This window comes from Paenibacillus sp. Soil766 (assembly GCF_001428105.1).
Classification (GTDB): domain Bacteria; phylum Bacillota; class Bacilli; order Paenibacillales; family NBRC-103111; genus Paenibacillus_E.
Genome location: NZ_LMSJ01000045.1, coordinates 1 through 115,343 on the forward strand (window position 1 = coordinate 1; position 115,343 = coordinate 115,343).

Sequence of the window (115,343 nt, forward strand, 5' to 3'; positions counted from 1 at the left end):
AGCAAAATTGGTCCAGTTCACACGAGATACAAGCAAAATTGGTCCAGTTCACACGAGATACAAAAAAACGAGAAACTGCGAAATGGCGAGTATTTATTAGAAAGACTCCATAATTAAGGGGCCGAACCGGAAAAGGGCAAATCTCCCGAAAATAGATGGAGGTTGTCCATCTAATTCGCTAATTAGCTTGTTTTATAAGAAAATAACTACCTATTTTACAGTTATTTTGGCGCAACGGAAGTTTGGGAGTAGAAGCAAGAGCAGGAGCAGGAGTGGAGCAGTAGCAGTAGTCGGAGTAGTTGTAGTTGTAGTTGTAGTTGTAGTTGAGTTGTAGTTGAGTTGTAGTTGTAGTTGTAGTTGTAGTTGTTCTTGTACTTGTTCTTGTTGACGTGGCTGTAGTTGGTAGTGCCAATGTAGCTAAGGCTACTGGCAATGGTACCTCGAGCAGTGCATCCAACCAAACGCAACCGATGTATACGCATGTAACAGCCAACCGGCGGCATCCGTTTCTAATGCGCTACAACTGCAACCACAATTCACCGCGGCCGCAGATCGCGGAACGCGGTTGGCTTAAATCCCGTTTGTTCCTTGAACATCCGAGAGAAATACGATAATTCCATGCCGAAGGAATCGGCGATTTGGGAGACATTCAGCTCCGTGGTCAGGAGAAGATCCTTGGCTCTTTCGGAGCGCAGATGGTTCATGTATTGGATTGGGGAGTACCCTGTAAATTGTTTGAACGCGTTAATGAAATAATTCGGATGATAATGAGCGAGTTGGGCAAGCGTTTCAATCGAAACCTGTTCGGCCATATGCTGCTCCATGTAGCGGAGAACAACATTCATTTTCTCGTGGGTTGGCGTTGTTGCTAGATTTAACTTCACAGCATCGTTGCCATCTATGAAATCCGCGATCAGTTCATGGAGAATGCCCGTCACCCGGAACTCGGCGGATAAGGCATCACTTCTGCGATACGCAATTAGCTTTTCAAAAGTCTCCTGAAGGGCTGAAGGATCCTTTACTACAATCGAAGGTGACGTGTGCAAAATCTGAAAGAGATCCAAGTCCCCGATTCTTGCCGTAAAATGGCACCAATACTTACCGAAGGTATGCTCACTAATCGTGCCATAAGCTTGATCACTGCCAGCAGGTAGTAAGTAGAGCTCGCCAGGACGCGGATAGTAGGTTTGATTACCTATTTTAACAAAACCTTCGCCTTCCATAATAAAATACAGCCGATTGACAGGGCACGCTGGGTTCTCATCGTTCCAGTTTCGCGTTACTTTCGTATAGGCCGCAAGGTCGACGTCAATTCTAGCTTTTGCCATATATTTCTTCCAAAAGGTACGTTGGCTAGCATTCATATCTGATTTCATTCGTTTATATTCCTTTTACAAATAGTCGGCATATGCCTTCAGCAAATTGTTGCTTCGAGTAACCAAGTACGTCTCTATGGTACGCGTACTGTTCTGGAAAAAGGGAAACGAGCAGCGTATTAACCGTCAGTGTGACGTCTATGTCCTCCATCTCGCCATGATGAATGGCATGTTGAATGAGTGGAGCTAGGATATTGTGAAGTCTGACAAAGAACGGCTTTTTGTGAATGCTGATGCTGCGTTTATCCCCATGCATGGAAGAGATGACAGATAATAGGGAGACATTCTCGTCGACGAAATCAATGATATCATGGATACAAGCGGATAGCTTTGCTAGTCCTGGTCCAACAGGATCACCTATTCGATATTTTTCCTCAAGCATATCAATAAACCGAATAGTTGTTGACTTGATCAAATCGCTGCACACATCACCAATATGTGTATAGCGGCGGTATAAGGTTCCTTGGCCAACACCTGATTCTTTGGCAATTTGATGCATCGTAACGGATTCTATATCATGTGTTTCTAAAAGAGTGCGTGCAGCAGCAAGTATGCGACGACGATACTCCGTATCACGTTCTCCACGGCGACTATTTGGTGGAATGGCATCCTTAATAAGTTGACAGATTCCCTGATGTTGATCATCTGGATGTTTCATAATTTCGTTCCTCCTGGTAGAGAGATCGTCCATGAAAAAATTAATTGACTTTGCGGACAATTGTCCGTAATATGGGGTAGCGGACAATTGTCCTGTAAATATTGTAACACGTGAAGAGAGAGATTGTCTAAGGAGGAGTTAGGAATGAGTCAAAAGGCTGTATCCGGTGGAACCGAGCCGGAATTTAAGATTACGAGCATTCTGGTGCCGTTAATCGCTATTATTACGGGCATATTCATGGTTATCCTCGATACGACAGCAATGAACGTTGCATTGTCGAAGTTAGTGGTTGACTTTAAAACAGATCTACCTACAATTCAATGGGCGGTAACAGGCTATATGCTGGCATCCGCTGCTGTAATTCCATTAGCGGGGTGGTTATCTGACCGTTTTGGAGCAAAAAATGTGTTTCTCACATCCGTATTTCTATTTACGATAGCATCCCTTTTATGTGCGACGCCAAACACGGCTGAAATGTTGATTTTTTTCCGCATTCTGCAAGGTTTAGGCGGGGGCTTCGTGATGCCAGTCGCGATGGCTTATGTATACAGACTGAGTCCGCCGAACAAAATAGGGCAAGTCATGGGTATGCTGGGTGTACCTATTTTATTAGCGCCAGCTATTGGGCCAATCTTGTCAGGATGGTTAGTCGAGTACCATTCTTGGCACTGGATTTTCCTCATTAATTTGCCCGTTGGTATATTTAGCTTAATATTCGGTTTATGGAAATTACCTGTTGTTGCACGTAAAAAAGTTGCCGGCTTTGACCTGCCAGGGATGATCCTGGGTCCGATTGCTTTCGCTTCGCTATCTTATGGTATATCCCAAGGTGCTTCAGGTTGGACTTCCGATAAAGCGCTTGGTGGTATTATCGTTGGTGCCGTTGCATTAATCGCGTTCGTCATTGTTGAGCTCAAGGCGAAAATTCCGTTGCTTGAGCTTCGCGTATTCAAATCATTCGATTTTTCATTTAGTATATTCATTCAATGGGTGATCCAATTCTGTATGTTTGGTGCGATCTTCCTTCTCCCGCAATTCCTACAGCAAGCCCGTGGTTACGGTGCGTTTGATACAGGCTTGACGCTGTTCCCACAAGCGATCGCTTCTGGGCTTATGATGCCAATTGGCGGTTATTTGTTTGATAAAATCGGCGTTCGTTGGTTGGTTGTCATCGGTCTTACACTGGTATCTGGGGCGATTTTCCAATATTCCCATATGGATTTGAGCACACAAAGAACGGATCTTATTCTACCGCTAGCGATGGCTGGGGCAGGTATGGGTCTCATGATGATGCCAATTAACTCTCATTTGATCAAAAAAGCTCCGCAAGACCTCGTCAGCCGTGTTACTTCGTTGACAAGTGCGATGCAGCAAGTAATCAGCTCATTCGGTGTTGCGATCGTCGTGACAATTCTCACGACACGTGTGACAACGTTGATTACGGAGCAGAAGCTTCCTGTGAGTTCGCCTGCAGATATGCAAAAGTCGATGCTATCCGTAGCTCCTGATGCATTCGGGTATACCTTCACATGTATGATGATTATCGCAATGTGCGGAGTCGTTCTTGGACTCTTCCTGCGCCGCGGCAAGACAGAAGCACATCAAGAAGCTCGCACAGACGTAGCGTTGGAAGGATTACATTAAGTTAAATAGATTAAATAAGCCATGCATTTTAGAAAAATTAAAGGCAGCCAGTAAGTAGATCTTCTACTTGCTGGCTGTTTTTATTTTTTTATAGCTGATTATTGGCTCTACTTACAGACAAGCCTTTCTTGGGAATTAATGGATGAACTATGGTTCTAGCCGTTGCAGGCGGACCTGCTGGGGCATATCTTATGAGCAAGGTTTTCGTTACGATCCAGCTCCGAGAACGTGAAGTCCTTCAAAGAGAAGGAGTGTCTGAGAAGGGAGGTGTTATATGAACCGGTGGAACGTGACCTTTGAGACGAAGTGTTATGAAAAGGATTGGCGTTACCTTCTTCAAACACCAAGACTGGAAGCTAATCTTCGCTACAATCGGTTTCCGTTCAAGGAAGCAGTGTTGTACATCAATAACGTCAACGATCCGCAAGAGGTTAGCTTTTATGCCGACAAGTTGGTTCAGAGAGGTGTTCTCACTTCCTATAAAGTCGTTGATCATTATGCACAAGAGGCACTGGACTTCTTCGGAATTGATAAAGACAGTTTTAACGGAGGTTATTATTATTCCATTTCCGAGCTCGTCGCAATTTACTTGTGCAGGGCGGATTATTTGCTTCATTTCTCCAGCGACTCGATACTGGCGGGGCCCTTCGAATGGGTGGAGCAAGCAATTCAGAAAATGGAAGATGACCCCAGGATCAGGGTTGCAAATCCGACCTGGAATTTTAGCTACGAATATGCGAAGCAGGAATCTATAGAGGAGGATGAGCGGTTTTATGTGGGGTATGGATTCTCGGATCAATGCTATCTAATTCGTACCGAAGACTTCAGAGCACGCATCTATAATGAGAAACATCCGGCATCTCTAAGGTACCCGGCATACGGAGGTGAATTGTTTGAGAAAAGGGTGGACTCATGGATGAGAAACCATCAATATTTGCGAATAACGTATAAACATGGCAGCTACATTCACCGTAATTTTACTTAAATATCGGGTAGTGACATACGGGTTTCGAACGATCACTCAAGCTGGTTCAAACTATCTTGAAAGATGTGATGCTATATGATCTGTTTTACAATATTGGCACATGAGAACGAACGCGTACTAACTGAGCAAATAAAAAATATTCGACATTACCTTCCTAATGCCAAGATTGTCTTATACAACGGAGGTACAAATAGGGACTTCGGCAGTTGTCAAGGCATTCCCATATGTCCGTACAGCAGGCCTTTACAATACGGAAAATTAGGCAGATTTCTATATGATGTTATGTATTGGCTTGAAGAAACGAACATGGAATACGATTACCTTGTTAACCTGGACTCCGACGTACTTTTTATCAAGCACGGTTTTGAGTCACTCATCGAAGAGGTAATGGAAGGCTATGACTGCATGGGAGCTCATATGCAAATACAGCGTTCAGCACATGATAATCCACATTTTTATCCGGGGGTTACGCTGTGGAATGAATGGCATCTCTGGCAACCGTTTTTCCAGACAAACTACTTTGTCCGCTATTTTAATCCCTCACAAGTTTATCGTCGCTCCATAGTTAGGAAAATAGTCGATGAGACCGATTTTAATCAGCTCGAGCAATTATTAGCTGCAACGAATACCTTTGCAATGGAAGAAATGCTCTATGCCACACTCGCAATGAAATATGGAGGAAAGTGCCGGGAATATCCTTGGGATTATGAAGAAAGCCTGCAATACGTGCGTACTGTAAAACCTATTTCTTACGATGAAATGAAGGCAGCAAAATTAGAGTCACACTATTATTGGGTTCATCCGGTTAAGGGAGAAACATTTACATTTATGAGCATGTTATCGAAACAACTGGATCATAAGCAGAAATCAGGACAGTAAGCGATATCCTGTTTCCTGTTTCAATTGAAATTGATGCAGATAAACTTCATGGTGAGGGTGGTAGAAAATAATGGTTACAACGCCTAAAAGATTTGCGGCACATATTCTTCTTTTTGATACAAAGAAACTTATTTTAAAGATGTTAGAAAATTGCGGTCCATTTGTTGAAAAGATTTACGTCGCATACAGCAAAGTCCCGTGGAGTTATAATCCTCAAGCCAGAGATGTCATGACGAACACCGCTGATCTTAGTATTTTAATGCAATCTAAATATGCTGATAAAATTGAAATCATCCACGGGATTTGGGACTGGGAGCACGAGCAGAGGAACGCTTGTCTGAAAAAAGCTAAAGAAGATGGTTTTGATTTCTTACTTGTTCAAGATGCAGATGAATTCTATACAACTGAAGCATATGAAAGGATGATTGAAGATATCAGCAGCAATCCTGATTATGACTGTTATGAAACCCCTTGGTGCAATTTCTGGAAATCTTGGGACTACATCTTAGTGAACGAAGCGGGATCCAGTGTTTATGGTTATCGTCCTAATGTAGCAATGAACTGCAAGCGAGACATTTGGTTTACTAACCTTCGTGGTCCAGGATACGCTGCGAAAGTCAAAATACTCAATTCGTTATGTTTTCACGGAGGTTATGTACTTGAAGATGAAGAGGTATACCGTAAAATTAATTCGTGGGGCCATGCTTTAGATTTCGACCGTGAAGCCTGGTACTCTAATAAGTGGCTGAATTGGTCGGAAGACAGCGAAGATTTGCACCCTACCCATCCTTATGTATGGAAAAGAGCAGTTAAATTTACTGGTGTTCTGCCAGAAGTTCTCCGAAATGATAAGGCAGCAACGACCAGCATCCGTAAGGCAGATGAATCTGAATCTCCTAACATCGATATTATTAGACATTCGAGCATAAGCCATTGGCTTCATACTATTCAAACGATTGACGGGTGGCTATCCTATATTGAACAAATCGCTTTGCTGCACATTCCACTTATGGTGAATCACATAGATGGGGCTATTGTAGAAATTGGTTCTTATAAAGGAAAAAGCACCGCTTGCCTGGCCATTGGAAGCAATCTCTTTACAGAAAAGAAAAAGAAGGTCTTCGCCATTGATCCATTCATAATATCCTCGCCAGAAGAATTCCGAATTAATATAGAAAAAATTGAATTGCCGAACACGATTATTTCGATCCCCAAATTCAGCACGGAAGCATATGAGGATTGCCCTGATTCCATAGCAGCCTTATTCATTGATGGTGATCATAGTTACTGGGGTGTCAAACATGATATTGATTACTATGCTGTAAGGGTCGTACCTGGCGGGATTGTAGCTTTTCACGATTATACGAATTCCCCAGATGTTAAACAAGCAGTGGATGAACTGTGCAGAAATCCAAATTATCGATATTTATGCGATTACGATAGTATGAGGATTATTCGCAGAATTGGCTAATAACCTTACATGTAAAATGGAGGAGTGACATGGAAAGTAAACCGCTCGTCAGTATTTTGATTCCTTCTTATAACAGGCCAGATTATTTGAGATTAGCTCTAGAAAGCGCCATTAATCAAACCTATCCGAATATTGAAATCATAATTTGTGATGACAGCACAGACATGGGCGTATGGGTTATGATACAGCCTTATCTGGCCATTTACCCGAATGTCAAGTATTTCAAAAACGACACCGTGTTATTTGTGGGAAATTGGAACAAGTGTTTTGAATTATCCACCGGCGAATATGTGAACTACTTAATGGATGATGATTTGTTTCACCCCGAGAAAATAGAGCGAATGATGGATTGCTTCTTGGAGATGCCTGATATCTCGCTAGTTACTTCCTACCGCCAATTGATCGACGGATCCGGGAACGAAAGACCACCTGTATATGCAACACGAAGATTGTTCAATGAGACGACAGTGTTGAACGGAATTGATTTTGGTAATGACATATTGTGTCACGGATATAATGTGATCGGAGAGCCGACTACTGTACTTTTTCGAAAAAAGGATTTAATTGAACCATTCGGCATTCTTTGTGGTAGACAGTTTACGACCATCAATGACTTGGCGACATGGCTCTCGCTTCTTGCTCGGGGCAACGCCGTCTATTTACCTGAGAGCCTCAGTTATTTCCGTATACATTTCGGACAGAATCAAAACTCTCTTGGCAAGACTTTTTTTGCAGATTGGAGCGAAATGACGATAAATGCAAGAAAGGCAGGTTTTTTACAGGACTCGAACCAATACAGGTCTGCACTTACTTTACAAGTGGAAAGGCTTAATGAGATGTTATCGTATCCTTCTTTTTCAGATTATGTTCCGAAAATCAATGAACAGCGGAAAAAGATCGAAACCATCATTTCCAGCCTGTGAGGAAGTTCTAATGCCGACTAAGGAAGTGTACAACATGAGTATTCAATTATTTGTACCCAAATTTAGAATAGAAGAATGTCTGGAAGAAATCCGAGAATGTTTAGAAAAAGGCTGGACTGGTCTAGGATTTAAAACGATAGAATTTGAAGATAAATGGAAAGAATACACGCAATTGTCTCATGCGCATTTTATTAATTCAGCTACAGCAGGGCTTCATTTAGCTTTGAAAGTATTGAAAATGGAAAATAAATGGGAAGATGGAGACGAGATAATAACGACGCCATTGACGTTTGTTTCAACCAATCATACGATCCTGTATGAGAATCTGCATCCTGTTTTTGCAGATGTTGACGACCAATTATGTTTAGATCCTATAGATGTGAAGAAAAAGATTACAAAAAAGACTAAAGCGGTACTTTTCGTGGGATTGGGGGGGAATGTCGGTCAATACGAGAAAATAGTTGAGTTATGTAGGGAGCATCATTTAAAGCTTATTTTAGATGCTGCTCATATGGCAGGAACTAGGGTATATGGCAGAATTCCCGGGCATGAAGCTGATGTGGTCGTTTATTCATTTCAAGCCGTGAAAAATTTACCAACAGCAGATTCTGGCATGATTTGCTTTAAAGAGCAAAAATACGATGAACTCTGTAGAAAATTGACTTGGCTTGGTATCAATAAAGATACGTATCAACGAACAAGCAGTAAAGGGGCTTATAGATGGAAATACGATGTGGATTTGTTGGGATATAAATATCACGGAAACTCCATAATGGCCGGAATCGGGTTAGTACAATTGAAATATTTAGATCAGGATAATGCCTATAGGAGACAAATTGCAAGCTGGTATGATCAGAATTTTAATAATGTTCACATGCAAATAAGATCGATTGGCGTATCGCCGAATTGTGAGTCCTCCAGACATTTATTCGTAATTGAAATTGATCGTAGAGATGAAGTGTTATTAGCATTGAACGAGAGCGGCATCTACCCGGGTGTTCATTATAGGGATAATACTGTATATCCTCTTTATAAATATGGACAACAAACATGCCCTAACGCGAAAAGATTGAGTGAACGGATTCTTTCTTTACCTCTTCATTTGAATTTATCTAAAAAAGACGTAGATTATGTTTCTGATATGGTGATCCAATATACCAGTCATTCTGGGGGAACCAATGGACCATAATTATATTGTTAAAAGCGAAGATTTCATGCTAAGACCTCTTGAATTTGGGGATCTAGAAGATCTAAGAAAGTGGCGAAATACAGACACGATCCGCAAGTGGTTTGTTGATCAAAGCTTAATTACCAGTTCGCAACAAGCGAACTGGTACACGAACTATCTGAAAAAAGAAAACGATTTATTTTTTATTATTGTTGATTTGAAAATAAGCCTGAGACCTGTTGGCGCATGTTCGTTGTACAATATTAATTATGAAGGCAAGGAAGCTGAATTCGGGAGATTTATGATTGGTGATCCAGCTGCCAGAGGGATAGGTTTAGGGCAAAAAACATTAGAGGCGATCTGTGAATTCAGCAGAGAGGTTCTAAGTTTAAATTCCATGTATCTAGAAGTTTTGAGTGATAATAAAGCAGCGATTAAAGTCTATGAAAGAGTTGGTTATAAAATCATAGATGGATTCATATCGAAGAATACCATCAAGATGTCTAAGCAATTGAATACTTTAATATATGGGAGTGTTATTGAATGAAAATAGATTTGGGCTGTGGGTACAGGATCCACCCTGGTTATATAGGTTTGGATAGTAAGCAACTCCCAGGTGTTGAAATTGTTTGTGATCTTAATGAAGTTCTGCCATTAGACAATGATTCAGTTGATTATATACTTGCATCTCATTCTTTGGAACATATAGATGATTTATTAAAGACCATGAAAGAAATATACAGGATATGCAAGCATAAAGCGATTGTTTGTATCGTTGCACCTTATTATAATACTTCGTTAAATTTGGCGAATCCGTATCATAAACAGGTGTTTAATGAACATACACCTAGATTTTTTACGAAATTCGACAATTTTATCATTCCTTATGAAGATTTTAAATTTCCTCATGCAGAAAATTGGGGGTTAGTTGAAAGTGAAAATTCCAAGGCCGATATGGACTTTCGCTGTGTGAGAATGGAATTCTTTTATTTCCCGGAATACTTACACCTCTCTGAGACTGAAAAAAGAAAACTGAGAAATAAAGAGTCCAATGTAGTAGATCAAATCATGTATCATCTTGTTGTTAATAAAATGAATATATCGGACGCTGAGTTATTGGATATCGCTAAAAATACTAGTCTCGAAGAGCCAGATCATGTCTCATATCGAAGAAAAAAGGATGAAGAAAAGAAAAACCTGCATAACGGAATTGACAATCGATAAGAGGCTGATGGCTGTCGTTTCACGATAAAAAGCTGGTAGTTCGAACCTATTTCCATGTTCGATTTCCTACCAGCTTTTTGTAATTAAGGCAAACGCACCGATGCGCGGTACAGCTTGCTGTTCCAATCTACGGTGCTTTTGAGCGATTCAGCAACGAGACGAAGTGGGACATACATCCGGCTGTCGCCCATGATTTGCAAGGGAACAGGGACAGAAACGGATTTGCCGTTCACGGTAGCGACAGAACTGCCATCCTGCAGCTTCAAAGTTACGCCGGCATTCGTTATCGTTGCTGTTCGAGTTGATGCATCCCAAGTAAACTTGGCGTTCATGGCTGTAATAAAGGGACGGATCGGGACGACGGTCGTTTCTTTATCAATGAAGCCGGTAAAATCCGAAATATATTGTCCGTTAATATCAATTTGTACCTTGGGCTTATCCAGCTTTCGGACGACAAGTACATTACTAAGTTTCCGACCTGGATACGTCATCATGGTACCGTTCGCATATAGCCCTGAACTTGCGCCACCATCCATATTCATCGCTTCTTTTAATCCAAGCGCAATCGAAATTGCCGCAAGCTCTGATAAAGTTGCGTTGGGCACACTGCCCATGATTAGGCGATTGGAACCATCGATCCCAACGAAGCTTCTAGCCGCGGAAGATTGTGTGACTTTCGGATCCGTAAAGCCGTCTCTACTTACATTAATATCTGAAGTGCCGTTCGTTACGAGTTTTGGACCTACGCCGATTGCGGACAACCAGGTTTTGGCATCGAGATTACTTCCACCTTCACCCTTCGCAAGGATATCCTTCGTGATTCGGTCACCTACGTCCAGCTTGGTCAGGACATTTTGCTTATTGTTGGCACTGTTACCGACGAATAACACATATCCGCCTGCCGGTACTGATACGGAGTCTTGTGTAATGCGAGTGATAATTCCTTCGCTGATCACCACTTTGGTTCCATTGGGAGAGCCGATCCAGCGGCCAAAGTCCGACGTATACCAGACAATTTGGTCGGTGCTCGTGTCTCCGTAATATTTGTTAATACCCCAAGGATTAATGGTATAAGTACCGTTGCCCTCGCTGGTGCGAATGGCAATGTCGAGATTGACGAACTGTATGTCAGGCACCTTGTCTTTGTTTAGAAAAAGCGTTTGATTTTCCCCAGAATGCATCGGCTCACCTGATTTAAGCAGCGTCCCATTGGGGTAGCGGATATAAGGGTCAGATTCGTACGCGTTGAAAAAAGTTCCGTTAATCGCCGCGACACCGTTCTCTCGATCAACGATAGATTGCATGGCCTCATCGTGCCCGATACCACCGTCGGCTAAGGCTGGGACAAGTTCAAGCGTCGGATCGGTGAGGTCAACGGTGACCGTTTTTACTGTGAAGTTTTTGCCGGAAGCGTACACGAGTTTCGTTGACGCGTTAACAGAGGAGGAATAAGCTGCGGAAGCTGACGCTCCTCCCGAGATAAGTGCTGCAGTTAGAAGCAGGGCAGCACATGGTTTGATAAGTTTTGTATGAAACATGCAGATTTCTCCTTCGATAGATGAGATGTCGAAATTTGATGAAATATATACTATCGATTATAGCATTCGGATGAGCTGTTGTGTTTAAGACGTAGGGGGAGAGAAGGATACAACCAAATTAGCTAGTGGTAAATAGCGATTCGGTAGAGTGTTCCTCAGAATTTGTGATGGTGAGTGTGCATGTGGTGGCTAAATAGTTAGTTGAGTAGCTTATTTTGGGGAATTCAGTTCGAAAGCCCCGCCGCGGTAAAGGCAGCGAACCAGCAGAAATAGCGCCCTAAACGGACGCTATTTCCGGTTCGCAGGCAGGGGCGAAGGTCAATAAGGCCCTTTAGGGCCTTATTGTGTGTGAAGCGGCTGCCAAGGCAGCGAACCAGCGGAAATAGCGCCCTAAATGGGCGCTATTTCCAGTTCGCAGGCAGGGGCGAGGGTCAATAAGGCCCTTTTAGGGCCTTAAAGTGTGTGAAGCGGCTGCCAAGGCAGCGAACCAGCAGAAATAGCGCCCTAAACGGGCGCTATTTCCAGTTCGCAGGCAGGCGCGGAGGGTCAATAAGGCCCTCTACACGGAGACAGCCCTTTCATAGAGGTTTTGCTTCCAATCACCAAGACTTCCGCAGTGTAAACAAATCCTGCAGCTCATCATTCGAAAGCTCGGTTATCCAGCCTTCGGAGGAGGAGATGACGTTGTCGCTGAGGCTCATTTTGCTCTCGAGCATCTCGTCGATCCGCTCTTCCAATGTGCCGAGCGAGATGAACTTGTGGACCTGCACGTTCCGTGTTTGGCCCATTCGATACGCGCGGTCGGTCGCTTGGTTCTCGACCGCGGGATTCCACCAGCGGTCGAAGTGGAACACGTGATTCGCCGCGGTCAAGTTCAACCCGACGCCGCCGGCTTTCAGCGACAGCACGAAAATACTCGGCCCCTCGCCGTCAGCGGCTTGGAACCGCTCAATCATGCGGTCGCGTTCCTGCTTCGGCGTGCTCCCGTTGAGGTAGAACACCGGCTCTCCGCGCTGCGCGGAGAGCACACTCGCCAGCATGCGGCCCATGCCCACATACTGCGTGAAGATCAAACACGAATCGCCCTCGTCGCGGAGCTCATCGACCATCGCAACAAGCCGCTCCAGCTTCGCGGAGCGCAGTACCAACTCAGCGCGGCTTTCCTCGCGCTGAGCCATTTCCTCAGCCAGCTCCGCTTCCTTCGTAAGCAGCATTGGATGATCACACAGCTGTTTCAGCTGTGTCAATGCGCCAAGGATCGCGCCTTTGCGCTCCATGCCCTCGAGCTTCTTCATGCGCTCCATGAGATCCTTGACGGTCTGCTCGTACATCGCGCCTTGCTCGGCCGTCAAGTTGATGTAGACCTTCATTTCCAGCTTATCCGGCAAATCGAGCTGGATGGCAGGATCTTTCTTTTTGCGGCGCAGCATAAAAGGTTTAACCAACTGTTGCAATTGCGCAGTCCGCTCAGTATCCTGGTGCTTCTCAATCGGATTCGCGAAGCGAACTTGAAACCCGCGCTGGTTCCCGAGATAACCTGGATTCAGGAAATCATAGATGGACCACAGTTCTGACAATCGATTCTCAATCGGCGTCCCCGTGAGGGCTATGCGATGAACTGCGTTCAATGAGCGAATCGCGGCGGATTGCTTGTTTTGCGCATTCTTAATATTTTGAGCTTCATCCAAGCAGAGAGAGCTCCACATGTACGGTTGAAGTGTTTCTTGATCCATGAGTGCTGTCGTGTAGGAAGTAAGGACGATATCGACGCCTTGCAAAGCATCATCCAGTGCGGCTCCGCCCAGACGACCTTTCCCATAATGCAGCATAACATTAAGCTCTGGTGCGAAGCGCGCAAGCTCTTTCTGCCAGTTCCCCAGTACAGAAGTTGGGCAAATCAGAAGTGCAGGCTGTTCAGAAATCGGCTTGTGATGCAGTAAATACGTGATGAATTGGACGGTTTTACCAAGTCCCATATCATCAGCCAAGCACGCACCGAGGCCGAACTTTCGCAGATAGGTTAACCATGTAAATCCTTGATGCTGATAACCGCGCAACTCGGCGCGAAGCCCTTGCGGCACGGGGATAAGCTCCAGATCAGAAGGCTGTCCTAGCTGCCGAACCAACGCAAGCAGATGTCCGTTCAGCTCGACCTCAAGTTGTAGGCGAGCTTCCTCTTCGGGATCCGCCTCATCCAAATGATCGCCATCCCAGGAGGAGGATTTCACCTTATCCCGCTCTAGCTCACTTAACAAGTGCAGCTGGAAAATATCTTGCAGCGACAAGCCCTCCGCTGGATCGATGCTGTCCATGAGGCGACGGATTTGGTCCAGGAAGGCAGGATCCAAATAGATCCACTGCCCACGGAAACGAACTAACCGTTCGTTGCGGGTGAGCAGGCTGTTGAATTCCGCTTCACTCAATTCGGAATCTCCGATGGCGATACGCCAATCGAAATTGACGAGCGAGTTCATGCCGAACAAGGACTCGCTTTTGCCGCCGCCTCCCCCGGCACCGCTGCCTGCTTCAGCAGCGACTTTGGCACTCAGGCGTGGCTTCCGCTTCGCCGCGGCTTCCCACCAAGCCGGCAGCATAACGTTCCAGCCGTCCTCGAGCAAAATGCGGCTGTCCTTGGTCAGGAACGTCCAGGCCGAGTCATCGCTCATCGGATGTGCGAGTAATTCCCCGTCATCGGCTATGCGGGGTAAAGCTTCTAATAATCGCGTTACCCAGCCGGGCGCACGCTCCACCACATGAGGCGTCCATTCCGACGCCCATTGGCCAGACGCTGTTCCATCCACATGCAGCCGAATCGGCGTCAGCAGGGTACTGTCATGCTTGTCCTGCAGGACGAGTCGCAACCGCCAGTCTTCTTCTAGCTCATCTGGCTCAAGCAGCTGCAGAGCAGGGCGGAAAGGCGCTAAGTCCGGCCGCCAGCCCATGGCAGAGAGCCATTCATTCTCAGTAAAAGCAGCTGGAGAATCGTCCGCTAAGTTAGCCTTCCGATTCGCCGCAAATAACGCTGGATAATCTCGACGCAAATCAGCCATAGCGGTCGCATCCGCATAATGAGCCTCTATGACCGCTGCTGAGAATACAGCGCGCAATCCTGTCTCGTTATGATCATCGCCGCTCTCTAGCAAGTGCCAATCAACAGCGGCCAATTCTTCCGCATTCCGATCCCAAGTCCATACTAACTGACCATTGCGGAAATCCTCATAGCTCGGTATATAGAGCCCTTTCTGAGCGGCTTCGTAGAGAAGTGGAGCCATATGTAACATCATCTTTGACGATTCAGTGCCCATTTCCCAGCTTACAATATCCATGAAATTCGGCTCGGCAAAAAAGGCAAGAACCTGCTCCGCAGGGAGAATCGTCACCACAAGCTCACCAGCTTGCTGTGTCTCCAGTAAAGTGCCATAGAGTGAAGGCTCATGCCATGTGAATAAGAGCTTGCGGAAGTGGTCACCTGAGACTTCTCGGCCATCTTTGAAGCCCCAGAGCAAGGCATCCCCGCGATCAGTTAGGGACATACATAATGACATTTCATGCAGTTTGGTGCTCATTCTAGCAGCTTCCCTTTCTTCAATTCTTCTTGCAAGGCGCGCAGCCTGCTAAACCGATTGACGAATCGGGTGAAGAATGCTTCCCATCGTTCGGGTTGCTTCATTTTTTTATAAACCTTTTCCAAACGTTTCAGCAGCCGCACTGCGGCTTTGTAGTCATGACGATTTTTAAGTCGAATGTAGTGCTCCACCGCTTGATGATAATAAGGTAGTAGTAGCTCAGGCGACTCTTTCTCAATAGGCTGCAGCACATTTACTCGATGTGTAAAAGGGTCGTAGCCCTGTGCAATTTGCATTTCGATCCACGGCTTCCATTGGCGCTTCTCATAGTAAAGGGATTCAATGATGCGATACGTGGTTGGCAAAAGCTCTTCTAACGACTTCCACATGTCGGACTCCGCTTCAGGCAATTCACCTATGACCAGCTTCCAATAGGAGACGTAGACGTCTACTTCTAGATGTCTTTTTCCATGATAGAAAGAACTCAATCTACGCAACCAATGAACCAACTCATGCCAATCATTCGTGTGCTGCATGTTGTCAAGGAATGGCTTGAACAGAAGCGTTGGCGCTTCTTTGAATGTTGCGTGTGATACTAATGTATCCCAGGCAAGACTTGATTTCCCTTGACGAAGATACAGATACGCTCGTCCTGCACATAGGGAAAAGGAGAGATCCGCCGCTTCCATCTCTTCGAAAGCCGTTATTTCCGAAGCAATCAAGCTGCTTTCCTCACCACTAACATGATAAGCCCAGAACGTTGTAAACACCCTGAAGTGGTGCAGCTTCTTCGGCGATTCGATGGCCATTTGCGCGCGAAGATAGGCGGAAGTTTGCGTTAATTTATCCCCATGCTGCATGACATCCAACGACTTGGCCGTTTCTTTCAACCATTCATCCAACTCATCACTCAAATGATAGACTGTTGCGGCCGTGTAAAAGGTGACACCAGCTTGGGCATTTTGCTCTACGATTTTGCGCAAAATGAAGAGTCGCTGATGGAATTCGAAATAAAAATGATCCGTTTCGGAGAAAGGAATCGGTGTACGTTTGAGATTGGCGAATTGCCCCCGCAATAATTCAACATAGTTCCATTGTTCGTAGGAGGGCTTAAGATGATAGGTGTAATGCTCCATGAATTTATGCCAGCCATCCACAGTCATTCCCGGTAATTGCTCCAAAGTTGATACGTTTGAGGATTGCGCAGCTACGCGTTTCAACGCCATCTTGGCATTCATGATTTGGGAAGCGGGATAGCCTTGGCGATCTGCCAGCTCCATTAAGGCAGCCGCCACGTGCTTGCAGGATATCTTAACAGGGCAGGTGCAAGAGCTGGCTTTCAACTGATTAAGATCAATGCCAACCTGACACTTCTCGCCAAACTCTTCCACGACGGCGTTTACCTTCTTCAACTCTGTAGAAATTGCTAGAGACGTTACCATCTGTTGTTTATAAAAATGAAAGCCCCGACTTAGCGTAACTTCGGTATACGTTTCGGCCACATATTCAAGTAATTTCGACCATTGGTCATCATTCAGAACGGGTGTAGAAGACATGAGTAAACTCCTTTAGATTCTAACAATAAGAACACATGTCTCTATTATAAAATGTAAGAACTAACTTGTAAATTTTATAAAGACAAATTATACTTTCCTACAATACAGAAGGATTTATCCACCCAATGAGATTGCTAAGACTGGCTTGAATGAATGTGTCTCTTGACAATTCATACTGTAACTAATATAATTACAGTATGAATTAATATTTCAAGTGAAGGTGGCGAGGCGTATGTTGAATGTTGCAATTGGTGATTGGGTAGTCGCAACAACAAGTGAAGATGAAATGGTTCATGGGTATGTGGAAGCGATCGCTTGGCAGCATGGTATCGCCTTCGTTCATGTCATTGCTTCCGATCAAGATGAAATTATTGGACATCAAATTGAAGTGAAACTCTCCAGTGTGAAGGCACTGCCAATAAGTGGACTTGATTCAGAAGATGGCGTACGCAGTATGATTGATATTGCCCTTGGCATCAAGGATGAGATGTGGTTTATGGAGTTAACGGATACTTTACTGTCTTTACAATTGGGCGGAGCTAAGTCAACCAAAGACAAAGTGATTCCAGGTTTCTATGCGAACCGTCTCGGTGTGGATCAGTTGTGATGGTTGAAAACATAAGAAGCCAATCTAATCGATAACTTGCCTTGCAGGTGAATCGGTTGGGTTGGCTTTTTCGTTATGGGAGCTTGCTGGAGGGGACGTTGATGGTGGTTGAGTATGATAAGTGGCATGAGTGTGATCGTGGAATGAGCATAAGCTTGATTAGTGGGAGTACGACTTGGCTGCTGATGAGTCCAATGGCAGGTTATTTAGGATGTTAAAAGGATCCTCGATCCGCGATGAGCTCCAAAGTGAAGGTTGCCTCATAGTTACGGAACGACGATCCCTTATTTAGGTGAAAAGTGTGAATTTGGTCCTCAGAATGACGCTGATCCTTAAATGACTCCGTGCACAGAGTAATCTGTTAAACTGATGCTAAGTCGATGTCGCAGTGCTTCCCGCAGTGCTTCCTGCATCATTTCCCGTGTTCCTCGGATTTCCCGTTTTATTTCCCGTGTCACTTCCCGCAACTGCCATGTTCCCCGCGGACTTCGCGGCTAGTACACCTTTCGCGACTTCCGCAGCGAATAGCGTTTGCATTTCGGCGATTTTCTTGGCGTCGGCTGTTTCTATTTTATCAGCAAAATATTTCTCAATGAATAGCTCCCAGGTGGGAACGACTTTCTGTGTCGTGATGGTTTTTACGGCTGTTTTGATCAGCCTGCGCTCCTTGGCATTCGTGTACATGTCCACGTACTGCTGCTTGCGTTCAAAGTCTAGTTCAGTGAAGATTGAGCGGAATACCTCCGCTGTCATCTTCGCATCGTCCAACGCCCTGTGCGCAGTCCCCTCAGCGACGATATTCAAATCAATAAGCGCTGCTTCGACGCTGACGTCATTGGTTACTTTTTTGAAGCGGGTGAACCCTTTCAATAAGTCAAAATAGTGCGCTGCCATCCAATATGCATCATCTAATTTGTGCATCCGCGTATCGAACACGATGCGTTTGAGATCCTCGCCACCCCAAGTGACAAGCAGCAGTTCTTCACTCCGTCCGAGCCAAGCCAAGAAGTCGGCAATCACTTTGCGGAAGCCAGCCGCTTCATCAATATCTTCTTGGGGAATCCCCGTTTTTTTCTTAATAAAAGCGTTTAATTTAGAGAAGTATACAGGCTTGATCAATGCCGAGAATTCATCTACTTGTTTCAGTGAATCGTCTAAGCGAACTGCACCGATCTCAATTACTTCCATAGGTAACTCACTGGCAAACTTGCGGCCGTTAAATTCGATATCTAATATAATGTAATCCATGATGTGCCCCCGTTTCATCTCGATCCTATCATTTTAACAGAAAAAGCTTAGGTTGCCAGCTTCTGTTTACGATAGACCGCACGCAGCACCAGACTTAACATGAATCCAGAGAATGACAAGACTGACACCCATATGAATAACGTGTGTACACCAAAGGCCTGATAGAACCATCCCCCAAGATAAGAAGCGACGATACCTGAGACGCCGAAGAAGATGATAGCTAATACGGTCTGACCTGTTGCACGCCACTCTTCAGGAACGATCTGATATAAGTACTGAATCGCAGCTGAGTAAAAAATAGGGAATGTGAACGTCTGAAGGAGCTGTATCGCAACAAGCACTTGCGGATCCGTTACCCAAGCGCTGATAAAGAAGCGCAAGAAGTAGAAGAAAGCAGCGAATGAAATCAGTGCTAGTTCCTTGCCTTTTCGAAGCCACCAGAAGCTTAATGCGAATACTAGAATTTCACTCCCGGCTGCTAAGAAGAAGGCAATGCCAACCAAATGATTGCTGCCGCCTAATTCACGGATATATACACCAAGAAAGGTGTCGTTAATCCGTTGCGGAACTGCGCAGATGAAAATTAAAACCATGAACCAAATAGTTTCTCTATTACTCAGAAATTTCCGAAGACTGCGCAGTGAGATCGGTTTCCCAGTCACAGGAGCATCAGGCAGCGCCAAGCAAATGATCAAGCTCAATATACCAATGCCGCCAAATAGGTAGGCTAAGCTATGAATGCCGTAATATTGCGCCGCATAGCCAACAATTAACGACATCACGGCGTAGCCGACAGCACCGAATGTACGGATGGAACCATAGCTCGTGCCAAGGCGTTCGGCGGTCTGGAAATTAAGGCTTTCCGTTAACGGATCTAGCGGCATTAAGAAAAAGTAAAGCAACATCGTAAATAGAAGCAACACGATAAAGCTTTTGGAATCGTACAGGAAGTACCCGATGATGGTGGAACATAAGAGGAGAAGTAACATGATTTTTTTGATCGTTTTCGTCCGATCGCTGATCATGCCCCATAATGGCTGCGAAAAGATGGCGATGAAACCACCAGTCCCGATGATGAGACCAATTCTTGATGTGGATAGTCCCTGTGCGTCCAAATAGACCGGTAGAAAAGAGACGAAGAGGGCAAGTAAAGCGAAATACAAAAAGTTAAACGACCGTAATAAGTTGGATGAATGCATGATGACCTAACCTTCCTTGAAGTACTAGCGCGATGCTGTCATGAATGTACATTCTATCACGCTCAGTCCAAGTTGCAAAAAAAAAATATTAGGATCTTAGCTGAGAGGGGTTTGTTCCTGTTACTTTTTTGAATTGTCGGCTAAAGAAATAAATACTTCGATAACCCAGCGCCTCAGCAACTTCACTGACATTCATCCCTAGTTTCAGCAAGTAGGACGCGCGCTCGATCCTAGACTGGATGAGATAAGATTCAATCGTCTGGCCCATGATTTCTTTGAATTTTAAAGAGAAATATCGTGGAGAGAGATGTGCTTGATTGGCTAGATCTTGAATTCGATGCTGACGCCCTGGATCTTGCCGAATGTGGGCCGCGATATCCAACATCACGCGATTCATCGAGCGACGTCCTGGATCACCTTGAGGTTGATGGTCAGGTGCTTGACGTTCAAATAGCAAAAGAATCAGCTTAAGGAGCGTTTTTGCCTCTTCTTCGTGCCCATACATCTCAGTGTGTCGTATCTGTACGAAACGATCTAAATAGCTCTCGTGGTACTCAGCGGGATCGAAATGAACGAAAGAAGGCAATGACATAGGGTAAGATGGATCCCCTTCTATAGAGAAATGGACATACGTAACGGTAAGTGGGCGTTCTGGATTATGACTAGCACAGGTCAGGTCTCCTGGCTTAAATAGGAAACAATCGCCGCCACTAACGTTATAACGTTTGCTATTTAAAGTGACCTCTCCTTCACCCTCCCATACATACCAGAAATCGAAGTCTTGGAAGGGCTCATTCTCGAGGCTGTTCCATTTCCAATTCGCTTCACAGATTACTTTACCGAAATAGGGATTCAGCTCAATCGCTTGGGATGAGAATAGGGTCATGAAGAGTTACAGCTCCTCTATGTAAAATAGTGCAAATTGTATGGTGCTTGAATGCATTTATTTTACTATTTTCTATTCATATAATAAAGGTGAGAATAGTTGAATTATTTAAACGGAGGGGTTACCGTTATGGCTAAAACTGAATCAACTAATCAATCACCTGAAGAAATTTCAGCAAGGCTTTACCGTTACGACCGTATTGCAGATAAAATTGAAGGAAGCATAAATTGGAATGCGACTCATCTCACTGAATATTGGAGAAACGGTTTCACCGCGATTGAACATGTATTAGATGAGGAAGACATTCAGAATTCGAAAGAGGCTTTGTATGAGCTTATTTGTAAAGATAATAAAGGGGCACAAATTCAATTCTCCCAGCCGAAGAGCGAGTTGAAAACGGACGAAGAAAAGGAGCTTGCAGTTAGAAAGGTACATGAGTTCGTTAAAGTGGATGATCGCTTACGAGGAATTGCAGAGCATCCTGCGATTCTTGCGATCGTTCAAGATATTTTGGGAGAAACGCCGCGGCTCGTTCAGGATATGGCGTTGCTTAAACCTCCGCACGGTGGCGGGGAGAAGCCGTGGCATCAAGATATGGCATACGGGAATTTGGCTTTTGAGAAGCCCGTGGTCGGTGTGTGGATCGCACTCGATGAGGCTGCGTTAGATAATGGTTGTATGCATGTTATCCCTGGTTCCCATGCCGATGGGGCGACGCCGCACTATGCGATACGGGATTGGCAGCTCTGTGATGCACATGTGCAAGTGGAGAGGGATGTTGCGGTACCGTTATTGCCTGGCGGTATTCTTTTGTTCCATGGGTTACTCAAGCATGGTACACCTTATAATCTATCAACGAAGAAACGTCGCGCGTTGCAGTTCCATTATGTTGGGGAATCTGCTGCTAAACTGACGCCGAAAGAGTATAAACGATTCTTTACCAATGAGATGAGCGGTGCTGAATGCTAGTCGAATGTCCTCTTTCCGAAGTTTGGGAAAGGGGCTTTTTTCTGCACCATATCAAATTGAAATGAATACTTATAATATGGTCATTTTAGATGCTAAAGGGGCGAGTTGAAAGGGGGAAATGGGATGCCTTTGCTTATTTCAATAGTCATGCTTTCATGGAACGGATTGAAATATACGAAAGAGTGCGTGGAAAGTATTTTGCGTCATGCCGATGAGAGTATTCAGATTCAGTTTGTGTTTGTAGACAATGGCTCGTCGGACGGTACGATTGAATTTTTACAGTCAGTTCCTTCCTCTAAGCTCATATGCAATCAGGAAAATAAGGGGTTTGCCGCTGGAAACAACCAAGGAATCGCAGAAGCTGACGGAGAATACATTTGCTTGCTTAACAACGATACCGTTGTTACCGAAGGTTGGTTGACTCGTTTATTGGGATGCCTTAAGAATAACCCTAACATAGCTATAGTTGGTCCCCGTTCGAATAATGTTGCGTGGTCGCAGCTCGTTTACAATGTTCCTTATAAGAACTCTGCGGAGATGGAGGTTTTCGCCTTACATTGGTCGCTCCAGCATAAAGATACAGGCTTCTTCCCACATAAATTAATTGGGCATTGCATGCTATTTCATAAAGATCTCATTGCCAAAATTGGCGGGATGGACGAAAGATTTTTTCCTGGGAATTATGAAGATGATGATTTCTGTTTGCGAGCCCGTGTCAGCGGTCAAATTCTGTGGGTAGCGAATGACGTATATGTTCATCATTATGGAGGCAGTACGTTCCAAACGAACAAAACGAATTATTCAGCAAGTGCCTTTTCGAATGCAGATCGGTTCTCCAAGAAATGGTCGTTAGGGATATCTGGGTTAGAGCTTGATCAGTTTGGATACAACCCCTCAGAGCTTGTGGAACGAGAAAAGCCATTCCGCATCGAACGACATTATATCCCTATTAATAAGAAATAGGTTCTCATTGGATCATTTGTAGGAGGGAAAAGGAATGAGGATTGCTCTGATAAGTCCAGATTATCTTCCCGTTCCACCCGTAAAATACGGCGGTATCGAGCGAGTTGTGTATACATTGGCAGAGGAGCTTGTGGATCGCGGTCATGAAGTGATTTTATATGCTCCGTTTGGTAGTCAAGTGCGTGGGAAGCTGATGCCTTATTTGCACGAGGGACATGACATGTGGAAAATCCCTGGATTTGTTAAGCTAACTTTACCGCCTGGGGTAGATATTATCCATGACCATACGCAGCTTTCCGTAGTGGGCCAGAAGAAACTCGCTATACCAACAGTTTGTACGATTCATAATCCATTAACCAATCCGGTGAAACATCCCGTCTATTTGAGTAAACGACATCGTGAATTGTTCGGCAGCCCTCAGGATCACGTCGTGTATAACGGATTAAACCCCGATGAATTTCAATTCTCTGATCAAAAGGGTGACTATCTGCTATTCATTGGCGCTATTATTCCATACAAAGGTGTTCATCATGCAATTGAAGCTGCAGCGCAAGCGGGCCAAAAGTTAATAATAGCCGGACCTGTCTATGATCATGACTATTTCCATAAAGAGATTCTCCCCAAGACCATGTCGAATCCTCTCATTCAATATGTCGGCGAAGTTGGTGGGCAAGCACGACAAGATTTATTAAAGCATGCCAGATGCATGTTATTTCCGACGCTGGTTGAGGAGCCTTTCGGGCTCGTCATGACGGAAGCTATGGCATGTGGAACGCCTGTGTTAGCCTTGCCAAATGGATCTGTTCCTGAGGTCATGAGCGGTTTTCCTCAATTGATATGCCGAACTGTTCAAGAGATGACGAATAAATTGACTCACCTAACACTGCCCGATCCCTATGAGCTTCGCGAATATGTGCTGGAGCATTTTACAACAAGCGGGATGACAGACAAATATCTTGCCATTTACCAAGCAATCCTTGATGAAGAAAGCTGATACGAACGACAAACAGCGGCTGCGCCTAGTCAAATTAGGCGCAGCCGCTGTTTATTTCATTCTGCTGAATCGGTGGTTTCCGATATGTGCAGAACAGACTCCAGGTATTTTTTATTATGCAGGATGTTCCGATCTTTGGGTCTGAAGGTGCGGGCAATTTCATTGTGCTTATAAGCATTGGCGTGTTGTCCCATATGGTCATAACAGACGCAGAGCTGCAGATGTGGCAGCCATGTTGAAAATTTAGGATTGGAGAATCCCAAATTGTGTGTAGGGACCTGTTGTTCAGATGCTAATTTGTACCAAAACACAGCTGGTTCGTATTGCTTATTGTTTAGAAAATAATACCCTAGACGACAACAGAATTCAGCACGCGGGCTATCATATTGAAAGGAGCGGAATACGGACTGTAATTCCATTTCGCTGTTGCCTAACTGATTGTAACAATCGGCTAGATTACTGCAGGAGGAGATTTCATCCTCAACCCAGCCATTTCCACTAGCCAGAAATTTATTGTAATAAATAATGGCTTTTGCATACTTGTTATGATCTTTTAGTTCATTTGCGTAGTAATATAAATCCCTTGGCGTGAACGTCTCTCCGCGCATCAGCCTGTTCTGAAATATTTTAAGATTCCTATCGCTCTTCGTATGGGTTCTGCAATGCGTAACGGTAATGTCAGAGTCCAGAATTTGGCCCCTAACCTCTAAATATTCGTGGATCGCTCCAAACCATTTGAACTGATTCTCTCGTTTTACCAACCGATTACGCTTAAATCTGAAAGTCGGCGTGCCGAATTCATCAAAGGCATAATTATAAAACATCGTTACCGAATCGACGGAATGCTCCAAATTCTCTTTTAATGCGAGGAGCTTAATCCCATCTTCTTCTTTCAAAATATCATCGGCATCCAGCCATAAAATGTACTCCTTCGTGGCTTGGCGGAAAGCGAAGTTACGAGCTGCCGCGAAGTCGTCGATCCATTTAAAATCGTAAATGCGATTGGTAAAGGAACGTGCAATCGTTTTCGTCTGGTCGATTGAACCTGTATCTACAATAATGATCTCGTCAACCGCATTGGCAACGGAAGCTAAACAAGAACGAAGTGTTTTCTCTTCATTTTTAACGATCATGCATAGACTTATGGTAATCAACGTGCTCACTCACTTTCTATATAAGGTTAAAATTCAACGTGGTCTTACTAAACTATTCATAGTTTTAATAAGAGGGCACGGCATGTGAAGGAAGGAACTACCCTTACATTTGAACTTTATCGAACCAAAACTCCATTGGCCGAATATGGTGATCAAAAAGGAGTTGCGGAATGGATCGTTTTTTTGAAAAAATAATTAAGCCAATTCTAATCAAATATGAAGCTTCTCACATTGTCGAAATTGGCGTCTTCTTAGCAGGTCGCACAACAATTAAATTACTTGAGTTCTGTAAAATGATGAACAGTAAGCTAACAGTCATTGATCCTGCACCGGGATTTAATACGTATGCATATGAAGCTGTTTTTTCGGATGAATTAGTCCTTCATAAAAAGCACAGTCTGGAGGTATTATCAGAGATTCAAGCTGCTGATGTGGTTCTCATCGATGGAGACCATAATTGGTACACCGTGTATCATGAATTATTGGCCATTGAGCAAATAGCAGCAAAATCAGGTAAATTTCCGATTGTCATTCTTCATGATACGGAGTGGCCGTATGGAAGACGTGATTCTTATTACTTTCCGGAAAATATACCAACGCAATATCGAAAATCACATGCCCAAAAAGGGATGAAGGCGGGCTCCAATGAGCTTGTTGAAACTGGGGGCATTAATGAAACTCAATACAATGCGATGCATGAATATGGGGAAGAAAACGGTGTGTTGACGGCAATCGAAGATTTCCTAAAGGTTACGACATTCTCGCTAAGCTTCTACCGTGTTTATACGAATAATGGATTAGGTATTCTAGCTCCACGTGAAAATAGGGCAGAAACGGTTATGCAGTATATTATGGATACCTCAGGTTTATAAAAAAAGAAACGGCTGCTCTCCAGAGTAGTCGTTTTTTGCGAATATAGAATTCTAGTAATCTCTATATTCATTGCTACATATGAAGATTAGAAGGGATTTGTTAGGCTCAGTCCCGAAATTCCACTCCTGATTTCATCAATATTTACAAATAATGTTTTTTCTACAAGTGTCACCTATCATTCGTCCATGCACGGAATGTTTGTACACATATAATATACGAGGAAACTAGAGTAGTTTCATTTTAGGCATAAGGAGGTTGGGCTATTAAAAGAAAACATATCTTGATTGCTGGTAACTAGTATTGAAATCATAAGGAGGTGTAAGTTCTTTGAGTAAACTTGCTCAGTTAATGAATTTAATTGGAGTCGTGGGAATAATGAACATCAAAAAAATTGAAATTGAGTATATTGGTGAAACTGAATTCAAATTGAAATTCGAAATAGGCGATGGCCCCATTCAAAGAATGTCTGAACTAAACAATTTTTTAGCACTCATTGATTGGACTCAGGTCGAGGAAATTGAAATTGAATTGTACAATGGAGGGAAAATTGAAATTGAATTTCCTGATGGTGGTTATGGTCCGACAGGAGCAACAGGAGTAACTGGAGCTACGGGTGCGACAGGAGCAACAGGTGCGACAGGAGCAACAGGAGTAACTGGAGCGACCGGAGTAACTGGAGCGACAGGAGCAACGGGTGTAACAGGAGCTACAGGAGCGACAGGAGCAACAGGTGRCACAGGAGCAACCGGAGCAACGGGACCAGCTGGTGGTCCACCGGGACCAACAGGACCAACAGGAGCAACCGGAGCAACAGGYGACACAGGAGCAACTGGAGCAACCGGAGCAACAGGTGCAACTGGTGCAACCGGAGCAACAGGAGCGACTGGAGCTACGGGGGCAACAGGTGCTACGGGAGCGACAGGAGCAACTGGTGCAACMGGAGCAACWGGAGCGACAGGAGCTACTGGTGCAACAGGAGCTACGGGAGCGACAGGAGCAACAGGTGACACAGGAGCAACCGGAGCAACGGGACCAATGGGTTCGATTCAACCCAACCCATTTGAAGTATATGTTCAAGCAGGGGCAGTTGGAGGAGATGGTACACAGGCTAGTCCATTTGCTACAATACAACAAGGTGTGACGGCTGTATCCCCAACAGGAATAGTTCATATATTAGGTGGAACTTATCCTCTTACTTCACAAATAGTAATTAATAAAGTAGGGGTAACATTAAGAGGATATCCTAATACACTAATATCATTACAAGCTGCAGTAATTCCTTTTCTTGTTACTGGTACTGGTGTATCAATAGATGGATTGACAATTACCAGTGATATTCCTTATGAGACTGAGTTTATTCAACTCGCCGGAACAAATCATATGCTTACTAATAACATTATTTATGGACCGCCTCAAGCAGGTCCATCAACAAGTTGGGTAATAAATCGTGGATTTGTAACGCAAGCAAATGTAATTAATCTAATTGTTCAAGATAATATTTTTTATTCACTCAGGCAACCAGCCTATTTAAATCCAAATTCAACGGGTCAAATCATTAATAACGTAGTTTATAATACGCGCGGATTTGTTGTTGATCAGGCGATCTTTGTCTTTTCAGGTAACTCATGGGGAATTCCAACAAATGCAGTTGATATTGCATTATTACCTGGTACATTAGTTGGTACGCCTTACGATCCTTTGACAGTGTTATCATCCAGTAATAGCAATGCTTCAGTTAGTGATCAAAGGTAAATTGAGCAGGGTATCCGTATTTAACGGATACCTTTTTTTAACATAATAGAAAGTAAAAGTATAAGTATTCGATAACCGAAAATAGCTTTCTGCTCTCGCTACCATTCCTCGTTTTATGTATCTTGCGTAGTCTTCTTTATTATGTAATTTTATTCTAAAAAATGGAATTTAGGCAAAGCGTGATCCTCAAACATCCAAACCACTATGAGACAAGGTACATAAACTATCAAGAAACTCATACTGAGAGGAGAAGGTTGATTTGATAGATAGCGAAATAGAAAAAAACAAGTTTATTAAACAAATTAGCAAAATCCCATTATCGTTTGTACCAAACGCAGGTCAATCGGATGAGCGTATTCACTTCCAAGCACAGAAGTCCGGTTATGGCATTTATTTTTTACAGAACGAGATCGTATTCAACTTTTCAAACTCTACGAATGCCGATCAGTTAAGATTTCAATTTCTAGAGGCTAATTCAAAAGCCGTTATTGAAGGGCAAAGAGAAGGATCAAGTAAGGTCAACTACTATGTTGGAAATGATCCTTCCAAATGGTATTCAAGCCTTCCCACATATAGGGAAGTCGTTTACAGGGATCTATGGCCGAAAATAGACTTAGTATTCTACGAAGCCAGTGGGAAGCTAAAGTATGATTTTGTACTTTCTCCAGGAGCACGGGTGGAGGATATTCAACTTAGATATCACGGTTCCCAAGAGCTTACTATCGACGAAATTGGTAACCTCCTTATTCATACACCATCAGGTGTGCTCTCCGAGGAGCGACCCGTTAGCCATCAAGTGATCAACAACAAGCGTATTAATGTGGACAGTCGTTTTATCTTGAAGCAGCAATCGTCAGGGGAATACATCTATGGTTTTGAGATTGGCGAGGGCTATGACCCGAACTACGCGCTAACTATTGACCCGATTTTAGTTTACTCAACTTATCTTGGCGGAAATGCGTTGGATATTGGGAATGGCATCGCAGTGGATAGTTTAGGAAACGCGTATGTGGTTGGTGAAACCTCTTCAGCTGATTTTCCAACAGTGAATCAGTTGAGCCCAGTGCCAGTGGTTGTTCCGAATGCTTTTGTAACTAAAATAAATACAACAGGTGATGATTACATTTATTCCATCTTTTTTGGCGGGGATGGCTCTGATGTTGCTAATGGAATCGCCGTGGATACTGCTGGTGCTGCATATGTAGTTGGGACTACTAGCTCTACAGATTTCCCACTTTCTGCTACACCGGTTCAAGCTTCTCCTGGTGGAGGACAGGATGCTTTTGTTACAATATTTGATACCACAGGGGCACTTGATTATTCTACCTACTTAGGTGGACTTGAGGATGATTTAGGGTTCGGAATTGCGGTCGATGGAGCAGGCAATGCCTATGTTACTGGAGCTACCCGATCCAGTGAAAATGATGCCCCCCCTTTCCCCATTACTGGTGGCTCTTTTCAAACGAATCTTAATGGTGCACAAGATGCATTTGTAAGCAAAATAAATCCAACAGTGGCAGGTTTACCAGGATTAATTTACTCTACTTATCTTGGAGGTAGTGGAACGGAAGAGGGAAGAGGAATCGCAGTAGACAGTGCAGTTCTTCCTAATGCTTATGTGACGGGAGTTACGAGTTCTAATGATAATAGTTTTCCTATTTTCCCTATTGGAGGCGCAGAACAGCCAACTTACGGTGCAGGATTGACTGACGCCTTTGTGACAAAGTTGAATTCTACTGGTACGGCACTTAGTTATTCTACCTATCTCGGCGGAATCGGCGATGATGCGGGTAATGGGATCGCGGTCGATAGTTCGAACATAGCGTATGTTGTCTTGACGACTACTTCGAATAACTTATTTGTTACCAATACAACAGCTCTTCAAGGCGCATCGGATGCTTATGTGGCTGTGTATGACGTTTCGGGAAATCCAATTATCTATTCCACTTATCTCGGGGGTAATACTGGTGATGAGGAAGGATTAGGAATAACCGTTGATGCAAATTCCAATGCGTATGTAACAGGTTCGACGACTTCAACCGACTTTCCTGTTAAAAACCCTATTCAGCCAAACTTAGCTAACTTAGTTGGTGTTTCGGATGCCTTTGTAACTAAGATTGATACAACACAGCCAGCGCTATTAGCTCTTCTTTTCTCGACATATCTTGGGGGGAGCTTAGCTGATGAAGGGCGTGGAATTGCGATAGATTCTGTCAATAACATCTACATTACAGGCTCCACTGCTTCGACTAACTTTCCAATTGAAGATGCTATGCAGATGTTTAATTGGGGTGATACGGATGCTTTTGTGACAAAGATAGGTTCTCTCCCAGAAGGACCTACGGGACCTACGGGACCTACGGGACCTACAGGAGAAACAGGAGCGACAGGTGCAACAGGAGCAACAGGAGCGACAGGAGAAACAGGAGAAACAGGAGCAACGGGAGCAACGGGAGCTACAGGAGCAACGGGAGCGACAGGAGAAACAGGAGCAACGGGAGCTACAGGTGCGACGGGAGCGACAGGAGAAACAGGAGCAACAGGAGCAACAGGTGCTACAGGAGCGACGGGAGCAACGGGAGAAACAGGAGCGACAGGAGCAACGGGGGCAACTGGGGCTACAGGAGAAACAGGAGCAACAGGAGCGACGGGGGCAACAGGAGCGACGGGAGAAACAGGTGCTACAGGAGCTACAGGAGCTACAGGAGCAACAGGAGCAACAGGAGAAACAGGAGCGACAGGAGCTACAGGTGCGACAGGAGCAACGGGGGCTACAGGAGAAACAGGTGCTACAGGAGCTACAGGAGCAACGGGTGCAACAGGAGCGACGGGTGCAACAGGAGCAACTGGCGCAACAGGAGATACTGGTGCAACAGGAGCAACAGGCGCAACAGGAGATACTGGTGCAACAGGAGCRACAGGAGCGACGGGAGCTACAGGAGAAACAGGAGCAACGGGAGCTACAGGAGCAACGGGAGCGACAGGAGMWACAGGAGCTACAGGAGCAACGGGRGCKACAGGAGAAACAGGWGCKACAGGTGCTACAGGTGCTACAGGAGCAACGGGTGCAACAGGAGCGACGGGAGAAACAGGTGCTACAGGAGCAACAGGAGCAACAGGAGCGACAGGAGCAACAGGAGCAACAGGAGCAACGGGAGAAACAGGAGCAACAGGAGCGACGGGAGAAACAGGCGCAACAGGTGCAACGGGTGCAACAGGTGCAACGGGTGCTACAGGTGCTACGGGAGCAACAGGAGCGACGGGAGCTACAGGAGAAACAGGWGCWACRGGAGCTACAGGAGCAACGGGTGCAACAGGAGCGACGGGTGCAACGGGGGCGACAGGAGCGACGGGAGCTACAGGAGCAATAGGAGAAAAAGGAGCAACAGGAGCAACGGGGGCAACAGGGGCAACAGGAGCAACTGGAGCAACAGGAGCAACAGGAGCAACAGGAGCAACAGGAGCAACAGGAGCAACAGGAGCTGCAGGGGCTACAGGGCCTGAAGGTGGTCCACCGGGACCAACAGGACCAATGGGAGCAACAGGACCAATGGGAGCAACAGGTCCGACAGGACCAACAGGACCAATGGGAGCAACAGGTCCGACAGGACCAACAGGACCAATGGGAGCAACAGGASCAAYRGGAGCAACAGGAGCAACAGGTGCAACAGGAGCAACAGGTGCAACAGGAGCAACAGGAGCAACAGGAGTAACAGGAGCAACAGGACCTACTGGTCCAACAGGACCGAAAGGAAAAAGAGGAAAAAGAGGAAAAAGAGGAAAAAGAGGACATTGTTCCAGCTCCAGCTCCAGCTCAAGTTCAGATAGCGATGATGAAGATTAACGTATTTAATAACTTTATATCCTGAATTTAAGATAAGATCCTCCTTTCATAATGCGAAAGGGGATCTTATCTGCTTGAAACCTTAAAAACTGGAAGTGGTGCAGATGGTTAAGGGACTTCTAGCAGCCGTTGAAAAAAAATACGCTTTGACTATCCAACATTTTGAAGTCATTCGTGACACAACTCGAACTTTTGTTTTAAAAGTTATTGCAGAGCAAGGCATATTTATTTTGAAAAGTATGTATACCGATGAACATCGTTTGCAATTTATTCTGGAAGCTGAAGACTTTATTAGAAGCCGAGGTATTAAGATTCCATCCGTTCTTCTTACAAATGAGAACAAGCTATATTTTACCTATAAAGGAGAGTATTTTGTCTTGCAGCAGTGGATCTGTGCCGTGCCGTATCGTCTGACAAGCATAGACAAGACGGTTAGATTGGCCCAATTACTTGGTGAAATCCATTCTTTTACAAAAGGTTATCAACCTTCTTTTGGGCCATTTTATTACGGAGCTGCGAAGTGGGAGCAAGAGTACGAAGAAAATGTTGGTTACTTAGAGAGCTGGAGGATCGACAGTCTAAAAATAGAGGAAGAATGGAAATTATCTGTTTTAGAATATTTAGATTTTTTTATATCGACAGGAACTTATGTAAAAGAAAACGTGAAGACCAACATTATCTTTCATTCTTGGAATGAGAATCATCCTAATCTTGTTCTAAGTCATAGTGATTTTCACACACAAAATGTCTTAATGGATGAATCACTAGATTTACACATTATTGATTGGGAATTTGTAAGACTAGATTTTCCTTCAAGAGACATTAACCGGCTTCTATACGCGATGTTAAAAAAGTCCACAGCATGGAATCATCAAGTGTTTAATACGATGATGCGTGCCTATCTCAACCGGAATTGGCTCTCAGATCAAGAAATGAAGTTGATGTATCTAGATTTGGCTTTTCCTCACAATTTTTGCCGGAATCTGATTTGGGGTAAATTCGCACGAATGACAGTGAACCAAATAAAGGATCTGCTACAGAAAGAATATGATAAAACAGTTTATTTGCTCGACTGTTATAAAAAGTAATACCTTAACAATCCACAAAACAGCAGTCACTCTCGCTTTTTGAGAGAGGCTGTTGTTATTTGATTTTTCAGGGTATTAATTATCACTAAAAGTTAATGTATTGTGACATTAGGTTCTTTCAAATTGATAACAGGACAGTAGCGAATTCCAACACCCTTGCAACCACGTTTAATCCTAGCATTATAGAAGAATCACATTTTCATTACATATAGTCATATGCATATTTTGGAATGGACAACCATCTATTGCCAAAAAGTACAGACAAACCTCTGGGATAATCCGTATGATGAAGCATCACAGGAGGTGTTGTAATTGAGTCTCTTAGTTGGCAAAAAGAAAAGTACCACGACAGTGAAAAAACGTGTAATTATTAAAAAAAGTGGGGCAAAGCTCCATAAAGTAAGTGGTTGCGGCTGCCACAAACGTAAGAAAAAATCAAAAAAACACTGCCGCAAGATTGTTATCGTGAAAATCAGGCGGAAATGCTGTAAAAAGGGTCCAAAAGGAGATCGCGGTCCACGTGGTTTCAGAGGCTTGACTGGAGCTGCAGGAGCGACAGGTGCAACTGGAGAAGCAGGAGCACATGGCGCAACTGGTTCAATCGGTGCAACAGGAGCAACAGGAGCAACAGGAGCAGCAGGAGCAAAAGGAGCAACAGGAGAACGAGGCCCAAAAGGTAAAAAAGGCGACGATGGTGATAGAGGAAAAAGAGGTCATACAGGGCCAACAGGACCTAAAGGGGATCATGGTCACCATGGACACCACGGACCAACAGGTCCAACAGGTCCAACAGGTCCAAGAGGTGAGAAAGGTCACAAAGGCGATAAAGGGGATCATGGACAACATGGACCAATGGGACCGATGGGGCCGCAGGGTGAAACAGGACCTCGTGGAGCAACAGGACCATATGGAATTGGGGGCATTGGACCAACTGGGGCACCAGGATCAGCTGGAGCAATGGGTCCGATGGGACCAATGGGACCGTTGGGTCCAATGGGGCCGATGGGTCCAAGGGGTCCGCAAGGAGAAACAGGAGCTCGTGGAGCAACAGGACCATATGGAATTGGAGGCGTTGGACCAACTGGGGCACCAGGAGCAGCAGGAGCAATGGGTCCTATGGGTCCAACGGGTGTAGGAGCAACGGGGCCAATGGGTCCTATGGGTCCAACGGGTGTAGGAGCAACGGGGCCAATGGGTCCTATGGGTCCAGCGGGTCCTGGGGTAGGAGAAGCTGGAGCGACCGGAGCTACAGGAGCAACAGGAGCGGCCGGAGCGGCAGGCGAAACCGGTGCAGTCGGAGCAACAGGAGCAACAGGAGCAACAGGAGCGGCCGGAGCAGCAGGCGAAACCGGTGCAGTCGGAGCGACGGGAGCAACAGGAGCAACGGGAGCGGCCGGAGCAGCAGGTGAAACAGGAGCAGTCGGAGCAACAGGGGCGACTGGAACACCTGGACCAGGTGCAATTATTCCTTTTGCATCAGGTATCCCAGTGGCATTAGCTTCGGTTTTAGGAGGTGTGCTCAGTACAGGTGGACTTATCGGATTCGGCAGTTCAATCGATAATGTTGTTGTTGGTGGGGCGACGATCAATCTCTCGGCAAGCGGTGGACTTCTCGACTTCGCATTCTCCTCGCCTCGCGCAGGAACAGTCACATCTATATCTGCATTTTTCAGTGTCACTGCTGGTGTCACGGTGGCAAGCCCAGTCACGGTTAGGGCAACATTATATAGAGCAGCTGCTGGCAGCAATATCTTCTCGCCGACAACTGCCGTCTTACCGTTGACACCATCTTTGACTGGCTTGATTAATATTGGAATGACTAGACATGCTATGCTTCCAGTTAGTGTACCAGTTGCAGCAGAAGATCGTCTCTTAATGGTATTCTCCCTTGATGCAGAAGGTCTGGATCTTCTAGAAACTGTTATCGGCTATGCTAGTGCTGGTATTACAATTAATTAACATTTAGATAAATAGGTAGGTTAATAAAAAAGAAGCTCAAGGTAACTACGATTCATAACCTAGTCAATTGCTAGGATTGAATAGTATTATCTTGAGCTTTTCATGTTCAACACACACGATTTACTCCAAATCGAATTCTTTGATCTTATTGTAAAGCGTACCACGAGAAATCCCGAGAAGTTTAGCAGCTGCGCTCTTGTTTCCAGCTGTTTTGGCTAGTGCTTCTTCAATTAAAGTGATTTCATCACTTTCGCTTACTTTTTCTTTTAGTGTCATCATCGAGGCTTCTGTTTCTTGAACTAAACTTGGTTGCTGCTCTTGGAGTGCGGAAGGTAACTGATCTAAGGTAATGACATCATCTTCATTCAAAATGATGCAGCGCTCGATCACATTTTTCAATTCCTGTATATTTCCAGGCCAATCGTATTGGGACAACGCTAAAATCACTTCAGGTGACAGGCCAGGTGCTGGCTTCTGGTAGTGCATGGAAAATTGCTTCAGATACATATGAACCATCGCTGGGATATCTTCGTTACGTTCGCGCAAAGGCGGGATTCGAATAGAAATAACATTCAGCGCATAGTAAAGGTCCGTTCTGAATTCATGGGAGGCAACCTTGCTAGCAAGATCCTGTGTAGTTGCAATAATAATGCGAGTTCTCACATTGATCGGTTGATTGCCACCAGAGCGGACAAGTGTTTGCTGCGTGATGTAGCGATAGAGCTTGGCTTGAAGCTCCAGAGACATTTTCTCAATTTCGTTAATAAATAGTGTACCCTCTTTGGCAAGTTCTAATTTGCCCGGTTGACCACTTTCATTTCCGCTGAATGCCCCACCTTGATAGCCGAACAATTCTGTTTCCAAAATGCCTGCTGGTACAATACCGCAATGAACAGTAAAAAAAGGATACATCGAACGTGAGCTCGATTGATGAATAATTTGCGCGAGCTGCTCCTTCCCAACACCTGATTCTCCGATGAGTAGGACGGGGGTATCCGTAGCCGCGACTTTTTTGGCCCATTGGATAACCTTGCCGATGGCAGGCCCCTTTCCTTTGATCAGGGCAAAAGGGTCATCAGGCGATGACTCAAAAGGTAGTCCTACGGATTCGACAGTTGTTAATTGTTCATTCAATCGCACCAATTGCGTAATATCTTGTTCGGTTGCAACACCACCAATGATGGTACCCGCGGCATCCCTGATTGGTGAAGCATTAATGAGGACATGCGTTTCAGGTCTTGGGCGGTGATACGTATTGCGGATGAGTCGGCCTTCATCTAACATTTTCAGAACCATCAGGGTTTCGACGTCAAAATGCTCCCCAATCCGCTTGCCCACAATGTCTGCCCGCGGCAATCCATAAAGCTCTTCAGCGACAGGGTTCCAGCAAATCACAGCCCCTTCTCGGTCCACGACGGTTACGGCGTCGGTCACGGTATCCGCTAGGGCAGCGAAGTAGGCGTACCACTTCTGCCCCTCTTTCATCACGTATTCAGCATATGCAGAATGGCTGACATAACCTACTAGGGTGTCTTGTTCCTTAATGAAGAGAAAGGGGCGAATTCTTCCACATATAAGCTTTTGAATGTGCTCTTGATCGGTAAGCTCCCGTATTGAACAACTTGGAATGTTGAAATAGTCCATGTTCACTAATTGTGCAAGCACGGAAGATGACTCAAATGCTTTTAACAACTCTGCATCCTCTGGTGTAAATAATGCTAGGACACGTTCTTGTTGGACGATCACGGCTGTGCCTTTCTGAAGAATAGAAGTGAGGTCCGTTATTGTCGTCTCTATAGGAAGTGATTGAAACTGTGTGTTCAATGGAAAGTGTTCAGGAATGAACATGTTAACCCTCTTTTATCCGCCATATTTGATTTTTAATTTACCATGAAAAGGTAGGTGATTCAACACAACTCAGCTTATAGATGAATATTGTACAGATATGAATGGCTTTCAAGGGTGCTTTGTACAAGTTAACAAATAACAATGAACAAATAGTGTTCAAAAATAAAAATTTACTGTATAATTAAATTATAAGTTAAACACAATTGTACAATTCATTCTTGGAGGCAACCACAGATGGAACTCATGATGCGTAATATGTTTCAATCCCTAGGCAAAAGTCGCACTGCTAATCGCTTAGCTAAAAAATATGGTCTACGTTTTGGTGCTGCTCGTTTTGTTGCAGGAGAGACAATCGCTCAATCGATTGATGCGGTGCGCGGGTTGAATCAGGACGGCCGCGTAGCGACGTTAGATCATCTTGGTGAGTTTGTTTTTAGCGTCGAGGAAGCATTGGAATCTGCTGCGATGTGTATCCAAACCCTAGACGCGATTGCCGAGTCGGGTGTTCGCTCTAATTTATCTTTAAAAATGACTTCGTTAGGATTGGATATTAACAGAGAGCTTTGTGTAACCAGCATGAAACGGATTCTAGATCGTGCTCGCTTGCATGGGAATTTTGTCCGTATCGATATGGAGGATTATGCTCATTGTCAGGTCTCGCTTGATATTTACCGCGAACTTCGTCAAGAATACGACAATGTCGGGATCGTGATTCAGGCTTATTTGTTCCGTACGCTACAGGATATGGATGATCTGCATGAGCTAAGTGCGAATTTGCGATTGGTGAAGGGCGCTTATAAAGAGTCTCCTGAGGTTGCTTTTCCAGAGAAAAGTGCTGTCGATGAGAATTACAAAATCATTATTCAGAAACACTTGTTGAACGGACATTATACAGCTGTTGCTAGTCATGATGAGGCCATTATTCAGTTTACGAAGCAATTTGTGAGTGAGAATAATATTGGGAAAGATCAGTTCGAGTTCCAAATGCTATATGGGATCCGTGAAGATTTGCAAAAACAACTAGTAAAAGAGGGATACTGTGTCCGCATTTATGTGCCGTATGGTGTGGATTGGTTCGGTTATTTCATGAGAAGGTTAGCAGAGCGTCCAGCGAATGTCTGGTTTGTTCTTAAAAATATGTTCAAATAAACACGGAAAATAATTAATAATAGCTTTCTATTCGGAGAGGAGACTATATACATGACTACATTAACAACGAAGGTAACGCCTTACGCGAATGAACCATTTACGAATTTCGCACTTGAGGACAATGTGAAAGCGATGCAAGCGGCGATCGCGAAGGTGAAGGGCGAGCTTGGGCTTGAGTACCCTCTATCTATTGGTTCTGAGAAGATCATGACCGAAACGAAGATTACCTCGATTAACCCAGGCAATGTGGATGAAGTGATCGGGTACGTGAGTAAGGCGGATCAGGGTTTGGCTGAAAAAGCGATGAACGTTGCTCTCGAAACTTTCGAGTCTTGGAAAAAGGTTCCCGCTAGAGAACGTGCGGAATATTTGTTCAAGGCAGCAGCGCTCATGCGTGCTAGAAAGCATGAGTTTTCGGCGCTGATGATTCTTGAATCCGGCAAAAACTATATAGAAGCCGATGTCGATACGGCAGAAGCGATCGATTTCATCGAGTTCTATGCGCGTGAGATGATCCGTTTGAGTCAAATTAATGAGACACAGCCATTGGTACGCATTCCTGGGGAGAACAATCAGATTTCTTACATCCCGCTTGGTGTTGGCGTTGTGATTCCACCGTGGAATTTCCCGCTTGCGATTTGTGTAGGGATGACCGTTTCCGCTGTTGTTTCAGGGAATACGGTATTGCTGAAGCCTGCTTCCACGACACCTGTGATCGCTCATAAATTCATCGCATTAATGGAGGAAGTTGGACTGCCAGCGGGTGTGATTAACTTCATTCCTGGCAGCGGAGCTGAGGTTGGCGACTATTTGACGACGCATCCGAAAACTCGGTTTATCTCTTTCACGGGATCGAAAGAAATTGGCTTGCGGATCAACCGTTTGGCTGCTGATGTGGCCCCAGGACAAATCTGGATTAAGCGTGTCATCGCTGAAATGGGTGGGAAAGATGGCATCGTTGTCGACGAAACGGCGGATTTGGATGCAGCTGCGGCTGCGATTGTGGCTTCGGCTTTTGGCTTCCAAGGTCAGAAATGCTCCGCAGGCTCCCGCGCAATCATCGTAGAATCGGTCTACGACGAAGTGGTCGAGAAGGTTGTTGCTTACACGAATAGACTACAAAGCGGTCTGCCGGAGTTGAACTTCGCGGCAGGTCCAGTGATAGATAAAGCATCGTATGAGCGGATTTTGGACTATATCGAAGTCGGCAAAAGTGAAGGCACACTATTAGTAGGCGGCAGTAAAGCAGAAGGGAATGGCTATTACATTCAGCCTACGGTGTTCGGTGATGTGAGCGGCAAAGCGCGCTTGATGCAGGAGGAGATCTTCGGACCTGTACTCGCGATTGCGAAAGCAGCAGACTGGCAAGAAGCAATTGACATGTACAACGATACGGAGTTCGGGTTGACCGGTTCGTACTTCTCCACGGACGAAGATCGCATCGCAGAAGCGTTGGAGACCGTTCATTGCGGTAACTTGTACATTAACCGCAAATGTACAGGAGCGCTTGTCGGCGTGCATCCGTTCGGCGGGTTCAACATGTCTGGTACCGACTCCAAGGCTGGCGGATATGACTACTTGATGTTGCTGACGCAAGCGAAGTTGACTTCGCGTAAGGTGTAGGATTTAATTGCCGTTTGAAGAGAAGGCGACAATAGATTGATGAGGCCCCACTTCGATGAAGTGGGGTTTTTAACTATGAAACGACTGCATTCGAATCGGCCTCTCCAGTTTACATATTTCAAGGCTCACTCCACAATAAATCAAACAGTTGCCCCTAAGTGACGGATTTGAGATAATGCTCATAGTGAAAATTGATGAATGGGAGTGACATCCGTGGACAAGCAGATTCAGAAGCAACTAACCCTAGCTTTTATTGGTTCCTACGCTGATGCGAAGAATCCGGGGGTATATACAGCACAGTTTGACGCAGAAACAGGGAGTCTATCGCTTACGCACAACGTAACTGGTTTGCAAAACCCAACCTTTCTCGCTGTAGACGCAGTCAATTCAAGATTATACGCACTTGGTGAAGGTGTTGGTGCTGAAGGTCAAAAATGTGGAGCAGCTAGCGCTTATTCCATTCAACTAGGAACTGGCGAATTAACGTTTCTTAACAACGAAATCACCCTGCCTGCGACAACATGCCATATTCAGTTAGACAACACAAATGAAGTGGTTATGGTAACAAGTTATCATGGTGGTATGGTCGGATTAACCCCAATTCTAGCCGATGGTCAGTTAGGAACTTCCGCTGATATTCAGCAACATCATGGTGCGAGTCTGCTTCCTGTACAAGATCGGCCACGAGCGCATTCTGTATTCGTAGATCGTGCAAACCGTTACATTGGTGCCTGTGATTTAGGTCTTGATAAAATTATTCTATATAAACTGGATCTTGCCGCGAGGTGTCTCATTCCACATGGGGAAGTATCGATAACGCCTGGATCTGGGCCGCGTCATTTTGCTTTCCACCCGTCCTATAAGTATGGATATGTGATTAATGAACTGGGTTCTACTGTTACTGCATTCAAGTATGATGAGGAACGTGGCGAGCTGTCTGAAATCCAAACCATTCCAACTCTACCAGTCTCCTACGATGGCGAGAATGCCTGCGCCGACATCCATATATCCCCAGACGGACGTTTCCTATATGGGTCCAATCGTGGCCACGATAGTATCGTTGTCTATGAGATTAACGAGCAAAATGGTGAACTATCTGTCATTGAATATGCACCAACTTTAGGGAAGCATCCACGAAACTTCGGAATTTCTCCAGACGGAAGATTCGTTCTTGTAGCCAATAAAGACTCCGACAATATTGTAAGTTTTGCACGGAATGAAGCGACTGGTAAGTTAGTCCCAACCGGAAGTGTTCTTGAGATGTCACAACCAGTATGCATCAAGTTCCTTCCGGTACAATGACACCTTTTACGGAGAAGGTACTCCAAGTTATTCGTTCCATTCCGGAAGGCGAAGTAATGACATACGGTCAAATCGCGCGGCAAGCTGGGAGTCCTAGGGCAGCAAGGCAGGTTGTGCGAATTTTGCACGCTATGAGTAAAAAACATCGTCTCCCCTGGCACAGAGTTCTTAATGTTCGAGGCGAAATTGCGATCCAAGACGATGAGGGTGCGCAGTTACAGCGGTTTTTGTTAGAGTCGGAAGGTGTTCATGTTTCGGATGAGCTGACGGTTTCTCTTGCCGATTATCAAGTTCAGCACGAAGAAGAATAAAGGTTTATATAAATTAAATAATAGAAAATGGGTCGTGAAGCACACGCCGTTTTCATCATGGTTACTGAGAAGCTAGTTCTTTCAGTGATCGTGGTGGGAGCGGCGTTTTGTTTTATACCATTATAAGGAGAGTAAGATGAGATGAAATTTGAGCAGGCATTCGCAGCGTTTATGGCAAAACAAATTGCAGAAGAGACGAACCGGCGCAGACGGGAACGTTTAGAAAGAGGATTGGGACATGCAGAAATGGAGTTTCTGCGTACGATTTGGTATCCGAAGGTTGGAAACTTCAACGATCTGTATCCCCAATGGGAGGTTCGTGATTTCGCGAATGGTTATCGTTATTTGGATTTTGCATATATGCCGGGAGATGCTAGAGCTGCGATTGAAATACAAGGCTACAGTTCACATGCTCGAGATCTTGAAATATGGCGATTCAAAGACTTATGCATCCGCCATGCTCACCTTGCCCTAGATGGGTGGTTAGTTCTCCCTATCGCATACCCGTCCATTGTCGAGTCGCCAAAACAGTGTCAACAACTCATACTATCTCTTATTGGTAAGTTCATCGCCACCGATGTACCACCTACACTCCGATGGCTCGAAAGCGAAGTTATACGTTTCGCCCGCAGGAAACTCCGTCCGTTCACAGCCCCGGAACTATCTGAGCACCTGAAAGTTAGCAAAAGACACGCTAGAACTTTGTTGCATGAGTTGTGTGATAGGCAGCTTTTGGTTGTCGTGAGCGGTAAAGAACGTGCACGAAGCTATCAAATGCTCTTATAGGAAGTGAGGGGCAACAACGGTGCTCTATTTGGTGCGATTGCTGCGAAATGCGAGTTCAAGGGGAACGAGGATGATCTATTTCCATTGAAAATGGCCAAAACCAGAGGCAATAGCTCAGATAGCGCATTCACGTTCCTCTCACGCCTGAAACCTACCCAAAATTCAGAATTAGCGCATCCACGTTCTCCTTCGCGAAAGCGAAAGGAATCTCATGGTGCAAGGGAAAACTGGTGGATGGTAGGGAGCTAACAATATTTCGGGATATTACATTATTCATAAATTCTATAAATGGAACCATTTGCAAAACCGTTGCGTCTAATCTATGCAGCTTTTGTTAACTTATAGAGAAATAGGTGATTTGTTATTGAAACTATTTTTGGGGGAACGCAATTTGCCTTCATGTTGAAGAGGATAAGTAAAGGTCTGGATGTCGTTATTGTGTTGCTGTTGCTCATTTTTATGATTATTAGTATTTTCTGCATCTATAGCGCGACACGGACTGTTCCAGATTTTTCACAATCCTATATTAAAATGATGTATTTTTACAGTTTGGGGTTTATGGTCTTATTTATGATGCTATTTGTTAACTATAAACTCTTATTGCGCTTTTCGCCGTTGTACTATTTCATTGGGCTGGGACTGTTGATCTTATTATTTTTCAAAGGAGATACGCTCAACAATGCCCAGGGATGGTTCATTCTTCCTGGTGGAATCGGATTTCAGCCGGCAGAGCTCTGTAAGCTCATTTTAATTCTGTTTTTGTCGTATTTTCTATCCAAAAGAGAGGTCGAGACCCTTAGACTGTTCGAACATATACTGCCGATGGGTTTTATTACATTGGTTCCTTTTCTCTTGGTTCTCATGCAACCGGATCTCGGTAATTCTATTGGGTATTTGGTTATTTTCTTTGTGGTCTGTTGGTTCGGACACATTAACTACAAGCATGCTTGGATAGGCCTGGTTATTATAATTATCATAAGCGTGAGCTCCATCTACAGCTATATTAAATACCATGAGGAAGTACAGCACTTCATGGCATCCAAACATAAAGCCTATTGGTTGGATAGGGTGGATGCCGTTCTTTTGCCAGAGCAAGCTTCTGAAAAAGCAACCTATCATATGAAACAATCGGTCAAAGCAATCGGATCAGGATCGTTAGAAGGAGATGGCTATCTTCATGGAACTTCAGTCCAGAGTGGACAGGTGCCCTACACCTATTCAGATTCCATATTCGTTGTAGTGGGAGAGGAATTTGGATTTATTGGGGCATCTGCGTTACTCTTCCTTTACTTTCTCCTCATTTATCGAATGATCACTATCGCACTTAACATCCGCAGCCAAACAGGCATATATATCATTGGTGGAATTTCCGCTATGTTTCTGTTTCAAGTTTTCGAAAACATTGGGATGCTGATCGGTATCATGCCAATTACGGGGATCACCCTTCCTTTTATCAGCTATGGCGGCACCTCGCTGTTGATTAACATGGTATCGATAGGCTTTGTTCTAAGTATAAAAATCTATGATGACATAGATGTTGATGTTATCGTAATTCGTTGATGTCCAATCCAATACCCGAAATTGCGGAATTCTCTACGTATGACGAGGGTTTGATTAATGCAGAACGTGGTTCCGCAACTACCGATCTGGCCATTCTTTTTCGCCCAAAAATCTGAAAACAGCTCGCAAAGAGTTACAAAGTTTCCAAACCGAGAATAGACTACTGTAATACAAGGCCATACGGACAGGAGGCATGTGATGAGTGACAGAACCCTTTATCTATTCGATGGCATCAATAAAACCTCTGTGAAATTAATTGTTGAGCAAATTATGAAAATCAATCAATGGGATGAGGACAAGGACAAGAAGGAAAAGGACTTTAAACGAGTGCCGATCGATTTGATTATTAATAGTAACGGAGGCAGTGTATACGATGGATTTGGTCTTATTAATGTGATCGAGAACAGCAAAACCCCCGTTCACACCTATGTGTACGGATTAGCGGCGAGCATGAGTCTGTTGATCGCAGTTAGCGGGCACAAAAGGCACGCAGGCAGGCTAAGTACCTTCATGTATCACTCCGTTTCCACTCACATCGATGGTCATTTGGAGCATTTGAAGAATCGCGTGGATGAAACGCAGCGGTTGCAGAACATCTACGATGAATGTATTTTGTCCAAAACGAATCTACAAGCCGAGGAACTAGCTCGAGTGAAGGAACATCAACGGAACTGGTACATGAGTCCAGAAGAGGCGTTAGCCAATGGCATCATTGATAGTATCGTATAGGCAAAGTGGGAGAGAAGCCCAAGGGATTCTCTTTTTTCTTTGTTTTTTCTGGGCATTTGGTGTTTAATTGAGAGAAAGAGACATGGGGCAGCAACTACTGCTTCGGAATGTAAAGGAGAGTCTACTGTGTACAAAATTGTATTTTTTGATATTGATGGCACGTTAATTAATGAGGACAAACAGGTGCCTGAAAGCACCGTTAATGCGATTCACCAACTGAAAAAAAGCGGGATTGAACCCGTGATTGCAACAGGACGAGCACCTTATTTCATTAAACCACTGGCGGAGCTGCTTGGCATTGATTCCTATGTATGCTTGAATGGCGGATATGCCGTTTACAAAGGCGAGCCGCTTTACCACCGCGTTATCGCCAAAAGCGCAATCGAAGCTTTGGTTGAGCTAGCTGCAACGCACGAGCATTCACTCGTATTTGAAGGAGAGCATGCGTTTGCGACGGATGCGCAGGATCACCCTTTTGTACATAGCTCCGTATCCTCATTGAAGGTTGATTTACCAAGCTACGATCCGCATTTCTGGAAATCGAACGATATTTATCAAATTTTCCTGCACTGTGAAGCGAAAGATGAACATTTGTATGAGGGTCTGCTTTCGGAGTTTAAGCTCATACGTTGGCACGAACATGCGATGGATGTGTTGCCTGCGGGTGGTTCCAAAGCCCAAGGCATCGCCGCGATGCTAGAGCTGGTAGGTTTAAAGCCGGAAGATGCGGTAGCATTCGGTGACGGTTTGAATGATATGGAGATGCTTTCCTATGTCGGGTTTGGCATTGCAATGGGTAATTCACATAAGGATTTATTGCCCTATGCGGATCATGTGACCACACATGTGGATGAAGAAGGTGTACGGAACGGGCTTATTACAGCAGGACTACTTTAAGACAGAACGCTAATAAATAGGGTGAATAGGATGAAAATTGCTTTTTTTGATTCAGGTCTTGGTGGAATCACGGTTCTGAATGAAGCCATGCAGCGAATGCCTCGGGAAGATTTTGTTTATTTTGCAGATACAGCGCATGTTCCGTATGGTGTTAAAACGAAAGATGAGGTTCTCACCTTCGTCAAGCAATCCGTTGATACGATTATTCAAGAAGAAATTAAGGCGCTTGTCATCGCCTGTAATACAGCAACGAGCATCGCGATCTCAGAATTGCGGAGAATCTACAAGATTCCCATTATTGGGATGGAGCCAGCTGTCAAACCAGCTGTAGAAATGAATCGTTCATCAGGCAAAAGAGTGCTCGTATTCGCCACGCAGCTTACACTTCAAGAGGCGAAATACAGAGAGCTTGTATCCCGTATCGACGATTTGGGGATGGTGGATTCCGTACCGCTTCCGGAGTTGGTCCAATTATGTGAAAATCTCATGTTGGATGGTCCGCAGATTGTGGATTATTTTAATACCAAATTAGCTCCATTTGATCTAAGTACATTTGGTACGGTTGTACTCGGCTGTACGCATTATCCTTTTTATCGCGGGATTTTGAGTCAAATCTTACCGAACCATATTCAAATTGTGGATGGAAGTAAAGGTACAGTGAATCATTTAATGCAGGTGTTGCAGGACAGCGACCAGTTGCAAGGTACGGGGGATGGACATGTGAAATGGATGTGTTCCAGTTTCGATGGTGTCTACATTCAGAAGATGAATAAGGCGCTTGCCTTCCTTCAAGCTGTCAAATAAAAAAGCAGTTCATAACTAGAGCTTCTAGTTACGAACTGCTTTTCTTATGTAGTGCTTAAATTCGAATTTCAAGCAACTCATAGCTTATGATACCCATTGGTGCGTTCACACTAATGACATCGCCTACCGACTTATTCATGAGGGAGATGCCAAGCGGGCTTTCATACGATATTTTATTTTCGTTGACATTGGCTTCTTGCGTACCAACGATTTTGTATTCAATTTTCTCGGCAAATTCCACATCGTTTAAAACGACGGTAGAGCCAACTTGCACTTTGGATGTGGAGGTATTCGTTACTACCTTTGCTTTCTTGAGCATCCGTTCAATTGTAAGAACGCGTGTTTCCATGAAAGACTGGTCATTCTTGGCAGAATGATATTCGCTGTTTTCCTTCAGATCACCGTAAGAAATCGCCAATTTAATACGTTCTGCTAGTTCTTTACGCTTCACAGTTTTCAAATCTTCAAGTTCTAACTCTAAACTGCGTAAACCCTCAGGGGTCAAAATGATTTCATCATTGGACAAAAGTCTAGCACCTCGTTTCATTCGATATTAGCTATACTACTAAAGTCCTTGAGACAAGTAAAGTAATCAGCAGGAGGAATTATTTGTGTTGACCTGCTGACATAAGAAAATTTCTCCTGCAATTTTATAATATTACCAAATAAAGGTGAGAATACCTTTAAATTAATAGACAATGATTTCTTCAGCTACTATACTAACATAACGTGGAATGATTTCTGGGCAATTCGTCGAAAATGAAATGTAAATTTTTTTTGTGCAGAATTGTAATGTTCAGCATACAAAATGGGAAAGTGTGACGACTTCATGAGAGTAAACAGAAGAGTAATTTATATCACTTTTATTAGTGTAATTTTGTTATTAATTACGAACAATAGCTCCTATTATTGGTATGCGAAATCCCTGTTAACACAGGCTATGTCAGAACAGATGGCAGCGACTGCGAATCAAATCCGAACGTCCATTGAGCAGTCGGAAGCAGGCGCCTTCTTCGTGGAGGATATGATTGGGGAACAATTGCGATCTGCGGCTATCTTAGCCAAAGGTAAGTTGGACCCAGATATCGATAAGATATCAAATGACCAACTTGTTTTACTTGCTAAAGAAGCAGGTGTTGATGGGTTTTCGCTCATGAAGCGCAGCGGCAACGGCGATGATATCATGGTTGGTAAATCCTCTGATCCCAATGAACTAACGCTCACAAGCACAATTACGTTCGGGTATTGGTTTACCGCTTTTGACCAATTGATGAAAAATCACAATGTTACGATACCCGAAGGGCAAAAACTTCCTAATTTTTGGGCGGGGATTTATGAAGTGCCCGCTTCAGGCGCAAGCGATGTTAGTAAATTTGGCTATTATTACGATGGGGAAACGAATTATATCATTTGTGTGTTTGTAAATGCTGATAAAATTAAGAAGTTCAAGGATATTATTGGAGCGGATACGATTGTCAAAAAAACACTGACATCCAATCCGGATATTATGGAAATTTCTGGATTAAACGGGATCACATTCGGTACGAAGCCGAAGGAATATATGAGGCCGAATGGCATTATGTATGTTTCCATTTATGACCGTCCCGTGCTATTCGGTACACATACGATCATCCATGAGAATGATTATACGAATTTCAAGCGTGCTATTCAGGATAAGAAACCAGTAAGTGTGGTTGAGAGCTACGAGGGTAATCCGGTTCTCAAGACATTTGTGTATGTGCCAATTAAAGAGAGAATAACGGAAGTTCAGCGAGAAATACCTTATGTGATAACCATTGTTTCGGACTATCAGTCCATACAGAAGACGTTAAATGACCAACTTGTTCGTGTTGCACTGATTATTGTTCTGTTTACCGTGTTCAGTTGTATCCTTGTACTTCTCGTATTCCGATTTATTACGAAGTCACGTGAAACTGCCGTTCAGTCCACGCAAGAGATGTATATTCAAAATGTAGACCTTATGTTTGCAACGATACGTAGTCAACGCCATGATTTCCTGAATCATGTGCAAACCTTGTATGCATTATTGACCAATGGGGAAAAAGAGGATCAAAAGCGCTACATGGAGGAATTAATTGAGGAGATTAATGAAGTCAATGATATAATTCGTATTGGACAGCCAGCTATCGCTGCATTGATTCAATCGAAAATAACGCTTGCAATGCGAACAAAAGTTGCTTTTAGCTATGAATTCATTGGCCTTGATGGGTTATCACTTGGCGTGAAATCGGTTGATCTTGTGAAAATTATTGGGAATCTCATTGATAATGCCTTTGATGAGGCGAATAAATTTCCAGTAGAAGAGCGTGAGGTTTCTGTAAAAGGCTGGAAGGAATCGAACGATGTGAAGATTTCCGTGAAGAATCGGGTGAATCCAACTTTTAATCTGCCAGACGACAAGGAGTTGTTCGCGATTGGCTATAGCACCAAGTTAGAAGGAGAACATCAAGGACTCGGCTTGCCGGTGGTTAAGGAACGTGTTGAGTATTATCGAGGAACGATTGGAGTCAAGCTAGAAGAAGGTTACATTTGTTTTGAGCTATCGATACCCATGCAATAGTAAAATTGAGAAAAATCGCTATTTGGTCATCCAAATTAGCGATTTTTTTGTGTTCTTATTTTGTTAGTGAATAAGGCAGATATGGCAATACATAATTCCAGAATGGAAGTATTAGACAGACAACTAGTAAAACCCAACGAAATACAGTTTCACTTGCGGAGCCGGTGTCGATGGCAATCCATTTGGGAAGCAGACGGATTTTGAGAGGGATTGGCCAGAATAGCTGGACACCACGTTCATTCAGGAGATCGATGAAGGGATGTGAAGCATACGCAAGGATGAATACCCAGAAATATAAAGGTGGCAGAGGTAAGCTGATCATCGCGAGTAATGCCATGAAAAGCAAGGAATGCGTCAATGTTCGATGCTTGATTTTCAATACATGAAGCAATGCAGATAACGGGAAGAGAACCTTGGCCATGGTTGAACCTGGTTTATCTACATCGGCTAAAGTACCCGCCAAGCAACCGAGTAGGAGTGAACCTGCGGCATCCCATGTGAAGAAAGAGATGTCGCCATGAATGAGTACGATTTCGGCTGCAATCATCCCAGCCACACTGTGTGTTTTTTGTAGCATAATAAGCGCCTTCCTATCTGTGAGTTCATATAACTTTATACTATTCGATTTATACATGGAAATTAAGGGGATCGCAATACAAAAGAAATATTGTCGTAATGAACCTATATAAATGTCTGAATACACCTTATAAATGGGATGGTGGATATTCTACAATTAGTCGTAAAGGTGCAAGATTTAGGAAGCACATCTCACACGACTACCGTGTATCTAGGAGGAGAATTCATGAGTTTTATTCAAATTTCAACTTTACTTGCTGAGTATCAAGAGAACCCAATAGGAATAGACACTGCTCAACCTCGCTTTACATGGCAAATCGAAACAGACACTAACGCTACTGTGCAATCCGCGTATCAGATTCAAGTGAGCTTGCATCCTAATAATTTTGAGTCAGGGAGCTTGGTTTGGGATACGACACGTATCGCTTCGGATCAATCTGTGCTCGTTGCTTATGCAGGGCCTGAATTACAACCGCGGACACGATATTTCTATCGCGTAATGGTCTGGAATCAATCCGGTTTGGCTTCGCCATGGAGTGAAATCGCTTACTGGGAAATGGGGCAGCTTCAAGCAACGGATTGGCAAGCGGAATGGATTACGCCTGATCCTTCTCATATTGATCCAGATGCGGAAGAAGCGTACTATCTCCGGAAAACCTTTCGTGTCAGCGAGCAGATTCGTAAGGCAACGATATATGCGACAAGTCACGGTGTTTATGAGCTTGAGCTCGATGGTATCAGAATTGGCGATTGGGAGTTGACGCCAGGATGGACCAGCTACAAGCAGCGGTTGCAGGTTCAGACTTACGATGTTACAAGCAGTTTGAACGCAGGGACTGAGCACACCATTGGTGCGGTGTTAGCGAATGGTTGGTACAAAGGTAACCTAGGTTGGGGTCATCAACGGAATGTGTATGGAAGCGTAAGGGCACTGCTCATGCAAATGCATATTGTCTATGAAGATGGTACCGAAGAGATCGTCGTCAGTGATTCCTCCTGGCGAGCTTCATTAGGACCAGTTCGCATGTCAGAGCTTTATCATGGCGAAATCTACGATGCGGGGTTAGAACATGCCGGTTGGAGTCTGCCGAGTTATGATGATCAAGATTGGATTCCGAGTGTTGAACTGGGCTATGGCAAGGAAACATTGGTTATGCAAGAGAATGAACCGTCACGTGTAACGGAACAGCTGAAACCTGTTGCAGTTATTGAAACCCCGTCAGGGGAAACTGTGCTTGATTTTGGGCAAAATATGGTAGGGAAAGTCCAGATGCGTTTAACGCTGCCTGCGGGTACACGCATTGAGCTCCTACATGCAGAAGTGCTTGATGCACAAGGGAATTTCTACATTGGCAATCTGCGGTCCGCTAAGCAGTCGGTTACCTACGTATGTAGTGGGCGGGGTGAAGAGACATATGCACCGCATTTCACATTCCAAGGTTTCCGTTACGTCAAAGTAATCGGATGGCCACAGGATGTTGCATTCGATGCTTCGTGTTTTGCAGGGCTGGTTATCCACACGGATATGGTAGCGAAGGGGACGTTTGAATGTTCGCATGAACTATTGAATCAGCTGCAACGCAATATCGTGTGGGGGCAGCGGGGAAATTTCCTCGATGTGCCGACGGATTGCCCGCAGCGAGATGAGCGACTGGGCTGGACAGGGGATGCGCAGGTGTTCATTCGTACAGCGGCTTTCAACTATGATGTGGCACTCTTTTTCAGTAAATGGCTGCGAGATTTGAAAGCGGATCAACGCGCAGATGGTGGCGTTCCCTTCGTGATCCCGCATGTGCTTAAGGAGAAAGATCATTCTTCTGCTGCTTGGGGAGATGCGGCGGTGATTTGTCCATGGACACTTTATCAGGTATATGGGGACCGGCGTGTGTTGGAAGAGCAGTATGACAGTATGAAAGGTTGGATTACTTATATCCGCCAACAAGGGGATAATGAATACTTGTGGCAAACCGGCTTTCATTTCGGCGATTGGCTTGGACTGGACGCCAAAGAGGGTAGTTATATCGGGGCAACGCCCAAAGATCTAATCGCAACGTGCTTCTATGCGTATTCGACTTCGCTATTTGTCCGAACGGCCCAAGTCCTAGGACGCGAAGATGATGTCACTGAATACACAGAGCTCTATGAGCGCATCGTGGAAGCTTTCACTGCAGAGTTTGTGACACCAAGCGGCAGACTGGCTGGACATACACAGACCGCGCATGTGCTTCCGTTGATGTTCGGACTTGTGCATGGAAGCACTCGTGAACGCTTAGCAGCAACCCTAGTGGAGTATGTCAAAGAGCAGAAATACCATCTGACGACGGGCTTTGTAGGCACACCGTATCTCTGTCATGTACTCTCGGAGAATGGTTATCATGATGTGGCTGTCAAGCTTGTCATGCAAGAGGATTATCCTTCTTGGCTGTACCCGATTCATCAAGGAGCTACCACGATTTGGGAGCATTGGGATGGCATCAAACCGGACGGCACGTTCTGGAGCGATAATATGAACTCCTATAATCATTATGCATACGGTTCAATTGGGGATTGGTTGTATCGGAAAGTAGCAGGCTTGGATTCCGATGATGGGCAGCCGGGGTACAAACGTATGAGCTTCCGACCTCGGCCAGATTCTGGCCTTACGTATGCCAAAGCATCTCTCATCACCAATTACGGTGAGGTTCGCAGTGAATGGTCCGTTATAGAAGCGGGGGACATTCATTATACGTTCCAGCTCCCGCCGAACACTAGCGGAGAGGTCATCCTAACAGGTTCGACTCTTACCGAAGTGACCTGTCTGGGTCAAAAGCTAGATACCATACCAGGCATTCTAGGTGCTCGTGAAGTTGATGGCGATGTAAGGATTGAGCTTGGTTCAGGAATCTATCAATTTCAGGTGCAGCGTACAAACTCCTTATCTTTGTCATTCTAAGTTTATCGAGTATAATAGAGGTAATGAAGGTTCTTAGAAGGAGAGTTACAGATGGCTGTCATCAACGCAATGGAAACCGTGGTTAAGCAGTTGTTCGAAGAATTTCGGAAGAACTATGAATTGAAGTGTGATTGTTTAACGTGCCACGAAGATATATTGGCAATCGCACTGAACAAGCTTCCACCACGTTATACCTCCAGTGAGAAGGGACATCTATTTGTGAAAGGTGAATACACGAATCAACAGTTGCGTTCAGACGTCATGCGAGAATTAATGGAAGCATCGAGCATTGTTGAGCATCACCAGCATCATCGCGAGTAAAAGTAAGGATGGCATACGCTGCTATCTCCGTTCAGACGGAGGTGGCGGCGTTATTTGATTTAGTCCGATACGGATTCGGACTAATCTGTGCTGGGGGAGTAAACGAACCTGAGCTAGTGGGAGATCTCGTGATCTATGGAGGATAATTCGTTCCACTTTCCCGCACACGACTCCTGTACTATATCCACATAGTTCTTATGAACTATCTTGCGTAATCCCGCTCCCCAAACGGATAAATCGCAACTTCCTGAATGCAAACAAAATTACATAATATAGAAAAAAAAGATGCATAAGATGCAAAAAAAATGCGCTGTCTTTTCACACACTTCGAGCTAAAATAGAAATAGGAATTTCCAAATAAATGAAAATCAGGAGGGGTTCATGTGAAAACAGAGCAGTTTAATGGCATTTTTGATTCGGTGTTAACAGATGTTGTACAACAATCTTATGGCAATATATGCTTGCCCTCCGATGAACAAATCCAACAATCGATGAAAAAAATGATGTCGATGCTAGAAGAAAGCCCGAATTGGTTGTTGCACAATGAATGATCGCGAAAATTTGAAAGCCATCTCCAATGACACACTTGTTGATGCTTACATAAATGCAAGCCGATTGAAGCTGAGTAAGGAATTTCTTATGTTTTTATTATTAGAAATTCAAGCCAGGCAGATTAGTTTATCTCGAGAGGGCAGTTTAGAAACCACAAGCTAATATTCACTCCACAAGGTGAGTTTAAAAAAAGATATGAATCCTTTACAATGTAACGGACAGGAAGCTCCTGACGTTGCACGGTAAGGGATTTTTTGTTTTCGCTAAAGGGAGGGCACTCATGTACATACTTCAGAAGTTGATACCCACGAATTGGTTTCGAAATCAACGCATTCGATATAAAATCATTCTCATTTATTTTCCACTGATCTTCGTGCCTTTGTTTGTGCTCGGTTTCGTTTCGAATCAGGTGTATACGAACGCCATCGTCAAAAAAACGATCAAAAACGTGTCGGACAACTCCTCCCTGATCATTACCCGCATCACAGGTATGTTAACGAACGTGGAGAGCTGCGCGAATATGTTGACCATTAATCTCAACAAGGTGATCGTAGAAGACCCGCAATCCTTAGCGGCACCAGAAACCAGCCTGCAGATGTATACGCAGATCACGAATCAGCTGAGCTTTGCTTTGCTTGTTTTCCCCGATGTGCAGTCAGCTGCGTTCATTGATATGAATAATCGAGTCTATGGCTCGAACGTACTTATGGAGCGGAATCGGGAGTGGCTGCCTTCAAGCCCAATGTTAAAGCAAATTGATGCATCGAGCGGGAATAACATTTGGTTCCCTATGCAGCGCAGGGATTATTTAACCAATGGTTCACAAGAGACGGTGATGACGCTCGGGAAGCGGATCGTCAACATCTATACAGGACAGAAGTTAGGACTTCTCGTACTCAATATCCAAGAGAGCTCCTTATCCGCGATTTATCAGAAAATCGGTTCGATCCAAGATGGCAGTTATTTTATTGTGGATGATGAAGGTGTTGTCACCTCTTCGCAACATCCAGAAGATGTGCTTCAAGAAGTAGCAATTCCTGAGATGAAGCGTTGGATCACATCAAGTAAGCATGTTTCCGAGCCGACTTCCTTCGAATATGAGAAAACACTCGTTGTCAGCTCCGACGTACCTAGCTTCGGTTGGAAATTAATATCGATGGCGCCGCTTGCCTCCTTAACGGCAGATACGCACAAAATTACATTGCTTATCGTTTTACTGGGTATTCTTTGCCTCTTTTTTGCCCTTCTTGGTGCAGGGATGCTCTCCCAATTGATCGCCAAGCCCATCATGGGACTTACGAAATATATGAAGAAGGTCAAGGAAGGCAGCTTAGACATCGAATTCCAAGTGAATTCGGAGGACGAGATCGGGATGCTATCTTCTGGCTTTAATGCGATGATTCGGCGGATTCAGGAGCTATTGACCAATATTAATTGGGAGCAAAAGAAGAAACGGGAATACGAACTTGCCCTCATTCAAGCGCAGATTAAGCCGCATTTCCTCTACAATACGCTAGACGTCATCTATACGCTGTCAGAAATGGGACGAACCCGCGATGTGCAGCGCACAACGAAAGCGCTGGCCGATTTCTATCGCGCTGCGCTTAGCAAAGGCCGCGAAACCATCACGATTGAAGAAGAAATTCGCAACGTGAAAGACTATTTAGCTATTCAACGTATCCGATATTCCGATGTATTTACCTATGAATTTGATATTCATAACGATGTGCTTAGCGGTCAAATTCCGAAACTGACCATACAGCCGCTTATCGAAAATGCCATCTATCATGGACTCAAAACAAAAGGAAGTCTTGGACTTCTCAAGGTGACAGGCGTAATAGTGGATTCCAAAATAAAAATCATCGTTGCAGATGATGGCGTGGGCATGGATTCAGAGCGGCTCAAGGCCATTGTGAAAAAGACGGAATCTCCTCAAGAGGCCGTGGGATATGGCTTTAAGAATGTGAACGACCGCATTCAGCTATATTACGGTGATGAATATGGCTTGCAAATTACAAGTGAACAAGGACAAGGCACGGAAGTTACACTATGGTTGCCTTTTCAAAGTGAGGAAGAGGAGTAGAGCATGCAGAAAATATTAATCGTCGATGATGAATCGATTTTCCGTGAATATTTGCGTTCAGCATTAGATTGGGAGGCTTATGGCTTTGAGCTTTGTGCCGAAGCGAAGAATGGGATCGAAGCCCTAGAGCAAGTTCAATTGCACCAGCCTGATATAGCGCTTATAGATATAACAATGCCTTTCATGGATGGTTTGACCTTGACTGAGCAATTAAAGGAGCACTACCCAGCAACGAGTGTGGTCCTTATCACAGGTCATAACGAATTCGATTATGCGCGAAAGGCGCTCAAGCTGGGCGTAGAAGATTATATCCTGAAGCCATTCTCAAAGGATGAACTCATCCTAACCCTGCTTAAGCTGCAGAAGGAACATGAAAAAGCACGGGAAGTAAGATCCACCCTTAAGGAAAATCAGCAAATGATGAAAGAAAGCTACTTGAACCATTTACTTAGCAGTGATTATCATCATTCGCCAGAGGAAACGACTCAGAAGCTACAGCAATTCGGGGAGTCTTTCGCCTCCTCCTTGTTCGTCGTTGCTTGTATTGAGATTGACCATATGGATGTCAAATGGAATCAAGTGAGTGAACGCTTACTGTGGAAATATGCCGTTACGAACATTTTAAACGAAGCGCTGGAGGAAACGGGGCATCACCTTATTTTCAACGGGCCAGAAGGACGGATTATTTGTCTGGTCGAGCACCAAGGGGGAAAGGATCTCGAGGTTCCTGCGTTAGAGGGGTATGAGAAGCTTATTTTTCTGATCAAAAAATACTTGAAATTTACCATCACCATTGGCGTCGGTCGCAGTCAGTCAGGTTATATAGGCATTCGAACCTCCTATTTGGAAGCGCTGGAAGCACTTCAGAATAAGTTCGTGTTAGGGAACGACCGTGTGATTGCCTATGGATCGAGTGTGCTTGATTCTGGTAAGCAGGCCCTCTACCCAACAGAAGTCAACGATGAGCTGCTTGTGCTCTTGCGCATGCATAATGCGGAGAAGGTGGAAGATAAGCTGGAAGAGGTTTTCCAATCCATTCGGGAGCAGAAGTTGTCACTAGAGTACACCTATGTGATTTCCATGGGGTTAATTTCTGTTTGCTTGTCTTATATCACGGAGATGGGGCATCCCATTGATGACTGCTTTGGCGAAGCCTTTTACCCGTATAGTGAAATCAAGCGGTTGGGTTCGATCGAGAGCACGTCGACATGGATCAAAGAGCTTTTCGCTAAAGCGATTCTATATACGAACAAGCACAAGAAGACGAGATCCTCAAAGATTGCGCAATCAGCCAAAGAATACATAGAGGGGCAATACATGGATTCGGAGCTCCAATTAGATCAGATTGCCCAGCAGGTGTTCATTAACCCAAGCTATTTGCGGGCGCTGTTTAAAAAAGAAATCGGGATGACCGTAACGGATTATGTGACGCATGTACGCATGCACAAAGCGAAGGAATTACTAGGGAAAGGCAACATTCGTTTGGCGGATATTGCAGAGCAGATTGGGGTCAGTGATCCTAGTTATTTTAGCAAAAGCTTCAAGAAATTCTTCGGGTATTCACCTAGTGAGTATGAGAATAATCGCTTATAACGACTGCACGCGAATGTGCGGATTTTACAAGAAGCCCTCAGTTATTCCATTATCACTGTGGGTTTTTGCCTCTATACTGAGGATGTAAAGAGGAGAAACGCACAAGAATTATTGGGAGGTCTACACATGAAAAAGATGGCAGTTACTCTCGTAAGCTTACTCGCGGCGACTAGCCTAGCAGCTTGCGGTTCCACAGAAACACCGAAAGAAACAACGAGCGCAGCACCAGCGGCAACAGCTGCAGCAACGACAGCACCGGCTAAGGCGGATGCAAAACCAGTAAAACTACGCATTTATGCCCAATATGCAGATGAAGATACGAAAACACCTTACGACTATGCGGTAGCTGAATTGAAAAAGGAAATGCCAAATGTCGAGCTAGAGTTGGATATCCAAGCACAAGATGATGGACAGAAGTTGAAGACGTATGCAGCGACGGGCAATCTTCCGGATATTTTCCAAGCAGGTCTAGACATTATCGACACGTTCAAAAAATCCAATAACATCTTGATGTTGGATGAGTATGTAACGAAGTTTGGCTTCAAGGACAAAATGCAGCCGAGCGCAATGAATACACTCGTTACCGATGATGGTCACACGTATGCATTCCCTTATGCAGGAAATGAAGTAGCGCTCTTATACTACAACAAAGATTTGTTCCAACAAAATGGCGTGAAAGTGCCAACAACGTATGATGAAATGATGACAGCTGTAAAAACGTTCAATGCGAAAGGCATTACGCCGCTTTCCATTTTCGCCAAAGAGAAATGGCCTTGCGTAGCGCTGTACGACATGTTCGTCACACGTGCTGAACCAGGCGGTATCAACAAGCTGGATAAAGGTACGGCTAAAGCGGAAGACGCTGCTTACAAAACAGCCGCTGATAAAATCATCGAGCTTGTGAAAGCGGGCATGCTCCCTAAAGGAGCAACGAACTTGAACTATGACCAAGCCGCGGCACTATACCATGAAGGTAAAGCAGCGATGTTCATCAATGGTCAATGGGAAATCGAAGCAGCAACTAAAGCGCTGGGCGACAAAGCCGGTTACATGTACCTGCCAGCAGCGGATGCAGCAGCATACGAAAAAGGTAAAACAGCGTTCAGCGGCAGCGGTGGACCTGGTGGATACGCGGTATCCGCGAACACCAAGGATAAAGAGCTTGCAGCGAAAGTAGCTTCATTCGTCTCTTTGAAATATGCCGAATACAAATTCACGAACCGCAGCAACCCAATCGTAGCTACTAAAGTTGATAAGCCGATTGTGAAGCAGTTCCCACCGATGATGGATCAGCTTTCCAAGGATATTCCGAAAATCACAAGCACAACTGCGTTCTCATGGGGCTTGTCCAATCCGAAGTTCAAAGCAGCACTTGAAGATGCTACACAAAACCTAATGACAGGTAACTACACATCTGATCAATTCGTGAAAGATCTGAATAAAGCAGCCGTAACTGCGAAATAAATGGGATTCTTTTGACAAGGAGACTCACCCTGGAATGCTCCGCCCCAGTGTGAGTCTTCTACTCTACAAGGGAAGTGATGACATGCGCAAATTCATGGGAAATAAAGTGGCGATAATGCTGTTCACGCTGCCGGCTCTCCTTTTGTATACAGTGATCGTGTTTTATCCGATTGTACAAACCTTTTACCGCAGCACCTTCGAATGGGATGGCCTTAGCGAAGGCACGTTTATTTTTCTAGATAACTACACGCGGTTGTTTCAAGATAGTATTTTCTATACGTCGCTCTATAACGGTCTCGTATTCGCAGGGATCCTAGCCATTGTGCAAATTGGGATCGGGTCCGTACTCGCTTTTACCGTAGCAGAGGGCTTCAAAGGAAGTAAGATTCTACGCATTTCCTACTTCATTCCAGTTGTACTTTCGATTACCGTCGTTTGTCAGCTCTGGTTGGCGATGTATAACAGTGAATATGGGTTAATTAACAAGGTGTTCGAAGCACTTGGCATCTCTTATCGTCAAGACTGGCTGACGAACAGCAAAACAGCGATCTTCGCGATTGCCTTCGTAAACGCTTGGCAGTACATGGGCTACCAGTTCGCGCTGCTTCTTGCGGCTGTGAAGTCTGTACCTGAACAGTACTTAGAGGCTGCTCGTATCGATGGGGCTTCCAAATTCAAAGCACATATGAAGATTACGATACCGATGCTGGCGGAGACGTACAAATTTTGTCTAGTTCTCGCGATTACGGGGGGGCTGAACGCCTTCGCTAACATGTTTATCATGACAGGCGGCGGACCAGGTAACTCCACGTACACATTGACGTACCTCATGTACCGATCAGCCTTCCGTGTTGGTGAGTTTGGTTACGGCAGCGCAGCTGCAGCGTTCCTCGTCATTGAATGTTTGATCGTAACGTTAGCGATTAACAAACTTATCGCACGTGAACGTATTACCTTTTAAGGTAATGCTTACGAAGCCAGTTTTCTTACGAAAACTTTAAGGAGGATGTTATAGATGAACGGCTTACTCAAATTACGCAAAAAAAATCCGCTTCTTGGCATCCTTTTATGGGTGTATGCGGGATTGTCAGTGTACCCGTTATTGTGGATGATTTTCTATTCACTCAAAAATAACAATGAGATTTTCGTTACGAATCCTTTCGGGATTCCAACGCATTTCCGCTTTGAAAACTATGTGGATGCTTGGTCCAAATTTAATGTTCCACAGTACTTCAGCAACAGCTTGCTCGTGGCCGCATGTACGGTTGTTGGTACGATCGTTCTCTCTGTAACGTTTTCCTACGCGGTTGCTCGGATGCAATGGCGCTTCAAGGAAGCGGCGAGAATTTATGTGGTCATCGGGATGTTCATTCCCGTTCAAGTGATCATGATCCCATTAGCTATTCTTGTTCGTGATTTCCACTTAGCTAATACGTACGGTGCACTCATCATTCCTTATATTGCATTTAATATCTCGTTCTCCAGCATGGTGTTCTACGGCTTCTTCCGTTCGATCCCGGTCGAGCTCGAAGAATCCGCCTGCATGGATGGGGCGAGCATTTATCGGACGTTTTATACCATTATTTTACCAATTATTAAGCCGGCTATGGCGACGATGGTCATTTTCGTATTCTTATCCTCTTGGAATGAATTCACAATGGCACTCATTTTAATTACCAAAGAATCATTGAAAACTTTGCCGCTCGGATTACTCTTCTTCCAAGGCCAGTTTACAACGAACTGGGGGGCAATGGGGGCAGCGATGACGATTGCCAGTTTGCCAACAGTCTTGGTTTATATCCTCTTTAGTGAGCAAGTTGAGAAAGCAATGACCGTAGGGTCAGCAGTGAAAGGTTAATATGGGAAAAGGATTTTCATTCATGGGACGGTGGCATATGGCTACCGTCTTATATGTCTCTTTCGTCGTCCTCATTCTTTTACCCATTTTCATTGTGACATGGTTCTCCGTGCGGTCGTTTAATTATGTCTTATTCGACAACGTAACGACAAGGGCGATGCAAACGCTAGAGCAGGTTTCGTATACAGTCGACAAGGAAACGAGCAGGATGATTAATACCATTGCAACCATAGCCAATGATGATAAGCTGTTTGCTACGGCAACAAGCATTCATTATCAAGCTAATCAGAGTCAACAAGCCAGCCATGAAGCGAGTATGGAGTTAGATCACCAGCTAAGTAATTATTTTCATTACACGGCTGAAATTATTTCGGCAGTTTTCTTTTACCGAGACGGTGGTACATATGCGTACAAGCAAAGTCTGGGCTTACAAGAAGATGAGCTGCGGCATGCACATTGGTACCGGCAAACGTTAGATAAGGTCAATAAAGTTCAAATCTTTGGTGCAGAGGATAATTTACGTCCTGGTACCAGTGGGCATATGGAGATCACGGCGTCGATTTCGCCGAAATTCCCTGATTCTTTTAATGGAGTTGAAAACGTTTACTTTATTTTTCGGGGCAGCGTGTTGCAGCAATTGCTTCGGACGCAAGTTTCGGCGTCGGGGTATTTCCTGGTGATTTCACCGAATGGCAGCATCATTTCGAGCTCATCTGACGAGTTGATCATGAATCAAACATCAAGTCATGCCTTATTAAAGCGAGCGATGAGCGAGCAGACAGGAAACTACGTTCAAAGTGAGGAGGGCAAACAGTCCTTCGTGAGTTACCTAACTTCTGCGCAAACTGGATGGAAATACATACATGTGATGCCTTACGATCAAATGTTAGCTAGCGTTAAGCAAGTCTATAATCGCACAATGCTAGTCTCAACCGTTGCGTTAATTGTCTTTTTATTGGCTTCCTGGTTCTGGGTGCGCAGTATGGCGAAGCCCATTCTTACCCTTGTCAGGCAGATGAACCGCGTGAAGATGGGGAACTTTGAAGTGCAATTGGAAGCATCAGGTCCCATAGAGACCTATGTGTTAGGTCATAGCTTCAATGAAATGACTTTGCGCATCCAAGAGCTTATCAAGGAGCGGAAAATCAAAGAAGATGAGCGCTTGAATGCGGAGATGAGTGCCTTGCAATCGCAAATCGGACCTCACTTTCTGGTGAACACACTTAACGCCATTAAAATCATGGCACTGATAGCGAAAACACCGCACATCCAGAAGATGACCGAATCGCTGATGCATTTGGTTTCATCGGCCTTTAACCGCGGCGGCAGTTACACAACAGTTCGGGAGGAGCTGCAGCTGCTGGATGATTATTTTGCGATCATGCGTATTCGATATGGGGATCGGTTTGAAGTTCATACCGAACTGGAGGATGAAATCAGCCAATCGACGATGTTAAAGCTTTTGTTACAGCCGCTGGTTGAAAATAGTATCGTACATGGCTTTCATGGTTTGGATCGTAAAGGGATCATTCATATTCGCGGATATAAATGGGGAGATCGCCACTTCGGGATCACGATTCGGGATAACGGGCATGGTTTCGAGATCGACAAGGAGCAATCGGCGAGAAAGCAAGGAGGTGATTCCTTCAATGGGATTGGACTTGCGAATGTACAAAGTCGTATCGAGCTTCAATATGGACGTGAAGGAAGGCTCGTTGTGAGAAGTGAACCGGGTATAGGCACACAGATGGAACTAGTCCTCCCAATACTTGAGGTTTGTCCGACCGGTACGACAATGAAAAAGGAGGCATTGAAGCATGTTTAGGGTGATGCTTGTCGACGATGAACCGCTTGTACGGCTTGCGCTACGTGAATTGATCGATTGGGAAACATACCAGTGTGAGATAGTTGGGGAGGCTTCAGATGGTCAAGAGGCTTTGAGAACGCTTCATAAGCATGAAGATATTGATTTGATCATGATGGATATTCAAATGCCTAAGATGGATGGAATCACCTGTTTGGAGCGGTTAAGTAGCCTTAGTATCAAGATGAATCCCGTCGTTATCGTCCTTAGCGCATACTCGGAGTATGACTATGTGCGTCAAGCATTCCTGTTGGGGGCTGTCGATTACATCGTGAAGTCACACATGGAACCGGAGCCGATGAATGCTGTCGTTGCGAAAGCAGTTGACATGTTAAAAGAGCGAATGCAGCATGCCGAACGAGAGGAACGTGAGCAGCGAGCACAGCAGATGAAAGCGCGAGAGATCACGCTTACTGCTCATCTTCGAGGAGGGAGCGATGTGCCACAGGAGACGCAGGCAAGCTTTCATGAAAGCGGTGAACAGGTCATCGCATGTATTCAAGTCCCGACAACAGAGGAGTCGGGTACTTTCACACAGCACATGATTCGGCAAGTGATGGAGGGGTATTTCCCTGAGGTTACCATCCTTCCGATGAGTGTGAAGGAATATGCACTTATGCTTTCTTTCCGTCAGGAAGCAAGCCAAGGTCGTCACAGTATCAGGCAGCGCCTCGCAGAAGGTATGGATCAACTCGTGAGTCATTTCAAGCAATACGTGAATCAATCGGTATCGATCGGGGTATCTGATTTCATACAGTCTCGCCAGGAATGGCGAACAGCTTATGAGCAAGCGAAAGAGCTGGCAGAACTGCGCTTTTTTACCAAGGAGGGAAGAGTATTCTTTCCCGAACACGCGAGGATGAATCGTTCACAGCTGCAATCTTGTGGCATAGAAGTATGGGATCGCAAGGAGCTGCTGCGGTGCCTGGAAACGGGCCAACCGTGGCAAGAAGAATTGGATAAAGGGTTTGCCTACTGGCAATCACAGCAAGCGAAGTCAGTGAAAGATATCCAAAAAATGTATCAAGGTTTTCTCTGGGAATTAGGAGGGCTGCTGCATGCCCATGGATTGGATTGGAAGGACGTTTCAGAACTAGAAACCCCACCCTATGAAGATTTACTTCAAAAGTCGAGAATGATGGATGTTCACCACTGGTTAATGAAGCTGGTCACGAGTGTTGCTTCTCAGCTCGACCCTCGTCGATTAGCCATTCAACAGTCCCCGCGACTGATCGACAAAGCGAAGGCGTATATCGATGCGCATTATCATGAACCTCTTTCGTTGAGTGATGTTAGTGAGTGGGTAGGTGTGAGTGAGAGCCATTTAAGCAAACAATTTACGAAGGAAACGGGAGAGAATTTCATCGCCTATGTGACCCATATTCGGATTGAGAAAGCTATCCAGTTGATGTGGGGCGGCATGAAGCTGTTTGAAATCGCTGAGAAAGTGGGCTACCCGAATCAGGGGCATTTCAGTCGCATTTTCAAGAAAGTAACCGGTCAGACGCCACAACAGTATCGCGAGTCTAGCCGATTAGGGTGATGCACAAGAAATGCACAAGTAAGCACAAGAATCGTCATGTCCTTTGTGCTTCGCCACTCTTAGAATAAGGGTTGTAAGCGTAAACATAAGAGGTCATGGAGGGGTTGTTTGAATGAGAAAAAAATGGGCAGGACCACTATTAGCAAGCGTGTTGACGATGTCGGTAGTACTAAGCGGGTGCGGAACTACAGAGAGCAGTGGGGCGACAGCGCCAGCCGGGACAGATAAACCTAAGCAAGAGGCTGCTGCCGGCAGTAAAGTGACCATCAAGATGGCGATGTGGGACGTTAACGCATCTTTTATTGATTTTTTGACAGCTAAAGTGAAAGAGTACTCCAAGGTTGACCCTAATGTAAATGTTGAAGTAGAAGCGTTCAAAAATGATGGCGATTATTTGAAAGCGATGAAGGTTCGTCTCTCTGCCAATGAAATGCCTGATTTCTTCGAATTGAAGCCGAACTTTATTAATGATTTCAAAACCGAGCTGCTTCCGCTCGACGATCTGAGTACAACGGCTAAGAATAAATATGCGAAAAAGTACGCAGTGGACGGCAAAGTGTTAGCGATGCCAACTGTTCAATTCCCTGAGATGGTCTACTACCATCCGAGTATTTTCAAAGAGTTGGGACTTGCCGTACCAACGACTTGGCCGCAATTCATTGATGTGTTGAGCAAGATCAAAGAGAACAAAAAATACATTCCGTACGCGATGGGAGGCAAGGATGCTTGGCCGGATTACCCGTTCAATGAGTTCATGCACCACATCACCTCAGGTGATGAGAATTACTTAAGCAACCTTGCGACTGCGGCGCATCCTTTTGCAGAAGGCACACCGTTCTACAAAGCGTATAGCAAAATCGAAGCCTTGTACGGGGCCAAAGTGATGGGTCCAGATCCACTTGGTGTAAGCTGGGATCAAGCAACAGGACTGTTTGAGAGTAAGAAAGCAGCTGTTGTAGCTGCGGGCTTATGGTATCTGGATACGTATATGTCCAAAGTGGGTAATGCTGACGATTTGGCAGCGTTCCCGTTGCCTGTTCGCGATAGTGAATCCGAGCCGCTTACCGTGATGACGTTCTCAGATCACTTCTATGCGATCAATACAAACAGCAAGAACACCGAAGCTGTGAAGAAGTTCATGGACTGGTTCTACAGCCCAGCTGTTCATCAGCAATACGTAGATAAAGTGAAGCTAGGCGCGGTGATTGATGGTGTGACTGCGAATGTGCCGTTCCTGAATGATTTCTACAAAAACAATAAAATCACGCCGTTCTTATATGTGCCAGGCAACCAGAAGTACACGGATTTGATCAATGCGACGCAATTGGATTGGAAGACGGTCGGTCAAGATATGATTTCAGGCAAAAAGCTTAGTGATATCTCCAAGCAATTGGATGATAAATGGATCAAAGCGCGTGACGCGAAGAAATAAGATCGTATAGAGATGGAAGGGCAGCAGGGAATGCGGTCGATTTGGTGTAACCGTGTTTCCTCTACCCATGCCTTGGAGGTGAGACCTACATGAGTTACAACATGCAAAAAAAGTTGATTATCGTCATTTTTCTAGCCGTGCCTGTATTTCTACTCTTGTTGCTTTTGATGTATCCGACTTTAAAGCTCGTACAGCTTAGCTTGACAGACTGGAATGGGATCTCGAGAACATTTAACTATGTAGGGTGGGATAATTATGTGCAAGCCTTTCATATGCCAGAAATTTGGAAATCACTCTATCATAATTGGCAGTATTTCCTCATTCATGCCTTGATTCTTCCACTTGAAATCATGATAGCTGTAAGCTTGAACGCCAAAATGAGAGCGAATGCTTTCTTCCGCTCCATTGTGTTTCTACCTTATGTCATTAATGGGGTCGCAGTGGCGTATGTGTTCAGCTATTTATATAACCCGATTAATGGACCACTCAATTTATTTCTAGATTCTGTAGGCTTGGATTCATGGATTCAACGCTGGCTGAGTGATCCAGCTGTCGTTAACTATTCGTTAATTTTTGTATCGTTATGGCGTTATTGCGGTCTGCATGTGATTTTATTTCTTGCGGGATTGCAGTCGATCCCAGAGGACTTGTACGAAGCTGCACGCATGGATGGCGCAAGTCCGTTAAGACAGCTTTGGCATATCACCATTCCTGGTATGAGTCGGGTTATTGAGATTGTGCTATTCCTGAACGTACGTGGTGCCTTGCAAGTGTTCGACATTCCGTTCTTGATGACCCAAGGTGGTCCGGCTAATGCCAGTTCGACCTTTACCTTGTACACGGTGGATACAGCTTTTAAATTCAACAATTACGGCCTAGCGTCGACAATGGCTATTCTGCTTATGGTCATGATTATCGTGTTCAGTTATGTGCAAAAGAAAATTTTTCAAGCAGCAGGAGGCGGTGAAGCATGACAATCAGCTCGCGATTAAAGCCGCTGTATTACCTCGTATTCGCGTGTATCACGGTCATCGTACTCATTCCCTTGTTCCTAGTACTATTTGCCTCTCTGAAGCCTGCTGCAGAGCTTGCTGCCTCGTCTCCGATAGCGATTCCTGATACCTTCTACTTGGGAAATTTGAAAACAGCGTTTATTAAAGGGGATATTCTGACGGGATTTAAAAATACATTCATCCTCATCTTCATGAGTGTTGTGTTGAATATGATTTTAGGTACGATGACGGCCTATATTTTGAATCGATTTGATTTCCGTTTGAAAAAGCTGATTTTCGCGCTGTTCACGGTCGCGATGGTCGTTCCCTTTTACACCACAGAGGTTGCAAGGTTTCAAATTATTAAAGCGCTAGGCTTATACAACACGTTGTACGCACCAACCTTAATCTATGCGGGGACGGATCTCCTGCAAATCTTCATCTATCTGCAGTTCATGGAGAAAATCTCCAACCAGTTGGATGAAAGTGCCATGATGGATGGCGCGTCTTACTTCCGCATTTTCCGATCGATTATTTTCCCAATTATGGTGCCGGCAACAGCGACCTTAGCGATCATTAAAACGGTTGAGATCATGAATGACATGTATATTCCATTCTTATATATGCCTGCGAAGAAGCTGCATACGCTGTCTACTGCACTCATGTCCTTCGTGGGGGAGCGAGCGTCCTATTGGAATGAGCTCGCTGCAGCGATCCTAATTATCATGCTGCCGACTGTGCTTATTTACCTATTTTTCCAACGGTACGTCTTCGCAGGTCTCATGGACGGAGCTGTGAAAGGATAATATTGGATGTAAATGTTAAAATGACCCCATTTCGGGGTCATTTTTTGCATGAAAAGTGCCAATTAAACCATATATCAATTCCCCTTATATAAGTCATAAGAGGATTCTAATTGACCTATGGTGCGCACTGTGATAGTTTTCAATGGAGAGTAAAAATAGTGCGAAAAATAGCAAAGCTTATCAATACATGCTGATGAGGTGGATTTTGTTGGAACTTCAAGTCTTAAATAGTCCTTTTAACCAAGAGCAAGTTGAATTGCTCAACCGCGTCCTACCAACGTTAACAGATTTGCAACGAATTTGGCTGAGTGGTTATTTAACTGCTGGGCAAGGTTCGACAACTTCTGCGACAGCTCCTGTTACTTCCGTACCAACGGCTGTAGCTAGTCAACCTGTCATTTCCAAAGAAGTTACCTTACTTTTCGGTTCTCAAACAGGGAATTCCCATGGATTGGCCAAAAAGTTTGCAAAGAAGCTGGAAGAACAATCGTTCCAAGTAACGCTCTCTTCCATGAGTGACTTTAAACCGAATAATCTGAAAAAGGTTCAAAACCTGCTCTTGATCGTGAGCACTCACGGGGAAGGCGATGCGCCTGATAACGCGATCTCATTCTACGAATTCCTTCATAGTAAAAGAGCGCCTCAATTAGAAGAACTTCGTTATTCCGTTCTTTCCTTGGGTGATACGTCATATGAATTCTTCTGCCAAACAGGAAAAGATTTTGATAAGCGTTTGCAAGAGCTTGGTGCAAAATCATTAACTGAACGCGTTGATTGCGATGTTGACTTTGATGAGCCGGCTGCGGCTTGGGTGTCTAGTGTTCTTAATGCTTTAAATGCGTCATCTGCTACAGCTTCCGTTGGTGGAGCAACAGCTTCGTCTGGAAGTGCTTCTTCCGCGGAGTCGGAATACTCCAGAACAAACCCGTTCCAAGCGGAAGTGCTTGAGAACTTGAACTTGAATGGCCGTGGCTCTGATCGTGAAACGCGCCATGTGGAAATTTCTTTAGAGGGTTCCAATTTACAATATGAACCAGGCGACAGCTTGGGTGTGTTCCCTGAGAATCATCCGCGTCTTGTCACAGAGTTGATCCAGGCGATGGATTGGAATGCAAGCACGCCGGTTGTTGTAAACAAAAATGGGGAAGAGCGTCCTTTGCAAGAAGCACTTACTCGTTATTATGAAATTACTACATTGACGAAACCTTTATTAGAACAAGTGGCAAAACTTGCTTCTAATGATAAATTACATGCTTTAGTTGCTGCAGGAAATGAATCCGAATTGAAATCATACCTTGCAGGTCGAGACTTACTTGATTTGGTGCAAGACTTCTCCTTACAAGGTGTGTCTGCTAACCAATTCGTAGCTGTGCTCCGTAAACTGCCTGCACGCTTGTACTCGATTGCGAGCTCGTCCAAAGCATCACCGGATGAAGTGCACATCACTGTACGTGCTGTTCGCTATGAAGCCAATGGACGCAACCGTTATGGCGTCTGCTCCGTTCACCTTGCAGAGCGCGCACTATCGGGCGCAGCATTGCCGGTATACATTCAAAGCAACCCGAATTTCAAGTTGCCTGAGAATCCAGAAACGCCAATTATCATGATTGGACCTGGTACTGGTGTAGCGCCATTCCGTTCTTTCCTTGCTGAGAAAGAAGAGACGGGCGCAGATGGCAAAACGTGGTTATTCTATGGGGATCAACACTTCGCTACAGACTTCTTGTACCAAGTTGAATGGCAACGTTGGTTGAAAGATGGCGTTCTTACGAAATTAGACGTAGCCTTCTCCCGTGATACAGATCAAAAAGTATACGTACAGAACCGCATGCTAGAGAAGAGTCGCGAGGTTTATCAATGGCTGCAAGAAGGCGCCGTTGTGTATATTTGCGGAGACGAGAAGAAAATGGCTCACGATGTGAATGCTGCGCTGCTCACGATTCTTGAGCAAGAGGGCGGATTAAGCAATGAAGAAGCCGTGCAATACTTGGCTAACATGCAACAGCAAAAACGTTATCAACGGGATGTTTATTAAACCGGGATCCCCGCGATCGCGAGAGGAGAAAGCTCAAGATGTCAGAAAATAATTTGCTATCGAAAAATAGTGCGCCACATAGTGATGTAGAACATATTAAAATCCGCAGTAACTATCTGCGCGGCAGTCTGGAAGAAACATTAGAAGATCGCATCACTGGTTCCATCCCTGAGGATGACAACCGTTTGATGAAATTCCATGGCAGTTACATGCAAGATGACCGTGACCTACGTAATGAGCGGGCAAAGCAGAAGCTAGAGCCTGCGTATCAGTTCATGCTGCGCGTTCGTGCAGCAGGCGGGATTGTAACCTCTGACCAATGGTTGATGATGGATCGTGTTGCACAGAAGTATGCGAATGGGACTATTCGTCTTACAACGCGCCAATCCTTCCAGTTGCATGGTGTGATTAAATGGAACATGAAGAAAACGATTCAAGAAGTTAACGCATCCATGCTTAGTACGCTAGCTGCATGCGGCGACGTGAATCGTAACGTAATGTGTAACCCGAATCCATACCAATCCGAAGTTCATGGCGAGGTCTATGAGTGGGCGAATCGCATTTCGAACCACTTGGACCCGCGTACGAGAGCTTATCATGAGATTTGGCTGGATGGCGAGAAATTGATCGATAGCCGCGACGGAGAAGAGCAAGAGCCGATCTACGGACACGTGTATTTGCCGCGTAAGTTCAAAATCGGAATCGCAGTTCCACCTTCCAACGATGTAGACGTCTACTCGCAGGATCTTGGCTACATCGCGGTTATTGAAGAAGGCCGTTTGGTGGGCTTTAACGTATCCGTCGGTGGCGGTATGGGGATGTCTCACGGTGATGTCAAGACGTATCCGCAGGTTGGTCAAGTAATCGGCTTCATTAAGCCGGAGCAGGCTGTTGATCTAGCTGAGAAAACAGTTATGATCCAACGCGATTACGGTGATCGTTCTGTTCGTAAACATGCTCGTTTCAAATACACAATCGACGATCGCGGTATTGAGTGGTTCGTGAATGAACTACAAACGCGTCTAGGTTGGAACCTTGAGCCAGCTCGTTCCTTCCATTTCGAATCCAATGGAGATCGTTATGGTTGGGTGAAGGGCAGCAATGGCAAATGGCATTTCACGATGTTCATTCAGAATGGTCGCGTGATGGATGATGGAGACTATCGTCTGATGACAGGTCTTCGTGAAATTGCTAAGATCCACAGTGGCGATTTCCGTCTCACGTCGAATCAGAACTTAATCATCGGCAACGTGAGTGCTCAGAAAAAGAAGAAAATCGAAGAGCTGATCAAAGATCACGGCATTACGGATGGTCTACACTACTCCGCATTGCGTAGAAATTCGATGGCGTGTGTTGCGTTCCCGACTTGTGGACTCGCGATGGCGGAATCGGAACGTTATCTGCCTTCTTTGATTACAAAAGTAGAATCAATTCTTGAAGGTGTTGGCCTTCGTGAGCAAGAAATTACGATTCGGATGACAGGTTGCCCGAATGGTTGCGCGCGTCCTATGCTTGCAGAACTTGCGTTTATTGGTAAGGCTGCAGGTAAGTACAACATGTACCTTGGTGGCGGATTCGCAGGAAACCGCTTGAATAAATTGTACAAAGAAAACATTGGTGAATCCGAGATTCTGGATTCCTTGCAAACGATCATCCCTCATTACGCCAAAGAGCGTCAAGGTGAAGAACACTTCGGTGACTTCGTCATTCGCGCTGGGTATGTGAAGGAAGTCCGTTCGGGTCAAGATTTCCACGCTTAACATGAAAAAGAGCAGTTTGAGTCGTTCGCGACTTGAACTGCTTTTTTTGTGACACGGCGGAACTTCCGGGAAATAGATGGAAAATATCCATATATTCCCTTTAATTTCTCGTTAAAAATGAAATAACTGGAAAAACCCCAGCTTATTCTCGGGTTTCTGTTGGTTTCGCAAGAAATGACCGATAATAGCTGGAGTTTTTACATCTAAATTTAGAATACGCGGATTTACATGAAATTAGCTGTATGTTTTCCAGTTAAAGCGCGCCTGGAGATTGGTATTTACACCTGTCACCGCTGACGTATTCCCTAACCTAACTCTTCACTGTGCTCCCTTGCTCACCCAAAACGTTACATTATCCCCGACCAAACCTTTCGTTCCTGCTTTCGGTTCCTGTTTCGTTATTGTGCCTTTGGTCTGTGTACTTGTTTCAATGAAGAAGTTGTAGTGGAGTCCCGCATCTAGCATCAGTTGATGCGCATCCTCTTGCGTCTTTCCTACCAGATCAGGTACGACAGTTTCCTCGGAGGCTTCATTCATGCTCGTTAGCTTAGCGTTTGGTGTGGAGCTGGGACTGACGGTTGCGATTGGCGTACTAGTAGGTGTCGGAGAGATGATGACGACCGTTTGGACAACCTTTGGCTCTGGCCACAGATACCACACGGAAATAGTGCCTATCACGAGAGCAGAAACGGCGCCAAGCGCAATCAGTTTAGCCGAACGACTAGAACGGGTATCTCCCTCATATGGTGCAGTTGGCAGTACTTCGGGTGACTCTTCAGGGATCGGCTCAACCTGTTTAATGCTTTTGTTGCTAGGGACAGTAGGCGGTAAGCTCCGCAATCCGAAAACGAGCGAAGAGAGCGAGGATTGCCCATGACAAATAAATTTGATGAGGCGAATCAAAGCTAATTTTTGATCTGTTGTCGCGCTTGGAATCGAAGCACGCTCCAGACTCGTATGCATGACCTCGAATGCATCGGAAATTGTTTCGCTCCCTGTGAGCAGCTGAATCATTAAGCGGCAAAGGCCAACGGCACCTTGCTCTTGATGCTCATCTTCTTCCCAGTAGTTGATGACCGAAAGTTTATTCTGATCAGTTAACCATAGGTTATCTGGGCGTACGGAAAAACCTGTTATCTTGTCTTCCATAGCATCCAACAGAGAAACACCTAAGTCGCTTATAATCGCAACAACGGCGGCATAGGTCCATTTGCGTTTGAACATGGTATGGGCAAACAGTGAACCGCTTTTTGCTTGTAAAATAATGGTGACGGCATCCTCGGCGATTGATGTATCCAACATGTGATGAAAGCCGTCGTGAATAAACGCGGCTTTATCCTGAAGTGAGCTTATGTAATCGACACCAAGTTGATTGTGACGAAGCGCTTTACGATAAAGTAAAACTTTGCGAGTCAGAAATACATCATCACCATAATGGAGAGTTCCATGAGGGAAAGAGACGATTTGTGTACTTGGCACGTATCGTGTACCTATTCGATCGGGCATGGAATAACCATCCTCTCTGGCGTGTATGATTGGTTTTCTTTTTATTATAAAGGATTCGAAGGCGGATAGGAATTTAGGAGTACTCGTTATAAAAAATAAGTTGATCAAGTGAAAAAAATGTGGAATTTTATCATTATAGTTCGAATTACCTGCGCATTTATAAGTCAATGTAAGATGGATCCATAATCGAGTTATGCGTTCATGAGACCAGCTGCGCAAAGTATGAGGGAGCAAAATGGAAGACATCATGGATATTCGTTCAATGGGAATTGTTGTCAACTGACACTGTCTTTGGATTCTAAGGAAAACACGTGTGCTTTCCTATACTTTACTGTACATCTTTTTACTGTATTTTGGAATAATCTTTATTAAATTTGAGCGGAAAGTACCTATCACTAAGGGAGATAGCGATCAGGATTCTTGGAAAGCAATATTATGCATTGCCTCATTTTCAATTAGATTAATAGATACATCAATAACCTTTCTCGCTTTCATGCGCACCACTAGAATGATTTTGTTTTACTAGGATTCTTCTATGCTTCAAATGACCTAAATGATATGATAGGAAGATCAGAATAATTTACAAAAAACGCCAAAACGAGGGGGATTTATGTTGAAGAAGGTCGCAATTTTAGGTGGCGGAGTCGCGGGTCTGAGTGCTGCTCACGAACTTATTGTAAGAGGATATGAGGTGTCTGTTTACGAATTTAAGCAAATACCTGGTGGGAAAGCCAGAAGTATGCCGTTTGTCGGCAGTGGAACTGGTGGACGGAAGGATTTGCCTGGGGAGCACGGATTTCGATTATTTCCACGATTCTATCGTCATGTGGTTGACACCTTGAAGCGAATACCCTACGAGAATGGATCGGTTTACGATAATTTAACAGAAGTCACCCGACTAGACATTGCGACCTATAACGCACCGTTATTGCCTTTACTAGCCAAAATAGAATTTAGCTTAGACAATTTGCTAGTATTGATTAAAGATCTATTTGATAATGATTTAGGACTTACGATTGATGATATGGAGCAATATGGTCGTAAGCTGTGGCAGATTATGACTAGCTGCGACGAACGCATTCGAGAGGAATATAATTTAATCGATTGGTGGGAGTTTATCGAAGCTGAGCAGCAATCGCCTGCATTTCAGAAAATTTTTGCTGGTTTCACGAAAACGCTCGTTGCTTGCCAATCCAAGATTGCGAATACACAAACGGTAGGACCCGTGGCTGTTCAGATGACTTTAGATATTACAACGCCAGGTACGAGTTTTGTAAGACTGTTGAACGGTCCAACGAATGATAAGTGGATCTACCCGTGGTTAACTTTTCTTCAAGATCAAGGTCTGAATTATTATTTGGGTGCAAGCGTAGAAAGAATTAATTGCATAGAAGGTCAAATTCGCAGTGCATCGATTTCTATGAATGGAGAAAAATTCGATATTGAAGCGGATTACTATATCGCAGCATTCCCTGTTGAGGTGATGGGGAAAATGATAACAGATACGATGTTAGAGGTAGACCCCTCACTACAAGGTGTGCAGAGGCTCGTTGACTCCGTTGCGTGGATGAACGGCATCCAGTATTACTTACGTGAGGATGTTCCGATTACACATGGGCATGTGATTTACTTGGATGCCCCTTGGTCCCTAACTTCGGTTTCACAGAAGCAATTTTGGCCGGAAGTAAATCTGAGTGAATATGGCGATGGAACGGTGAAAGGCATCTTGTCCGTTGATATTTCGGATTGGGATACGCCTGGCATCCTGTTTGGCAAAACGGCGAAGCACTGTACAGCGGATGAAATTAAAGCCGAGGTATGGGCTCAAATGAAGTTGAGTTTGAATGTTGACGGGGCTGTGATTTTGGAGGATTCCGTACTCCACTCTTGGTTCTTGGATACGGATATTCAATTCGACAATCCCGAGCATGCGTGCACCAACATGGAGCCATTGCTCATTAATCGTGTAGGGACTTGGGATGATCGTCCAGAAGCTTTTACCGGCATACCGAATCTGTTCTTAGCCGCAGATTATGTTCGTACCAATACGAATCTAGCGACTATGGAAGGTGCGAATGAGGCGGCACGCAGGGCGGTCAATGCAATATTGGCACGTGATGGGTCTGAGGAAGAGCCTTGTAAGATTTGGGAGATGTACACCTTCGAATTGGGTCATATTGATGTGTTGAAGTTGTATCATATTCACGATAAAAGACGTTTGGACAAGGGGTTGCCTTGGGATGGAAAGATGCTCTAACTCTAGTTGCTAGCAGCGAGACTTACTAGGAGGATATTATGTTAATTTTACCGGAGTATGAGATCATCAGACAAATCTATCATGGCGAGCGGCATCTATTATACCGTGCAGTTCACAAGCCAACGGGCGAGAAAGTGATCATTAAGACGTTGAGCTCCGATTACCCAGTCGCTGCGGATATCGCTAGGTTAAAGCGTGAGTATGAAATTGGGAAAATATTGGAAATGCCTGGTATCGTTAAGCCGCTTTCCTTACCCAAGTACCACAATAGTGTGGCATTAGTGATGGAGGACTTTGAAGGGGAAACCCTATCGACGTATTTTCCATTGTTTCAGCAATCGATTCATGCGTTTCTACAGGCAGCTATCCAACTGGCCAAAATCGTTGGCGAGGTTCATCAACTCTACATCATACATAAGGATATTAAACCTAGTAATATTATTATGAATCGGCAGAAACAAATTATGAAACTGGGGGATTTCAGTATTTCCTCGTTCATGAGGGAGCGTCAGGAGATGCTGGAGCCGTTATTGCTGGAAGGGACGCTTAGTTATATGTCCCCTGAGCAGACGGGGCGAATGAACCGGATCATTGACTATCGTACGGATTATTACTCGCTTGGCGTCACCTTGTATGAAATGATCACGGGGCGCCTTCCATTTCAATCAGAAGATCCATTAGAGCTGCTGCATGGACACTTTGCCGTCACGCCAATCTCCCCAGATAGCTTAAGAATAGGCATCCCTAAGCCATTGTCTGCAATCATTATGAAATTGCTTTCCAAGGATGCGGAAGATCGCTACCAGAGTGCATATGGGATCATTCAAGATCTTGAGCAAGTAATGGTATGGGTAAACTCCGGTGAGGATATGTCCTCTTTTACAGTAGGTCGCTATGATATGACGGATAAGTTTCAAATCCCGCAACGCTTGTATGGCCGATCCGAAGAAATCAATAAGCTGTTACACGTATATACGAATGCGGTAAATGGCTCGTTAGAAGCGGTGTGGGTTACTGGGGAATCTGGATATGGAAAAACTTTTCTCATCGCGGAAACGATGAAGACGATTATGAAGGATGAAGGCTGGTTCTTATCGGGTCGCTTCGAACCGAATAAACATCATGTCTCTTATCATGCGATTGCCAAAGCATTGCGCGAGCTTGTTCGGCAACTTCTGACAGGCAAGGATGATCAGCTAGCAGAATACCGAGTACGATTGCTAAAGGTTCTGGGGACAAGTGGCAAAGTATTAATCGATCTAGTACCTGAACTTGAGCTTCTGATTGGTAATCAGCCAGTTGTGAAGTCGTTGCCTCCGCAAGAAACGCAGAATCGCCTACACTTTTTAATGCAACAACTGTTGCTGACTTTTTGTGCGAAGGGTCGACCTATTGTCTTGTTTTTAGATGATTTGCAGTGGGCAGATTCAGCGTCCATGCAGGTGTTGGATCTGCTTTTGAATGATGCACAATTGAAATATTTCTTGTTCATTGGCTCTTATCGCAGTGAATATGAAAAGAACAGTTTGTCGTCTATACATGTTCAACTCCAAGATAAATTACCTGCGTATCTGGTTGAGGATCGCATTGTATTAAAAGCTCTTGATCAACAAGATATTGAGCATTTAATTGCAGAATCGCTCAAAACGGAGTTGAGTCAAGTCGCAGAATTGGCACAACTCGTCATAAATAATACCGGTGGCAATCCTTTTTTTGTTAAACAATTTCTTAGTGCGCTGCATGAGCAAGAATTGCTACATTTTAATTATGAAATGAATAGTTGGCAATGGGATATGAACGAGATTCAAAAGCTTAGAATTACAGATAATTTAATGTTTCTTCTCGCTGAAAAGCTGGAGCGAATGCCCGCGAGAACGCAACATGTGATGCGATTAGCTTCTTGTCTAGGCTCTTCTTTCGACTTGGAGGCATTAGGGATTAGTATGGGAACGTCATTCGTTGACGTGTTGCATGAACTTGAAGGGGCTATACAGAATGGATTGATTATCCCGGTTGGCATGGACTATAAATTTTATCAAGAGTCCATGGGGAAATCCGTCGCGCGTAACATCCAGTTCATGTTTGTGCATGACTCCATTCAAGAAGCTATTTATGGCTCTATTGATGAGGCTAAGCTTGCGGAGATGCATCGCAACATCGCTCAGAAACTACACACGGAATTAGAGGAAGAAGAAATTGGGTTGAGGCTATTTGAAATTGTCAATCATTTGAACATTGGTTCGGTTTTGATTACTGAACATCCAGCTTATTTACAGCTTCTCGACTACAATGTTTGCGCAGGTCGTAAGGCAAAATCCTCGAATGCATACCGCCCGGCGCTTCAATATTACAATAAATCATTGGATGTATTGCAACAGATCAAGGGCATGGAATTAGATGGGTTGAGCTATTCCATCCGTCTGGAGAAGTCAGAGGTACTTTATTTAAATGGGCAAGCGGACGAAGCGGAGGCTTCTTATGAGCAGTTACTGCTAGAGGCAAAAACCGTGGAACAAAAACTAGAGCTTTATAACTTGCAGGTGGTGTTATACACGAATGTTGGCAAGCAGCATCAGAGTGTCAAGCTAGGCTTGAAAGCATTGGCGGAGCAAGGGATTCGGATACCGGAAGTGCCGCAAAGCGCAAGTATTTTCGTGGCTTACTTAGATGTGAAACGGAAGATAGGACTGAGAAATACCTTGCAACTCTATGATTTGCCCATCATGGAAGATGACTATCGCACTAAATTAATGAACCTCATGATGAGTGTCGCCATTTCAGCTTATTTCGTGAATACGAACTTATTTGTACTTTTCATGCTAAACATGACTAAGCTTGCTCTGAAATTCGGTAATTCACCGGCTATGGCATATGTGTATGGCTCGTATGGCTTAATACTGGGCTCGGGGTTCGGGGATTATCAACGAGGCTATCAATATGGACAACTTGGTAATCGAATGAATGAGCGATTTCAGTCTCATCAATTCCGTAGTAAAAGCTATTTTTCATTCGGGTTGTTTGTCACACCTTGGGTGAAGCCTCTTCATAATTGTCTTGAGCTTTTGAAGGAGTCTTTCCGGAGCGGAATTGAGGATGGTGACTTGGTATTTGCGGGGTATGCGCTTACCTATCAAGTTTTAGTCAAAGATTTGCAAGGCATTGCACTTTCCGAAGTATACGAAGATTTAGTGAAAAACTACCGGATTTTGGAGCAGACTAATCATCACGATACTTTGCTTATGATGGAAATGATGCGTATGGTCATTTGGAATTTGGAAGGGAAAACGCTGAATCCCTTGCTTTTAGGGAATGATGAGGGGGAAGAGGAAGAATTTGTCCGTAAACTAACCGTGCATTCGAACCAAGTCATTATTCACGTATATAGCGTTAAGAAGATGATGCTGTTTTTTTTGTTTGGACATTTTGATGAAGCAGTGAATATGGGCAGAACAGCGGAGTCACGTCAGTCAGCTTCCTTCGGTTTATTTCATATGGCAGAGAATTATTTCTATTTTGTTTTGTCAATTGCCGCCAAGTTTCCAGAAGCATCACTAAGTGATCGTAAATGGTTCACCAAACAAGTAAAGAAGATGCTTAGGAAAATGGAGAAATGGGCTTCGCATTGTCCAGAGAATTTCTTGCATCTCAGTCTATTAATGCGAGCGGAATGGGATCGTGTTAAAGGGCAAGGTCAGAAGGCAGAACAAGGATATGAGGCTGCCATGCGACAAGCAAGGGAACAGGGATTTATCCAGCATGAGGCCGTCGCATCAGAGCTGGCAGGGAAGTACTATAAGCAAGCTGGACGTGAGAGAATTGCCAAAGCCTATCTCATTGATGCGTACTTTGGTTATGTGAGCTGGGGGGCTAGCGCAAAAGCGGATCATCTCGTTCTTAAATATCCAAGTTATTTCTCCAACTTAAGTAGGTCTCCAGATTGGGCAACCACCAAGAACAGTGACTACTCTCTGCAAGCCATTGATTTAAAAACGATTATGAATACATCGCGGTCCCTCTCAAGTGAAGTAAATCTAGAGCAACTGATCAAACGATTGATGGAGATCGTTACGTATTCTTCAGGTGCGGAGAGAAGTATCCTTGTGCTGAAAGATAAGGACAGCTTGTACGTCGAAGCAGAGATGATAGCGAGTGCAGGGAAGGATTCCTGTATGGTTAGCTCCGTTTTACTCGAAACACGTGATAATGTTCCCCAATCGGTAATTCAATATGTTGCTCGCTTGAAAGAGGGGATTGTGTTAGATGATGCGGAGAAATCAACCCTTTTCTCGTACGACCCATACATTCGTCAAGCGGAGAGTAAATCGATATTCTGTGAACCTATTTTACATCAAGGGAATCTAATTGGCGTCTTTTATTTGGAAAATAATTTAATTCGCAATGCATTTACATCAGATCGCTTGGATGTGATCAAGCTACTTTCAGCGCAAGCTGCGATATCCATTGAGAATGCTAGATTATACAATGACCTGGAGTCCAAGGTAAAAGAACGAACGAATGAGTTAATCTTGATGGAGACATCGCGGCGTGATCTCTTATCGAATATCTCCCACGACCTAGGGACACCGCTGACATCGATTCAAGGTTATGTCGAAGCGATTCTGGATGATGTCATTCAGGAGCCGGAGGAACAGAAGAAATACTTAAGGGTAGTACATATGCGCATTGTTGGAATTCAACGATTAATTACGGATTTGTATCAACTGAGTCGACTTGAAACGAAGCAGTTTCATTTCCAGCTTGCATCCATCTCTTGTGTGAATATGACTCGTCAGCTTTTTGCCAAATACGAACTGGATACGCAAAATGCGGGAATCGACTACTTACTGAACATGGACCAGATGGATGGGCAGGAGATGCTGACTGTAGATATGGATCGTATTGAGCAGGTGTATGCTAATATTATCTACAATGCGATCAAATTTTCAACGAGGGGCTGTTCTATTCATGTTCAAGCCCAAATCAGGGACCAACCATGTGAACTTGTTATTCGAGTGACTGACACGGGTGTGGGGATTAGCGAAGAGGATCTACCACATATTTTCGAACGGTTCTATAAGGTTTCCAAATCAAGAAGCAACTCAGGCGGAAGCGGCTTAGGGCTCGCAATAGCTAAGGAAATTGTTCAATATCATGGTGGGCAAATTTGGGCGGAAAGCCGCTTAGGACAAGGCTGCAGTATTTCGTTCTCCCTTCCGTTGCATCGCATATAAGTGCTTCAAACCTTACATCTTACTAAGAGGTGTGCGGTTTTTTGGCAATGTGGTAGGTGTGTCTATATCAAAGGTGTTTCCAATGCTATTGAATTCGACTTGTGATATACTTCTGTAGATATTAGTCATCGAAGGAGTTTACACACATATGCAATCATTTATTCAGTTTAATCCGACTCGATTATGGTTTGGCGAAGGTCAGATCAAGCAATTGCAACAAGAACTAGGAACAACCGGAAAACGCGTGCTGTTAGTTTATGGTGGAGGTAGTATTCGGAAAAATGGTGTATACGATGCTGTGATAAAGCAGCTGCTAGATAGGCAAGCCATTATTGTGGAAATGCCTGGTGTAGAACCTAACCCTAGGTTAACAACAGTGAAAAAAGGTATTGAGCTATGCCGTACGAATCAGATCGATCTCATCCTTGCTGTTGGTGGGGGGAGCGTTATTGATTGTGCCAAAGCCATTTCTGTTGGTGTTTATTATGAAGGTGATGTTTGGGACATTATAACAAGGAAAGAAGAAGCGCAGGTGGTTCTACCGCTTGGGACGGTATTAACAATTGCTGCGACAGGTTCGGAGATGAATAACATCTCTGTCATTACGAATTGGGATCGCAACGAGAAGCGCGGCTGGAGTAGTCCATTAGCTTATCCGGCTTTTTCTATTTTGGACCCTGCCTATACCACATCTGTTCCATTGGATCAGACGGTTTATGGAATTGTCGATATGATGTCTCACGTACTGGAACAATATTTCCACCGAACTGAGCATACCCCGATGATGGATCGCTTCATGGAAGCTGTCTTGCTGACCGTTATGGAAGCAGCTCCGAAACTGCTGTCAAATCTACATGATGTCGATCATCGTGCGACGATCATGTATGCAGGAACTACCGCCTTCAATGGCTTGCTGTCTTGCGGGACAGACGGTGGCGATTGGGCATCTCATCAAATTGAGCACGGCTTATCCGCCGTTTACGATATACCCCACGGAGGCGGACTTGCCATTGTGTTCCCGAACTGGATGTCGCATTGTGCGGAAGATGATCCTTCCCGGATGAAGAAATTGGCCGTGTCAGTTTTTGGAATCGACGACAAGGGAAAATCGGATCATGAAGTAGCTATGGAGGGGATTCAAGCCTTACGCCAATTCTGGGATTCTCTTGGTGCACCGAACCAACTGGGTTATTATGGCATTGATGATCAGCGCATCGAGGAATTAGTGCACAAATCATTTATGAAATCTACCATTGGTCAGTATAAAGTGATGACGAGAGATACTGTCAGAGATATCCTGCAGAGGTCGTTAGCATGAAATACTATATATATGTACTAGCTGGCGCTGTCAGCTTTGGATTGTTGTCAACCTTCGTCAAGAAGGCTTATGAGTCGGGTTTTCATGTTGGGGAAGTGGTTGGCTCACAGATCTTTTTTGGACTCATCATGATGTGGATTATGGCTTTCATAACGGCCAAATCAGCTAAACAAGGATCGGCGGAAGCCCGAACGTTTCGTGGTTCACCTCGTAATGCCCTCTTGCTAATGTTAGTAGGGACAAGCTCAGGCTTAACTGGGATATTTTATTATGCAGCTTTACAATATGTTTCAGCATCATTTGCTATTCTATTATTATTTCAATTTACCTGGATTGGAATCGTCCTTGAAGCAATTATGGATCGTAAACGTCCTAGTAAAGATAAACTCATCGCACTTATTTTCTTATTTATCGGCATTATCATGGCAAGTGGTTATCTAAAAGGCATGGTAGAAGCGCCCTCGTGGCTTGGGGTGGGGTTAGGCTTGCTATCCGCATTGACTTACGCACTATTTATTGCCATGAGTGGTAAGGTTGCTAATCAGATTGCGCCAATCACGCGAGGTGCGGTGATGCAAACAGGTTCCTTTATCATCGTCATGCTGATCTTCCCGCCTCATTTCTTGTGGAATGGATCGTTGCATGAATCACTATTGCCATGGGCATTGCTGCTAGCATTGTTCGGAGTCGTAATTCCGCCATTGTTCTTTGCCATTGGTGTTCCACGAATTGGAGGAGGTATGGCTACGATCATGAGCGCAGCGGAGCTGCCTACGGCTGTCATTATGTCCTTCATCGTTCTTCACGAATCGGTAAGTGGACTGCAATGGCTAGGTGTACTGATAACGATGGCAGGCATTGCGCTGCCAGAGTTATTGAAACGAAGACAACGTGCAAATCGCCTTCAAACAGAATGAAACAAGTGGATCTCCAAGTAAGCAGGGGGTCCACTTTTTTTGCATAAAAAAAAGGCCATAAGGCCTTAATTATGAAAATTACAAAAGTTATACGATCGCAAGGTGTTTAACTTCAAGTTTGACCGTAGTTAAATGTGTAAGCTCAGGGAGAGAGAAATACTCAGCTAATCGGCGTAGACGCATGTAGATCGTACGTAGAATAGCAGAATCCAATTCTGTAATCATTGCTCGATTTGCGATATAGTCGGTCATACTCATTTTGATTAGAAAAGGACTATTTCTTAAATCTGTAAATTGTTTAGGTAGAAGCGGGTTGCCCAAGTTAGTCAGATATTTGGTTTGTTTCAAAGCGGAGTGATACCGTTCGACACAGGTTTTGGAAACTGATATGTACCTTTTGCCCCCTATGGCATCAGACACGGTGAGTATTTGTTTTTTTTCATCTAAGGAATTACTTTTCAAATAAACAATTTCGTGAGGGGCAACACCCTCGATAAGCAGTCGGATAATAATAGCGTCTTGCGGATTGATGCATTGTGTCTCAATGAATTGGATTTTCTCAAGAGTAAGAATACGAAATCAACATCCCTTCAAGTTTCAACTTAGTTTTCTGCAAATTACATTTGGTTTTCAGAAATAAGCAACTATACATGATATGAGATGTGCGGAAGGAATATGTCTAAAACTTTGTTATGTGGTAACTATAGCCCAAAGAACGGCGTGGGACAATGAGGGAAAAGCCCTAAATAATGTTAGTCTGATTTCGACAATTTCATCATAACAAGCTGGGCTGAACAAGCTAAATATCGACATTCTGCCGTAAGTATGGGATTATGAGATGAAGAGTTTGGTATCTATTACGCAAGGAGTGAAAGGCATGTCGCGCAAGTGGGAAAGAATGGTAAGTAAAAACACGAAAAAGGCAAATCAGACCCGTTCTAAGCAAGGGATTGCGCCGATTTCAACAGATCCGGATCGTCCGGTCGTATTTAAAGGAAGAAGCATCCTGTTGGCTGCGTTCTTCATCGTAGTTTCGCTCTTCTTGTTATTTACGTTGACGAAAACCGAAGGGGACAAAATGTACTGGTACACAACACTTAGCTACTTGGTCGTTGGTGTACTCATTTATTTCGTACGTAGACCTTACTTGCGAGTGACCAAAACGAATCTCTCGAAACGAGGTCTAGCTCGTGAATTAGTGCTAGGTGCGGAGAATATCAAGGAGATTGTACATGCGCCTGGTCAAATTATCATTGAATTAACAGGTAAGTCTCCTCGTTGGGTATACAACAAAACGTTGAATCGTTTTGATATCGCGGCTATGGCGTCTAAGCTAAAAAAGTTTGCTGAGCATAATAAAATTACTTATGTTGATAAAACGGTTTAACCAGTAGCAGATAGGGCCTTCAATTCCACGAGCTTGATGTGGGGTTGGAGGCTTTTTTTTGATCATTAAAGCGGTGGCGAGGGTGAGAATAGAGGTGGATTGTTAAAACAATCCGGATCGCTGAATAGCCGCATAGAATTGATTGAACTCCTCAATTGTCAGCTGTTGCTGGGCATCAGATAGGGCTGTAGCTGGATTCGGGTGGACTTCGACCATGATCCCGTCCGCTCCTGCGGCCAAGGCGGCCTTAGCACAAGGAGTGAAGATGTCCTTGCGTCCCGTGGAATGGGTCACATCGACTAGGACAGGCAAATGGCTTTCTTGCTTTAGAATCGGAACTGCGGAAATGTCGAGCGTATTTCGAGTTGCACGCTCATAGGTCCGGATGCCGCGTTCAATCAACATAACCTGTGTATTGCCACGTGAGAGAATATATTCGGCTGCATGCAGGAATTCATCGATTGTGGCGGATAAGCCACGCTTCAACAGTATCGGAATCCGAACCTCTCCAGCTGCCTTCAGTAGTTCAAAATTATGCATGTTTCTTGCGCCAATTTGGATCACATCGATGTACTGACCTGCAAGTTCAATATGTGCGGGATCCACGATTTCACTGATGGTCTGCAGTCCGTATTCATCGGCAACTTCTTTCAGAATTCGTAATCCTTCCAAGCCTAGCCCCTGGAAATCATAAGGGGATGTGCGAGGTTTGAAGGCACCTCCGCGCAGAATGGTCACCCCTGCGCTTTTCAAGGCAGCAGCAACGGTGCGTACTTGCTCGTAACTCTCGACCGAACAGGGCCCAGCAATCATGATCGGCTTATTTCCACCAATGGCAGCGGGGCCAAGTTGAATAATGGTATTTTCTTGCTGTCTTTTTCGGCTAACGAGCAGTTGCTTCTTGTGCTCTGTCTGTTGTAAGGAGAGTGACGCTTGGAAAATTTGTTTGAACAAGTGACGTATCGTATCATCATCGAAAGGACCTGTATTCCGTGCAACCAAGGACTCCAGCATGCTTTTCTCGCGAAGTGGGTCGAACTTCGGCACACCTTGTTTCTCTTTCTCTAGCCCGATTTCTTGAGTAATGAGTGCTCTTTCGGAAAGCAATTCCCGCAGACTCTCATTAATTTCATCAATTCGATCCCTTAATTCATCTAACTTGGTTTTCTCCATCGCTGTTCACCCTTTAACTGTAAAGAATATCTGCTATACAGATTTGACGTATATTCATTTTATCAATTTATGTTGTAGGGTGAGTTTTCGCTTATGAGAACCCAGCTATTTTTTCATTTTTTCTTCGCCAGTAATAAGGTTGTATCACTTAAAGGACTTAACCTCATAACCAATGATAGGATCGAAACGTCTTATATAAAGGGCATCAGACAAGGAAGCGAGTAGTCTATTGCGGCCGTAGATCAGAAGTGGGTTCTCAAGTTGTACCATTCGTCCCATAGACCGAGACATCCGCACGATTCGGTTAGTCCGAGCCATTCGCTCCTTCTCATAATTAGAAATTGCAGAAGGAATATCCGAATGTTGCAGGCACCTTGCCAGGACGATGGCATCTTCAATCGCCTGCGCACCTCCCTGTCCCAAATTAGGCAGCATTGGATGAGCTGCATCGCCAAGGAGCGTCATTCTGCCAGAACTCCATCTTGACAAAGGGGGGCGGTCAACGATGTCGTGCGCTAGAATGTTCACTGCCTCCGTTGTTTCAATTGCAGACACTACCGGGCTGTACCAACCGTGAAATTGACGCAATAGTTCCAATTTTCTCTCCTCAACTGGAGGTATGTTCCCTAGAGGTGCATTAATTGCGGCAAACCAGAAGGATCTGCCGTTGCCGAGGCTGGAGAGGCCGAAACGTTTCCCTGGTCCCAACGCTTCGAAACCCCCGCCATTATTTGCATTATGTGTCTCCGCTTGTGAACATACACCTCTTAAAGCGATATATCCCGAGTAACGGAGCGGGCTTTTACCGAATAGTCGCTCTCGTACGGCAGAGTGAATCCCATCAGCTCCGATGAGGATATCGGATTCATCCTGCGTTCCGTCACTAAAAACAGCAGTGACGCTTTGATCATTCTGCTTCGCATCGATCCATTGTTTATTGGTCTGAATAGTTGTTGTCGCCGTTACTGCTTGCACAAGAATCGATTGTAAGTCAGCTCTATGAATGACATAGCTTTGCGTTCCGTATAGTAGTGCTTGTTTGGCAGCTGGAAGACTCGTAATGATTTTCCCATCCCAGTTTCGAATGTCAGCGTGAACGACAGCTGCCCCTACGTTTCTGACTTTTTCACCAATGCCAAGCAGATCCAGTGCTTTCATCGCGTTGGCAGCGAGCACGATTCCAGCGCCGGCTTCCCTTAGTGATGTTGCTTTGTCGTAAATCGATACTCGCCAACCCTGCTGCTGAAGCGACAATGCCGTACATAATCCACCTATCCCCGCTCCAATTACTATCGCCTTCCGGGTCTCAACTGTGCCCATGTGTATGTCCTCCAGACTCGTTAAATCGAGCTTATAATTAGTCTCATCATAAACAAAGCGGACGCAAAAGTGGAGTCATTTTTTTGCTAGTTTAAGAATAGTAGTTTAAGAGGGGAGAAGAAGGGGGAATACGGGATGCTCACATTAAAATCATGGACGGGTTTATTTCAAAAGGGAACGACAGACTTCTACCATACAGTCAAAGTACGGGCGCCTCGCGACTATTTCGAAAGGGCAGATGCGTTCTTAGAAGATATTGTATATACATCTCAAGACGAGCTTAGCGGGATTAACAAAACATTCCTAGTTAAGCTATTATTTGATAATTTCATGGATCACGTACGTAAAGGTAAGGATCTGTATACGTATATCCTGCAGCTTAGAGCTAAATTTGGCAGCGTTATAGCAAATACTAATCCGAATGAGCGACCGCCAGCGGGGAGTGTGCCAGGTTTTCAGTGGGGGTTATCCTTTCAGGATGGGGATTCAGAAGGGAATTCGTTTCTGACGCTTAACGTGAGATTACACCCAGCCGAGGTAAATCGGATGCGTGTATTTTTCGATGATATGAATTGGAAGCATCATCAGTCATTGAATATGGAGCCCAATGAGCTGTTATCGCTGCTATTTATTGAGTTTATTACGGAGCTTAGGAATGGGTTATCGGAGCAGACGAAAGAAGAAATCATTGCGGCTATTGTTCACAAATGGGACGAACAATAGCCTGCAACCTCTACGAGGGAGGTTGTGTTGACGAGCGAACGATGAGTTCAGAAGGCAGCATGACTCTACGAGATGCATCGCTAGATTCGCCTTCAATGCGTTCAATTAGCAACTGCATCCCCAGTTGCCCGAATTGATAAGCGGGCTGTGCGGCAACGGTGAGGAATGGATTGATTGCGCCTGCGGGACCGAAGTCATCAAAGCAAACGACAGACATGTCCCCTGGCACTTGTAAGCCCCGATGGCGCAGCGATTGAATGACTCCGACGGCCAGCATGTTATTAGCTGCAAAAATAGCGGTAGGCGGATCATCAAGTTGGAGTAACCCATCGAGAGCAGAATCATCGTGGAAATCGCGGTAGCCCCGATGAATCACAAGCGAATCATCGAGGGCAAGTCCGTTAAGACGATGTGCCTCGTTATAGCCTAGGTATCGTAATCGAGCGGTAGAAACGTCCTGCGTACCGTTAACTAAGGCAATGCGCTGATGCCCAAGGGCAATTAGATGTTCAACCAGATTGCGGGCTCCTTCTTTGCTGTCACCAAGGACGACATCCGCATCAATCCCAGGGATTTCACGATCTAACACAACGAACGGAATCTGATGTTTCTGTAATTGCAGTAGGTTGTCGTGAGAATGATCACCTGCCGGTGCAAATAGAACACCATCCACACGTGTAGATAGAATCATATCGACATAATCCTTTTCTTTTGCATAGTCCTCATCACTATTGGCAAAAAGCAAGCGATACCCCGCCTTCTTGGCTGCATCCTCAGCGCCTCGTGCTAACGTGGTATAGAACGGGTTGGTAATGTCCGTAATGAGCAGGGAAATGAGATGTGTCTTCTGAGATACTAAGCTGCGTGCCAATGCATTCGGAATGTAGTGGAGCTCTTCCATGACTTTCCGCACTCGCTTACGCGTCTCTTCGCTGATACGGCCCGTGTTATTGATTACTCGGGAAACCGTCATCGCGGAAACACCGGCCTTCTCGGCGATGTCATAGATTGTTATCACGGGTTAATCTCCTTTGCCTGCCTTGATAAAGCGAATTCGTCCTTAGTGGACGATGTAACCGATTATTTCATATTGTATAGAAATAAAGGATTGACAGCAAGACGTAAAGTTGTTAATTTTGAGTTATCGGTAACACAAATAAAATTAGGAGATGTTTATGATGCTAAAAGGCATACCTTCCATCCTTTCACCGGAGCTGCTCAAAGTGCTGATGGAGATGGGACATGGGGATGAAATCATCTTGGCAGATGGGAATTTCCCGGCAGCCAGTCATACAAACCGTCTATTACGTTGTGATGGTCATGGGGTACCGGAATTGTTGAAAGCGGTATTATCCTTGTATCCACTTGATACATATAGCGAGGCGCCAGTTGCGCTGATGGCTGTCGTTCCTGGAGATCCTGTGGAGACACCAATCTGGGGTGAATATGAGGGAATCATTCGTGAGCATGTAACTCCGGCTATTGAGTATGTGGAACGTTTCGCATTTTATGATCGAGCGAAGAAAGCTTATGCCATTGTGGCGACGAGTGAAAAGGCGCTGTATGCCAATATTATTTTAAGAAAAGGCGTAATTAGTGGGTAATTGAATTATCGGTAACTCAAATTATCTGGTATACATATCGAGGAGGATGAATGGTTATGACAAGCAGCGATTTCAGATGGAAGCAAGAATTCCCGAAAATTGGTATTCGTCCAACGATTGATGGTAGAAGAAAAGGTATTCGCGAATCACTTGAAGAGCAAACGATGAATATGGCGAAGGGCGTTGCCGCTTTGCTGAGTGAAACGTTGAAATACCCGAACGGACAACCGGTAGAATGCGTTATTGCTGATACGTGTATCGGGGGCGTTGCGGAAGCCGCTGCTTGTGCAGATAAATTTACAAAAGCAGGCGTAGGCGTCTCCATCACGGTTACACCTTGTTGGTGCTATGGCACGGAAACGATGGATATGGATCCATCTACGCCTAAAGCGATTTGGGGCTTCAACGGTACTGAGCGTCCAGGTGCTGTATACTTGGCTGCCGTGTTATCCGGTCATGCTCAAAAAGGTATCCCAGCCTTCGGGATTTATGGCAAAGATGTGCAAGATTCTGGAACGACGACGATTCCACAAGACGTTCATGAGAAATTGATTCGTTTTGCTAAGGCGGGACTTGCTGCAGCGTATATGAAAGGGAAATCGTACCTCGCGATCGGCTCCGTTTCCATGGGGATTGCGGGCTCAATCATTAATGAAGAGTTGTTCCAGAACTATTTGGGCATGCGCAATGAGTACGTGGATATGTCTGAACTAGTGCGTCGGATAAACGAGGAAATTTTTGATCCAGCAGAATATCAATTAGCTTTGAACTGGGTGAAAGAGAACTGCGTTGAAGGTCCCGATAAGAATCCAGCAGCTATTCAAACGAGCCGTGAGAAGAAGGATCAGGATTGGGAAACAGTTGTCAAAATGACAATGATCGTACGCGATCTAATGGTCGGCAATCCGCGTCTTGCTGATATCGAATTCGGTGAAGAGGCGCTTGGACATAATGCTATCCTTTCTGGTTTCCAAGGTCAACGTCATTGGACGGATCATTTCCCGAATGGCGACTTCATGGAAGCTGTGTTAAACACATCGTTTGACTGGAATGGCAAGCGCGCTCCTTACTTAGTTGCGACTGAGAACGATAGCTTGAACGGCGTAGCAATGCTATTCGGCAACCTGTTGACGAATACGGCACAAATTTTCGCTGATGTGAGAACCTACTGGAGCCCAGACGCGGTTAAACGTGTAACGGGTCATACGCTTACTGGTGCGGCCAAAGACGGAATCTTACATTTAATTAATTCTGGGCCAGCTGCCTTGGATGGCACGGGTCAACAGACACGCGAAGGCAAGCCGGCGATGAAGCCTTATTGGGAAATTACAGATCAAGAAGTAGCGGATTGCTTAGAAGCGACGTCATGGCGTCCAGCATCTGTTGAGTATTTCCGCGGTGGCGGCTATTCCACAGATTTCTTAACGAAAGGCGGAATGCCGGTTACGATGTCACGGATTAATTTGGTCAAAGGCTTAGGGCCTGTTCTGCAATTGGCAGAAGGCTACTCCGTCGACCTGCCAGAAGATGTGCATCAAACCTTAGATGACCGTACGGATTCGACGTGGCCTACGACGTGGTTTGCGCCTATTTTGACAGGTGAAGGATCATTTACCGATGTGTACTCCGTTATGGACAATTGGGGATCCAATCACGGTTCCATCTCCTACGGTCATATTGGTGCTGATTTGATCACGCTGGTCGCTATTCTTCGCATACCTGTATCCATGCATAACGTTGCGAAAGAAGATGTTTTCCGTCCACGTGTTTGGAGTAATTTCGGTACAGCAGATGCTGAGGGCGCTGACTTTAGAGCGTGCAGCAGTTTCGGTCCACTATATAAGTAAGTAGTTGCAGAAGTGGATCTGCATTGGTGACAACCCAAGCTGTGGATAATGATGCGTGGACGAGTGCCAACCATGGATAAACTCGCAAATTTTGTGGCAGTAGATGAAATAGTTGCAGGTATACAGAAAAGCCACTCTCAACGTTGGTTGGGAGTGGCTTTGTGTTGTTAACTGTCCAAGCTAGACTCCTCGATCCAATGGATTCGCTTCGTAATCAGGTCAGCTAGAGTCACCTCTGCGGCTGAAAACTCCTTATGCAACTGAGAAACGACAGGACGAATTTTGTTTAAGGCTGTAAGTGTTTGGCTTTGAGAATTCGTGATCCGCCCTTGAACAATCCAGTCTGCAATGAGGCCATCAAACCAATAGTCAGCCATCTTCAACGTGCCGCTGATATCAATTTCAATCTGAAAACTCCGATTCAAGTCGCTTAGTTCATCGCGGAAATTTAGGATCTGGTGATTAGCCTGATGAATAAACCGTTTGGCATCATCAACATGCGAATGCTTTGCATGGGTGCTAATCAAGCCGCCGCCGCCCCATAAGTCCCATTTGCCCCAATTTTCGGCCTTTTCCAAGCTATTGGATGCATCTGTTAGCGAAGCGAGTACAAGCTTCCCAGCTGTCAGCGCTTCTTGCAGCTCTTTTACCAGAAGCTTCTGAGCGTCGATATCGTCGTCTATTCTTTCAAGTTCTCTTGATAGTAGAGGTGCGTTTAAAAGTGCGGATTCCTTCACATCCATTAGCTTATTATAGTCTTCTGCAGCTCGTTGATAGTTGGCGAGGTCATCACCGACTTGAATCAAAGCATTCTGTGCATCCAAAAGCGCCCGTTTGGCAGTTTCTAATTGAAGTGCAGCGGTAAGGACTTGTTGCCGTTCCAACTCAAGCTGTTCGGTTTTACTGCGGAGAATCGTGTGGAATAGATTTGCGAGTGACAAACGCGTCAATTGCTCTACATCTGCTTGCTCTGATTCAAGCTGTAACTCAAGCTGTCGCATGAGACGTTCCTGCTCATATACTCTAGTCAGAAGATCTTCTCTTTTACGTTCTGCTTTGTGCAGACGAAACATCCGTTCTTTCGCTACCCTCAATTGAAGGTTTAGATTATCTGGCATCTTTATCCCTCGTTTCCCAGCATTTGTTAGATGGCTCACTTTTTCAATACGTACCCAATCGGTTGGGGGTTTCGGAAATTCTTACATATACACGATGTGACTTCTCTATGGTATAATTCATACTTTGTAAGTTTAGAGAGAAATAGGAGAAATCATATGATTACCAAACAACTTTCACCACTTGTTCAAACGCTAGATTTGAAACCGCACCCTGAGGGTGGATGGTACAAAGAACTATGGAAAGCTTCCTTCGAAATCCCAAAAGAAATACTCCATGCAGCATACTCTGGTTCGAGATATGCAGCAACTTCGATCTATTTCCTGCTACATCCAGATGAATTTTCAGAATGGCATACCGTTTTGTCCGACGAGTTATGGTTATGGCACTCTGGCAGCCCAATCGTACTTACTTTAGGTGGAACTAACGAGCAGCCAAAAGCGACACAGGAAATTATTCTAGGCCCTGACGTGCAGAACGGTCAGCATCCACAAGCGCTTGTTCCAGCACATGTATGGCAAATGGCGCGACCACTAGGCGATGAACCCGTTCTGGTTTCCTGTGTAGTAGCTCCTGGTTTCCATTATGATGACTTTAAATTAATTAAGAGATGATGTGAAATAGATTTATTTTGCTAAAAGTTAAGTGATTTGGTATCTTGATGATACTAACGATATTACGCGTAAAGCATACGCCGCTAGCTCTTTTTCGAGCTGGCGGCGTTTTGTATTTTTAAAAGGAGATGGTAGCAGTGTTTGAGAAGGAGTTTGAAATCTTTTGGGCAGATCAAGTTCGGAATGCGAGTGGTCAGAGACTAGAGATGCTGCAAAGGGATCTGACAGGAACGAAGATACTTTTGAAAGGGGCGTTACTGCCTGTTTTGGGGACATTAGAGGGTTTGGTGCTTGAATATGAAATGACGAGCTTGTCAGGCGCAAAGATATACGGAGACGTATTTCATCCTATGTTAAGGACCGTTTTCGAGGATGATAGTTTCGTCACCCATGCTGAGAAAATCACAAGAGACCGTTTCTCATTTGAGAGAGCGCGTGCGCGTTCAGTTGCAATACTAGGTTACACTTACTTCCCGTATAGCCGAGATGAACTAGAAAAAAAGCCGAATTTCTGTCAAAGAAACCTGTATGAATTAATCGGCAGAATGGGCAGCATGGAAGGTGTTGAGTTGCTCCAGTTGCCTGTTTACGAGCGGGAAGTTTTGAGGTGCTCCTTGCTAAATAGTGAACCTTTCCGATTGTCGGATGTATGCACATGGATTCAGCTTAAAAGTGAGACTTGCAGAAAAGTATTGCGAGATTTGGAAGCAAAAGGTTTGGTATATCCAATTGGTAGAGGAACGATTAGGAGTCATAAGTTCATGATTACTGAAAAAGCGATTAGTCTATTGCATCGTATCAGGTAGCGTAAGTCGATAAAATCGAGTTACATGCGGCGGCCTATGCAAAAGTAGCTCCCTAACTCGAAAAAATCGAGTTACGGGAGTCGCGCGAAGCCGAAGTAGCTCCGTAACTCGAAAAATTCGAGTTACGGGAGTCGCCCGAGGCCGAATGAGCTCCGTAACTCGAAAAAATCGAGTTACGTGAGTCGAGCGAAGCCGAAGTAGCTCCCTAACTCGAAAAAATCGAGTTGCGTGAGTCGCGCGAAGCCGAACGAGCTCCGTAACTCGAAAAATTCGAGTTACGGGAGTCGCCAGAGGCCGAATGAGCTCCGTAACTCGAAAAAATCGAGTTACGTGAGTCGAGCGAAGCCGAATGAGCTCCCTAACTCGAAAAAATCGAGTTAGGGGAGTCGAGCGAAGCCGAAGTAGCTCCCTAAGTCGAAAAAATCGAGTTAGGGGAGTCGAGCGAAGCCGAAACTCCCTAACTCGAAAAAATCGAGTTAGGGGAGTCGAGCGAAGCCGAAGTAGCTCCCTAAGTCGAAAAAATCGAGTTAGGGGAGTCGAGCGAAGCCGAACGAGCTCCGTAACTCGAAAAAATCGAGTTACGGGAGTCGCCCGAGGCCGAATGAGCTCCGCAACTCGAAAAAATCGAGTTACGTGAGTCGAGCGAAGCCGAAGTAGCTCCCTAACTCGAAAAAATCGAGTTGCGTGAGTCGCGCGAAGCCGAACAGCTCCGTAACTCGAAAAAATCGAGTTACGTGAGTCGAGCGAAGCCGAATGAGCTCCCTAACTCGAAAAAATCGAGTTAGGGGAGTCGAACGAAGCCGAAGTAGCTCCCTAAGTCGAAAAAATCGAGTTAGGGGAGTCGCGCGAAGCCGAACGAGCTCCGTAACTCGAAAAAATCGAGTTACGGGAGTCGCCCGAAGCCGAACGAGCTCCGTAACTCGAAAAAATCGAGTTACGTGAGTCGAGCGAAGCCGAAGTAGCTCCCTAACTCGAAAAAATCGAGTTAGGGGAGTCGAGCGAAGCCGAAGTAGCTCCCTAAGTCGAAAAAATCGAGTTAGGGGAGTCGAGCGAAGCCGCAAAAATCGAGTTAGGGGAGTCGAGCGAAGCCGAAGTAGCTCCCTAASTCGAAAAAATCGAGTTAGGGGAGTCGAGCGAAGCCGAAGTAGCTCCCTAAGTCGAAAAAATCGAGTTAGGGGAGTCGAGCGAAGCCGAAGTAGCTCCCTAACTCGAAAAAATCGAGTTACGTGAGTCGCACGAAGCCGAACGAGCTCCCTAACTCGAAAAAATCGAGTTACATACACGCGTCAGCCGCCATTGTAATCGTTCTTCCCCCAATCCATACATCCCACACAATAAACGTAATAAAACACATATTCACATCGATTGTTGTACAATAAAATGGAGTTATGGCAAGTAAATGAACGAGGTGGCAGCATGGTTAATATTTTGGTTGTAGATGATGAGCCGATGATTTGCAAAGGTGTTGCGACGATTTTGAAGCAGTCGAAGTTGGACATTAACGAGGTTTTCATCGCGTATAACGGGTTTGAAGCGCTGGATTTTATACATTTGGAGAAAATTGATCTGGTCTTTACAGATATTCAGATGGAGAAGATGAATGGCATCGAACTGATTGAGAACATCTTCTTGGAGGACCCGTCCATTCCGATTGTGATTTTGTCGGCACATGGGGAGTTTGAGTATGCGCAGAAAGCGATCCGTTTTGGAGCGAAGGAGTATTTGGTGAAGCCAATAACCCCGCCGCATCTCATTTCGGTTGTGACCAAGCTTTTGAAGGAAAAAGAAGAGAAAGGTCAACGCTTCGCGAATTGGGAAGGCACGCGCACCCTGCCTGGGCACATGACGCATGAGACGAATTATTATTTAAATGAATTGGTGACAGGGACGATCCATGAGTCCGAGGTGCCCGCCATCCTAGAAACGCTTGATCATCGCATGAATGGCACGTATTTTAGCATGCTGACCATCAAATTAGCACTCGAGCGTGGCGGAATCCATGACCAGGAAATTTCTACTTTAAAAGACCGCAGTTTGTTGAAATACGCCGCCCTGAACATCATGGAGGAAACCGCGAGTAAATGGAGCCATCTAGTTTTCAATAATCACAATTCCATCTTCACGTTGCTGCTGCAAATTTCAGAAGAAGAGAGCAGAGGCTCGATGCGTGTGAACCAACTATTGATGGTGGCTCAAATGATTCATACCAATCTGCAGAAATATTTGAATGTGAAGAGTCAGATCGGTATAAGTCGCATCCATGAGGGGATCACAAAGTGGCCAGTGATGTTCAAGGAAGCCCTTGAGAGCTTAACGTGTTGTGAGACCGACAAGGGTCACTACATGTTCTATATTGAGGATAAAGACAGCATTAATTCGAATCCCGACGTAACCATTACTGGCGTAGATGAGGCGAATAACCGAATCGTTTATGAGACGAAAGCGTATATTGAGGGCCATTTTTGCAATAAAGGATTGAAGCTGCAGGATATTGCGGATGCGGTGCATTTGAGTCCGAATTATTTGAGTTATTTGTTCAAAAAAGTGATGGGAACGAACATCTGGGACTATGTCACGAAGCTCCGGATGGAAGAAGGGAAACGTCTTATACTGACAACGGATAAACGGCGCTATGAGATTTCTGAAGAAATCGGTTATGAATCTCCGGAACATTTTAGCAAAATTTTCAAAAAACATTTCGGAATCAACATCTCGGAAGTGAAGCAAACAGGTGCGTAACATACGACATACTAAGCGTAATACGACACATCGCCCTTGCCTTGAACTCCCCTTATAATCAAAAATGTAGCAACTACAAGTGAATGCGATTCGAAAGGGGAACCAAACATGAGAGCAAAGAAAGCGTCAACACTGAGTGCGATTGCGTTAACGGTATTGATTGCGGGATGCAGTTCAAGCAACGGAACATCCAGTGCGACAAGCCCAGCTCCTGCGGCAAAAGAATCTACACTAGCTGCTGCAACAACTGCACCTGCTGCGAAGAAAGTAACAATTACAGCTCAAAGTTTTAAATCTGACCAAAAGGAAAAAAACGATCAACTGGATCAACGTATCGCCCGATTTAAAACGAAATTCCCGAATGCTGATTTCAAAAAAGACGACTGGCAATATAATCCTCTCGAGATCGGGATCAAAATGGCTTCGAACAGTGCGCCAACCGAGTATACGACGTATGCAACGGAAGGCAAAGTACTCGTTGATAAGAAATGGGTTGCCGATATTACCGATTCCATGAGTTCATGGGTACATGCCAAAGATATGAATGATCTGCTCTCCAAGCCATTTGTTGTGAACGGCAAAACCTACGGTGTACCGATTGATGGATATGTCATGACAATCACGTTGAATAAAAAGTTGTTCAAAGATAAAGGTGTAGAGCTTCCGCCAATGGATTGGACATGGGAAGATCTGCTAGCCGCAGCGAGAAAAATCAATGATCCAGCCAAAGGAATTGCCGGCTTTATTCCTATGGGCAAAGGGCCGGAAGCAGGCTGGAACTGGACGAATTTCCTTTATGCTGCAGGAGGTGATGTACAGAAGCTAGATAATGGTAAAGTAGTCGGCGTCTTTAATTCAGAGGCTGGTTTGCAAGCACTTGAATTTTACAAAAAACTCAAGGATGAGAACCTGATCCCGCAAAACTGGGCACTTGGTTATGGCGATGCTTTGAATGCCTTTGCGCAAGGGCGTGGCGCGATGGTGATGTGCGGAAGCGGTAACGCTGCAGATACAGCGATCAATGAAGGCGGCATCAGCAAGGATGATCTCGTTGTCTATCCGATGCCTTCCTTTACTAAGGGCGGCAAACACACGGGCGTACTTGGCGGAAACTATCGCGTAATCAATCCGAAGAGTGATAAAGATCAACAAGAAGTGGCATTCAAATGGATTACTGATGAGTACTTCACTGATGATTTCTTGAACTCCACGAAGAAAGAGATCGAAGATCGTAAAGGTAAAAACCGCGTCTACATCCCACAACCGATCAACTACTGGAAAGATTCCTCAGATTTTGGTAAAAAATATACGGATCTCTTAGCGAAGTACGATAACGTGTTCAAATACGATCCGCAATTGCTAGCTTTATGGGATGGCAAGCCGGAAGCGCAATACGAAGCTCAGAAGTACTATACAGAAATGGCGAATGTCATTCAAAAGGTGTTTACGACGAAAGATGTGGATTTGAAAAAAGCGCTGTCTGAAGCCGCGACCAAGGTTCAAACGGAAACGTTTGACAAAGTGAAGGTCGAATAGGCAAGCCTAATCCCCGGATCTAAACCGTTCATGGTTTAGATCCGATTTTCTCACAAGGAGTGTTTAGGATGGATGCAGAGCTAAGTTCACAACCTGTCGTAGCAAGCCGGGCATCAAAGAAGCGAATGAACTGGTATTTATGGGGTACGCTGTTTATTTTACCGGAAGTCGTGTTATTCATTATCTTTCTGTGGGTGCCGATTCTTAAGGGCATTTTCTATAGCTTCTATAATATTGATTTTGTAGATGGCAATCATTTCACTGGCTTAGCAAATTATGTGAGTATTCTGAAGGATGATCTGCTATGGATTTCAATTAAGAATACCTTGATCTATATGGCTTTGGGGATTATTCTTGGCTTCTGGATCCCCCCACTTGTGGCGATCGCCGTGTCTGAGCTTCGTCGGTTTCAAGGCGCAGCACGCATCATCAGTTATTTACCTAGTGCGGTGCCCGCCATTGTATTATACGGCATGTGGATGTGGTTCTTTGATGCTGTAGGTCCTATTAATAGTCTGTTACAAAAGGTAGGCATGGACCAAGTTTCGTTCTTTAGTCCGAAATTAGCAATGGCTTCGATTGTCATTCTAGAAACGTGGCAAAGCTTCGGGGCAGCTACGCTCATCTATATTGCGGCGATTGTTGGGATTCCCAGGGATTTATACGAAGCCGCTGAAATCGACGGTGCCAGTGTGTGGCAGCGCGTGCGTTATATCATTTTGCCTAGTATCAAAACCCTCATGGGACTCCTGCTTGTACTCCAACTGATCACGACCTCCCAAGGCTTCCAAGCGCAATTATCGATGACGGACGGCGGTCCGAATAATGCCACGTTGACATACTTATTATGGCTCAATCATACGGCGTTCCGCGATCTGGATTTCGGCAAAGCAAGCGCGATGGGCAGCTTGATGTTCTTCGTACTCATTGGAATGACCATCTTTTACAACGTCATGCAGCGTAGGAGTGAGAGAGCATGAAGCAAGGCGAACGCGGGTTAATTTCTCAGTATGATTTTAAAAAAGGTTCCGTCAAATTCGGTTACACTCTTATGGTGCTGCTCATTTTGGCGATTGCGGTAACGACGGTCTACCCGTTTCTGAATACGTTTTTCGGTTCTCTGAAAACGCGTGAGGAGTTTTTCACTTTTCCACCCACGTTTTTCCCGAAGCATTGGATTTGGAAAAATTATGACGATGCGTTTAATAGCTTTGATCTTCCGTTACTGACGTTTTTGAAAAATACGCTAGTCATCTATGTTGGGAATGTGGCCTTTTCCCTGTTATTTATCGGGCTGGCTGCCTATGCGTTATCCCATTTGAGAGTGCCATTCAAGCGTTGGTTGACAGTGTTCTTTTTTTCGACGCTTTTGATTCCACCGGCAACGTATATCGTCCCTAACTTTTTGAATTTGAAAAGCTTAGGTATGATCAACACGTATTGGGCGTTCTGGTTACCCGCAGCGGCGAATGCTTATTTCATGCTGCTGCTCAAAAATTTCTTCGATGGCATTCACAAAGAAGTGCTGGAAGCTGCTCGCATCGACGGAGCAAGTGAATTCACTTCTTTCATTCGAATTGCGGTTCCGCTGTCAACGCCGATTATTGGCACGTTGCTCATGTTGTCGTTCTCTACCACATGGAATGATTTCTACTGGCCGAACATTGTGATGACGGATAAAAGCATGTACCCACTCGCCACAGGTATTTATCGCTATGTGGTGTACTACAACTCTGTTATTCCGTGGAGTGTGCGTTTCGCCGTGTTGACGATGGCAATGCTGCCGCCAGTGCTCTTTTTCTTGATTTTTCAAAAGTTTATGATTCGCGGTTTATCAGTATCTAGTGTGAAAGGATAGGGAGATGCGTCCTTCAGAATGCGAATTCTGGAGGCGTTTTCTTTGCGTTTAAAGGAGTTTCTTTCGAGCATAGCGAACGTACTGTTAGCTATTGTACACTGGTAATGTTTGTGGTTTGTGGCGGCCTAGGCGGAAAGCCATGGAAAGGATGATAGACAGGGATGCGTAAAATGCTGCAAAATATGAAGCTAATGAAAAAGTTGATCCTGCTGCTTATCGTCTTTGTGGTGATCCCAACGCTCGTATTGGATTTGGTCGTTGCCAAAAAGTTGGAATCTATTACGGAGGAACAAGTAGGGACAGCACTGCTCCAATTAGTTCGGGGAAGTCATTTGACACTAGACCGTGAAAGCAGCGATTTTGAAGAAAAAACGGAAAAAATCATGATTTCGCAAGAAATCCAACAATTGGTGAGCGTACCGTCATCCTCCGAATATGAGCGATTTGAGATTTTCAAAGCGCTAGATAAATATTTGAACAACTATTCAACGAATGCTGTTCGGTACTCACTGTTTTTCTCAGATAAAGATAAATTGTATTCCTTCGTCCCTAATTCAGACCTGTTGAATAACGGGGTATTTTATTCGACAGATATGACGGATCTTTCGTGGTATAAAGTGGTCAGCAATGCGAAAGGCAGAGGGATTATTCGTGTCATTGATAAATTCGGATATAACCCGAATAACACGCAAACTGTCGCCTATTTGAGGCAATTAAACAGTATTTATAACGGCGAAACAGTTATCGGCTACTTGGTTGTATCGGGCATTGAAACGCCGTTGCAGATGGATTTTGTTCCTTTTGATAAATACAAAGATGCACAAATTCTGTTGCTCGATCCGGATAACACGGTGTTGGCGACGAATACCGAAGCTTTCGGGATTGGCTCGAAGATTGGTGTACCCGTAGGCAAGGAAGAAGGAGTTTATAAGCAAATTGAGAACGGCAATGAGATCATGTCGGTCATTCATACGAGTGAAATCACGGGGACTAAGCTACTGATGCGCGTTCCGGTCCAGTCGATCATTATTGATCATATCAGCGTTCAACGATTGGTAGATTGGATTATGTTGATCTATTTCTTTATTTTGATTTTGGCGAGTATGTACTTCATACAATCGATTCTGAAGCCAATTTCCCGACTGGCACGAATCACGAATTCGTATCATCCAGGAAAGCCATTAGCCATTACCATGCATGCGGAGAGTAAAAATGAGATCATCCTGCTGAGCAATCATTTCATCCGAATGACCAATCGATTGAATCAGACGATTTATGATCAATATGAGCTTGAATTAAAGCACAAGGAAGTTGAATTGTCGATTTTACATACACAAATCAATCCACATCTTCTCTATAATACATTGGAGTCCGTCTACTGGCATACGTTAATGGAGGGGGCAGCGGAATCCGCTGAAATGATTAAGGATCTGTCGCTCATTATGCGAATTGGGCTTAGTAAAGGCAAGCTGCTCATACCAGTGATGGAAGAAATCAATCATGCGGAGGCGTATGTACGGCTCCAATTATTCCGCTATGAGTATGCATTCAAAGCGTATTGGGAGATCGAAGAGGAGGCCAAACGTTATCTAATGCCAAAGGTGCTTCTGCAGCCGATTATCGAGAATGCCATCCTCCATGGGATCAAGAATATGAGTCAGGACGGGGAACTCTGGATCAAGGTGAAGTATTCGGAGGGGAGAATCATCATCAGTGTTGAGGATAACGGATACCGCCCGGCCGACATTGGGATGCTGAATGCCATTTTGCAGGGGAAAGAGAGTAGTAAGGGATTCGGTATAATTAATGTGCAAAAGCGGATTCAGCTGCATTTCGGGGAAGGGTTCGGTTTGCAGTATGCGCTGCGGGAGGATCAGGGTGTAAGAGCGTGGATCGAGATCCCGGCGGTGTTGGATGAGACGGATTGGAAGTAGGGTACAGTGGATAGAGCCAATACCGAGGAAGCAGTATAAGTGCGCAACCACCACCTGACAAGCTGTAGATGAAAAACGCAACCGTCCGTTTGGGACGGTTGCGTTTTTTGCATTCACATATAGAATTTGTGACCGTGATAGAAACCATTTTGATCCTATATCCACATGCGTGGAAATGCCCCGTAAGTTAATTTTGCGGAAAGGAAGACAGATCTTCAGGTGATTCAGAATTCTCCGTCACGTCAATGTAATGGTCAATTGAATCTAGAACCTGACTAAGCGGCGATTGAGCAAATATAATACGATCCGCGTGAATAGCGTTATAGGTGCTGTCATCTTTGTTAATTTTGAATCCTCTATAATTCTCGTAAATGGTTTTCATGGTAATCTCTCCCTCACTAGGATGTATATAATAAAATAACACCAAATGGATAAGTTTGGTAGAGGTGTAAAATAAGAGATTGTGTCACTTTGTGACTAGTTAGATAAATTATTTATGACATTGTTCTTAGATTTGGAATAACACAAAATTCATGCTTGCTGTTGTGATTGCACAGACTGTGCTTTCACTCGTTCTCGCACCTCGGCTGGCTAAAATCATCTTTGGCCTGTTTATTGCTGGGCTCATTGTCCCGTCCCAAGTCAATATGCTGCCGATTTACTCGTTTACACATAAATTAGGCTGGTCTGATCATTTATACGGATTAGTACTTGTCTCTGTTGCGATGCTCATGCCATTGACTGTTATCATGTTGAAAGGCTTTATGCAGGTGCTGAACCAAGAGATTTTGGAAGCGGATAGTATAGACGGGGCTAGCGAGTGGAAACTATATTCACGTACCGCATTGCCTTTATCTGCTCCTTCCTTAAAGGCAATGGCTACTTTCTTGTACGTGATGGTCTGGAATGATTTGTTAATCCCTATGCTGCTTACAGGAGTAGTGATCACGGCAGTTCCAATGATTGTGATGTTCTTATTCTTTCAGCGGTATTTCGTTGCTGGTGTTATGGCGGGATCCTTGAAGGGTTAAAAGGCAAGGGGGTGGAACGGTCGCGATCAGTTGCGACTGTTTTTTGTTTCCACATTAATACCAATCTTTGATTGCGGTCGCTATCATAGGATGGCTATGAGATGATGTATTTTCATTCTGTTCTTTTTTATGTTACAGTTAGGTGGAGGTGATTATTTGTGGTGAAATTAAGTATTTTGGATCAATCGCAAATTGGAGAAGGTCGTAATGCCGCGCAGACGCTGGCTGAGACGACTGAACTAGCACAAGAAGCAGATCGAATTGGTTATAGCCGGTTCTGGGTGTCGGAGCATCATGCTTCACAAGCCTTGGCGCATTCGAGTCCAGAGGTTCTGATCGCACATTTGGCTGCCAAAACTGATCGCATCCGACTAGGCTCTGGAGGCATCATGATGCCACATTATAGCGCATATAAAGTTGCTGAAAACTTCCGCTTGCTAGAGGCGCTTCATCCCGGGCGTATCGATGTTGGGCTTGGCCGCGCACCAGGTGGCATGCCAATATCCACGCGTGCGCTGCAAGAGGGCAAATATACAGGCGTTGACCAATACCCGCAGCAAATCGCTGATTTGACGGGTTATTTATATGATTCACTTCCAGCGGGGCATAGGTTCGCCGCGCTGCAAGCATCGCCGATTATTCCGACAGCTCCGGAAATTTGGCTGCTCGGCTCTTCCTATGACAGCGCAAGAATTGCTGCTGATCAAGGGGCGGCATTCGGCTTCGCGCAATTTTTCGGGAACGCGGATTGTGAGCAGGCGCTGCGAATTTATCGCGAGCACTTTACGCCGTCGATCTTGAATGAAAAGCCACACTCCCTAGCAGCCGTGTTGGTCATCTGTGCAGATACGGAAGAAGAAGCGAATCAACTAGCGCTTAGTACAGATTTGTTCTTCTTGTCTTTGGGTCGCGGAATGCTGCTTCCGTCATTCCCTTCCGTGAACACGGCACTCAATTACCCGTATACGGAGAATGACTATGCCATGATTCGCAATGGTCGCCACAGACGAATTGTTGGCACGCCAGTGCAAGTGAAAGAAGAGATCTTGAAGTTGAATGAAGCTTATCAAGCGGATGAAATCATGGTCGTCTCGCCGATTCATAACATCGAAGCGCGATTGCATTCGTATCGCTTGCTGGCGAAGGCGTTCGAGCTGTAGTTTCAACCAAGCCATTCGTGTATCATGCGCCGAACTATAGTCAAACAGGCCGTCCCTGCACAACGCGCCACACTATTGTCATACATGCCGTCACCCGCCATCATCGCGGTATTAACTGGAAAAAGTACAGCTAATTTCGCCGAATTTGCCTAAAAATATGAAATAACTGGATTTTATGTTGCTAATTTCAGTGATTTGGTCTGATTTCAACCAATCGGTGAAGATTAGATGTAGGTTTTCCAGTTATTCTCTTTAATCAGCGATTTTGCGTGAAATTAGCTACATATTTTCCATTTATTTTGCAAGATGAGTGGCAGGAGGATGGTTTGCTCACACATCTAACCACCATTCTGAAAACCATATTTGCGTTTTTTGGTCACTGCCATTACACTTAAACAAAAAACGGTGGAGTGGTGGCATGAGCAAGAATCGCGTATGGAACAAGGGAAAACGGAATGGTGGAGGCGGGCCTGCACCGGGAACAGGGTATAAAGAGAAGCTTGAAGCAGAACAAGCTTTTAAACCGGAAGTGATTGATCTTTCGAATCCGATTAATCAAGTGAAACGTATGAGCCGTGAGAACTGGGTAGAACGCCCGATCCGACCAGCTCGAGCACAACAGCCGAATAAGTAACAATCGCGACAAGCCTAACTAGTCTCCGTCAATGGAGATTGTGTGTAGGCTTTTTTTTTTTTACGCCAAAATATTCGTTAGCTAGTCACTCATGCGACTTTTTCCGCCTTAAACGCCATATAAATGAAAAATGTGCCGAAGGTGTGATTAGGAAGTGCCAAGCGGATAAGGTTCGACAAAGGAGGCCATGCATCATGAGATCCGTCTTGAAGCTAGAAATCGAGGAAGCGAAGGTGATGATTGCTGCAGGTATTCAAGCTGCTGTGGAGGCTAAGGCGGCAGAAACGATTTGTATCGTCGACGAAGGCGGCTATTTGTTAGCCTTAGAGCGAATGAATGGGGCACGCAACACGAGCCCTGAGCTAGCTATGGCGAAAGCTTTTACGGCAAGCGGGCATAGACGCTCGACGCATCTGTTTAATCAGCCTGGCGGGCCAGCGACGATCCATGGGGAAGCATTTGGCATTCATGCGATGATGCCAGGGAAGTTTGCGATCTTTGTAGGCGGCTTTCCTATCGTAGTCAACGGTCAAGTCATTGGCGGGGTAGGCGTGAGCGGAGGAGTTGGCGAGGATGATATTGCTGTTGGAGTGGCCACCTTAAGGGCGCTGCAGCAGCACCTAGGCGATAGATTCGAAGTGCTTACCGATGCGGATATCAAAAAGTGAGAAGAGGCGCGGCCTCGACCTAAATGGTATTAAAAGAGCAACCCCCGATACCTCTCCGAAGAGAGAAATCGGGGGTTGCTTTTACGACATAAGGCTTCTAACATACTTGAACGATTCTTCGATCGTGTGATCTTCGAGACGCTCCAAGGAAATATCTACGCCTGGCTTGTATTGGTGTAGCTTTTGTAAGAAAGCTGACGTCTCAAATATACCTTTACCGGACGCAATTTCATTCTTTTGACCATTGTTCACGACATAATCCTTCAAATGAGTCAGTACAATTCGGCTGCCAAAAGTTGCGAAGGCATGATCCAAGAAAGCTTCTTGATCTTGCGGCTCAACGACAGTCGGAGGGATCAAATTAACTGGATCAAATACGACGCCTAAGGTGCTGGAAGGCACTTCTGCTAAGATTTGAGCCATTTTCTCAGTACTCGATAATGTATGTGTGAAAACTGGCTCTAATCCGATATGAACACCCCAACGATCGGCCTCTTCGGCTAATTCCTCAACCGTTTGCTTCAGGATGGACCATCCTTTGGCCTCATACCCGTTAGCATCCTCCGCAAGATACGTTGTTAGATCACCTGTTTCAGTAGCCACAATGGACGTTCCGAAATCACGAGCGTATCGCAAATGCTCTTTGAATCTATCGATCTCATAACGACGCTGCTGCGGATCCGGATGAATAGGATTGATATAACATCCGAGCACGCCAATCCGCACGCCTGCACGATGGAATTGCTCGCCAATATGATTGGCGAGAGCTGGACTTAATTTCCCGAGACTTAAATCATAATCGCTAATGGCTTTACTAAGCGCTAATTGAACGAAGTCGATGCCACGTCCGCTTAACTTCGCGGTCAATTCCTTCAAGGGCAGGTGGCCGACGGTATGAGCGAGTGTCCCAATACCCATCTATCTGGCCATCCATCCGCCGTCCACGCAAAGCACGTGTCCGTTCATATAATCGGAAGCGTCTGAAGACAAGAAGACAACAGGGCCTTTCAAATCTTCAGGTGAACCCCAACGACCCGCAGGAATACGCTCAGTAATTGAAGCTGTACGTTTTTCATCTTTGAGAATTGGAGCTGTGTTATTCGTCGTCATATAGCCTGGAGCAATAGCATTGATTTGGATGCCTTTTCCAGCCCACTCGTTCGCTAGTGCTTTCGTCACACCTGCAATCGCATGCTTACTAGCTGTGTAACCTGGCACGTTGATTCCACCTTGGTATGTCAGCATGGAAGCAATATTTACGATTTTACCGCTGCCGCGCTCGATCATATGACGACCAATCAGCTGGCATAGGAAGAATGCGGAGTTCAAGTTCAGGTCAATAACATCGTGCCAATCTTGACGCGCATGGTCAACGGCTGGTGTACGACGAATAATACCCGCGTTATTCACTAAGATATCGATGCTGCCGTAAATGCCAATCGCTCTAGCAACGACATCCTCAAGAATGTCTTCATTGCTTAGATCTGCCGCGATAAGTTCAGCTTTGCCGCCTAATGCGCGAATCGCTTCAACAGTTTGAACGCTTTCAGAAGAAGAAACAGCGATTACATTCGCGCCTGCTTCCGCAAGTCCGATCGCCATAGCTTGGCCTAAGCCGCCTGAAGCGCCAGTTACAAATGCTGTTTTACCCGAGAGATTAAAAAGTGTCATAACATACTCCTTTTCATAATAAGCAATTATTGGTTTCACTGTTTATTAAGTTGTTTCGCTTAATGCGTTTCAATCTGAATGCCTGTTTCACGGAACTGCTGCGCCGTTTCTTCGGTCAACCCGCTATCGGTTATAATCATGGACACCTCAGAGAGGGAGGCGAAGGTTCGCAGCGCGCATTGTCCAAATTTAAAATGATCGATAACCCCATATACCGTTGCGCTCGAACTTATTAAGGCCCGCTTATATTCAACTAGATCATTGGTGTAAATCGTAAAACCATGCTGCAGATGTACACCAGTGGCCGAAATGAACGATTTCTGAATGTTGAGATCTCGCACATAGTCTACAGCTTCTGGGCCAGCAAGCATGTTGCGCAGGCGATAACCACCAGGCACGACGAGCCGAATTTCATCCTTATGGACAAGTTCTGAAATAATGTAAAGATCATTCGTGACAACGGTAAGCGGCTGATTATCCAGCCGCCTAGCAATTTCAAGCGTTGTGGAGCCACCATCCAATGCGATGATATCGCGAGGTTGGATGTATCGGAGTGCAAGAGATGCAATCTCTGATTTTTTGTCCGCATGCTTAATATTCGGTTCTTTCGCAGAGAGGATGCCTAACTGATCACTTTGAGCTAGCATAGCTCCGCCATGAATGCGGATAAGCAGCCCCTTTTCTTCCAGCTTGGCTAAATCTTCGCGAATGGTTTTACCTGTTACTTCTAGACGTTCACTCAGCTCATTCACGGTGACTTCTTTCTGAGCGAGTAAAACTTCCATGATTGTTTCATATCTGCGTAATGGATTCATCGGGATTCATCCGTTCTTCTAGTGGGATTACCGATTATTTTAAATCTTGCATAGCTACTGCATCCATATCGTTGAACATTTGATTTTCACCAGCCATACCCCAAATGAATGTGTAGTTGTTCGTACCAACACCACTGTGAATGGACCAACTTGGGGAAATAACAGCTTGCTCATTGCGCATAACAACGTGACGCGTTTGTTGTGGCTCGCCCATCATGTGGAAGACAACAGCATCTTCTGGCATGTCAAAATAGAAATAAACCTCGGAACGACGGTTATGCGTATGCGATGGCATTGTATTCCACATGTTGCCTGGCTTCAATAATGTCATTCCCATAACAAGTTGACAGCTTTGAACGCCATCCAAGTGGATGTATTTATAAATAGTACGCTCATTAGACGTGTTGATGCTGCCCAGGTGTGCAGGCGTCGCTTCGCTGATCGCAACCTTAACAGTTGGGTACGTTGTGTGAGCTGGTGTGGAGTTGAAGTAGAACTTCGCTGGGTTCGCTGCATCATCGCTTGCGAAGGAAATTTCTTTGGAACCTAGCCCAATGTAAATGCAGTCTTTGGAATCCATTGTGTACGCTGTGCCATCGACAGTGATTGTCCCTCTAGCACCAACATTGATAATTCCGATCTCGCGGCGCTCTAAGAAGTAGTCAGCAGCCATTTCTTTGCGATCAGCTTCTAATTGAAGCGTTTCTGTCGTTGGCAGAACGCCGCCAATAATAAAACGATCAACATGTGAGTAAACTAATGTCACTTGGTTTTCTGTAAATAAAGATTGAATTTGAAATTCAGCTTGTAAACGTTCAGTATCAAATTGTTTAACTTCATTCGGGTGTGACGCATAGCGGATATCCATGGATTAATCTCTCCTTAGGGTTGGTTTATTTGTGTTGATATACGTTCATATAGGTTTAATTTACTTCATATCAACCATTTAGGCAAGGGCATCTTACTTGCGAGATGTGGAAATTATGGAAGTTGTGAATAAAGTGAACGGAAAGTGTACAAAACAAGCAAACGAGTACAGTTTATTAAGAAGGTAAGAAGGAGGCCCCCACATGTCGATGGATAAAAGTCATTATTTCGATCACGTTTGCAATGATACAATCCCAACACTGCCAGAGGAAGAAGATACAACACCGACAGATATGTTAAGTGATGCGGTTGCAGAAATTATGGATAATTTAAGTCATCCCTTTTCGGATGATGATTACACAGACCGAGACTGAATAATGTAGAAATGCCCCTTCCATTGGAAGGGATTTTCTTTTTGTAGGCAGGGGAGTACAATGACCATATGAACGGATGGAAAGGAGGCCCCAATGTCACAACCGACAAGAATATTTCCTATTTTGTTGCCAGATCACCCTTGTCATCCACAGGTGGTTGCTTATTATTTTAAACAATGGCAAGGCTTTCATATGCCCTTTCACCGACATGATGCGACTGAGATCATGTATACCATACATGGCTTTTGTGATGTAGATGTACAGCTTTCCCCAACAAGAACGGAACGAGTTAGATTGAAAAAAGGGGAGTTCATTCTACTCAATGCCAATATTGCCCATCGACTTATTGTGGAAGAGGATGAGCCATGTCGGATGCTCAATGTGGAATTTCGTTTTACATCTCATCAAGGCGTGATGCCGTCTTTACAGCAGCTTGCCGCGGAAGAGAAACAGCTGAGCTCTTTATTGGGAATTCAGAGCGCTTACGTAGTGTTGCGTGACCCTGATGAAGTGTATCATGTGATGAAAAGTTTGGTGCTAGAGTTAGACAAGCCGGCTGACAAGAGCGAGTCCATGATTCAACTGTTATTTGCTCAACTATTGATTCGAATCGCTCGTTTACGACGTGAATCCGCAAGTAGTAGTTTGGTACAAAGCGAGTGGTATGTGAAGAAAAGTATGGATTATATGCATCAGAATTACGATCGCGAGATTCAAGTGAAAGACATAGCAGGGGCTGTGAATTTACATCCAGGCTATTTACAGCGCATATTCAAAGCGGTGACAAGGCAAACCCTCATGGCTTACTTAACGGAAATAAGGATGGAAAAAGCACAAATGCTGCTGCTAGAAACAGACATCCCGATCGCGGATATCTCTGATTATATCGGGGTGGGCAGCCGTCAGTATTTTCATATGTTATTCAAGGCGCATACCAATTTAACACCTACGGATTATCGCAAGTCGATGAATACGTACAAGCGTATGTATCCAGAAGGAAGTTAGTATTTTTGACAAATGGTATGCAATGAAGTTAGAAATTTGATAACGTTTTCTCTCTTTGCTTGGTACAATGTAAAACATAGACGAAGTGATAGAGAGGGCGATAAATATGGCATTTAAAGTAGCATTCATTGGCGCAGGAAGTATTGGATTCACACGTGGACTACTACGAGATTTATTAGCAGTACCAGAATTTCATGATATTCAAGTGGCTTTTACAGACATTAATCCACACAATTTAGAGATGGTGACAGAGTTATGTCAACGTGATATCCATGAGAATGGCTTATCGATTCAAATTCAAGCGACAACAGATCGCAGGGAAGCGTTAGAAGGGGCCAAATATGTGCTTTGCACAATACGTGTAGGCGGTCTAGAGGCTTTTGCAACAGATGTGGACATTCCTTTGAAATATGGTGTGGATCAATGCGTTGGTGATACATTGTGTGCGGGTGGTATCATGTACGGCCAACGCGGCATTTCTGAAATGCTTCGTATTTGCCAAGATATTCGCGAGGTCGCTGCGCCGGATGTGACATTGTTGAATTACGCGAACCCAATGGCTATGCTGACTTGGGCTTGTAATAAATACGGCGGTGTTCGGACGATAGGCCTTTGCCACGGTGTACAGCATGGTCATCATCAAATTGCAAATGTTTATGGATTGGATAAGAAAGATGTGGATATTATATGCGCCGGTATTAATCATCAAACATGGTACATCCAAGCTTCTCACGAGGGGAAGGATTTGACGGCAGGCTTATTAGAAGCATTTGAAAATCATGCCGAGTATGCACGAACAGAGAAAGTTCGCATTGATATGCTGCGCCGCTTCGGCTACTATAGCACCGAGTCCAATGGACATCTGAGTGAATATGTCCCTTGGTATCGGAAACGGGCCAGTGAAATTCAGGATTGGATTGATATGGGGTCCTGGATTAATGGTGAAACGGGCGGTTACTTACGTGTATGTACAGAGGGACGACGTTGGTTTGAGACAGATTTCCCGAACTGGATGAAGGATCCTGCTTTCGTCTATGCGACCGAGAAGCGCAGTGAAGAGCATGGCTCCTACATTATCGAAGGGCTAGAAACAGGACGCGTTTACCGGGGACATTTTAACCTGGTCAATAAAGGTGTGATCTCGAATTTACCGGATGATGCAATTATTGAAGCACCGGGCTATGTCGATCGCAACGGGATCTCGATGCCGCATGTTGGTGAACTGCCGTTAGGACCAGCAGCGGTATGTAATGTTAGTATTTCTGTTCAGCGATTGGCCGTAGAGGCAGCTGTTCACGGGGATGATAAGCTGCTGCGTCAAGCGTTTATGATGGATCCTCTGATTGGAGCTGTTTGCAATCCGAAGGAAATTTGGCAAATGGTAGACGAAATGTTAGTTGCACAAGAGGCATGGCTGCCGCAATATGGTGCGGCAATTACTGAGGCCAAACAGCGACTTGCAGCAGGGAATCTTATTCCGACGCGTGACTACGAAGGCGCTGCTCGTGTGAAGGTGAAATCTGTCGCTGATATGCAGCAGGATCGCGAGGCGGCTAACAAGAACGCGGGGGAAGCTGACAAAGGAAAGGATCGGGCGACGACAACTGCTTGAGGTTCGTTTGTTTTCAAGTATGTTCATTTGGGTGCTTTTCGGGTATAATTAGTGAGTAAGTGAAGGGCCGCTTGCGGTCCTTCTTTTTTCATTTCAGGTTGGAAGTGTTTGATAACGAAAGGGGAAAGTCAGATGTCTAATATTGGCGTATGGGAAGCTGCAGAACCAGGCGTGACTCGTTGTATTTTGAAAGCAGAAGTAGGTTTAATGATGATGGAGGTTCATTTTGAACCTGGGGCGATTGGCTATCAACACAGTCATGTTCATGAACAAATGTCGTATTGCTTGAAGGGTAAAATCGAATTCACAATCGATGGCGTCGTTACTGTTATTGAACAGGGCCAAACGATTTATATACCTAGTGGAGCTAAACATGGCGTTACTGCATTGGAAGACTCTGCACTATTAGATGTATTTACACCAATTCGTGAAGATTTGGTAAAAAGATAACCAGTTGCTCCCGCAACTGGTTTTACTTTAAGTGCGACAATTGAATGCGTTTACAATAGTAAATGGAGGCAGATTATGCGAAAAAGGGGACGCAAAGCGTGGAATTGGTTTCACCGCAGCTTATTTTTACGTGATCGTCCGCTGACTGTGAAATTGCTCGTATATTCAGCCATGCTAGTTGTGATTCCGCTGTGTGTCGTTGGATTCATCTCCTATCAGAAATCGTCCGAGGTGCTGCGCGAAGAAGCGAATCTAAGTAATGAACAAATTATTGAGCAGGTCAAACTCCATATCGAGTACTACATACGCGATTTCGAAATTGACTCGATTCGTATGCAGAACCATCCGGCCATGGGGCAGTTCCTGCGGATGACGAGTGAACAAGAAGTGAAGGAATCTGGCATCCGAGAACCCTTGCTGCAGTTATTTCACGACACCGCGTACTCTCGATCGGATATTTCGCGCATCCTGCTGGTTATGGAGGATAAAGCGGTTCTGGATACAAGCTTCAACAAGAACGTAACACCTGCCATTGAACTCATTCAAGAACCGTGGTTTTCAAGTGTTCCTAACAATAGTGATATTCGACTTATCATTCGTCCGCCCTCACCTCGCTATGAACTCGAGTATGTGCCTGTGCTCTCAATTGTGAAGAGGTTAGTGAGTCCGAATACTTTAGAGCCTGTTGCTACCTTGATCATGGAAGTGAATTTCAAACGCATTCAAGAAATTGCTGATCGCGTAACGATTGGACGTACCGGATATCTCTCTATCATCGACTCCGCGGGTCACTATATATTTTCCCCAGCGAATGAGGAAATTGGTCAATTGTCTGAGTTGGAGCAATTGCCGATTATTCTAACGCGAGATAGCGGCTCGTACCAAGCCGCAACAGGAGATAAACCGTTCTATACATGGAGCAAGTCGTCCTATCTGAATTGGCGATTAGTCACAATGATTCCGGAATCCGAATTAACACATGGCACGCAGTATATTAGGCAAACCATATGGTGGACCGTAGTCTTTACACTTCTTATCGCCTATTTAATCGGAATTGGCTTCGCGACTAGCATTGTTAGACCAATACGTTCACTACAATTCTTTATGAAAAGAGTGAAAGCAGGGGATTTTCAATCTCGAGTAGATATTGAGTCCAAAGATGAGATCGGTCAGTTAACGAATGATTTTAATAAAATGGTCGAGAAGCTGCAAGTGCTCTTAGATGAAATTTACTATTCAGAGCTGCGCGAGAAAGATCTTCAGCTTCGTCAGAAAGAGACGGAACTGAAAGTGCTTCAATCCCAAGTGAACCCGCACTTTTTGATGAATGCGTTAGAAACGGTCAGAGGTATGGCATTGGAAAAGGATATGACGGATATTTCTGTATTAGTTGCCTCGTTGGCGCGACTGCTTCGCTACAATTTGAATCATGCAGGTGCGACTATTTCCGTGCAACAAGAAGTTCATATCTGTGACATGTACTTGCGGATTCAGCAATATCGGTTTCAAGAGAGACTCACGTATTCGTTTCAGATTCCAGTATGGGCAGAGACTCAATTGATAGCCAAGTTTGCTCTCCAGCCGCTTGTTGAGAATTGTGTCATTCATGGCTTGGAGACGAGTGCGATGCCCGTTCATATTGATATTTCTGCTAAACGTTATGATGAAAACTATTTTGTAATCGAAATCAAAGATACTGGAACCGGAATACCTGCTGATAAACTAAGATCTTTGCAACTTGATTTGCGCCAAAAGGATATGGTGACAGCCGTCTCCCAAATCGGCATTGTCAATGTACATCGTCGAATTTCGTACTTATTTGAGGAGGATTCTGGCCTCGAACTGGAAAGTAGTGTTGGTGCTGGAACCACAGTTAGGATTAAGCTGCCACTGAAGCTACAAGGAGAGGGAGGGGCTAGTCATGTATAAAATCATACTCGTGGATGATGAGAAATGGGTCCGCGTTGTGTTGCGGAAAGCTGTTGAACAGACCAAGCTGCCTGTAGCTATTATGCAGGAATGTGGAAATGGATTAGAGGCGCTAGACGCGCTTGAGCATCATCAAGCTGATCTCGTGATTTCTGATATAAAGATGCCCATTATGGATGGAATTGGATTAGCGGAGCAGTTAGCACGGAAGTCAGTGAATATCATACTAGTCAGTGGGTATGACGATTTTCAACTAGCCCAGAAAGCGATTCGACATGGCGTGAAGGATTTTTTGTTAAAGCCCGTGGAAACGGAAGCGATGGCAGATTGTTTACGCAAATGGATTCAAGAACGCGAGACACGGGAAGAGGCATTACGTGCGGAAACAGCCTTACCCAATCTAGATGAACTATCGGTCATAGCACGCGTGCAGCAATTCGTTATGGCAAATGTTCACAAAGAGATTTCGTTGACCGATGCAGCCACACTAGTGCATCTCAATCCAAGCTATTTAAGTCAGCTTTTTAAGCAGCAAACCGGTGGCAAGTTCGTTGATTTCGTGATTGAAATGCGAATGGAAGAGGCGAAGCGACTGCTTGTTAAAACATCCTTGCGTGTTTCTGAAATCGCAGAAAGACTGGGATATTCAGATATTTCGTACTTCAGTTCCACGTTCAAGAAGCTAACTGCGATTTCACCGTTAGAATATCGGAAATGCGGCGGAATGTCGAAAGAAAAAGGACACATGTGAGGCGCCTTTCACCTCCATGTATCCTTTTCTTCATTTAGGCTTACTTTTTCGCTTTCTCAATCGCTTCTAGTGTTTCTTTGTATTCACTGCGATATTTCTCAATAACAGGCTTAACCGCATCCTGCCAAGGTTTGAGGTCTGACACATCCGTAATTGTAACGCCAGCTGCCTTTACTTTAGCTTCTGAATCCTTTTCGAATTTATCCCATTCGGCTTTTTGTGTTTTGACGGATTCCTGAGCTGCTTTCTTAATCAAATCCTTGTCTTCATTAGAAAGCTTATCCCAAGCTACTTTGGATATCAGCAAAACTTCAGGTACACGTTGATGTTGGTCTAGAATGAGATTTTTGGCTTGTTGGAAATGGTTCGAAGAGAAATAGCTTGGATAATTGTTTTCTGCGGCATCAATGATACCGGTCTGTAAAGCATTGAACACATCACCGTAGGGCATTGGAGTTGCATTTGCACCAAGCGCAGCCATGAGATCGATATTTACTTTATTTTGAATGACACGTATTTTGAGTCCTTTTAGGTCGGCTAATGTTTTAACCGGTTTCTTGGAGTAGAAATGTCGAGCACCAGAGCTATAGTAGGCAAGCCCCTTCATGCGGGAGGTCTCCAGACTATCCAGGAGCTTCGTCCCTTGCTCACTCTCTAGAAACTTCCATTGATGAGCATCATTGTCGAAAATATAGGGCAAGCTGAACACTTCATATTGCTTGTTGAATCCACCTAGTGCACCTGTGCTGACACGGGTAAATTCGATGGCGCCGAGCTGGACTTGCTCGATAACTGCCTTCTCTTCACCTAATTGGGAGGCGGGGAATACATCGATTTTGATACGACCATCTGACGCTTGATTAACCAACTCTGCGAATTTCTTATCGCCAATTGTTGTCGGGTAATCAGCAGGGTGTGTTTCAGCTAAACGGAAATTCAATTTAGGTCCATCGCTTTTTTTCGTTGCTGAAGCGGGAGCAGCTGTTCCAGGTGCTGAAGTTGAGCTGCTAGTAGGCGTGCTGCCACAAGCTGAAAGTAACAAACTTGTACCAATGACTGTACTGAGGATGGCAAGATTTTTTCTTTTTATAGGCATGTCGATAATCATCCTTTGTCGGAAAGTTTGGTAGATCTATTCAAGCTATTTCATAAGATTAGGCAGCCACATAACAAGGCCGGGAATATAAGTCAGGATCATCAGGACGATACACATGACATAGAAGAATGGCATCATGGCCTTCGTGCCCTCAGAAATCGAAATGTTGCCTATCGCGGATCCAACAAACAAGACGGTCCCGACTGGCGGGGTCAGTAGTCCGATGCCTAAGTTTAACATCATAATGATACCGAAGTGAACAGGATCCATACCAAGGGCCGTTACGACGGGCAGTAATATCGGTGTCATAATTAAGATTAGCGGTGCCATATCCATCGGAGCGCCTAATACTAACAAAAGTATATTGATAATTAACAAAATAATAATGGGATTATCCGTAATGCCAAGCAGCAAATCGGTTAGCATGCCAGGAACTTTGAGGAAAGCAAGTACCCAACTGAAGGTAGCTGAAGCTGCAATTAGAAAGAGTACCATGGAAACCGTTCGAAAGGTACGTTTCAATATGATCCACATACGACTGATTGGAATATCCCGATAGACGAGAAACGTAAGGATGAAAGCATATAAACAAGCGAGCGCGCCGCTTTCTGTTGCTGTAAACCATCCAGTGAATATGCCGCCAAGAATAATGACCGCAGTCAGAAGGGACAGAAGTCCGTCGCGGACGATTTTTGGAATATCACGTAATGGCACGGATTCACTCTTGGTATAACCGCGTTTAATCGCAATGACATAACTTGTAACCATAAGGGATACACAGAGGATCAGACCAGGGACGATGCCTGCGAGGAATAAAGAGGCAATGGAGATGCCGCCGCCTGCTGCCAGGGAATAAAGGACAAGGTTGTGACTCGGTGGAACAACAACGCCTTGAATGGCCGCAGAAACCGTGACGCCAACGGCATAGTCCGTGTCATATCCTTTCTTTTTCATCATGGGAATCATGACTGAGCCTATAGAAGAGACATCAGCTATCGCGGAGCCTGATATGTTACCGAAAAACATACAAGCCACACAGTTCACCATGGCTAGACCACCGCGAATCCCCCCAACAAGAACCTGAGCGAGATTGATGAGTCGAAGAGCCATTTGTCCTTCACTCATAATCTGGCCAGCAAGAATGAAGAAGGGGATCGTCAACAAGGAGTACGAGTTCATCCCTTGAATCATGGTTTGGCCTACAGTTGCAAGTGGAACCTTCAAGTAAACCAGGGTAAGCAGTGATGAGCCTGCCAACGCTAAGGAGATCGGAAATCGCAGGACGATCAGACCAACGAAGGTGACACATAAGATGAGAATGGCAATGGTCGAGTCCATTAATGGGTGCCTCCTTCCTTCAAATTGACATGCCGTTTCGTTTCAAAGCCAAACAGCTGCAGAAGTGCATAAGCACAAGTCATGACACCAGTAATGGGCATAATGACATACAACGTACTGTTGGGTAGACC

At 44.7% G+C, this 115,343-nt stretch carries 94 protein-coding genes (1 of these 94 running past the window's edge); 68 read left to right on the forward strand and 26 right to left on the reverse strand.

Features of this window, described 5'->3' with window-relative positions; translation table 11 throughout:
• Nucleotides 1-536: 536 nt before the first annotated feature.
• Entirely contained in the window at nucleotides 537-1,376 is an 840-nt protein-coding gene (locus ASG89_RS27380) for a helix-turn-helix domain-containing protein (protein WP_057314326.1), read from the reverse strand.
• 4 nt (nucleotides 1,377-1,380) lie between these two features.
• On the reverse strand, nucleotides 1,381-2,034 hold the full coding sequence (locus ASG89_RS27385; RefSeq protein WP_057314327.1) for a TetR/AcrR family transcriptional regulator: 654 nt from the start codon (nucleotides 2,032-2,034) through the stop codon (nucleotides 1,381-1,383).
• Between the two features lie 144 nt (nucleotides 2,035-2,178).
• Between ASG89_RS27385 and ASG89_RS27390 the strand changes: the two genes are divergently transcribed.
• The 8 genes from ASG89_RS27390 (at nucleotide 2,179) to ASG89_RS27425 (ending at nucleotide 10,328) form a co-directional block, all read left to right on the forward strand.
• Entirely contained in the window at nucleotides 2,179-3,678 is a 1,500-nt protein-coding gene (locus tag ASG89_RS27390; protein WP_057314329.1) for an MDR family MFS transporter, read from the forward strand.
• Between the two features lie 274 nt (nucleotides 3,679-3,952).
• The gene (locus ASG89_RS27395; RefSeq protein WP_057314331.1) at nucleotides 3,953-4,663 is read left to right on the forward strand and encodes a hypothetical protein; all 711 of its coding nucleotides are present in this window, start codon (nucleotides 3,953-3,955) and stop codon (nucleotides 4,661-4,663) included.
• A gap of 282 nt (nucleotides 4,664-4,945) precedes the next feature.
• Nucleotides 4,946-5,542 (forward strand): hypothetical protein, encoded by a 597-nt coding sequence (locus ASG89_RS27400; RefSeq protein WP_157276837.1) that lies wholly within the window; start codon nucleotides 4,946-4,948, stop codon nucleotides 5,540-5,542.
• A gap of 70 nt (nucleotides 5,543-5,612) precedes the next feature.
• The gene (locus ASG89_RS37965; protein ID WP_235549955.1) at nucleotides 5,613-7,013 is read left to right on the forward strand and encodes a class I SAM-dependent methyltransferase; all 1,401 of its coding nucleotides are present in this window, start codon (nucleotides 5,613-5,615) and stop codon (nucleotides 7,011-7,013) included.
• Between the two features lie 29 nt (nucleotides 7,014-7,042).
• A complete protein-coding gene (locus ASG89_RS27410) occupies nucleotides 7,043-7,936 on the forward strand; it encodes a glycosyltransferase family 2 protein (protein ID WP_057314333.1) in 894 nt (297 codons plus the stop codon).
• Nucleotides 7,937-7,970: 34 nt separating this feature from the next.
• Complete coding sequence (locus ASG89_RS27415) at nucleotides 7,971-9,125, forward strand: DegT/DnrJ/EryC1/StrS family aminotransferase (RefSeq protein WP_057314334.1); 1,155 nt, start codon at nucleotides 7,971-7,973, stop codon at nucleotides 9,123-9,125.
• Nucleotides 9,115-9,651: a GNAT family N-acetyltransferase gene (locus tag ASG89_RS27420; protein WP_057314335.1), complete on the forward strand. Its 537-nt coding sequence runs from the start codon at nucleotides 9,115-9,117 to the stop codon at nucleotides 9,649-9,651. The genes ASG89_RS27415 and ASG89_RS27420 overlap by 11 nt, the downstream gene beginning before the upstream one ends.
• Nucleotides 9,648-10,328: a class I SAM-dependent methyltransferase gene (locus tag ASG89_RS27425; RefSeq protein ID WP_057314336.1), complete on the forward strand. Its 681-nt coding sequence runs from the start codon at nucleotides 9,648-9,650 to the stop codon at nucleotides 10,326-10,328. Before ASG89_RS27420 ends, ASG89_RS27425 begins: the two co-directional genes overlap by 4 nt.
• An 83-nt stretch (nucleotides 10,329-10,411) precedes the next feature.
• Here ASG89_RS27425 and ASG89_RS27430 read toward each other — a convergent pair whose 3' ends face one another.
• From ASG89_RS27430 to ASG89_RS27440, 3 genes are all read right to left on the reverse strand, one after another.
• The gene (locus tag ASG89_RS27430; protein WP_057314337.1) at nucleotides 10,412-11,866 is read right to left on the reverse strand and encodes a stalk domain-containing protein; all 1,455 of its coding nucleotides are present in this window, start codon (nucleotides 11,864-11,866) and stop codon (nucleotides 10,412-10,414) included.
• 599 nt (nucleotides 11,867-12,465) lie between these two features.
• Complete coding sequence (locus ASG89_RS27435) at nucleotides 12,466-15,432, reverse strand: DEAD/DEAH box helicase (protein WP_057314338.1); 2,967 nt, start codon at nucleotides 15,430-15,432, stop codon at nucleotides 12,466-12,468.
• Nucleotides 15,429-16,988 (reverse strand): SWIM zinc finger family protein, encoded by a 1,560-nt coding sequence (locus tag ASG89_RS27440; protein ID WP_057314340.1) that lies wholly within the window; start codon nucleotides 16,986-16,988, stop codon nucleotides 15,429-15,431. The genes ASG89_RS27435 and ASG89_RS27440 overlap by 4 nt, the downstream gene beginning before the upstream one ends.
• 232 nt (nucleotides 16,989-17,220) lie before the next feature.
• Here ASG89_RS27440 and ASG89_RS27445 point away from each other — a divergent pair, with 232 nt between their 5' ends.
• A complete protein-coding gene (locus ASG89_RS27445) occupies nucleotides 17,221-17,595 on the forward strand; it encodes a hypothetical protein (protein WP_057314342.1) in 375 nt (124 codons plus the stop codon).
• 372 nt (nucleotides 17,596-17,967) lie between these two features.
• On the opposite strand, the gene ASG89_RS27450 is transcribed toward ASG89_RS27445, so the two are convergent.
• From ASG89_RS27450 to ASG89_RS27460, 3 genes are all read right to left on the reverse strand, one after another.
• On the reverse strand, nucleotides 17,968-18,843 hold the full coding sequence (locus ASG89_RS27450; protein ID WP_082593650.1) for a 3'-5' exonuclease: 876 nt from the start codon (nucleotides 18,841-18,843) through the stop codon (nucleotides 17,968-17,970).
• A 47-nt stretch (nucleotides 18,844-18,890) separates the two neighbouring features.
• Nucleotides 18,891-20,042 (reverse strand): MFS transporter, encoded by a 1,152-nt coding sequence (locus ASG89_RS27455; protein WP_057314344.1) that lies wholly within the window; start codon nucleotides 20,040-20,042, stop codon nucleotides 18,891-18,893.
• Between the two features lie 88 nt (nucleotides 20,043-20,130).
• On the reverse strand, nucleotides 20,131-20,928 hold the full coding sequence (locus ASG89_RS27460; RefSeq protein ID WP_057314346.1) for an AraC family transcriptional regulator: 798 nt from the start codon (nucleotides 20,926-20,928) through the stop codon (nucleotides 20,131-20,133).
• A gap of 129 nt (nucleotides 20,929-21,057) precedes the next feature.
• Here ASG89_RS27460 and ASG89_RS27465 point away from each other — a divergent pair, with 129 nt between their 5' ends.
• The 3 genes from ASG89_RS27465 (at nucleotide 21,058) to ASG89_RS27475 (ending at nucleotide 23,854) form a co-directional block, all read left to right on the forward strand.
• Nucleotides 21,058-21,897 (forward strand): phytanoyl-CoA dioxygenase family protein, encoded by an 840-nt coding sequence (locus ASG89_RS27465; RefSeq protein WP_057314348.1) that lies wholly within the window; start codon nucleotides 21,058-21,060, stop codon nucleotides 21,895-21,897.
• 123 nt (nucleotides 21,898-22,020) lie between these two features.
• Nucleotides 22,021-22,860 (forward strand): glycosyltransferase family 2 protein, encoded by an 840-nt coding sequence (locus tag ASG89_RS27470; RefSeq protein ID WP_057314349.1) that lies wholly within the window; start codon nucleotides 22,021-22,023, stop codon nucleotides 22,858-22,860.
• A 34-nt stretch (nucleotides 22,861-22,894) separates the two neighbouring features.
• Nucleotides 22,895-23,854, forward strand: a complete 960-nt coding sequence (locus tag ASG89_RS27475; RefSeq protein ID WP_057314351.1) for a glycosyltransferase family 4 protein — start codon at nucleotides 22,895-22,897, stop codon at nucleotides 23,852-23,854.
• 56 nt (nucleotides 23,855-23,910) lie between these two features.
• Here the strand turns inward: ASG89_RS27475 and ASG89_RS27480 are convergent, their stop codons facing one another.
• On the reverse strand, nucleotides 23,911-24,987 hold the full coding sequence (locus ASG89_RS27480) for a glycosyltransferase family 2 protein (RefSeq protein WP_321166536.1): 1,077 nt from the start codon (nucleotides 24,985-24,987) through the stop codon (nucleotides 23,911-23,913).
• 191 nt (nucleotides 24,988-25,178) lie between these two features.
• Between ASG89_RS27480 and ASG89_RS27485 the strand changes: the two genes are divergently transcribed.
• The 5 genes from ASG89_RS27485 (at nucleotide 25,179) to ASG89_RS38300 (ending at nucleotide 34,524) form a co-directional block, all read left to right on the forward strand.
• A complete protein-coding gene (locus ASG89_RS27485; protein ID WP_057314355.1) occupies nucleotides 25,179-25,880 on the forward strand; it encodes a class I SAM-dependent methyltransferase in 702 nt (233 codons plus the stop codon).
• Nucleotides 25,881-26,208: 328 nt separating this feature from the next.
• The gene (locus tag ASG89_RS35865; RefSeq protein ID WP_235549956.1) at nucleotides 26,209-27,633 is read left to right on the forward strand and encodes a hypothetical protein; all 1,425 of its coding nucleotides are present in this window, start codon (nucleotides 26,209-26,211) and stop codon (nucleotides 27,631-27,633) included.
• A gap of 259 nt (nucleotides 27,634-27,892) precedes the next feature.
• Nucleotides 27,893-31,477 (forward strand): SBBP repeat-containing protein, encoded by a 3,585-nt coding sequence (locus tag ASG89_RS35870; RefSeq protein WP_082593652.1) that lies wholly within the window; start codon nucleotides 27,893-27,895, stop codon nucleotides 31,475-31,477.
• A 104-nt stretch (nucleotides 31,478-31,581) separates the two neighbouring features.
• A complete protein-coding gene (locus ASG89_RS27505) occupies nucleotides 31,582-32,565 on the forward strand; it encodes a phosphotransferase (RefSeq protein ID WP_057314357.1) in 984 nt (327 codons plus the stop codon).
• A gap of 312 nt (nucleotides 32,566-32,877) precedes the next feature.
• Nucleotides 32,878-34,524 (forward strand): exosporium glycoprotein BclB-related protein, encoded by a 1,647-nt coding sequence (locus ASG89_RS38300; protein WP_157276838.1) that lies wholly within the window; start codon nucleotides 32,878-32,880, stop codon nucleotides 34,522-34,524.
• Between the two features lie 120 nt (nucleotides 34,525-34,644).
• Here ASG89_RS38300 and ASG89_RS27515 read toward each other — a convergent pair whose 3' ends face one another.
• On the reverse strand, nucleotides 34,645-36,372 hold the full coding sequence (locus ASG89_RS27515) for a sigma-54 interaction domain-containing protein (RefSeq protein ID WP_057314360.1): 1,728 nt from the start codon (nucleotides 36,370-36,372) through the stop codon (nucleotides 34,645-34,647).
• 234 nt (nucleotides 36,373-36,606) lie between these two features.
• On the opposite strand from ASG89_RS27515, the gene ASG89_RS27520 reads away from it, so the two are divergent.
• The 9 genes from ASG89_RS27520 (at nucleotide 36,607) to murI (ending at nucleotide 45,533) form a co-directional block, all read left to right on the forward strand.
• Nucleotides 36,607-37,521, forward strand: coding sequence for a proline dehydrogenase family protein (locus tag ASG89_RS27520; RefSeq protein ID WP_057314362.1), 915 nt, complete (start codon nucleotides 36,607-36,609; stop codon nucleotides 37,519-37,521).
• Between the two features lie 51 nt (nucleotides 37,522-37,572).
• Nucleotides 37,573-39,144 carry an L-glutamate gamma-semialdehyde dehydrogenase gene (gene pruA / locus ASG89_RS27525; RefSeq protein WP_057314364.1) on the forward strand — a complete coding sequence of 524 codons (1,572 nt, stop codon included), beginning with the start codon at nucleotides 37,573-37,575 and terminating at the stop codon, nucleotides 39,142-39,144.
• 213 nt (nucleotides 39,145-39,357) lie between these two features.
• Complete coding sequence (locus ASG89_RS27530) at nucleotides 39,358-40,446, forward strand: lactonase family protein (protein ID WP_235549957.1); 1,089 nt, start codon at nucleotides 39,358-39,360, stop codon at nucleotides 40,444-40,446.
• On the forward strand, nucleotides 40,443-40,757 hold the full coding sequence (locus ASG89_RS27535; RefSeq protein ID WP_057314826.1) for an MGMT family protein: 315 nt from the start codon (nucleotides 40,443-40,445) through the stop codon (nucleotides 40,755-40,757). Before ASG89_RS27530 ends, ASG89_RS27535 begins: the two co-directional genes overlap by 4 nt.
• A gap of 141 nt (nucleotides 40,758-40,898) precedes the next feature.
• The gene (locus tag ASG89_RS27540) at nucleotides 40,899-41,543 is read left to right on the forward strand and encodes a hypothetical protein (RefSeq protein ID WP_057314367.1); all 645 of its coding nucleotides are present in this window, start codon (nucleotides 40,899-40,901) and stop codon (nucleotides 41,541-41,543) included.
• A gap of 399 nt (nucleotides 41,544-41,942) precedes the next feature.
• Nucleotides 41,943-43,103 carry an FtsW/RodA/SpoVE family cell cycle protein gene (locus ASG89_RS27545; RefSeq protein ID WP_057314369.1) on the forward strand — a complete coding sequence of 387 codons (1,161 nt, stop codon included), beginning with the start codon at nucleotides 41,943-41,945 and terminating at the stop codon, nucleotides 43,101-43,103.
• 198 nt (nucleotides 43,104-43,301) lie between these two features.
• Nucleotides 43,302-43,832 (forward strand): ATP-dependent Clp protease proteolytic subunit, encoded by a 531-nt coding sequence (locus ASG89_RS27550; RefSeq protein ID WP_057314371.1) that lies wholly within the window; start codon nucleotides 43,302-43,304, stop codon nucleotides 43,830-43,832.
• A gap of 126 nt (nucleotides 43,833-43,958) precedes the next feature.
• Nucleotides 43,959-44,729: a Cof-type HAD-IIB family hydrolase gene (locus tag ASG89_RS27555; RefSeq protein ID WP_057314372.1), complete on the forward strand. Its 771-nt coding sequence runs from the start codon at nucleotides 43,959-43,961 to the stop codon at nucleotides 44,727-44,729.
• A gap of 30 nt (nucleotides 44,730-44,759) precedes the next feature.
• A complete protein-coding gene (gene murI, locus ASG89_RS27560; protein WP_057314374.1) occupies nucleotides 44,760-45,533 on the forward strand; it encodes a glutamate racemase in 774 nt (257 codons plus the stop codon).
• 55 nt (nucleotides 45,534-45,588) lie between these two features.
• Here the strand turns inward: murI and greA are convergent, their stop codons facing one another.
• The gene (gene greA, locus ASG89_RS27565; protein ID WP_057314376.1) at nucleotides 45,589-46,059 is read right to left on the reverse strand and encodes a transcription elongation factor GreA; all 471 of its coding nucleotides are present in this window, start codon (nucleotides 46,057-46,059) and stop codon (nucleotides 45,589-45,591) included.
• A gap of 303 nt (nucleotides 46,060-46,362) precedes the next feature.
• Here greA and ASG89_RS27570 point away from each other — a divergent pair, with 303 nt between their 5' ends.
• Complete coding sequence (locus ASG89_RS27570) at nucleotides 46,363-48,114, forward strand: sensor histidine kinase (protein ID WP_057314378.1); 1,752 nt, start codon at nucleotides 46,363-46,365, stop codon at nucleotides 48,112-48,114.
• A 55-nt stretch (nucleotides 48,115-48,169) separates the two neighbouring features.
• On the opposite strand, the gene ASG89_RS27575 is transcribed toward ASG89_RS27570, so the two are convergent.
• A complete protein-coding gene (locus tag ASG89_RS27575; RefSeq protein WP_057314380.1) occupies nucleotides 48,170-48,691 on the reverse strand; it encodes a metal-dependent hydrolase in 522 nt (173 codons plus the stop codon).
• Between the two features lie 225 nt (nucleotides 48,692-48,916).
• Here ASG89_RS27575 and ASG89_RS27580 point away from each other — a divergent pair, with 225 nt between their 5' ends.
• The 16 genes from ASG89_RS27580 (at nucleotide 48,917) to cysI (ending at nucleotide 69,925) form a co-directional block, all read left to right on the forward strand.
• Nucleotides 48,917-51,622: an alpha-L-rhamnosidase gene (locus ASG89_RS27580; RefSeq protein ID WP_057314383.1), complete on the forward strand. Its 2,706-nt coding sequence runs from the start codon at nucleotides 48,917-48,919 to the stop codon at nucleotides 51,620-51,622.
• 51 nt (nucleotides 51,623-51,673) lie between these two features.
• A complete protein-coding gene (locus ASG89_RS27585) occupies nucleotides 51,674-51,943 on the forward strand; it encodes a late competence development ComFB family protein (protein ID WP_057314385.1) in 270 nt (89 codons plus the stop codon).
• Nucleotides 51,944-52,326: 383 nt separating this feature from the next.
• Nucleotides 52,327-52,494, forward strand: coding sequence for a hypothetical protein (locus ASG89_RS36775; protein ID WP_157276840.1), 168 nt, complete (start codon nucleotides 52,327-52,329; stop codon nucleotides 52,492-52,494).
• Nucleotides 52,487-52,657, forward strand: coding sequence for a sporulation histidine kinase inhibitor Sda (sda, locus tag ASG89_RS35875; RefSeq protein ID WP_082593653.1), 171 nt, complete (start codon nucleotides 52,487-52,489; stop codon nucleotides 52,655-52,657). Before ASG89_RS36775 ends, sda begins: the two co-directional genes overlap by 8 nt.
• 118 nt (nucleotides 52,658-52,775) lie before the next feature.
• Complete coding sequence (locus tag ASG89_RS27590; RefSeq protein ID WP_057314387.1) at nucleotides 52,776-54,578, forward strand: sensor histidine kinase; 1,803 nt, start codon at nucleotides 52,776-52,778, stop codon at nucleotides 54,576-54,578.
• Between the two features lie 3 nt (nucleotides 54,579-54,581).
• Nucleotides 54,582-56,171 (forward strand): response regulator, encoded by a 1,590-nt coding sequence (locus tag ASG89_RS27595; RefSeq protein ID WP_057314389.1) that lies wholly within the window; start codon nucleotides 54,582-54,584, stop codon nucleotides 56,169-56,171.
• Between the two features lie 126 nt (nucleotides 56,172-56,297).
• The gene (locus ASG89_RS27600) at nucleotides 56,298-57,635 is read left to right on the forward strand and encodes an ABC transporter substrate-binding protein (RefSeq protein WP_057314391.1); all 1,338 of its coding nucleotides are present in this window, start codon (nucleotides 56,298-56,300) and stop codon (nucleotides 57,633-57,635) included.
• 82 nt (nucleotides 57,636-57,717) lie between these two features.
• Nucleotides 57,718-58,596 carry a carbohydrate ABC transporter permease gene (locus ASG89_RS27605; protein WP_057314828.1) on the forward strand — a complete coding sequence of 293 codons (879 nt, stop codon included), beginning with the start codon at nucleotides 57,718-57,720 and terminating at the stop codon, nucleotides 58,594-58,596.
• 54 nt (nucleotides 58,597-58,650) lie between these two features.
• A complete protein-coding gene (locus ASG89_RS27610) occupies nucleotides 58,651-59,493 on the forward strand; it encodes a carbohydrate ABC transporter permease (RefSeq protein ID WP_057314393.1) in 843 nt (280 codons plus the stop codon).
• A gap of 22 nt (nucleotides 59,494-59,515) precedes the next feature.
• Nucleotides 59,516-61,318: a sensor histidine kinase gene (locus ASG89_RS27615; RefSeq protein ID WP_162259741.1), complete on the forward strand. Its 1,803-nt coding sequence runs from the start codon at nucleotides 59,516-59,518 to the stop codon at nucleotides 61,316-61,318.
• On the forward strand, nucleotides 61,311-62,900 hold the full coding sequence (locus ASG89_RS27620; RefSeq protein WP_057314397.1) for a response regulator: 1,590 nt from the start codon (nucleotides 61,311-61,313) through the stop codon (nucleotides 62,898-62,900). The genes ASG89_RS27615 and ASG89_RS27620 overlap by 8 nt, the downstream gene beginning before the upstream one ends.
• Nucleotides 62,901-63,012: 112 nt before the next feature.
• Nucleotides 63,013-64,332 carry an ABC transporter substrate-binding protein gene (locus tag ASG89_RS27625; RefSeq protein ID WP_057314399.1) on the forward strand — a complete coding sequence of 440 codons (1,320 nt, stop codon included), beginning with the start codon at nucleotides 63,013-63,015 and terminating at the stop codon, nucleotides 64,330-64,332.
• Nucleotides 64,333-64,421: 89 nt separating this feature from the next.
• Nucleotides 64,422-65,306, forward strand: a complete 885-nt coding sequence (locus ASG89_RS27630; RefSeq protein ID WP_057314401.1) for a carbohydrate ABC transporter permease — start codon at nucleotides 64,422-64,424, stop codon at nucleotides 65,304-65,306.
• Nucleotides 65,303-66,130 carry a carbohydrate ABC transporter permease gene (locus ASG89_RS27635; protein ID WP_057314403.1) on the forward strand — a complete coding sequence of 276 codons (828 nt, stop codon included), beginning with the start codon at nucleotides 65,303-65,305 and terminating at the stop codon, nucleotides 66,128-66,130. The genes ASG89_RS27630 and ASG89_RS27635 overlap by 4 nt, the downstream gene beginning before the upstream one ends.
• A gap of 208 nt (nucleotides 66,131-66,338) precedes the next feature.
• Entirely contained in the window at nucleotides 66,339-68,165 is a 1,827-nt protein-coding gene (locus ASG89_RS27640) for an assimilatory sulfite reductase (NADPH) flavoprotein subunit (RefSeq protein WP_057314405.1), read from the forward strand.
• Between the two features lie 38 nt (nucleotides 68,166-68,203).
• Entirely contained in the window at nucleotides 68,204-69,925 is a 1,722-nt protein-coding gene (cysI, locus tag ASG89_RS27645; protein ID WP_057314407.1) for an assimilatory sulfite reductase (NADPH) hemoprotein subunit, read from the forward strand.
• Nucleotides 69,926-70,243: 318 nt separating this feature from the next.
• Here the strand turns inward: cysI and ASG89_RS27650 are convergent, their stop codons facing one another.
• On the reverse strand, nucleotides 70,244-71,431 hold the full coding sequence (locus ASG89_RS27650) for a Stk1 family PASTA domain-containing Ser/Thr kinase (RefSeq protein ID WP_057314408.1): 1,188 nt from the start codon (nucleotides 71,429-71,431) through the stop codon (nucleotides 70,244-70,246).
• 610 nt (nucleotides 71,432-72,041) lie between these two features.
• On the opposite strand from ASG89_RS27650, the gene ASG89_RS27655 reads away from it, so the two are divergent.
• The 4 genes from ASG89_RS27655 (at nucleotide 72,042) to ASG89_RS27670 (ending at nucleotide 81,154) form a co-directional block, all read left to right on the forward strand.
• Complete coding sequence (locus ASG89_RS27655) at nucleotides 72,042-73,688, forward strand: FAD-dependent oxidoreductase (RefSeq protein ID WP_057314410.1); 1,647 nt, start codon at nucleotides 72,042-72,044, stop codon at nucleotides 73,686-73,688.
• Between the two features lie 38 nt (nucleotides 73,689-73,726).
• Nucleotides 73,727-78,919, forward strand: a complete 5,193-nt coding sequence (locus ASG89_RS27660; RefSeq protein WP_057314412.1) for an AAA family ATPase — start codon at nucleotides 73,727-73,729, stop codon at nucleotides 78,917-78,919.
• A gap of 148 nt (nucleotides 78,920-79,067) precedes the next feature.
• A complete protein-coding gene (locus ASG89_RS27665; RefSeq protein WP_057314415.1) occupies nucleotides 79,068-80,237 on the forward strand; it encodes an iron-containing alcohol dehydrogenase in 1,170 nt (389 codons plus the stop codon).
• Complete coding sequence (locus tag ASG89_RS27670) at nucleotides 80,234-81,154, forward strand: EamA family transporter (RefSeq protein WP_057314416.1); 921 nt, start codon at nucleotides 80,234-80,236, stop codon at nucleotides 81,152-81,154. Before ASG89_RS27665 ends, ASG89_RS27670 begins: the two co-directional genes overlap by 4 nt.
• An 87-nt stretch (nucleotides 81,155-81,241) precedes the next feature.
• On the opposite strand, the gene ASG89_RS27675 is transcribed toward ASG89_RS27670, so the two are convergent.
• Complete coding sequence (locus tag ASG89_RS27675) at nucleotides 81,242-81,502, reverse strand: hypothetical protein (RefSeq protein ID WP_157276841.1); 261 nt, start codon at nucleotides 81,500-81,502, stop codon at nucleotides 81,242-81,244.
• 529 nt (nucleotides 81,503-82,031) lie between these two features.
• Here ASG89_RS27675 and ASG89_RS27680 point away from each other — a divergent pair.
• Nucleotides 82,032-82,541, forward strand: a complete 510-nt coding sequence (locus ASG89_RS27680; protein WP_057314418.1) for a hypothetical protein — start codon at nucleotides 82,032-82,034, stop codon at nucleotides 82,539-82,541.
• Between the two features lie 102 nt (nucleotides 82,542-82,643).
• Here the strand turns inward: ASG89_RS27680 and ASG89_RS27685 are convergent, their stop codons facing one another.
• Both ASG89_RS27685 and ASG89_RS27690 read right to left on the reverse strand, forming a co-directional pair.
• Nucleotides 82,644-83,714, reverse strand: a complete 1,071-nt coding sequence (locus ASG89_RS27685; RefSeq protein ID WP_057314419.1) for a bifunctional 3-deoxy-7-phosphoheptulonate synthase/chorismate mutase — start codon at nucleotides 83,712-83,714, stop codon at nucleotides 82,644-82,646.
• A 144-nt stretch (nucleotides 83,715-83,858) separates the two neighbouring features.
• Nucleotides 83,859-85,034, reverse strand: coding sequence for an FAD-dependent monooxygenase (locus tag ASG89_RS27690; protein ID WP_057314420.1), 1,176 nt, complete (start codon nucleotides 85,032-85,034; stop codon nucleotides 83,859-83,861).
• Nucleotides 85,035-85,169: 135 nt separating this feature from the next.
• Here ASG89_RS27690 and ASG89_RS27695 point away from each other — a divergent pair, with 135 nt between their 5' ends.
• Nucleotides 85,170-85,757: a hypothetical protein gene (locus ASG89_RS27695; protein ID WP_057314422.1), complete on the forward strand. Its 588-nt coding sequence runs from the start codon at nucleotides 85,170-85,172 to the stop codon at nucleotides 85,755-85,757.
• 10 nt (nucleotides 85,758-85,767) lie between these two features.
• Here the strand turns inward: ASG89_RS27695 and ASG89_RS27700 are convergent, their stop codons facing one another.
• A complete protein-coding gene (locus tag ASG89_RS27700) occupies nucleotides 85,768-86,775 on the reverse strand; it encodes a LacI family DNA-binding transcriptional regulator (protein WP_057314424.1) in 1,008 nt (335 codons plus the stop codon).
• Between the two features lie 160 nt (nucleotides 86,776-86,935).
• On the opposite strand from ASG89_RS27700, the gene fucU reads away from it, so the two are divergent.
• Nucleotides 86,936-87,361 carry an L-fucose mutarotase gene (fucU, locus tag ASG89_RS27705; RefSeq protein ID WP_057314426.1) on the forward strand — a complete coding sequence of 142 codons (426 nt, stop codon included), beginning with the start codon at nucleotides 86,936-86,938 and terminating at the stop codon, nucleotides 87,359-87,361.
• Nucleotides 87,362-87,417: 56 nt separating this feature from the next.
• Entirely contained in the window at nucleotides 87,418-89,208 is a 1,791-nt protein-coding gene (locus ASG89_RS27710) for an L-fucose isomerase (RefSeq protein ID WP_057314428.1), read from the forward strand.
• A gap of 167 nt (nucleotides 89,209-89,375) precedes the next feature.
• Here ASG89_RS27710 and ASG89_RS27715 read toward each other — a convergent pair whose 3' ends face one another.
• Nucleotides 89,376-90,326: a hypothetical protein gene (locus ASG89_RS27715; protein WP_057314429.1), complete on the reverse strand. Its 951-nt coding sequence runs from the start codon at nucleotides 90,324-90,326 to the stop codon at nucleotides 89,376-89,378.
• A gap of 159 nt (nucleotides 90,327-90,485) precedes the next feature.
• Between ASG89_RS27715 and ASG89_RS27720 the strand changes: the two genes are divergently transcribed.
• From ASG89_RS27720 to ASG89_RS27750, 7 genes are all read left to right on the forward strand, one after another.
• Nucleotides 90,486-90,938, forward strand: coding sequence for a cupin domain-containing protein (locus ASG89_RS27720; protein WP_057314829.1), 453 nt, complete (start codon nucleotides 90,486-90,488; stop codon nucleotides 90,936-90,938).
• Between the two features lie 137 nt (nucleotides 90,939-91,075).
• Nucleotides 91,076-91,744, forward strand: a complete 669-nt coding sequence (locus ASG89_RS27725) for a hypothetical protein (RefSeq protein ID WP_057314432.1) — start codon at nucleotides 91,076-91,078, stop codon at nucleotides 91,742-91,744.
• A 1,416-nt stretch (nucleotides 91,745-93,160) separates the two neighbouring features.
• Entirely contained in the window at nucleotides 93,161-94,483 is a 1,323-nt protein-coding gene (locus ASG89_RS27730; RefSeq protein WP_057314434.1) for a response regulator, read from the forward strand.
• A gap of 108 nt (nucleotides 94,484-94,591) precedes the next feature.
• Nucleotides 94,592-96,019 carry an ABC transporter substrate-binding protein gene (locus tag ASG89_RS27735; protein WP_057314436.1) on the forward strand — a complete coding sequence of 476 codons (1,428 nt, stop codon included), beginning with the start codon at nucleotides 94,592-94,594 and terminating at the stop codon, nucleotides 96,017-96,019.
• A gap of 68 nt (nucleotides 96,020-96,087) precedes the next feature.
• Nucleotides 96,088-96,999 carry a carbohydrate ABC transporter permease gene (locus tag ASG89_RS27740; RefSeq protein WP_057314438.1) on the forward strand — a complete coding sequence of 304 codons (912 nt, stop codon included), beginning with the start codon at nucleotides 96,088-96,090 and terminating at the stop codon, nucleotides 96,997-96,999.
• Entirely contained in the window at nucleotides 96,996-97,877 is an 882-nt protein-coding gene (locus tag ASG89_RS27745) for a carbohydrate ABC transporter permease (RefSeq protein ID WP_057314441.1), read from the forward strand. Before ASG89_RS27740 ends, ASG89_RS27745 begins: the two co-directional genes overlap by 4 nt.
• Nucleotides 97,878-98,038: 161 nt before the next feature.
• Nucleotides 98,039-99,811 (forward strand): histidine kinase, encoded by a 1,773-nt coding sequence (locus ASG89_RS27750; protein ID WP_057314442.1) that lies wholly within the window; start codon nucleotides 98,039-98,041, stop codon nucleotides 99,809-99,811.
• Between the two features lie 187 nt (nucleotides 99,812-99,998).
• On the opposite strand, the gene ASG89_RS27755 is transcribed toward ASG89_RS27750, so the two are convergent.
• Entirely contained in the window at nucleotides 99,999-100,193 is a 195-nt protein-coding gene (locus ASG89_RS27755; RefSeq protein WP_057314444.1) for a hypothetical protein, read from the reverse strand.
• Between the two features lie 151 nt (nucleotides 100,194-100,344).
• Here ASG89_RS27755 and ASG89_RS27760 point away from each other — a divergent pair, with 151 nt between their 5' ends.
• The 4 genes from ASG89_RS27760 to ASG89_RS27775 all read left to right on the forward strand — a co-directional run bounded on the left by ASG89_RS27760 (nucleotide 100,345) and on the right by ASG89_RS27775 (nucleotide 103,304).
• Nucleotides 100,345-100,842 carry a carbohydrate ABC transporter permease gene (locus tag ASG89_RS27760; RefSeq protein WP_057314446.1) on the forward strand — a complete coding sequence of 166 codons (498 nt, stop codon included), beginning with the start codon at nucleotides 100,345-100,347 and terminating at the stop codon, nucleotides 100,840-100,842.
• A 158-nt stretch (nucleotides 100,843-101,000) separates the two neighbouring features.
• The gene (locus ASG89_RS27765) at nucleotides 101,001-102,002 is read left to right on the forward strand and encodes an LLM class flavin-dependent oxidoreductase (protein WP_057314448.1); all 1,002 of its coding nucleotides are present in this window, start codon (nucleotides 101,001-101,003) and stop codon (nucleotides 102,000-102,002) included.
• 418 nt (nucleotides 102,003-102,420) lie between these two features.
• Nucleotides 102,421-102,636 carry a hypothetical protein gene (locus ASG89_RS27770; protein ID WP_057314451.1) on the forward strand — a complete coding sequence of 72 codons (216 nt, stop codon included), beginning with the start codon at nucleotides 102,421-102,423 and terminating at the stop codon, nucleotides 102,634-102,636.
• A 194-nt stretch (nucleotides 102,637-102,830) separates the two neighbouring features.
• Entirely contained in the window at nucleotides 102,831-103,304 is a 474-nt protein-coding gene (locus tag ASG89_RS27775; protein WP_057314453.1) for a GlcG/HbpS family heme-binding protein, read from the forward strand.
• An 81-nt stretch (nucleotides 103,305-103,385) separates the two neighbouring features.
• Here ASG89_RS27775 and ASG89_RS27780 read toward each other — a convergent pair whose 3' ends face one another.
• Genes ASG89_RS27780 through kduI form a run of 4 tightly spaced genes read right to left on the reverse strand, consistent with a single transcriptional unit; the run spans nucleotide 103,386 to nucleotide 106,658 of the window.
• Entirely contained in the window at nucleotides 103,386-104,222 is an 837-nt protein-coding gene (locus tag ASG89_RS27780; RefSeq protein WP_057314455.1) for a sugar phosphate isomerase/epimerase family protein, read from the reverse strand.
• Nucleotides 104,223-104,975: a 2-dehydro-3-deoxy-D-gluconate 5-dehydrogenase KduD gene (gene kduD, locus ASG89_RS27785; RefSeq protein ID WP_057314457.1), complete on the reverse strand. Its 753-nt coding sequence runs from the start codon at nucleotides 104,973-104,975 to the stop codon at nucleotides 104,223-104,225.
• Nucleotides 104,976-105,034: 59 nt separating this feature from the next.
• Nucleotides 105,035-105,790, reverse strand: a complete 756-nt coding sequence (locus tag ASG89_RS27790; protein ID WP_057314459.1) for a DeoR/GlpR family DNA-binding transcription regulator — start codon at nucleotides 105,788-105,790, stop codon at nucleotides 105,035-105,037.
• A gap of 34 nt (nucleotides 105,791-105,824) precedes the next feature.
• A complete protein-coding gene (gene kduI, locus ASG89_RS27795) occupies nucleotides 105,825-106,658 on the reverse strand; it encodes a 5-dehydro-4-deoxy-D-glucuronate isomerase (protein ID WP_057314461.1) in 834 nt (277 codons plus the stop codon).
• A gap of 202 nt (nucleotides 106,659-106,860) precedes the next feature.
• Here kduI and ASG89_RS36780 point away from each other — a divergent pair, with 202 nt between their 5' ends.
• The 6 genes from ASG89_RS36780 (at nucleotide 106,861) to ASG89_RS27820 (ending at nucleotide 112,778) form a co-directional block, all read left to right on the forward strand.
• Nucleotides 106,861-107,031, forward strand: coding sequence for a hypothetical protein (locus ASG89_RS36780; RefSeq protein ID WP_157276843.1), 171 nt, complete (start codon nucleotides 106,861-106,863; stop codon nucleotides 107,029-107,031).
• Between the two features lie 93 nt (nucleotides 107,032-107,124).
• Nucleotides 107,125-108,036 carry an AraC family transcriptional regulator gene (locus ASG89_RS27800; protein WP_057314463.1) on the forward strand — a complete coding sequence of 304 codons (912 nt, stop codon included), beginning with the start codon at nucleotides 107,125-107,127 and terminating at the stop codon, nucleotides 108,034-108,036.
• 106 nt (nucleotides 108,037-108,142) lie between these two features.
• On the forward strand, nucleotides 108,143-109,648 hold the full coding sequence (locus ASG89_RS27805; protein WP_057314465.1) for an alpha-glucosidase/alpha-galactosidase: 1,506 nt from the start codon (nucleotides 108,143-108,145) through the stop codon (nucleotides 109,646-109,648).
• A gap of 132 nt (nucleotides 109,649-109,780) precedes the next feature.
• Nucleotides 109,781-110,098: a cupin domain-containing protein gene (locus ASG89_RS27810; protein WP_057314467.1), complete on the forward strand. Its 318-nt coding sequence runs from the start codon at nucleotides 109,781-109,783 to the stop codon at nucleotides 110,096-110,098.
• A gap of 75 nt (nucleotides 110,099-110,173) precedes the next feature.
• Nucleotides 110,174-112,027 (forward strand): sensor histidine kinase, encoded by a 1,854-nt coding sequence (locus ASG89_RS27815; protein ID WP_057314469.1) that lies wholly within the window; start codon nucleotides 110,174-110,176, stop codon nucleotides 112,025-112,027.
• Nucleotides 112,020-112,778, forward strand: a complete 759-nt coding sequence (locus ASG89_RS27820; RefSeq protein WP_057314470.1) for a response regulator transcription factor — start codon at nucleotides 112,020-112,022, stop codon at nucleotides 112,776-112,778. The genes ASG89_RS27815 and ASG89_RS27820 overlap by 8 nt, the downstream gene beginning before the upstream one ends.
• Nucleotides 112,779-112,818: 40 nt before the next feature.
• On the opposite strand, the gene ASG89_RS27825 is transcribed toward ASG89_RS27820, so the two are convergent.
• The 3 genes in view from ASG89_RS27825 to ASG89_RS27835 are tightly spaced (at most 45 nt apart) and all read right to left on the reverse strand, a layout consistent with a single transcriptional unit that may run on beyond the window.
• On the reverse strand, nucleotides 112,819-113,874 hold the full coding sequence (locus ASG89_RS27825) for a TRAP transporter substrate-binding protein (RefSeq protein ID WP_057314472.1): 1,056 nt from the start codon (nucleotides 113,872-113,874) through the stop codon (nucleotides 112,819-112,821).
• Nucleotides 113,875-113,919: 45 nt separating this feature from the next.
• Nucleotides 113,920-115,212: a TRAP transporter large permease gene (locus tag ASG89_RS27830; protein WP_057314474.1), complete on the reverse strand. Its 1,293-nt coding sequence runs from the start codon at nucleotides 115,210-115,212 to the stop codon at nucleotides 113,920-113,922.
• Nucleotides 115,212-115,343, reverse strand: the 3' end of a protein-coding gene (locus ASG89_RS27835; protein WP_057314476.1) for a TRAP transporter small permease. Its footprint extends 372 nt past the window's final position; the window shows 132 of its 504 coding nt (coding positions 373-504); its start codon lies beyond the right edge, outside the window; its stop codon occupies nucleotides 115,212-115,214. The genes ASG89_RS27830 and ASG89_RS27835 overlap by 1 nt, the downstream gene beginning before the upstream one ends.

Coding starts and splice junctions, on each gene's coding strand:
- ASG89_RS27380 (WP_057314326.1), bottom strand. CDS start 1,376: ATGAAATCAGATATGAATGCTAGCCAACGTACCTTTTGGAAGAAATAT.
- ASG89_RS27385 (WP_057314327.1), bottom strand. CDS start 2,034: ATGAAACATCCAGATGATCAACATCAGGGAATCTGTCAACTTATTAAG.
- ASG89_RS27390 (WP_057314329.1), top strand. CDS start 2,179: ATGAGTCAAAAGGCTGTATCCGGTGGAACCGAGCCGGAATTTAAGATT.
- ASG89_RS27395 (WP_057314331.1), top strand. CDS start 3,953: ATGAACCGGTGGAACGTGACCTTTGAGACGAAGTGTTATGAAAAGGAT.
- ASG89_RS27400 (WP_157276837.1), top strand. CDS start 4,946: ATGTATTGGCTTGAAGAAACGAACATGGAATACGATTACCTTGTTAAC.
- ASG89_RS37965 (WP_235549955.1), top strand. CDS start 5,613: ATGGTTACAACGCCTAAAAGATTTGCGGCACATATTCTTCTTTTTGAT.
- ASG89_RS27410 (WP_057314333.1), top strand. CDS start 7,043: ATGGAAAGTAAACCGCTCGTCAGTATTTTGATTCCTTCTTATAACAGG.
- ASG89_RS27415 (WP_057314334.1), top strand. CDS start 7,971: ATGAGTATTCAATTATTTGTACCCAAATTTAGAATAGAAGAATGTCTG.
- ASG89_RS27420 (WP_057314335.1), top strand. CDS start 9,115: ATGGACCATAATTATATTGTTAAAAGCGAAGATTTCATGCTAAGACCT.
- ASG89_RS27425 (WP_057314336.1), top strand. CDS start 9,648: ATGAAAATAGATTTGGGCTGTGGGTACAGGATCCACCCTGGTTATATA.
- ASG89_RS27430 (WP_057314337.1), bottom strand. CDS start 11,866: ATGTTTCATACAAAACTTATCAAACCATGTGCTGCCCTGCTTCTAACT.
- ASG89_RS27435 (WP_057314338.1), bottom strand. CDS start 15,432: ATGAGCACCAAACTGCATGAAATGTCATTATGTATGTCCCTAACTGAT.
- ASG89_RS27440 (WP_057314340.1), bottom strand. CDS start 16,988: ATGTCTTCTACACCCGTTCTGAATGATGACCAATGGTCGAAATTACTT.
- ASG89_RS27445 (WP_057314342.1), top strand. CDS start 17,221: ATGTTGAATGTTGCAATTGGTGATTGGGTAGTCGCAACAACAAGTGAA.
- ASG89_RS27450 (WP_082593650.1), bottom strand. CDS start 18,843: ATGGATTACATTATATTAGATATCGAATTTAACGGCCGCAAGTTTGCC.
- ASG89_RS27455 (WP_057314344.1), bottom strand. CDS start 20,042: ATGCATTCATCCAACTTATTACGGTCGTTTAACTTTTTGTATTTCGCT.
- ASG89_RS27460 (WP_057314346.1), bottom strand. CDS start 20,928: ATGACCCTATTCTCATCCCAAGCGATTGAGCTGAATCCCTATTTCGGT.
- ASG89_RS27465 (WP_057314348.1), top strand. CDS start 21,058: ATGGCTAAAACTGAATCAACTAATCAATCACCTGAAGAAATTTCAGCA.
- ASG89_RS27470 (WP_057314349.1), top strand. CDS start 22,021: ATGCCTTTGCTTATTTCAATAGTCATGCTTTCATGGAACGGATTGAAA.
- ASG89_RS27475 (WP_057314351.1), top strand. CDS start 22,895: ATGAGGATTGCTCTGATAAGTCCAGATTATCTTCCCGTTCCACCCGTA.
- ASG89_RS27480 (WP_321166536.1), bottom strand. CDS start 24,987: ATGATCGTTAAAAATGAAGAGAAAACACTTCGTTCTTGTTTAGCTTCC.
- ASG89_RS27485 (WP_057314355.1), top strand. CDS start 25,179: ATGGATCGTTTTTTTGAAAAAATAATTAAGCCAATTCTAATCAAATAT.
- ASG89_RS27505 (WP_057314357.1), top strand. CDS start 31,582: ATGGTTAAGGGACTTCTAGCAGCCGTTGAAAAAAAATACGCTTTGACT.
- ASG89_RS27515 (WP_057314360.1), bottom strand. CDS start 36,372: ATGTTCATTCCTGAACACTTTCCATTGAACACACAGTTTCAATCACTT.
- ASG89_RS27520 (WP_057314362.1), top strand. CDS start 36,607: ATGGAACTCATGATGCGTAATATGTTTCAATCCCTAGGCAAAAGTCGC.
- pruA (WP_057314364.1), top strand. CDS start 37,573: ATGACTACATTAACAACGAAGGTAACGCCTTACGCGAATGAACCATTT.
- ASG89_RS27535 (WP_057314826.1), top strand. CDS start 40,443: ATGACACCTTTTACGGAGAAGGTACTCCAAGTTATTCGTTCCATTCCG.
- ASG89_RS27540 (WP_057314367.1), top strand. CDS start 40,899: ATGAAATTTGAGCAGGCATTCGCAGCGTTTATGGCAAAACAAATTGCA.
- ASG89_RS27545 (WP_057314369.1), top strand. CDS start 41,943: ATGTTGAAGAGGATAAGTAAAGGTCTGGATGTCGTTATTGTGTTGCTG.
- ASG89_RS27550 (WP_057314371.1), top strand. CDS start 43,302: ATGAGTGACAGAACCCTTTATCTATTCGATGGCATCAATAAAACCTCT.
- murI (WP_057314374.1), top strand. CDS start 44,760: ATGAAAATTGCTTTTTTTGATTCAGGTCTTGGTGGAATCACGGTTCTG.
- ASG89_RS27570 (WP_057314378.1), top strand. CDS start 46,363: ATGAGAGTAAACAGAAGAGTAATTTATATCACTTTTATTAGTGTAATT.
- ASG89_RS27575 (WP_057314380.1), bottom strand. CDS start 48,691: ATGCTACAAAAAACACACAGTGTGGCTGGGATGATTGCAGCCGAAATC.
- ASG89_RS27580 (WP_057314383.1), top strand. CDS start 48,917: ATGAGTTTTATTCAAATTTCAACTTTACTTGCTGAGTATCAAGAGAAC.
- ASG89_RS27585 (WP_057314385.1), top strand. CDS start 51,674: ATGGCTGTCATCAACGCAATGGAAACCGTGGTTAAGCAGTTGTTCGAA.
- sda (WP_082593653.1), top strand. CDS start 52,487: ATGAATGATCGCGAAAATTTGAAAGCCATCTCCAATGACACACTTGTT.
- ASG89_RS27590 (WP_057314387.1), top strand. CDS start 52,776: ATGTACATACTTCAGAAGTTGATACCCACGAATTGGTTTCGAAATCAA.
- ASG89_RS27595 (WP_057314389.1), top strand. CDS start 54,582: ATGCAGAAAATATTAATCGTCGATGATGAATCGATTTTCCGTGAATAT.
- ASG89_RS27600 (WP_057314391.1), top strand. CDS start 56,298: ATGAAAAAGATGGCAGTTACTCTCGTAAGCTTACTCGCGGCGACTAGC.
- ASG89_RS27605 (WP_057314828.1), top strand. CDS start 57,718: ATGCGCAAATTCATGGGAAATAAAGTGGCGATAATGCTGTTCACGCTG.
- ASG89_RS27610 (WP_057314393.1), top strand. CDS start 58,651: ATGAACGGCTTACTCAAATTACGCAAAAAAAATCCGCTTCTTGGCATC.
- ASG89_RS27615 (WP_162259741.1), top strand. CDS start 59,516: ATGGGACGGTGGCATATGGCTACCGTCTTATATGTCTCTTTCGTCGTC.
- ASG89_RS27620 (WP_057314397.1), top strand. CDS start 61,311: ATGTTTAGGGTGATGCTTGTCGACGATGAACCGCTTGTACGGCTTGCG.
- ASG89_RS27625 (WP_057314399.1), top strand. CDS start 63,013: ATGAGAAAAAAATGGGCAGGACCACTATTAGCAAGCGTGTTGACGATG.
- ASG89_RS27630 (WP_057314401.1), top strand. CDS start 64,422: ATGAGTTACAACATGCAAAAAAAGTTGATTATCGTCATTTTTCTAGCC.
- ASG89_RS27635 (WP_057314403.1), top strand. CDS start 65,303: ATGACAATCAGCTCGCGATTAAAGCCGCTGTATTACCTCGTATTCGCG.
- cysI (WP_057314407.1), top strand. CDS start 68,204: ATGTCAGAAAATAATTTGCTATCGAAAAATAGTGCGCCACATAGTGAT.
- ASG89_RS27650 (WP_057314408.1), bottom strand. CDS start 71,431: ATGCCCGATCGAATAGGTACACGATACGTGCCAAGTACACAAATCGTC.
- ASG89_RS27655 (WP_057314410.1), top strand. CDS start 72,042: ATGTTGAAGAAGGTCGCAATTTTAGGTGGCGGAGTCGCGGGTCTGAGT.
- ASG89_RS27660 (WP_057314412.1), top strand. CDS start 73,727: ATGTTAATTTTACCGGAGTATGAGATCATCAGACAAATCTATCATGGC.
- ASG89_RS27665 (WP_057314415.1), top strand. CDS start 79,068: ATGCAATCATTTATTCAGTTTAATCCGACTCGATTATGGTTTGGCGAA.
- ASG89_RS27670 (WP_057314416.1), top strand. CDS start 80,234: ATGAAATACTATATATATGTACTAGCTGGCGCTGTCAGCTTTGGATTG.
- ASG89_RS27680 (WP_057314418.1), top strand. CDS start 82,032: ATGTCGCGCAAGTGGGAAAGAATGGTAAGTAAAAACACGAAAAAGGCA.
- ASG89_RS27685 (WP_057314419.1), bottom strand. CDS start 83,714: ATGGAGAAAACCAAGTTAGATGAATTAAGGGATCGAATTGATGAAATT.
- ASG89_RS27690 (WP_057314420.1), bottom strand. CDS start 85,034: ATGGGCACAGTTGAGACCCGGAAGGCGATAGTAATTGGAGCGGGGATA.
- ASG89_RS27695 (WP_057314422.1), top strand. CDS start 85,170: ATGCTCACATTAAAATCATGGACGGGTTTATTTCAAAAGGGAACGACA.
- fucU (WP_057314426.1), top strand. CDS start 86,936: ATGCTAAAAGGCATACCTTCCATCCTTTCACCGGAGCTGCTCAAAGTG.
- ASG89_RS27710 (WP_057314428.1), top strand. CDS start 87,418: ATGACAAGCAGCGATTTCAGATGGAAGCAAGAATTCCCGAAAATTGGT.
- ASG89_RS27715 (WP_057314429.1), bottom strand. CDS start 90,326: ATGCCAGATAATCTAAACCTTCAATTGAGGGTAGCGAAAGAACGGATG.
- ASG89_RS27730 (WP_057314434.1), top strand. CDS start 93,161: ATGGTTAATATTTTGGTTGTAGATGATGAGCCGATGATTTGCAAAGGT.
- ASG89_RS27735 (WP_057314436.1), top strand. CDS start 94,592: ATGAGAGCAAAGAAAGCGTCAACACTGAGTGCGATTGCGTTAACGGTA.
- ASG89_RS27740 (WP_057314438.1), top strand. CDS start 96,088: ATGGATGCAGAGCTAAGTTCACAACCTGTCGTAGCAAGCCGGGCATCA.
- ASG89_RS27745 (WP_057314441.1), top strand. CDS start 96,996: ATGAAGCAAGGCGAACGCGGGTTAATTTCTCAGTATGATTTTAAAAAA.
- ASG89_RS27750 (WP_057314442.1), top strand. CDS start 98,039: ATGCGTAAAATGCTGCAAAATATGAAGCTAATGAAAAAGTTGATCCTG.
- ASG89_RS27755 (WP_057314444.1), bottom strand. CDS start 100,193: ATGAAAACCATTTACGAGAATTATAGAGGATTCAAAATTAACAAAGAT.
- ASG89_RS27760 (WP_057314446.1), top strand. CDS start 100,345: ATGCTTGCTGTTGTGATTGCACAGACTGTGCTTTCACTCGTTCTCGCA.
- ASG89_RS27770 (WP_057314451.1), top strand. CDS start 102,421: ATGAGCAAGAATCGCGTATGGAACAAGGGAAAACGGAATGGTGGAGGC.
- ASG89_RS27775 (WP_057314453.1), top strand. CDS start 102,831: ATGAGATCCGTCTTGAAGCTAGAAATCGAGGAAGCGAAGGTGATGATT.
- ASG89_RS27780 (WP_057314455.1), bottom strand. CDS start 104,222: ATGGGTATTGGGACACTCGCTCATACCGTCGGCCACCTGCCCTTGAAG.
- kduD (WP_057314457.1), bottom strand. CDS start 104,975: ATGACACTTTTTAATCTCTCGGGTAAAACAGCATTTGTAACTGGCGCT.
- ASG89_RS27790 (WP_057314459.1), bottom strand. CDS start 105,790: ATGAATCCATTACGCAGATATGAAACAATCATGGAAGTTTTACTCGCT.
- kduI (WP_057314461.1), bottom strand. CDS start 106,658: ATGGATATCCGCTATGCGTCACACCCGAATGAAGTTAAACAATTTGAT.
- ASG89_RS36780 (WP_157276843.1), top strand. CDS start 106,861: ATGTCGATGGATAAAAGTCATTATTTCGATCACGTTTGCAATGATACA.
- ASG89_RS27800 (WP_057314463.1), top strand. CDS start 107,125: ATGTCACAACCGACAAGAATATTTCCTATTTTGTTGCCAGATCACCCT.
- ASG89_RS27805 (WP_057314465.1), top strand. CDS start 108,143: ATGGCATTTAAAGTAGCATTCATTGGCGCAGGAAGTATTGGATTCACA.
- ASG89_RS27810 (WP_057314467.1), top strand. CDS start 109,781: ATGTCTAATATTGGCGTATGGGAAGCTGCAGAACCAGGCGTGACTCGT.
- ASG89_RS27815 (WP_057314469.1), top strand. CDS start 110,174: ATGCGAAAAAGGGGACGCAAAGCGTGGAATTGGTTTCACCGCAGCTTA.
- ASG89_RS27820 (WP_057314470.1), top strand. CDS start 112,020: ATGTATAAAATCATACTCGTGGATGATGAGAAATGGGTCCGCGTTGTG.
- ASG89_RS27825 (WP_057314472.1), bottom strand. CDS start 113,874: ATGCCTATAAAAAGAAAAAATCTTGCCATCCTCAGTACAGTCATTGGT.
- ASG89_RS27830 (WP_057314474.1), bottom strand. CDS start 115,212: ATGGACTCGACCATTGCCATTCTCATCTTATGTGTCACCTTCGTTGGT.